Source organism: Sphaerisporangium perillae (assembly GCF_023276435.1).
GTDB classification, from domain to species: domain Bacteria; phylum Actinomycetota; class Actinomycetes; order Streptosporangiales; family Streptosporangiaceae; genus Sphaerisporangium; species Sphaerisporangium perillae.
This window is the reverse complement of record NZ_JALLPO010000016.1, coordinates 1-114,055: the sequence shown is the minus strand read 5'-3', so window position 1 is coordinate 114,055 and position 114,055 is coordinate 1. Positions and strand designations below refer to the sequence as shown.

106 protein-coding genes (1 of these 106 cut by a window edge) are annotated in these 114,055 nt (G+C 71.4%); 35 read left to right on the top strand and 71 right to left on the bottom strand.

What is annotated here, in order from left to right; genetic code table 11:
- The 3 genes from MYF83_RS17545 to MYF83_RS17535 form a co-directional block, all read left to right on the top strand.
- On the top strand, positions 1-771 hold the 3' portion of the coding sequence (locus MYF83_RS17545) for a type III polyketide synthase (protein WP_248961522.1). It extends 378 nt beyond the left edge of the window; the window shows 771 of its 1,149 coding nt (coding positions 379-1,149); the start codon falls outside the window, past its left edge; the stop codon is at positions 769-771.
- 117 nt (positions 772-888) lie between these two features.
- Complete coding sequence (locus tag MYF83_RS17540) at positions 889-1,446, top strand: isoprenylcysteine carboxyl methyltransferase family protein (protein ID WP_248961521.1); 558 nt, start codon at positions 889-891, stop codon at positions 1,444-1,446.
- Complete coding sequence (locus MYF83_RS17535) at positions 1,443-2,456, top strand: NAD(P)/FAD-dependent oxidoreductase (protein WP_248961520.1); 1,014 nt, start codon at positions 1,443-1,445, stop codon at positions 2,454-2,456. Before MYF83_RS17540 ends, MYF83_RS17535 begins: the two co-directional genes overlap by 4 nt.
- Positions 2,457-2,467: 11 nt before the next feature.
- Here MYF83_RS17535 and MYF83_RS17530 read toward each other — a convergent pair whose 3' ends face one another.
- From MYF83_RS17530 to MYF83_RS17515, 4 genes are all read right to left on the bottom strand, one after another.
- Positions 2,468-3,244: a DUF2267 domain-containing protein gene (locus MYF83_RS17530; RefSeq protein WP_248961519.1), complete on the bottom strand. Its 777-nt coding sequence runs from the start codon at positions 3,242-3,244 to the stop codon at positions 2,468-2,470.
- Between the two features lie 140 nt (positions 3,245-3,384).
- Positions 3,385-5,067, bottom strand: coding sequence for a DEAD/DEAH box helicase (locus MYF83_RS17525; RefSeq protein WP_248961518.1), 1,683 nt, complete (start codon positions 5,065-5,067; stop codon positions 3,385-3,387).
- 282 nt (positions 5,068-5,349) lie between these two features.
- Entirely contained in the window at positions 5,350-6,342 is a 993-nt protein-coding gene (locus MYF83_RS17520) for an aldo/keto reductase (RefSeq protein WP_248961517.1), read from the bottom strand.
- A 277-nt stretch (positions 6,343-6,619) separates the two neighbouring features.
- A complete protein-coding gene (locus MYF83_RS17515) occupies positions 6,620-7,894 on the bottom strand; it encodes a M14 family metallopeptidase (RefSeq protein ID WP_248961516.1) in 1,275 nt (424 codons plus the stop codon).
- A gap of 252 nt (positions 7,895-8,146) precedes the next feature.
- Here MYF83_RS17515 and mihF point away from each other — a divergent pair, with 252 nt between their 5' ends.
- Entirely contained in the window at positions 8,147-8,455 is a 309-nt protein-coding gene (mihF, locus tag MYF83_RS17510) for an integration host factor, actinobacterial type (RefSeq protein ID WP_248961515.1), read from the top strand.
- Positions 8,456-8,589: 134 nt separating this feature from the next.
- Positions 8,590-8,886, top strand: coding sequence for a hypothetical protein (locus MYF83_RS17505; RefSeq protein WP_248961514.1), 297 nt, complete (start codon positions 8,590-8,592; stop codon positions 8,884-8,886).
- A gap of 98 nt (positions 8,887-8,984) precedes the next feature.
- On the opposite strand, the gene MYF83_RS17500 is transcribed toward MYF83_RS17505, so the two are convergent.
- The 4 genes from MYF83_RS17500 to MYF83_RS17485 all read right to left on the bottom strand — a co-directional run bounded on the left by MYF83_RS17500 (position 8,985) and on the right by MYF83_RS17485 (position 13,405).
- Positions 8,985-9,440 carry a cupin domain-containing protein gene (locus tag MYF83_RS17500; protein WP_248961513.1) on the bottom strand — a complete coding sequence of 152 codons (456 nt, stop codon included), beginning with the start codon at positions 9,438-9,440 and terminating at the stop codon, positions 8,985-8,987.
- 190 nt (positions 9,441-9,630) lie between these two features.
- Positions 9,631-10,470 carry a hypothetical protein gene (locus MYF83_RS17495; RefSeq protein WP_248961512.1) on the bottom strand — a complete coding sequence of 280 codons (840 nt, stop codon included), beginning with the start codon at positions 10,468-10,470 and terminating at the stop codon, positions 9,631-9,633.
- Between the two features lie 160 nt (positions 10,471-10,630).
- Positions 10,631-11,452, bottom strand: a complete 822-nt coding sequence (locus MYF83_RS17490; RefSeq protein WP_248961511.1) for a hypothetical protein — start codon at positions 11,450-11,452, stop codon at positions 10,631-10,633.
- A 108-nt stretch (positions 11,453-11,560) separates the two neighbouring features.
- A complete protein-coding gene (locus MYF83_RS17485; RefSeq protein WP_248961510.1) occupies positions 11,561-13,405 on the bottom strand; it encodes an AMP-dependent synthetase/ligase in 1,845 nt (614 codons plus the stop codon).
- 257 nt (positions 13,406-13,662) lie between these two features.
- Between MYF83_RS17485 and MYF83_RS17480 the strand changes: the two genes are divergently transcribed.
- The gene (locus MYF83_RS17480) at positions 13,663-15,147 is read left to right on the top strand and encodes a peptide MFS transporter (protein ID WP_248961509.1); all 1,485 of its coding nucleotides are present in this window, start codon (positions 13,663-13,665) and stop codon (positions 15,145-15,147) included.
- 12 nt (positions 15,148-15,159) lie between these two features.
- On the opposite strand, the gene yczR is transcribed toward MYF83_RS17480, so the two are convergent.
- Positions 15,160-16,602, bottom strand: coding sequence for a MocR-like transcription factor YczR (gene yczR / locus MYF83_RS17475; protein ID WP_248961508.1), 1,443 nt, complete (start codon positions 16,600-16,602; stop codon positions 15,160-15,162).
- A gap of 64 nt (positions 16,603-16,666) precedes the next feature.
- On the opposite strand from yczR, the gene yczE reads away from it, so the two are divergent.
- Entirely contained in the window at positions 16,667-17,272 is a 606-nt protein-coding gene (gene yczE / locus MYF83_RS17470; RefSeq protein WP_248961506.1) for a membrane protein YczE, read from the top strand.
- 54 nt (positions 17,273-17,326) lie between these two features.
- The gene (locus MYF83_RS17465) at positions 17,327-19,132 is read left to right on the top strand and encodes a glycoside hydrolase family 15 protein (protein WP_248961504.1); all 1,806 of its coding nucleotides are present in this window, start codon (positions 17,327-17,329) and stop codon (positions 19,130-19,132) included.
- Positions 19,133-19,148: 16 nt separating this feature from the next.
- Here the strand turns inward: MYF83_RS17465 and MYF83_RS17460 are convergent, their stop codons facing one another.
- Together MYF83_RS17460 and MYF83_RS17455 are read right to left on the bottom strand one after the other, a co-directional pair.
- Complete coding sequence (locus MYF83_RS17460) at positions 19,149-20,054, bottom strand: hypothetical protein (protein WP_248961502.1); 906 nt, start codon at positions 20,052-20,054, stop codon at positions 19,149-19,151.
- A 39-nt stretch (positions 20,055-20,093) separates the two neighbouring features.
- Positions 20,094-21,020: a S66 peptidase family protein gene (locus tag MYF83_RS17455; protein ID WP_248961501.1), complete on the bottom strand. Its 927-nt coding sequence runs from the start codon at positions 21,018-21,020 to the stop codon at positions 20,094-20,096.
- A 182-nt stretch (positions 21,021-21,202) separates the two neighbouring features.
- Here MYF83_RS17455 and MYF83_RS17450 point away from each other — a divergent pair, with 182 nt between their 5' ends.
- A complete protein-coding gene (locus MYF83_RS17450; protein ID WP_248961500.1) occupies positions 21,203-22,087 on the top strand; it encodes a sulfotransferase family protein in 885 nt (294 codons plus the stop codon).
- Positions 22,088-22,107: 20 nt separating this feature from the next.
- Here MYF83_RS17450 and MYF83_RS17445 read toward each other — a convergent pair whose 3' ends face one another.
- The 6 genes from MYF83_RS17445 to MYF83_RS42810 all read right to left on the bottom strand — a co-directional run bounded on the left by MYF83_RS17445 (position 22,108) and on the right by MYF83_RS42810 (position 29,419).
- Positions 22,108-23,985 (bottom strand): ABC transporter ATP-binding protein, encoded by a 1,878-nt coding sequence (locus tag MYF83_RS17445; protein ID WP_248961585.1) that lies wholly within the window; start codon positions 23,983-23,985, stop codon positions 22,108-22,110.
- 118 nt (positions 23,986-24,103) lie between these two features.
- Complete coding sequence (locus MYF83_RS17440) at positions 24,104-25,018, bottom strand: enoyl-CoA hydratase/isomerase family protein (RefSeq protein WP_248961499.1); 915 nt, start codon at positions 25,016-25,018, stop codon at positions 24,104-24,106.
- 141 nt (positions 25,019-25,159) lie between these two features.
- Entirely contained in the window at positions 25,160-25,375 is a 216-nt protein-coding gene (locus MYF83_RS17435; protein WP_093173121.1) for a helix-turn-helix domain-containing protein, read from the bottom strand.
- Positions 25,376-25,489: 114 nt separating this feature from the next.
- The gene (locus MYF83_RS17430; RefSeq protein ID WP_248961498.1) at positions 25,490-27,088 is read right to left on the bottom strand and encodes an ABC-F family ATP-binding cassette domain-containing protein; all 1,599 of its coding nucleotides are present in this window, start codon (positions 27,086-27,088) and stop codon (positions 25,490-25,492) included.
- Positions 27,089-27,417: 329 nt separating this feature from the next.
- Entirely contained in the window at positions 27,418-28,614 is a 1,197-nt protein-coding gene (locus MYF83_RS17425; RefSeq protein WP_248961497.1) for a cytochrome P450, read from the bottom strand.
- Positions 28,615-28,723: 109 nt separating this feature from the next.
- Entirely contained in the window at positions 28,724-29,419 is a 696-nt protein-coding gene (locus tag MYF83_RS42810) for an acVLRF1 family peptidyl-tRNA hydrolase (RefSeq protein WP_279339664.1), read from the bottom strand.
- Positions 29,420-29,682: 263 nt separating this feature from the next.
- Here MYF83_RS42810 and MYF83_RS17410 point away from each other — a divergent pair, with 263 nt between their 5' ends.
- Complete coding sequence (locus MYF83_RS17410; protein ID WP_248961492.1) at positions 29,683-31,005, top strand: EAL domain-containing protein; 1,323 nt, start codon at positions 29,683-29,685, stop codon at positions 31,003-31,005.
- Positions 31,006-31,258: 253 nt separating this feature from the next.
- Here the strand turns inward: MYF83_RS17410 and MYF83_RS17405 are convergent, their stop codons facing one another.
- Positions 31,259-31,837 carry a TetR/AcrR family transcriptional regulator gene (locus MYF83_RS17405; RefSeq protein WP_248961490.1) on the bottom strand — a complete coding sequence of 193 codons (579 nt, stop codon included), beginning with the start codon at positions 31,835-31,837 and terminating at the stop codon, positions 31,259-31,261.
- A gap of 465 nt (positions 31,838-32,302) precedes the next feature.
- Here MYF83_RS17405 and MYF83_RS17400 point away from each other — a divergent pair, with 465 nt between their 5' ends.
- Positions 32,303-32,659, top strand: coding sequence for an ArsR/SmtB family transcription factor (locus MYF83_RS17400; protein WP_248961487.1), 357 nt, complete (start codon positions 32,303-32,305; stop codon positions 32,657-32,659).
- 91 nt (positions 32,660-32,750) lie between these two features.
- Here MYF83_RS17400 and MYF83_RS17395 read toward each other — a convergent pair whose 3' ends face one another.
- The 7 genes from MYF83_RS17395 to MYF83_RS17365 all read right to left on the bottom strand — a co-directional run bounded on the left by MYF83_RS17395 (position 32,751) and on the right by MYF83_RS17365 (position 40,535).
- Positions 32,751-34,235 carry a hydrogenase large subunit gene (locus tag MYF83_RS17395; RefSeq protein ID WP_248961478.1) on the bottom strand — a complete coding sequence of 495 codons (1,485 nt, stop codon included), beginning with the start codon at positions 34,233-34,235 and terminating at the stop codon, positions 32,751-32,753.
- Positions 34,232-35,782, bottom strand: a complete 1,551-nt coding sequence (locus tag MYF83_RS17390; protein ID WP_248961476.1) for a proton-conducting transporter transmembrane domain-containing protein — start codon at positions 35,780-35,782, stop codon at positions 34,232-34,234. The genes MYF83_RS17395 and MYF83_RS17390 overlap by 4 nt, the downstream gene beginning before the upstream one ends.
- Positions 35,783-35,918: 136 nt before the next feature.
- Complete coding sequence (locus MYF83_RS17385; RefSeq protein WP_248961474.1) at positions 35,919-36,578, bottom strand: hypothetical protein; 660 nt, start codon at positions 36,576-36,578, stop codon at positions 35,919-35,921.
- 6 nt (positions 36,579-36,584) lie between these two features.
- Positions 36,585-37,529, bottom strand: a complete 945-nt coding sequence (locus MYF83_RS17380; RefSeq protein WP_248961473.1) for a respiratory chain complex I subunit 1 family protein — start codon at positions 37,527-37,529, stop codon at positions 36,585-36,587.
- Positions 37,530-37,599: 70 nt separating this feature from the next.
- Positions 37,600-39,627 (bottom strand): proton-conducting transporter transmembrane domain-containing protein, encoded by a 2,028-nt coding sequence (locus tag MYF83_RS17375; protein WP_248961471.1) that lies wholly within the window; start codon positions 39,625-39,627, stop codon positions 37,600-37,602.
- Positions 39,624-40,070, bottom strand: coding sequence for an NADH-quinone oxidoreductase subunit B family protein (locus tag MYF83_RS17370; protein ID WP_248961469.1), 447 nt, complete (start codon positions 40,068-40,070; stop codon positions 39,624-39,626). Before MYF83_RS17370 ends, MYF83_RS17375 begins: the two co-directional genes overlap by 4 nt.
- A 120-nt stretch (positions 40,071-40,190) precedes the next feature.
- On the bottom strand, positions 40,191-40,535 hold the full coding sequence (locus MYF83_RS17365) for an ArsR/SmtB family transcription factor (protein ID WP_248961467.1): 345 nt from the start codon (positions 40,533-40,535) through the stop codon (positions 40,191-40,193).
- 345 nt (positions 40,536-40,880) lie between these two features.
- On the opposite strand from MYF83_RS17365, the gene MYF83_RS17360 reads away from it, so the two are divergent.
- From MYF83_RS17360 to MYF83_RS17350, 3 genes are read left to right on the top strand one after another with little or no spacing between them, the layout of a single operon-like run.
- Positions 40,881-41,507, top strand: coding sequence for a dihydrofolate reductase family protein (locus MYF83_RS17360; protein ID WP_248961455.1), 627 nt, complete (start codon positions 40,881-40,883; stop codon positions 41,505-41,507).
- 29 nt (positions 41,508-41,536) lie between these two features.
- Positions 41,537-41,872 (top strand): YciI family protein, encoded by a 336-nt coding sequence (locus MYF83_RS17355; protein ID WP_248961454.1) that lies wholly within the window; start codon positions 41,537-41,539, stop codon positions 41,870-41,872.
- Positions 41,869-43,113 (top strand): RNA polymerase sigma factor, encoded by a 1,245-nt coding sequence (locus MYF83_RS17350; RefSeq protein ID WP_248961453.1) that lies wholly within the window; start codon positions 41,869-41,871, stop codon positions 43,111-43,113. Before MYF83_RS17355 ends, MYF83_RS17350 begins: the two co-directional genes overlap by 4 nt.
- 39 nt (positions 43,114-43,152) lie before the next feature.
- On the opposite strand, the gene MYF83_RS17345 is transcribed toward MYF83_RS17350, so the two are convergent.
- From MYF83_RS17345 to MYF83_RS17315, 7 genes are all read right to left on the bottom strand, one after another.
- The gene (locus tag MYF83_RS17345; protein ID WP_248961452.1) at positions 43,153-43,758 is read right to left on the bottom strand and encodes a response regulator transcription factor; all 606 of its coding nucleotides are present in this window, start codon (positions 43,756-43,758) and stop codon (positions 43,153-43,155) included.
- Between the two features lie 139 nt (positions 43,759-43,897).
- Entirely contained in the window at positions 43,898-45,043 is a 1,146-nt protein-coding gene (locus MYF83_RS17340) for a sensor histidine kinase (RefSeq protein WP_248961448.1), read from the bottom strand.
- A gap of 4 nt (positions 45,044-45,047) precedes the next feature.
- On the bottom strand, positions 45,048-45,785 hold the full coding sequence (locus MYF83_RS17335) for an ABC transporter permease (RefSeq protein ID WP_248961446.1): 738 nt from the start codon (positions 45,783-45,785) through the stop codon (positions 45,048-45,050).
- A gap of 3 nt (positions 45,786-45,788) precedes the next feature.
- Positions 45,789-46,679: an ABC transporter ATP-binding protein gene (locus MYF83_RS17330; protein ID WP_248961444.1), complete on the bottom strand. Its 891-nt coding sequence runs from the start codon at positions 46,677-46,679 to the stop codon at positions 45,789-45,791.
- Between the two features lie 98 nt (positions 46,680-46,777).
- Positions 46,778-47,623, bottom strand: a complete 846-nt coding sequence (hisG, locus tag MYF83_RS17325; RefSeq protein WP_248961443.1) for an ATP phosphoribosyltransferase — start codon at positions 47,621-47,623, stop codon at positions 46,778-46,780.
- Between the two features lie 70 nt (positions 47,624-47,693).
- Positions 47,694-47,957, bottom strand: a complete 264-nt coding sequence (locus MYF83_RS17320) for a phosphoribosyl-ATP diphosphatase (protein WP_248961442.1) — start codon at positions 47,955-47,957, stop codon at positions 47,694-47,696.
- A gap of 355 nt (positions 47,958-48,312) precedes the next feature.
- Positions 48,313-50,790, bottom strand: coding sequence for a glycoside hydrolase family 2 protein (locus MYF83_RS17315; protein WP_248961441.1), 2,478 nt, complete (start codon positions 50,788-50,790; stop codon positions 48,313-48,315).
- 374 nt (positions 50,791-51,164) lie between these two features.
- Here MYF83_RS17315 and MYF83_RS17310 point away from each other — a divergent pair, with 374 nt between their 5' ends.
- Positions 51,165-52,181: a LacI family DNA-binding transcriptional regulator gene (locus MYF83_RS17310; protein WP_248961440.1), complete on the top strand. Its 1,017-nt coding sequence runs from the start codon at positions 51,165-51,167 to the stop codon at positions 52,179-52,181.
- Between the two features lie 116 nt (positions 52,182-52,297).
- On the opposite strand, the gene MYF83_RS17305 is transcribed toward MYF83_RS17310, so the two are convergent.
- The 11 genes from MYF83_RS17305 to MYF83_RS17255 form a co-directional block, all read right to left on the bottom strand.
- Positions 52,298-54,004 (bottom strand): DEAD/DEAH box helicase, encoded by a 1,707-nt coding sequence (locus MYF83_RS17305; protein WP_248961439.1) that lies wholly within the window; start codon positions 54,002-54,004, stop codon positions 52,298-52,300.
- A 345-nt stretch (positions 54,005-54,349) separates the two neighbouring features.
- On the bottom strand, positions 54,350-54,712 hold the full coding sequence (locus MYF83_RS17300) for a metal-sulfur cluster assembly factor (RefSeq protein WP_248961438.1): 363 nt from the start codon (positions 54,710-54,712) through the stop codon (positions 54,350-54,352).
- Positions 54,713-54,788: 76 nt separating this feature from the next.
- The gene (gene sufU, locus MYF83_RS17295) at positions 54,789-55,226 is read right to left on the bottom strand and encodes a Fe-S cluster assembly sulfur transfer protein SufU (protein WP_248961437.1); all 438 of its coding nucleotides are present in this window, start codon (positions 55,224-55,226) and stop codon (positions 54,789-54,791) included.
- 3 nt (positions 55,227-55,229) lie between these two features.
- Complete coding sequence (locus tag MYF83_RS17290; RefSeq protein WP_248961436.1) at positions 55,230-56,492, bottom strand: cysteine desulfurase; 1,263 nt, start codon at positions 56,490-56,492, stop codon at positions 55,230-55,232.
- Entirely contained in the window at positions 56,489-57,235 is a 747-nt protein-coding gene (sufC, locus tag MYF83_RS17285; protein ID WP_248961435.1) for a Fe-S cluster assembly ATPase SufC, read from the bottom strand. Before sufC ends, MYF83_RS17290 begins: the two co-directional genes overlap by 4 nt.
- Positions 57,236-57,574, bottom strand: coding sequence for a non-heme iron oxygenase ferredoxin subunit (locus MYF83_RS17280; RefSeq protein ID WP_248961434.1), 339 nt, complete (start codon positions 57,572-57,574; stop codon positions 57,236-57,238).
- Positions 57,571-58,692 (bottom strand): Fe-S cluster assembly protein SufD, encoded by a 1,122-nt coding sequence (sufD, locus tag MYF83_RS17275; protein WP_248961433.1) that lies wholly within the window; start codon positions 58,690-58,692, stop codon positions 57,571-57,573. Before sufD ends, MYF83_RS17280 begins: the two co-directional genes overlap by 4 nt.
- Before the next feature lie 2 nt (positions 58,693-58,694).
- A complete protein-coding gene (gene sufB / locus MYF83_RS17270) occupies positions 58,695-60,107 on the bottom strand; it encodes a Fe-S cluster assembly protein SufB (RefSeq protein ID WP_248961432.1) in 1,413 nt (470 codons plus the stop codon).
- The gene (locus MYF83_RS17265) at positions 60,104-60,901 is read right to left on the bottom strand and encodes a helix-turn-helix transcriptional regulator (protein WP_248961431.1); all 798 of its coding nucleotides are present in this window, start codon (positions 60,899-60,901) and stop codon (positions 60,104-60,106) included. Before MYF83_RS17265 ends, sufB begins: the two co-directional genes overlap by 4 nt.
- Before the next feature lie 86 nt (positions 60,902-60,987).
- Positions 60,988-62,238, bottom strand: coding sequence for a multidrug effflux MFS transporter (locus tag MYF83_RS17260; RefSeq protein ID WP_248961430.1), 1,251 nt, complete (start codon positions 62,236-62,238; stop codon positions 60,988-60,990).
- Between the two features lie 145 nt (positions 62,239-62,383).
- On the bottom strand, positions 62,384-63,166 hold the full coding sequence (locus MYF83_RS17255) for a VOC family protein (protein ID WP_248961429.1): 783 nt from the start codon (positions 63,164-63,166) through the stop codon (positions 62,384-62,386).
- A gap of 219 nt (positions 63,167-63,385) precedes the next feature.
- Between MYF83_RS17255 and MYF83_RS17250 the strand changes: the two genes are divergently transcribed.
- From MYF83_RS17250 to MYF83_RS17240, 3 genes are all read left to right on the top strand, one after another.
- On the top strand, positions 63,386-64,300 hold the full coding sequence (locus tag MYF83_RS17250; protein WP_248961428.1) for an ABC transporter ATP-binding protein: 915 nt from the start codon (positions 63,386-63,388) through the stop codon (positions 64,298-64,300).
- Between the two features lie 50 nt (positions 64,301-64,350).
- On the top strand, positions 64,351-65,064 hold the full coding sequence (locus MYF83_RS17245) for an ABC transporter permease (protein ID WP_248961584.1): 714 nt from the start codon (positions 64,351-64,353) through the stop codon (positions 65,062-65,064).
- A gap of 227 nt (positions 65,065-65,291) precedes the next feature.
- Positions 65,292-66,206 (top strand): EamA family transporter, encoded by a 915-nt coding sequence (locus MYF83_RS17240; RefSeq protein WP_248961427.1) that lies wholly within the window; start codon positions 65,292-65,294, stop codon positions 66,204-66,206.
- 297 nt (positions 66,207-66,503) lie between these two features.
- Here MYF83_RS17240 and MYF83_RS17235 read toward each other — a convergent pair whose 3' ends face one another.
- A complete protein-coding gene (locus MYF83_RS17235; RefSeq protein WP_248961426.1) occupies positions 66,504-66,908 on the bottom strand; it encodes a hypothetical protein in 405 nt (134 codons plus the stop codon).
- Positions 66,909-67,143: 235 nt separating this feature from the next.
- Positions 67,144-67,533 (bottom strand): arsenate reductase family protein, encoded by a 390-nt coding sequence (locus tag MYF83_RS17230; RefSeq protein WP_248961425.1) that lies wholly within the window; start codon positions 67,531-67,533, stop codon positions 67,144-67,146.
- A 117-nt stretch (positions 67,534-67,650) separates the two neighbouring features.
- Between MYF83_RS17230 and MYF83_RS17225 the strand changes: the two genes are divergently transcribed.
- Together MYF83_RS17225 and MYF83_RS17220 are read left to right on the top strand one after the other, a co-directional pair.
- Complete coding sequence (locus MYF83_RS17225) at positions 67,651-68,427, top strand: helix-turn-helix transcriptional regulator (protein WP_248961424.1); 777 nt, start codon at positions 67,651-67,653, stop codon at positions 68,425-68,427.
- A 2-nt stretch (positions 68,428-68,429) separates the two neighbouring features.
- Positions 68,430-69,662, top strand: a complete 1,233-nt coding sequence (locus MYF83_RS17220; protein WP_248961423.1) for an NAD(P)/FAD-dependent oxidoreductase — start codon at positions 68,430-68,432, stop codon at positions 69,660-69,662.
- A 350-nt stretch (positions 69,663-70,012) separates the two neighbouring features.
- Here the strand turns inward: MYF83_RS17220 and MYF83_RS17215 are convergent, their stop codons facing one another.
- Entirely contained in the window at positions 70,013-70,639 is a 627-nt protein-coding gene (locus MYF83_RS17215) for a hypothetical protein (RefSeq protein WP_248961422.1), read from the bottom strand.
- Between MYF83_RS17215 and MYF83_RS17210 the strand changes: the two genes are divergently transcribed.
- The 3 genes from MYF83_RS17210 (at position 70,629) to MYF83_RS17200 (ending at position 71,668) form a co-directional block, all read left to right on the top strand.
- Positions 70,629-70,832, top strand: coding sequence for a hypothetical protein (locus tag MYF83_RS17210; protein ID WP_248961421.1), 204 nt, complete (start codon positions 70,629-70,631; stop codon positions 70,830-70,832). The two genes, MYF83_RS17215 and MYF83_RS17210, sit on opposite strands and share 11 nt — an antisense overlap.
- A 345-nt stretch (positions 70,833-71,177) precedes the next feature.
- Complete coding sequence (locus tag MYF83_RS17205) at positions 71,178-71,342, top strand: hypothetical protein (RefSeq protein ID WP_248961420.1); 165 nt, start codon at positions 71,178-71,180, stop codon at positions 71,340-71,342.
- Complete coding sequence (locus tag MYF83_RS17200) at positions 71,339-71,668, top strand: hypothetical protein (RefSeq protein WP_248961419.1); 330 nt, start codon at positions 71,339-71,341, stop codon at positions 71,666-71,668. Before MYF83_RS17205 ends, MYF83_RS17200 begins: the two co-directional genes overlap by 4 nt.
- A gap of 147 nt (positions 71,669-71,815) precedes the next feature.
- Here the strand turns inward: MYF83_RS17200 and MYF83_RS17195 are convergent, their stop codons facing one another.
- Positions 71,816-72,310 (bottom strand): beta-class carbonic anhydrase, encoded by a 495-nt coding sequence (locus MYF83_RS17195; protein WP_248961418.1) that lies wholly within the window; start codon positions 72,308-72,310, stop codon positions 71,816-71,818.
- Between the two features lie 287 nt (positions 72,311-72,597).
- Between MYF83_RS17195 and MYF83_RS17190 the strand changes: the two genes are divergently transcribed.
- The gene (locus MYF83_RS17190; protein ID WP_248961417.1) at positions 72,598-73,119 is read left to right on the top strand and encodes a hypothetical protein; all 522 of its coding nucleotides are present in this window, start codon (positions 72,598-72,600) and stop codon (positions 73,117-73,119) included.
- 164 nt (positions 73,120-73,283) lie between these two features.
- Here MYF83_RS17190 and MYF83_RS17185 read toward each other — a convergent pair whose 3' ends face one another.
- The 16 genes from MYF83_RS17185 to MYF83_RS17105 all read right to left on the bottom strand — a co-directional run bounded on the left by MYF83_RS17185 (position 73,284) and on the right by MYF83_RS17105 (position 90,074).
- Positions 73,284-74,984 carry an FAD-dependent monooxygenase gene (locus MYF83_RS17185; protein WP_279339662.1) on the bottom strand — a complete coding sequence of 567 codons (1,701 nt, stop codon included), beginning with the start codon at positions 74,982-74,984 and terminating at the stop codon, positions 73,284-73,286.
- A 307-nt stretch (positions 74,985-75,291) separates the two neighbouring features.
- Positions 75,292-75,936 (bottom strand): TetR/AcrR family transcriptional regulator, encoded by a 645-nt coding sequence (locus MYF83_RS17180; protein WP_248961416.1) that lies wholly within the window; start codon positions 75,934-75,936, stop codon positions 75,292-75,294.
- 91 nt (positions 75,937-76,027) lie between these two features.
- Positions 76,028-76,702, bottom strand: a complete 675-nt coding sequence (locus MYF83_RS17175; protein ID WP_248961415.1) for a GntR family transcriptional regulator — start codon at positions 76,700-76,702, stop codon at positions 76,028-76,030.
- 52 nt (positions 76,703-76,754) lie between these two features.
- Complete coding sequence (locus MYF83_RS17170; protein ID WP_248961414.1) at positions 76,755-77,801, bottom strand: ornithine cyclodeaminase family protein; 1,047 nt, start codon at positions 77,799-77,801, stop codon at positions 76,755-76,757.
- Entirely contained in the window at positions 77,798-78,817 is a 1,020-nt protein-coding gene (locus MYF83_RS17165; protein WP_248961413.1) for a proline racemase family protein, read from the bottom strand. Before MYF83_RS17165 ends, MYF83_RS17170 begins: the two co-directional genes overlap by 4 nt.
- 50 nt (positions 78,818-78,867) lie before the next feature.
- Positions 78,868-79,581, bottom strand: coding sequence for an ABC transporter ATP-binding protein (locus tag MYF83_RS17160; protein ID WP_248961412.1), 714 nt, complete (start codon positions 79,579-79,581; stop codon positions 78,868-78,870).
- Positions 79,568-80,416 carry an ABC transporter ATP-binding protein gene (locus MYF83_RS17155; RefSeq protein ID WP_248961411.1) on the bottom strand — a complete coding sequence of 283 codons (849 nt, stop codon included), beginning with the start codon at positions 80,414-80,416 and terminating at the stop codon, positions 79,568-79,570. The genes MYF83_RS17160 and MYF83_RS17155 overlap by 14 nt, the downstream gene beginning before the upstream one ends.
- Positions 80,413-81,378, bottom strand: coding sequence for a branched-chain amino acid ABC transporter permease (locus MYF83_RS17150; protein WP_248961410.1), 966 nt, complete (start codon positions 81,376-81,378; stop codon positions 80,413-80,415). The genes MYF83_RS17155 and MYF83_RS17150 overlap by 4 nt, the downstream gene beginning before the upstream one ends.
- Positions 81,375-82,268, bottom strand: coding sequence for a branched-chain amino acid ABC transporter permease (locus MYF83_RS17145; protein WP_248961409.1), 894 nt, complete (start codon positions 82,266-82,268; stop codon positions 81,375-81,377). The genes MYF83_RS17150 and MYF83_RS17145 overlap by 4 nt, the downstream gene beginning before the upstream one ends.
- A 72-nt stretch (positions 82,269-82,340) precedes the next feature.
- Positions 82,341-83,507 (bottom strand): branched-chain amino acid ABC transporter substrate-binding protein, encoded by a 1,167-nt coding sequence (locus MYF83_RS17140; protein WP_248961408.1) that lies wholly within the window; start codon positions 83,505-83,507, stop codon positions 82,341-82,343.
- Positions 83,508-83,711: 204 nt separating this feature from the next.
- Positions 83,712-85,067 carry an aldehyde dehydrogenase family protein gene (locus MYF83_RS17135; protein ID WP_248961407.1) on the bottom strand — a complete coding sequence of 452 codons (1,356 nt, stop codon included), beginning with the start codon at positions 85,065-85,067 and terminating at the stop codon, positions 83,712-83,714.
- 86 nt (positions 85,068-85,153) lie between these two features.
- A complete protein-coding gene (locus MYF83_RS17130) occupies positions 85,154-86,155 on the bottom strand; it encodes a proline racemase family protein (protein WP_248961582.1) in 1,002 nt (333 codons plus the stop codon).
- Positions 86,156-86,162: 7 nt separating this feature from the next.
- Positions 86,163-87,056 carry a dihydrodipicolinate synthase family protein gene (locus MYF83_RS17125; RefSeq protein ID WP_248961406.1) on the bottom strand — a complete coding sequence of 298 codons (894 nt, stop codon included), beginning with the start codon at positions 87,054-87,056 and terminating at the stop codon, positions 86,163-86,165.
- Positions 87,053-88,531: an FAD-dependent oxidoreductase gene (locus MYF83_RS42800; protein ID WP_279339661.1), complete on the bottom strand. Its 1,479-nt coding sequence runs from the start codon at positions 88,529-88,531 to the stop codon at positions 87,053-87,055. Before MYF83_RS42800 ends, MYF83_RS17125 begins: the two co-directional genes overlap by 4 nt.
- Positions 88,528-88,941 carry a (2Fe-2S)-binding protein gene (locus tag MYF83_RS43795; RefSeq protein ID WP_248961405.1) on the bottom strand — a complete coding sequence of 138 codons (414 nt, stop codon included), beginning with the start codon at positions 88,939-88,941 and terminating at the stop codon, positions 88,528-88,530. The genes MYF83_RS42800 and MYF83_RS43795 overlap by 4 nt, the downstream gene beginning before the upstream one ends.
- Entirely contained in the window at positions 88,938-90,074 is a 1,137-nt protein-coding gene (locus MYF83_RS17105; RefSeq protein ID WP_248961404.1) for an NAD(P)/FAD-dependent oxidoreductase, read from the bottom strand. The genes MYF83_RS43795 and MYF83_RS17105 overlap by 4 nt, the downstream gene beginning before the upstream one ends.
- Before the next feature lie 135 nt (positions 90,075-90,209).
- On the opposite strand from MYF83_RS17105, the gene MYF83_RS17100 reads away from it, so the two are divergent.
- Both MYF83_RS17100 and MYF83_RS17095 read left to right on the top strand, forming a co-directional pair.
- Complete coding sequence (locus tag MYF83_RS17100) at positions 90,210-91,244, top strand: COX15/CtaA family protein (RefSeq protein ID WP_248961403.1); 1,035 nt, start codon at positions 90,210-90,212, stop codon at positions 91,242-91,244.
- Between the two features lie 6 nt (positions 91,245-91,250).
- A complete protein-coding gene (locus tag MYF83_RS17095) occupies positions 91,251-91,985 on the top strand; it encodes a SanA/YdcF family protein (protein WP_248961402.1) in 735 nt (244 codons plus the stop codon).
- A 189-nt stretch (positions 91,986-92,174) separates the two neighbouring features.
- Here MYF83_RS17095 and MYF83_RS17090 read toward each other — a convergent pair whose 3' ends face one another.
- Both MYF83_RS17090 and MYF83_RS17085 read right to left on the bottom strand, forming a co-directional pair.
- On the bottom strand, positions 92,175-93,212 hold the full coding sequence (locus MYF83_RS17090; protein WP_248961401.1) for a lytic polysaccharide monooxygenase auxiliary activity family 9 protein: 1,038 nt from the start codon (positions 93,210-93,212) through the stop codon (positions 92,175-92,177).
- Between the two features lie 237 nt (positions 93,213-93,449).
- A complete protein-coding gene (locus MYF83_RS17085; protein WP_248961400.1) occupies positions 93,450-94,763 on the bottom strand; it encodes a PrsW family intramembrane metalloprotease in 1,314 nt (437 codons plus the stop codon).
- 313 nt (positions 94,764-95,076) lie between these two features.
- On the opposite strand from MYF83_RS17085, the gene MYF83_RS17080 reads away from it, so the two are divergent.
- Positions 95,077-96,519, top strand: coding sequence for an NAD(P)/FAD-dependent oxidoreductase (locus MYF83_RS17080; protein ID WP_248961399.1), 1,443 nt, complete (start codon positions 95,077-95,079; stop codon positions 96,517-96,519).
- Between the two features lie 184 nt (positions 96,520-96,703).
- On the opposite strand, the gene MYF83_RS17075 is transcribed toward MYF83_RS17080, so the two are convergent.
- Both MYF83_RS17075 and MYF83_RS17070 read right to left on the bottom strand, forming a co-directional pair.
- Positions 96,704-97,183 carry a hypothetical protein gene (locus tag MYF83_RS17075; RefSeq protein WP_248961398.1) on the bottom strand — a complete coding sequence of 160 codons (480 nt, stop codon included), beginning with the start codon at positions 97,181-97,183 and terminating at the stop codon, positions 96,704-96,706.
- A 156-nt stretch (positions 97,184-97,339) separates the two neighbouring features.
- Complete coding sequence (locus MYF83_RS17070; RefSeq protein WP_372500177.1) at positions 97,340-98,275, bottom strand: heme o synthase; 936 nt, start codon at positions 98,273-98,275, stop codon at positions 97,340-97,342.
- A gap of 412 nt (positions 98,276-98,687) precedes the next feature.
- Here MYF83_RS17070 and tkt point away from each other — a divergent pair, with 412 nt between their 5' ends.
- From tkt to pgl, 6 genes are all read left to right on the top strand, one after another.
- Entirely contained in the window at positions 98,688-100,799 is a 2,112-nt protein-coding gene (tkt, locus tag MYF83_RS17065; RefSeq protein ID WP_279339658.1) for a transketolase, read from the top strand.
- A 12-nt stretch (positions 100,800-100,811) separates the two neighbouring features.
- Positions 100,812-101,921: a transaldolase gene (gene tal / locus MYF83_RS17060; RefSeq protein WP_248961397.1), complete on the top strand. Its 1,110-nt coding sequence runs from the start codon at positions 100,812-100,814 to the stop codon at positions 101,919-101,921.
- A 141-nt stretch (positions 101,922-102,062) separates the two neighbouring features.
- Positions 102,063-103,694, top strand: coding sequence for a phosphoglucose isomerase-related protein (locus MYF83_RS17055; RefSeq protein WP_248961396.1), 1,632 nt, complete (start codon positions 102,063-102,065; stop codon positions 103,692-103,694).
- Complete coding sequence (zwf, locus tag MYF83_RS17050; protein ID WP_248961395.1) at positions 103,694-105,400, top strand: glucose-6-phosphate dehydrogenase; 1,707 nt, start codon at positions 103,694-103,696, stop codon at positions 105,398-105,400. The genes MYF83_RS17055 and zwf overlap by 1 nt, the downstream gene beginning before the upstream one ends.
- A gap of 121 nt (positions 105,401-105,521) precedes the next feature.
- The gene (locus tag MYF83_RS17045) at positions 105,522-106,418 is read left to right on the top strand and encodes a glucose-6-phosphate dehydrogenase assembly protein OpcA (protein ID WP_279339672.1); all 897 of its coding nucleotides are present in this window, start codon (positions 105,522-105,524) and stop codon (positions 106,416-106,418) included.
- A gap of 87 nt (positions 106,419-106,505) precedes the next feature.
- Entirely contained in the window at positions 106,506-107,279 is a 774-nt protein-coding gene (gene pgl / locus MYF83_RS17040) for a 6-phosphogluconolactonase (RefSeq protein WP_248961393.1), read from the top strand.
- A 141-nt stretch (positions 107,280-107,420) separates the two neighbouring features.
- Here the strand turns inward: pgl and add are convergent, their stop codons facing one another.
- On the bottom strand, positions 107,421-108,446 hold the full coding sequence (gene add, locus MYF83_RS17035; RefSeq protein ID WP_248961392.1) for an adenosine deaminase: 1,026 nt from the start codon (positions 108,444-108,446) through the stop codon (positions 107,421-107,423).
- Between the two features lie 82 nt (positions 108,447-108,528).
- Positions 108,529-109,305 carry a class I SAM-dependent methyltransferase gene (locus MYF83_RS17030; RefSeq protein ID WP_248961391.1) on the bottom strand — a complete coding sequence of 259 codons (777 nt, stop codon included), beginning with the start codon at positions 109,303-109,305 and terminating at the stop codon, positions 108,529-108,531.
- A 71-nt stretch (positions 109,306-109,376) separates the two neighbouring features.
- On the opposite strand from MYF83_RS17030, the gene MYF83_RS17025 reads away from it, so the two are divergent.
- Positions 109,377-109,955, top strand: coding sequence for a CGNR zinc finger domain-containing protein (locus tag MYF83_RS17025; RefSeq protein WP_248961390.1), 579 nt, complete (start codon positions 109,377-109,379; stop codon positions 109,953-109,955).
- Here the strand turns inward: MYF83_RS17025 and MYF83_RS17020 are convergent.
- Positions 109,952-110,671, bottom strand: a complete 720-nt coding sequence (locus MYF83_RS17020; RefSeq protein ID WP_248961389.1) for a hypothetical protein — start codon at positions 110,669-110,671, stop codon at positions 109,952-109,954. The genes MYF83_RS17025 and MYF83_RS17020 overlap by 4 nt on opposite strands.
- Positions 110,672-111,047: 376 nt before the next feature.
- Entirely contained in the window at positions 111,048-111,572 is a 525-nt protein-coding gene (locus MYF83_RS17015) for a MarR family winged helix-turn-helix transcriptional regulator (protein WP_248961388.1), read from the bottom strand.
- A 151-nt stretch (positions 111,573-111,723) separates the two neighbouring features.
- On the opposite strand from MYF83_RS17015, the gene MYF83_RS17010 reads away from it, so the two are divergent.
- Positions 111,724-112,698, top strand: coding sequence for a quinone oxidoreductase family protein (locus MYF83_RS17010; protein WP_248961387.1), 975 nt, complete (start codon positions 111,724-111,726; stop codon positions 112,696-112,698).
- The last annotated feature ends 1,357 nt before the right edge of the window (positions 112,699-114,055 follow it).

Below are 114,055 nucleotides of genomic sequence, written 5' to 3'. Positions count from 1 at the left end.
CCCGACGTCAAGCGGGTGCCGGTGTTCGGCCTCGGCTGCGTCGCGGGCGCGGCGGGCATCGGCCGCCTCCACGACTACCTGCGCGGGTGGCCCGACCACGTGGCCGTGCTGCTGTCGGTCGAGCTGTGCTCGCTCACCCTGCAACGCGGGGACTCCTCCCCCGTCAACCTGGTGGCCAGCGGCCTGTTCGGCGACGGCGCGGCCGCCGTCGTCGCCTGCGGCTCCGGCCGCGCCGTGCCCGGGAGCGAAGGCGCGTCCGTGCCCGGGAGCGAAGGCGCCGTCGGGAGCGGGGGCATGCCCGGGACGGGACCGACGCCCGGCGGCCCGGACGCGGCCGGACCGACCGTGATCGCCACCCGGAGCCACCTGTACCCGGACTCCGAGGCCGTGATGGGCTGGGAGGTCTCCGACACCGGGTTCCGGGTGGTGCTCGACACCACCGTTCCGGAGGTCGTGCGCACCTACCTGGCCGACGACGTCCACGGCTTCCTCGCCGACCACGGGCTGACGGCCCGGGACGTGACCGCCTGGGTGTGCCATCCCGGCGGCCCGAAGGTGCTGCAGGCCGTCGCCGAGACCCTCGACCTGCCCGACGGCGCCCTGGACCTCACCTGGCGGTCGCTCGCGGACATCGGCAACCTGTCCTCCTCCTCCGTGCTGCACGTGCTGCGCGACACGCTGGCCCTGCGCCCGCCGCCCCCCGGCACGCCGGGGGTCCTCATCGCGATGGGCCCGGGATTCTGCTCCGAGCTCGTCCTGCTGCGCTGGTAGCGCCGGGTGCCCTTCTCGCCGCACACTCTCCTGGCAGCCGGGCCCCTGTCGGCTCCGGACATCTCATCCGCGTTGGGAGCCCTCCCTCTGGCCTCCGTGCCCGTATCGTCGCAAGGCATGTCGATGTGGTACCTGCTGCTGGTCCTGCTCGTCGGCGTCGAGCGCCTCGCCGAGCTGGTCGTCGCGCGTCGCAACGCCCGCTGGAGCCTGGCCCGGGGCGGCCGGGTCTTCGGACGCGGCCACTATCCCTGGATGGTCGCCCTGCACACCGGCCTGCTCGCCGGCTGCCTGCTGGAGGCCGGCCTCGCGGACCGGCCTTTCGTGTCCGCCCTGGGCTGGCCGATGCTGGTCCTCGTTCTCGCGGCCCAGGCCCTGCGCTGGTGGTGCATCACCGCGCTGGGCCGGCAGTGGAACACCGAGGTCATCGTCGTGCCCGGCCTTCCGCTGGTCACGCGCGGGCCCTACCGCCTGCGGTGGCTGCGCCATCCCAACTACGTGGCGGTGGCCGTGGAGGGCGCGGCGCTGCCACTGGTGCACAGCGCGTGGGTGACCGCCGTGACCTTCACCGTGCTCAACGCCGTCCTCATGGTGGTGCGGATCCGCTGCGAGGAGACGGCTCTGGCCTCGCTCACGCCAGGACCCGCGAGCCACGCCGCCGGTGAGGCGACGGCGTGATCGACGTCCTGGTCGCGGGCGGCGGGCCCGCCGGTCTGGCGACCGCCATCCACGCCGCCCTGGCCGGCATGGAGGCCGTGGTCGTCGAGCCCCGCTCCGCGCCCGTCGACAAGGCGTGCGGCGAGGGACTGATGCCGACCGGCGCCTCCGCCCTGCGGTCGCTCGGCGTGCGCGTGGAGGGATGGCCGCTGCGCGGCATCCGCTACCTCGACGAGCGGCACCGCGCGCAGGCCGAGTTCCGAGAAGGACCGGGACTCGGCGTGCGCCGCACCCGCCTGCACGCCGCCCTGGCCGAACGCGCGGCCGAGGTGGGGGTGAAGGTGGTGCACGGACGGGTCGAGGGCGTGCGGCAGCACCCGGACTCGGTGGAGGCCGCCGGGATGCGGGCCCGCTGGCTGGTCGCCGCCGACGGGCTGCACTCCCCGCTGCGCGGCCGGCTCGGCCTTGAGGTGGCGAGCCGTGGCCCGCGCCGGTACGGGCTGCGCAGGCACTACCAGATCGCCCCCTGGACGGACTTCGTCGAGGTGTACTGGGCGGCGCGCGGCGAGGCGTACGTGACGCCGGTGGGACCGGACCTGGTCGGCGTGGCGGTGCTGAGTTCCGAGCGGCGCGGCTACGACGAGCACCTGGCGCAGTTTCCGGCGCTCCTCGCCCGTCTGGAGGGTCCGGCGGCCACCTCGGTACGCGGCGCCGGACCGCTGCGGCAGCGCGTCCGCGCCCGGGTCACCGGACGGGTGCTGCTGGTCGGCGACGCGGCGGGATACATGGACGCGCTCACCGGCGAGGGAGTCTCGCTCGGGCTGCTGTCGGCCCGGGCCCTGGTCGGCTGCCTGCGCGCGGGCCGGCCGGAGGCGTACGAGCGGGCGTGGCGGCGGCTGTCCCTGCGTCACCGGCTGCTGACGGGCGCGCTGCTGGCCGCCCGCAGGCGTACCGCCTCTGCGCGGCTCATCGTCCCCGCCGCACGCCGTCTGCCGGCCGTCTTCACCGCCACCGTCAACGCGCTGGCCTGACAGGTTCGGGGTCAGGCGTGGGCGAACTCCTCGATGTACACGCGGGGCAGCTCCGAGGTGAGGTCGTGGAACTCCTTCTCGGTCACCGCGTCATGTACGGTCGACAGGACCGCTCGCGCGTGCTCGCGGGCCTGGTCCACCGAGACTCCTTCCCGCTCGGCGACGAGGGCGAGGAACTCGTCGAGCGACATGGCCCTGGCGACGCCGTGGGTGCGCTCCTTGCCCCGTTCCAGCGCGGGCCCCAGCTCGGGCGGCAGCTCCTTGATGAGGTCGCGGACCTCTCCCCCGGCGATACGCTCGGCGAGGGTGTCCAGGACCGCCTCGGCGGCGCGGCGGGCCCCCTCCTCGTCCAGGCCGGCCCGGTCGGCGACCCGGCTGAGGAACTCCTCGTACGGCATCACCGGGACTTCGGGGCGGCGGCCCTTCTCGATGAGCGGCCAGAAGTCCTTCGGCAGCTCCGACACCGCGTCCTCGAACTCCTTGGCCGTCACCGCCCGGCTCAGCGCGGCGAACACGGCCACCGCGTGCCGCTCGGCCGTCTGGACGTCGGTGCCCTCGCGCTCGGCGACCCGGCGCAGGAACTCGTCGGCGTGGAACTTCTCCCGCTGGTGATCCACCGGCAGCCACCGCGCGGCCTCCGGCGGCAGTTGCTCTGCGAGGTCGCGCGTCTGCCCGTTGGAGAGCCGCTCGGCGAGCGTCCGCAGCGTGGCGCGGGCGGCGGCCTCGGCGGCCTGCCGGTCCACCCCTGCCTCACGCTGGATGATCGAGAGAAACCGGTCGTAGTCCATGACGATCCATTCGCCTCGGTTTCTTTCGACGCTACGTGGCCGAGGGTGCGCCGCGTCCCCGGCCGGCCCCAAATCGCCCCCATGCGCGCGCGGGCGGCGGCCGATCCGGGGTCAGAGCCGGGCAAAGCCCGTGCCAGAGGCTAGCGCGACTCGAAGCGTTCGCGCCGGACGGTGACCTTCTTGCCCTTGATGGTGGTCTGGCGGAGGGAGGTGATCACGTCGTCCGCGGCGTGGTCGGGGACCTCGACGAGGGAGAAGCGGTCGGCGATCTCGATGGCGCCGATGTCACGGCCGCTGAGCCGCGACTCGTTGGCGATCGCGCCGACCAGGTCCTGCGGGCGGACGCCCCCGGCGCGCCCCGCGCCGATGAAGACGCGGGTCATGCCGGTGGATGGCCCGCGGCCGCGGCGCTCCTCGCGCCCGCCCGGCTCGCGCCGCCCGCGCCCGTCGCGCTCGGGCCGCAGCGGCACCTCCGGGATCTCCTCCTCGTCGGCCGCCGCGCCGCTCGCCTCGTGCGCGAGCTTCACCGCCGCCATCGCGATCTCCACGAGGTCGAACTCGTCGGCGAGCGTGTCGACCACGACCCGGAAGTGCTCCAGGTCGTCCTCGAGCATGCTCTCCTCCAGCGCCGACCGGGTGAGCTCCAGCCGCCGGGCCCGCAGGTCGGCGACCGTCGGGACCTTCTCGACGGTGATGCGGCTCTTGGTGACCCGCTCGATGGTCTTGAGCATGCGGTGCTCGCGCGGCTCGGCGAGCGTGATGGCGACGCCCTCGCGCCCGGCGCGCCCCACTCTGCCGATGCGGTGGACGTAGGACTCGGGGGCTGAGGGGACGTTGTAGTTGACCACGTGGGTGAGCTGCTCGATGTCCAGGCCGCGGGCGGCCACGTCGGTCGCGACCAGCAGGTCGGCCGTGCCGGCGCGCAGCCGCGCCATCACGCGGTCGCGCTGCTCCTGCCCCATGCCGCCGTGGAGCGCCTCGGCGCGGTAGCCGCGCCCGTTCATGGTCTCGGTGAGGGTGTCGACCTCCTCGCGGGTGCGGCAGAACACGATCGCGGCCTCTGGGGCCTCGACGTCCAGCACCCGCCCGAGGGCCGTCGGCTTGTGCGCCCGCGGCACGACGTAGGCGCTCTGCCGCACGCGCGGCGCCTCGCCGGGAGCGGCGGTCTCGCGCTCGATCTGGATGCGCACCGGGTCGGTGAGGTGCTGGCGGGCGATCGAGTTGATGCGCGGCGGCATCGTGGCGGAGAACAGGACGGTCTGCCGCTCCTCGGGCGTCTCCTGCAGGATCGCCTCGATGTCGTCGGCGAACCCCATGTCGAGCATCTCGTCGGCCTCGTCCAGCACGACGATCTTCAGCGCGTCGAGGTTCAGCGTCCTGCGGCCGATGTGGTCGAGCGCGCGGCCCGGGGTGGCGACCACGACGTCGACGCCGCGCTGCAGCTCCCTGAGCTGCCGCCCGATCGGCTGGCCGCCGTAGATGGGCAGGACGCGGGCGCCGAGGTCGCGGCCGTAGCGGTGGATGGCCTCCGACACCTGGACGGCCAGCTCGCGGGTGGGCACGAGCACCAGCGCGAGCGGACGCCCGTCGCCGCCGCCGCCCGGCATCTGCTGCAGGATCGGCAGGGCGAACGCCGCCGTCTTGCCGGTGCCGGTCGCGGCCTGGCCGAGCAGGTCGCGCCCCTCGATCAGCGGACCGATCGCCTCGCGCTGGATCGGCGTCGGCTCCTCGTAGCCGAGGCCGATCAGCGCGCGCAGGAGCTCGGGTCGCAGCCCAAGGTCAGCGAAGCCCGATGAGTCTTCGGTGGCGTTGGGCGTGGTCATGATCGGGCTCCTCGTTCGGACGCGCATGGAATCGCTGTCGACACCATGTTCCACTGCCGTGGTCTGCTTCCCGTGCGCCGGGGTCCCACACCGGCGCGTCACCCCACCCCTGCGTGCTGCTCTCCGGCATGCGGGGAGCCCGTCCTTGTTACAGGACCGGCCTTTCCACGCTTACGGGAGTGAAAGCTTACTTCAGAAGCGACCGGCCGCGGAGCGGCGCGGGTCAGCGGAGGTCCGGCGGGCTCCGCGCCGTGCGAGCGCGGGTCGGTCAGCGGCCCGATGTCACCGGTGCACGGCGTTCATCGCGGCGGCGGGGTAGCGGTCACCGGCGGCGACGCCGCGAGGCGCGACGGCGTCGATGGCCGCGAGGTCGCCCGAGGTCAGGGTGATCTCGACGGCGGCCGCGTTGGCCTCGAGGTAGGCACGGCGCTTGGTGCCGGGGATCGCCACGATGTCCTCGCCGCGGGTGAGCACCCAGGCCAGCGCGAGCTGCGAGGAGGTGACCCCCTTGGCGTCGGCCAGCACGCGGATGCGGTCGACGACCGCGAGGTTCCTGGCGAAGTTCTCCCGCTGGAAGCGCGGGTGCGACAAGCGGCGGCCGTCGTCCTCCGACAACTCGTCCACGCTGCGGATGGTGCCGGTGAGGAAGCCGCGGCCGAGCGGGCTGTAGGCGACGAAGCCGATGCCGAGCTCGCGGGTGGTGTCCAGGACGCCGTTCTCCTCGACGTCCCGGGTGAACAGGGAGTACTCCGTCTGGAGGGCCGTCAGGGGGTGGACGGCGTGCGCGCGGCGGATGGTCGCCGGGGCGGCCTCCGAGATGCCGAGGTAGCGGACCTTCCCCTCGGCCACCAGGTCCGACAGCGCGCCGAAGGTCTCCTCCACCGGGACGTCCGGGTCGACGCGGTGCTGGTAGTAGAGGTCGATGTGATCGACGCCGAGGCGCTTGAGGGAGGCGTCCAGCGCCTGGCGGATGTAGCCGGGACGCCCGTTGATCCGGCCGGCCAGGCGTCCCTGCTCGATCTCGTTGCCGAACTTGGTGGCGAGCACCACCTCGTCGCGGCGCCCGGCGATGGCGCGTCCGACCAGGCTCTCGTTGGTGCACGGCCCGTACATGTCGGCGGTGTCGAGGAAGGTGATGCCGAGGTCGAGCGCGCGGTGGATGGTGGCGGTCGCCTCCTTCTCATCCGCGGGCCCGTAGGCCGTGCTCATCCCCATGCAGCCGAGCCCCTCGGCGGAGACGCTGAGGCCCTGGCTGCCCAGCCGTCGCTGTCTCATTGCTGAACTCCCTATTTCGCTATATCGACGGTCCGTCCCTGTGCGGAGGGTGACGGCCGCTTGGTCCCTCTCTTCAGGATCTTCGCGTCTCGCCCGCCTCCGCGCCATCACCGCGCCGCCCCCGGCCGCTCAAAGCCCCCTCAAAGCGCCATCAAACCCCGGACTTGACCCCGGGGCTTGAGTACGGCCGCGCGCCGGCCGAAGCCCGGGGTACGGCCGCCGCATGCGCCAGGCGGCGGCCGTACCCCGAGTCAGGGCGCCTCGGGGCGGGTGCCCGTCAGCAGTACTGGGCCTGCTTGCCGATGATGCGGTAGACGCAGTCGGAGTACTCCAGGAAGCGCAGCACGGCCTCCTTGTTGCGGGTGGTCTGCGTCACGATCTGCTCGTCCGGCGGGTAGAAGCCGGGCGAGCCGTTCTTGGGGTACATCTCGAAGGTGTAGCTGAAGATCTTGTAGGTGCCCCACAGCCAGTCGTCGATGGAGCCGTCGGTGATGTAGAGGTCGCTGGCCTGCTGCGGGGTGTAGCCGTTGGTGCCGGCCATGTTGCGGCCCAGCGCCGCGAACGCGTCGTGGTCGTCCTGGGTGAGGCCGGCGGCGGTGTCGCTGTAGGTGTAGCCGTAGGGCCACAGGATCAGCTCGCTGTAGGTGTGGAAGTCGATGTTGGTCTTGATCTGCTGCGTGCCGCCGACGACGCGGCCGCGCACGAAGCCGGCGAGGGCCCTGACCTCGGGCGCCGACTCGGCCGACGCGCCGCGGTAGGTCTCGCTGGAGGGGGACCCGGAGGAGCCTCCGCAGCAGCCCCACCGGTAGGCCCAGTTGCGGTTGGTGTCGGTGCCCACGTAGGAGGAGCCGGAGTTGGGCTGCCGGTTCTTGCGCCAGGAACGGTAGGAGCCGGTGGCGACGTCGTACTCGCCGCCGTCGGGGTTGAGGTCGGGCATGATCCAGATCTCCCGCGAGTTCACCAGCCCGGTGATCCTGCTGTCGGAGCCGTAACCACTGGTGAGCAGGTTCAGCAGGTAGATCGCCATCTCGACGGTGAGGTGCTCGCGGGCGTGCTGGTGGGCGGTGAACAGCACCTCCGGCTCGCTCTCGTCGGTCGCGACGTTGTCGCTGATCTTGACGGCGATCAGGTCGCGTCCTCCGTAGGAGGTGCCGTAGCTGTACTTCCTGGCGATGGACGGGTAGCCGGAGACCACCTGGTTCACCAGGGCGGTCAGCTCGGCGTAGTTGTGGTACCCGGAGTCGGCGGGCGGGAAGTCCTGTGGCTTGGGCAGGACAGGGGATAACGGGCGGGGAAGCCGCGTGACCGCGTAGCCGAGCTTCTTGATCTCGGCGACCTCGGTGTCGGAGGCGGTGACCACGACCGATGTGGTGGCCACCTCGTCGATCGCGGCGCCGGTGGCCGCGATCGCGGTACGCTGACCGGCCGTGCTGGGGCCGTCGATCCGGTACTGGCCGCTGGGGGGTGGCTCCGCGGTGGCGCCGACCCCGGTGATCCCGCTGGCGCACAGCAGGGTCAGGATCGCCAACCCTACGAGCAGACGACGTCTCACCTGAATCCTCCTCGAGGCGCGCGCTCTCGGGTGTTGTCACGCGCCTGCACTGAGAGTCAGGTCAACGGTCCGAAGTTAGAAGGCCCAAATTTCACGATTTATGCGGCATACGGGCTTCGGTGCGGATCGGCGAAGAACGGACGTCGAACTGCGGAAGCATGATTAACGTCCGCCGTGGGGGTAGCACACTCGCCGACCACACCACGGGCCGCACGGCCCACGACATCGACCCCCCAAGGAGAAAGAACCCTCATGACCCTTCCCGTCCTCACCCCCGAGCAGCGCCAGGCCGCGCTCGTCAAGGCGACCGAGGCCCGGCAGGCCCGGGCCGCGCTCCTCGCGAAGCTCAAGACCGGCGACCTCACGCTGGCCGAGCTGTTCGAGCGCGACGACGACACGGCGAAGAAGATCAAGGTCACCCAGGCCCTGCGCGCGCTGTCCGGCATCGGCCCGACGAAGGCCGCCGCGCTCATGGAGCGTGCCGGCGTCGACGACAAGCGACGCATCGGCGGCCTCGGCGTCCAGCAGCGCCGCAAGCTTGTCGAGGCGGTGTCCTCCTGATCGCCGGGCCGGCTGCGGGGGGCGGCGGCCATGCCGTCCCCCGCCGGCCGGTCATCGCGGGCCCCAGGGCATTCTCTCCGGGGCCCGCGAGCGCATAGTCTCCCAATAACGACATGGCTGCGGGAGGCGACCCTTTGAGCAAGCTCACGGAAGACGAGCGCAGGGATCTGGCGGACATCCTGGCCAGCCCGGAACTCAACGATCCACGCGTCCACGCCGACCGCGAGGTCGGCCAGCAGCTCGCCGACTTCTTCCGCAAGGACATGCCGGACGTGGACGAGGTCGTCATCGGCAGGGTCTTCCTTCGGACCGCGGTCACCATCACCCAGCTCGGCGACGCCGGGATGCCCCTGGAGCAGATCGCGAACATCCTGACGCTGAGCGCCCTGGACCTGACCGCCCTGGAGCTCGCGCGCGAGACGGGCCCCTGACGGCGCCGCTGACGGATCCGCCGGGCCCGTGGAGTCCCAGGGCCGGGCGGACGCGGCCCTGGACCGCGTAGGCGGCCCGGGGCCGCCGGGTGGGCGGTCTAGGGCCCGGTCGGCGGCCGGAGGCCGGGCAGGTTGACCACGATCGCCTCCTGGGTGCTGCGCGCGACCACCACGACGGCCTCGTTGTCGGGGTCGCGGTTCTCCTCCCGGTGCGGGACGAACGGCGGCACGTAGACGTAGTCGCCCGGCCCGGCGTCGATGCGCACCTCGCGCGGCTCGTCGCCGTCCAGGTCGAGGAAGACGAACGACGGAGTGCCGCTGACCACGTAGATGGCGGTCTCGGAGTCGCCGTGGTGGTGGTCGGCCGAGACGGTCGCCGGCGCGACGTGCGTCTCGCCCATCCACAGCCTGCTCGATCCGACCGTGGCCTCGCTGATCGCGGCCTGGCGCACCATCCCGGGCGTCTGCGCGGTCTCCGCGCTGAGGCCGCCCGGTGCCACGTGATGCAGGCGCCGGTGGAAGGGGTCGCCGGGCGTCGCGTGATCCTCGGGCATGGGACCTCCCTTGCGCCGGCCCGGCGGGTGCCGCGCGCCGGTCTCGTCGAATCGCCGGTCTCGTCGAAGGATAGGCCGCGAGCCCGCCGGCCCGCGCGCCACGCCACGCCGGAACACCCCTGAAGACGGCCAAAGCGCCTGGCTCCCGGAGTCCGGGTGCCAGGCGCTCTGGTTCGGCCGAACCGAAGGACTAGCGGACAACCTTCACGTAGTCGGTCGCCGACGACCCGTACAGGCCGCGCGAGCCCTCGAACACGACCTTCCACGTGCCGGACCAGTAGGCCGGGATCTTCGTGTAGAAGGTCCCGTCCGGGTTGGTCTCGATCGTGTCGACGTACTCCCACTTACCACCGTGGGCGCGGTGGAAGTACACCTTGATCTCCTGCCAGCCGAGCTGACGCCAGTTGTGCCAGCGGTAGTCGTCCTGGCAACGGCTGCCGCCCACAACGTAGGCGTCACCGTCGAACCACCAGTCGCCGTAGCACCGCGCCGTCTCGAGCTTGCCCGAGAGGGAGAGCTTGCGGTTCTTCTTGACCGGCTCAGGGCCCGCGTCGAATCCAGCGATCCGCGTCGCGCGCGGGCCCTGGTGCGGGCGAGACTGCACGATCTTGACGTAGAAGGAGGACTTCGCCGTCACGACCTTGCCGTCCTGGCCGGTGGCCTCGACGTAGACGTACCACTTCCCGGCCGGATCGTGCCGGTCGAGAACGATCGTCTTGTCCCAGGTCTTCCACTGCGAGTCGCTCGCGGACGCCTTCGCGGCCCCCGGGCAGGGGTTGCAGTCGGGCTGCCCACCCTGTCCGGTCGGCTCGAAGTCGATCTTCACGTCCGTGGCGTTCACAGTGCCGACCGTGGCCGTTACCGAGACGTTCTCGCGTCCACGGATGACCACGGGGTCCGGGGTCACCTTGATGGACTCGATGCTCACCTCGGCGTCCGGTGCCGAATCCGCCAGCACCGGCGCCGCCACCGTGAGCACCGAGGCGCCCATGGCGGCCGCCACCAAAGCGGTGGCGATGCGTTTCATCATGCGGAACTTCCTCTCCCCGTAGAGAAAGGCATCCCAAGTGGGGGTGTGCCTACGTCATAGACGTCTTCAGGGCAGGAAAAGTTGCTTGGCGATCGCCAGCAAAAACGCACAAATCGGACGTGCAATCATATTGTTATATAGAGAAATATTGCTGTATGTCCTACTTATGAGCTCGGTGTCGGACCGTGCGCGAAACACCGGCGTAATGCCGCGTGCCGGCGTACACGACCCGCCACGTCCCATGGGAGCGCCCGACCCGCCTGGCGAACTGCCCGTCCCGGTTCGTCCGCGTCCTGGCGACGCTCTTCCACGCCCGCCCGCCGTGCCTCCTGAATTGCAGCGTCAACCGCTGCCGCGGGAAGAACCAGTAGTCGAACCTGCCGGTCGGGTCCACGCGCATCAGCGTCCCCGCCACCCGCACGGCCCGGCCCCGCTTCCGCGCGCGCGCCACCCGGACCCCGGTCAGCACGGTCGCCTTCCTGAGCAGGAACGAGGCGGACGCCGTCGCCCGGCGTCCCGAGGCGTCCTTCGCGGTCGCGACCGCCCGCCACCGGCCGGCGGGGTACCACCGGGTGAGGCGCACCGGCGGGTCGAACCGCCAGACCTCCCAGCCGGAGGCGTCCGCCGGAACCGGCGCCGGGGCGGCGGCGTGCGCCCGTGCCCGGCGCCCGCCGGGCTCCACCCGCAGGGTCACCCCCTTGGGACCGGCCACGCCGCGGGCCACCACCTCGACCACCAGCCTCGTCCCGCCCCTCGGGCCGACCACCGGGGACCGCGGGCGCACCTTCACCGACCGGATGGCGGGCCCGTCGGGGACGGGAGGGGACGCCAGGGCGGGCGGCGCCACGGGAGGCGCGGTGATCGCGGGGCGCGCCTCCCTCGTCCCGGTCCCGGGCGCGGCCACGGACGGGAACGCCTCCGCCAGGACCGTGAGCGCGGCCAGCCCCAGCGCCGACGACGTGATCAAACCTCTCAGGGTCATGGCCTGGAGGCTAGGCACCCGGGGGTAACGGCACGGGGCCGACACGCCCCCCGCCCGGCAAAACACGAGGGGACGCGCGGCACCGTGCCGGCGGCCGGCCGCCCCGGCTCAGACCTCGTACATCTCGTCGATGATGGTGGCGTACTTGGCATGGATGACGCGGCGCTTGAGCTTGAGGCTCGGCGTGAGCTCGGCGGTCTCTGCCGTCCACTCGACCGGCAGCAACCGCCACTTCTTCACCTGCTGGACACGGGCGAGCTTGTCGTTGGCGACCGCGACGGCCGCCTCCACCTCCTTCAGGACGTCGGGGTGCTCGGCCAGCTCGCCCAGATCGGCGAACTCTATGCCGCGCCCCTTGGCCCACGCCGGTGCCGTCTCGCCGTCGAGGGTGAGGATCGCCACGACGTAGGGCTTGCGATCGCCGTAGGCGAGCGCCTGGCCGATGATCGCGTGCTCCTTGAGCAGGTTCTCGGTGTTGGCCGGAGAGATGTTCTCGCCCCCGGCGGTGATGATGAGCTCCTTCTTGCGGTCGACGATGCGGACGAAGCCGTCCTCGTCGATGGAGCCGACGTCACCGGTGTGCAGCCAGCCCTCCTCGTCGAGGAGCTCGGCGGTGGCCTCGGGGCGGTGGAAGTACCCCTTCGTGTTGGCCGGGCTGCGCGTGAGGATCTCGCCGTCCTCGGCGATGCGCACCTCGACGGCCGGGAAGGCGCGGCCGACCGTGCCGAGCTTGTACATCTCGGTGCTGTTGCCGGTAAAGGCACCGCTGGTCTCGGTCATCCCGTACACGTCGACCACCCGCATGCCGAGGCCGGCGAAGAAGCGCTGGACCTCCAGGGGCATGGGTGCGGCGGCGGTGGCGAGCCAGCGGGCGTTCTCGAATCCGATCATGGAGCGGATGATCGACAGCAGTGCGGCGTCGGCCGCCTCGTACGCCGCGGTGACCTCGGCGCTCGGGGTCCGGCCGTACTGGCAGGCCTCGACGTAGGCGAGGCCTGCGGCCATGGCGGCGCGGACGTTCTGCTGCTGCTCCTCGGGCTGGGTGCTGAGCAGCGCCTGCAGCCGGGCCTGCATCTTCTCCCAGACCCGCGGCACGCCGAAGAAGAACAGCGGCTTGACCTGGCCGAGCACGGTGCCGAGCTCGGCGAGGTCGGGGCAGAAGTGGACGTGGTAGACCTTGAACAGCGGGATGTACAGGCTGAGCACCCGCTCGGCGATGTGCGCGTAGGTGAGGTAGGAGATCTGGTCGCCGTGGTCGGGAAGCCCGGTCAGGCGGACGCTGACGTAGACCTCGAAGACGATGTTGGAGTGGGTCAGCGGCACCCCCTTGGGGTTGCCGGTCGTGCCGGAGGTGTAGAGCACGGTCAGCACGTCGTCCGCGCTGACGGCGGCGGCGCGCTCCTCGGCGGCGGCGGGGTCGGCGGCGAGCGAGCGCTCGCCGAGCGCCAGGAAGTCGTCCCAGCTCATGAACCGCTCGCCCTCGGGGGCGCCGTCGATCACGATGACCTTGCTCAGGCCGGGCAGCTCTTCCAGGATCGGAAGCCAGCGCTCGAGGTCGGCGGTGCTCCCAAGCACCGCGATCTTGGCGTTGAGGTCCTTGGCGACGAAGGCGATCTGCTCGGGGGCGAAGGTGGAGTAGATCGAGCACGCCATGCCGCCGGCGTGGACGGCGCCGAGGTCGGCCAGCACGTGCTCGGTGCGGTTGACCATCATCAGGGCGACGGAGTCCCCGCGGCCGAGGCCGAGCGCGGCGAAGCCGGAGGCGATCGCGAGCACCCGGTGCCGGGCCTGCGCGTAGGTCAGCGTCGTCCAGCCGCCGCCGGCGGCGCGGTCGGAGTAGGCGGGCTCGTCGGGGAAGCGCTCCGCCGTGAGCCTGAGCTGTTCGCAGATGGTGTGGCCGGCGATCTCTTGCTCGATCTCCGAAAGTTCGGCAAGGACCCGGGGGTCGGCCATTTCGCCTCCAAAAGTGCTCACTTACACGAGTGGGATGCATCGCACCACAGGCTGTGACGGCAGACAAGCCCCTGGAAGCGAGAAGTAGGAGCGTGCTTGCTCCTACCGGGCGATGGGCATCCATTCCCTTACGAAGAGTGATCACTTCAATGGAGAACAGGACCCTTTTTATGGATATCAGCCCATAAACCGGCCATATAGCTCACTAGGTGATAAACCGCATATATGACGACAAACGGGAACGGGGGCGTACCGGTATGTCGCACGAGGTCGGCACGCAGGTGGAGGAGAGAAGGGTCTTCGGACACCCGCGCGGCATCGTCACGCTCTTCCTCACCGAGATGTGGGAGCGCTTCAGCTTCTACGGCCTGCGCGCCATCCTGTACTTCTTCCTCATCGCCACCGCGGCCGGAGGCGGCCTCGGGCTCTCCAAGCCGACGGCCACCGCCGTCGTCGGCGTCTACGGGGCCCTGGTCTATCTGCTGGCCCTGCCCGGCGGCTGGATCGCCGACCGCCTGCTCGGAGCGCGCAGGGCCGTGCTCATCGGCGGCACCGTCATCATGATCGGCCACATCAGCATGGCCATCCCGATCAGGGGGCCGGGGCTGATCTGGCTCGGGCTCGCGCTGATCGTCGTCGGCACCGGGCTGCTCAAGCCGAACATCTCCACGATGGTGGGCGGGCTCTACCCCGAGTACGACAACGCCCGGCGCGACGCGGGCTTCTCCATCTTCTATCTGGGCATCAACCTCGGCGCGTTCGCCGCCCCCTACGTCGTCAGCAACCTGGCCAAGGACGGCCGCTGGCACCTGGGCTTCGGCGCCGCGGCCGTGGGCATGGCGCTCGGCCTGGCGCAGTACATCGCCGGGGGCCGCCACCTCAGGGGCGCCGGGGAGACGCCCGGGCACCGCCTCACCCCCGAGGAGCGCCGGCACTTCGGGCTCATAGCCGCGATCGGCCTGGGCGGCGCGGCGGTCGCGATCGCCCTGTGGGCGCTGAGCGGCACGCTGACCGTCGACCGCTTCACGGTGGCGCTCACCGTGCTCACGGTGCTGGTCCCGGTCGGCTACTTCGCCTACATCCTGCTCGGCAGCCACAACCTGACCTCCGAAGAGCGCTCGAAGATGAAGGCCTACATCTGGCTGTTCGTCGCCGCCGCGATCTTCTGGATGATCTACGATCTGGCCCCGACGGTGCTGAACGAGTTCGCGGCGTCGAAGACCGACCTGAAGCTCTTCGGGCACCCCATCACGGCGGCCACCACGCAGTCGTTCAACCCCCTGCTCATCATGATCTTCGTGCCGATCTTCGCGGCCCTGTGGGTGAAGCTGGGCGCCCGGGTGGGGGCGGCGCAGAAGTTCGCCTTCGGCCTGTTCATGATCGGCGTCAGCTTCGTGGTGATGGCGCTCGCGGCCCGGCTCGCGGAGACCGGCCGGATCTCGGTCTGGTGGCTGTTCCTGGTCTACCTCATCCAGGTGTTCGGCGAGCTGTCCCTCAGCCCGGTCGGGCTGTCGGTGACCGTCGAGCTCGCCCCGCACGCCTTCAAGAGCCAGATGCTCGGCGTCTGGTTCCTGTCCTTCGCCGTCGGCGACGCCATCGGCGGCCAGACGGCGCGCCTGCTGCGCTACATGTCGCAGCCCGCCTACTTCCTCACGCTCGCCGTCATCGCGATCGCCGCCTCCGGCGTCCTTCTCGCGTTCGCCCACCGGCTCCGCGTGCTGATGGGCGAGGAACGTCCCTGACCCTCCCCCCGCTCACAGGGTCGGCGTCAGCGGGGCGGGCGCCTGCCGGTAGGAGGCGAGGGACGGGCCGAGGGCCCGCGCGGCGGCCAGGCGGCGGACCGCGTCGGTGAGGGCCTGCGGCGGCATGGTGAACGGCAGGCGCAGGTGGCGCTCCAGCGTGCCGTCCACCCCGAACCACGGGCCGGGCGCGAGCCGTACCCCCTGGGCGGCCGCCGCGTCGGCGAGCGGCGTGGCGGCCGGGGAGTCCAGCCGCACCCACAGCGAGCCGCCGCCGGCCGGCACGGCGAAGCGCCATTCGGGCAGCTCGGCGCCGAGCGCCTCCACCAGCGCCGTCCGTGAGGCACCGAGGGTGCGGCGCCGCTCCGCCCGGGTCTCCTCGATGCGCTCGAACAGGTGGGCCACCACCAGCTGCTCGAACAGCGGGGCGGCGATGTCCACGGCGGAGCGCAGCACGGCCAGGCGGCGGATCAGGGCGCTCGTCCCCCGGATCCAGCCGATGCGCAGGCCGCCCCACCACAGCTTGGACGCCGACCCGATGCTGATCACCCGGCCGTCGGTGTCGAAGGCCGCCAGCGGGTGGGTCTCGGGCACCTCGTCGATGGCCAGCTCGGCCCAGCTCTCGTCCACCACCAGCGTCGTGTCGTACCGGCGGGCGGCCCCGGCCAGCGCCGCGCGGTCGGCGTCGCCCATCAGCAGCCCGGTCGGGTTCTGGAAGTCGGGGATGAGGTAGGCGAGCCGCGCGGCCGACTGGCGCATGGCGCAGGTCACCAGGTCCAGGTCCCAGCCGTCGTCCGGGACGCCCACCGGGACCAGGCGGGCGCCTTGCATGCGGGCCGCGTCCAGCGCGTGGGGGTAGGTCGGCGACTCGACCAGCACCGGGTCGCCCTGCGCCGTCAGGAGCGTCATGAGCAGGTGGATGGCGTGCTGGGCGCCTCCCGTGACGAGGATCTGGTCAGGGCGGGTGGCAAGGCCGCGTGCGACGTAGCGGGCGGCGATCGCCTCGCGTAGCGGGCGCAAGCCGACCGGGTCGTAGCCGGTGCCGAGGCCGTAGCAGGGGTAGTCATCCGTCGCGGCGGCAATGGCCTCCGGGAGCAGCGCCGTCGCCTGCGGGGCGGCGCAGTGCATCGGGAGCAGGCCGTCATCGCCCGCGGCGATCCACGGGTTCTCCATGCCGAGGGCGCCGGGCTCGGGCAGGGCCGTCCAGCTTCCCGCGCCCTGGCGGCTGTCGAGGTATCCCTGCTCGCGCAGCCGGTCGTAGGCGGTGGTCACGGTGGTGCGGCTGACGCCGAGCGCCTCGGCGAGGTGGCGTTCTGCGGGCATGCGCACCCGTGTGGGCAGCCGGCCGTCCAGGATGAGCGCCCGCACGCGGTCGGCCAGGGCCCGGTAGTACGGCCGGGCGCCGGCGGGCACGTCGGCGAGCCTGGCGAGCTGTGGTCCGCTGAGATAACGCTCCATAAGGCCACTTTCTCTGATTGGCCCTTTAACAGCAAGCCAATGGCATCAGACCATTACTTCCATTATGAGCGAACTCTCCCTCCCCCGCCTCGGATCGTTGCCCAACCGGTTGCTGCGCCTGTACGCCGGCCTCGCGCTGTACGGCGCCGGAATCGGCCTCCAGATCGAGTCCCGGCTCGGCAACGATCCCTGGGACGTCTTCCACCAGGGGCTCGCCGTCCGCACCGGATGGTCGATCGGGACGTGGATCATCCTGGTGGGCGCCGTCGTGATGGTCTTCTGGATCCCGCTCAGGCAGCGCCCCGGGATCGGCACGCTGAGCAACATCCTCTTCGTCGGGCTGTTCGCCGACCTCACGCTCTGGCTGCTGCCCACCCCAAGCGACCTCGCCCTGCGCTGGGCGTACCTGCTGGTGGCCGTGGTGTGCGTCGCCGCGGCCACCGGCCTGTACATCGGCGCCGGACTTGGCCCCGGACCCCGCGACGGCCTGATGACCGGGCTGCACCGGCTCGGCCTGTCGATCCGCACGGCCCGCGCGCTGATCGAGCTGACCGTCCTCGCCACCGGATGGGTGCTCGGCGGGACGGTCGGCGTCGGCACCATCGTCTTCGCGCTCGCGATCGGGCCGCTCACGCAGTACTTCATGCCGCTGATGCGTCTCCGCGACTGATCCGCCTCCCGCGCGCATGCACCGGAGCCCGCCACGTCTACTAGCGTGACGACCATGCGGATCGAGGACTACGCCATCATCGGGGACATGCAGTCGGCCGCCCTCGTCGGACGGAACGGATCGATCGACTGGCTGTGCCTGCCCCGGTTCGACTCCCCGGCCTGCTTCGCGTCCCTGCTCGGAGACGAGCGCAACGGCCACTGGTGGATCGGCCCGGCGAGCGGCGACCACCCGCTGAGCACCCGGCGCCGCTACCGCGAGGACACCCTCATCCTGGAGACCGAATGGGACACCGAGGGCGGCACGGTGCGCGTCACCGACTTCATGCCGCCCCGGCAGGCCAACCCCGACCTGGTCCGGGTCGTCGAGTGCCTCGCCGGCAGCGTCGAGATGGGCACCCACATCCGCATCCGCTTCGACTACGGCCGCATCGTGCCCTGGGTGCGCCGCAATGACGGGCTGCTCCAGGCCATCGGCGGCCCCGACTCCGCCTGGCTGCGCTCCCCGGTGCCGCTGCAGGGCGGCGACTACGCCCACAAGGCGACGTTCCGCATGTCGGCGGGCGACCGGCTGGCGTTCGTGTTCACCTGGCACCCCTCCCACTCCCCGAAGCCCGACGAGATCGACCCGCTGGCCGAGCTGGTGGAGACCGAGGCCATCTGGAAGGAGTGGGTCTCCCGCTGCGTCCTGCACACCGAGGACCGGTGGCGCGAGGCCGTCGTCCGCTCGCTGATCACCCTCAAGGCGCTGACCTACTCCCCCACCGGCGGGATCGTCGCGGCGGCCACCACCTCCCTGCCCGAGGACATCGGCGGCGTGCGCAACTGGGACTACCGCTACTGCTGGCTGCGCGATGCCACGATGACGCTCGACGCGCTCATCGGCGCCGGGTACATCGACGAGGCCCGCGACTGGCGCGAGTGGCTGCTGCGCGCCATCGCCGGCCGCCCGCAGGACCTGCAGATCATGTACGGCGTGGCCGGCGAGCGGCGCCTGCCCGAGATGGAGCTGCCCTGGCTGGAGGGCTACGAGGACTCCGGGCCGGTGCGCATCGGCAACGCTGCCGTCAACCAGCTCCAGCTCGACGTCTACGGCGAGGTGATGAGCTGCCTCTACCTGTCGCAGGAGTCCGGGCTGGCGAGCATCTCGCGCACCTGGGCGATCCAGCGGTCGCTGATGGACTTCCTGGAGTCCCACTGGGACGAGCCCGACGAGGGCCTGTGGGAGGTCCGCGGGCCTCGCCGGCACTTCGTCCACTCCAAGGTGATGGCCTGGGTGGCCACCGACCGCGTGATCCGGCAGGTCGAGAAGTTCGGCCAGACCGGCCCGCTCCAGCGCTGGCGCGCGCTGCGCGAGCGCATCCACGCCGAGATCATGCACAAGGGATACGACCCGGCGCGGAACACCTTCACCCAGTCCTACGGCTCGCGCGAGCTGGACGCCGCCCTGCTGCTGATCCCGCAGACCGGCTTTCTCCCGCCCACCGATCCCCGGGTCACCGGCACCATCGACGCGATCGAGCGCGAGCTGATGTCAGACGGCTTCGTGCTCCGCTACCCCCTGGCCCAGCAGAACGCCGTGGACGGCCTGGCCGGCGGCGAGGGGGCGTTCCTGGCGTGCAGCTTCTGGCTCGCCGAGGCGCGGGCCATGGCCGGCAGGCACGAGGAGGCCGTCGAGCTGTTCGAGAAGCTGCTGGCCCTGCGCAACGACGTGGGCCTGCTGTCGGAAGAGTACGACCCCCGCTACGAGCGCCTGGTGGGCAACTTCCCGCAGGCGTTCAGCCACGTCCCCCTGATCCACACCGCGCACACGCTGTCGCGCCCCGGCCACACCCCGCGCTACACCGACCTGCTCCGCTAGCGAAGGCCGGGGAGGTCTAGCGGCCCCGGGCCAGGGCGGCGAGGAGGCGGGCGAAGTCGGGGGGCGGGGCGACGACCAGGCGTCGCTGGCCGTTCTGGACCACCAGGTCGGCCTGGATGCGCGTCAGCCGCCCGTCGTTCCACCAGTAGACGTGCGGGCTGAGGCCGTCGTCGTGCGCGCGGTACTCGCGGTGGGCCAGCAGCCACAGCCGCTCGATCGCCCGCATCACCGACAGGCCGCCGATGGGGTGGACGATCATCTCGCCAGGGCGGGGGATCGCGACGATCAGCCCGTCCGGAGAGACCAGCAGGTAGTCGTCGATCCTGCGCAGGTGCACGGCCGCGCCCGCCGCCGAGCCGGTCATGTGCCAGGCCGGGGTCCCGTCGAGGTCGACGCGCTCGGCCGACAGCCGTTCGTCGGCGAGGACGTTGGCCGCCGCCACCTCCAGGGCCTCGGCCGGCGGGACCGGCCAGCAGAAGGCCTCCTCCGGCCGTACGGGACGTCCGGACACGGTGAGGATCTCGATCAGGTCGGAGCCGACATGACGGCCGATCAGGCGGGAGGGGTCTTCCTCCAGGCCGTCGGCGAGCACGACCCCCGTGCGCAGCAGGGCCTTGATCTGGGCGTAGTCGCACACGTCCGGCAGGTCGTCGGTACGGGAGACGGCACGCGAGAGGTGTTCGGAGACCAGCACCGGCCAGTCCTCGCGGGAGCGCCGCCCCGCCTCGCGGCGCAGCCCGTCGAGCCGAACCGTGACGTCGCGGGGCCCCGAGAGCGTCAGCGTGGATCCGCCGGGCTGGAAGTCGTGCTCGTAGCCGAGGTTCTCTGCCACGAGCGCCAGCAGGGAGTCGAGGTCAACGTCCTCGACGGAACGTGGCGGGGCCTCCGCCCGCCCGGCCCGATGCCGCCTGAACCAGCCCACGCAGGCTCCCAACCGCCACTGTGTTGCCCCGACCCGGGCCTACAGTGCCGTAGCGGGGTCGCGGAACAGGCAAGTCAAAGAGCACGATTCGGTATCAATGACCGCGTCCGCCCCAAGCCACGCGGTGAACTGTGGTGTGCCGTGGCCGATGGGCAGCCCGGCGATCGTCGGCACTTCCAGCGGGGCCAGCCGGTCGACCAGCACTCCCATCGGGTCCCCGCAGTCCACCCAGGAGCCCAGCACGATGCCGAGGGCGCCGGTGAGGCACCCGGCCTGCAGGAGCTGGGTGAGCATGCGGTCGATGCGGTAGGGATCCTCGCCGACGTCCTCCAGCAGCACGATGTGCCCCTGGCCGCGCATGGCGTACGGGGTGCCGCACAGGGCCGCGAGCAGCGCCAGGTTGCCGCCGGTGAGGGGCCCTTCGGCATGGCCGGGCACGATCACCTGCTCGCCGGCCACCGGGTCGGGCATCTCGGACTCGAACAGCGACGCGCACAGGTGGGCCAGCGTGGCCTGCTCGGGCCCTTCGGCGTCGCTCAGCGTCGAGCACGCCGGCATCGGGCCGAAGCAGCTCGCCACGCCGAGCCGCACGGCGAAGGCCTGGTGCAGCGCGGTGATGTCGCTCGATCCGAGCAGGATCTTGGGCCGGGCGGCCTCCATGGCCTGCCAGTCGAGCAGGTCGAGCAGGCGGGTGGCGCCATAGCCGCCGCGCGCGCAGATCACGGCACGGACGTCGGGGTCGCACCAGGCCTCCTGCAGGTCGGCCGCCCTGCCCGCGTCCGACCCCGCGAGGTATCCCCGGCGGTTGAGCACCCTGGGCATCACGACCACGTCCAGGCCGACCTCGGTGAGGACCTGGCGGCCCCGCGCGAGCCGGACCGGGTCCACCGGCCCGGAGGGCGCGACGACGGCCACCCGGTCGCCGGGACGGAGCCGGGCGGGGATCCAGAGCCGCCGGGCGCTCATCGTGGGCCTCCGTGACCGGGAAGCCGGTGGATTCGCCCTGATTCATGGACGCCGAAAACGCATGAATCGGCGGAAACAGCCGCCACAGTGAGTAGTCTTACCCAGGTGACGCCATGTACCACCGATGGGCGGGGCGTGGCCGGTTCGTTCACCTCGCAAAGGGTGTCAGACTGTCCTCACTTATGCGACCCCCGACCCACATTCTCGTGGTCAACGGCATCAAGGTCCGACGGCCGGTGTTCGTCCTCGGTGCGCCGCACTCCGGCGCGGACCTCCTCGCGCGTGCCCTGAAACGCTCTCCCGGCTTCCACGTCACCATGGGCAGGGCCGCGGTCGCGCACGTCGTCTACGCCTTCGCCCGCCGGCCGTCGATCATGCGCAGGAAGGGCGGCGGCGCGGTACGGGTGCTGCGCGACGCCCTCGCCGAGGCGTGGCAGATCATCCCCGGGGCGTGCGCCGAGTGCCCGGCGTCGTGCCGCGAGGCCGGCGGCGTCACCGGCGGGGGCCCGTGCGCGTCCCCCGGCACCATCGTCCGGTTCGGCGACGCCAACCCCGACCTGCTGTACAGCGCCCCGGTGCTGCTCCAGGCCTTCCCTGACGCGCGTTTCGTCCAGTTCATCCGCGACGGCAGGGACGTCACCACCGACATGCTCGCCGACCGCGTCTCCATGAGCTGGTTCCGCACCAGCATGCTCAGCGACGAGACCGAGTTCCCGAACCCGTTCCTCGGGGTCAACTCCAGCGAGCACCGCGACAGGTGGACGGCCATGGAGCCGGCCGGCAAGTGCGCCCTGCGCTGGCGCAGCGCCGTGCGCCTGAGCGCCGCGCTGCGCCAGGAGATGCCCGCCGGTCAGCTCCTCACCGTCCGCTACGAGGACATGGCCGGCTCCCCCGGACGGACCATCGCCACGATCTCCGACTTCCTGGAGAGCCGGGTGTCCAAGGTCGCCCTGTACGGCACGACCGCGCCCAAGGTCGGCGCCTGGCGCTCCCGCCTCAAGCCCGACCAGGTCACGCTCGTGGAGAAGGTCGCCCGGGAGGAACTGACCAGGCTCGGCTACCTCTGACCCGCGCCGGCCCCGGCCGGTCACCTGCTCTGGTGCTCGAACTGCGTGCTGTACAGCTCGGCGTAGGCGCCGTTCGCCGCGAGCAGGTCGTCATGGCGCCCGCGCTCGACCACGTGGCCGTCCTGGACGACGAGGATCTCGTCGGCCTCGCGGATCGTGGAGAGCCGGTGGGCGATCACCAGTGACGTCCTGCCCGCCAGCGCCGTCTTCAGCGCCCGCTGCACGGCGGCCTCCGACTCGGAGTCCAGGTGGGCGGTGGCCTCGTCGAGCACGACGACCCTCGGCGCCTTCAGCAGCAGCCGGGCCAGCGCGATGCGCTGCTTCTCCCCGCCGGAAAGGCGGTACCCCCGGTCGCCGACGACGGTGTCCAGCCCCTCGGGCAGGCCCTCGACCAGCTCGGCGATCTGCGCGGCGCGCAGCGCCTCCCAGATCTCCTCCTCGTCGGCACCCGGCCGCGCGTAGCGCAGGTTGGCCCCGATCGTGTCGTGGAACAGGTGGGCGTCCTGCATCACGACGCCCACGGCCTCGCGCAGGGACGCGAGGGTGACCTCGCGCACGTCGACGCCGTTGATCCGCACCGCGCCGCCGGTCACGTCGTACAGGCGGGAGACCAGCGAGGTGATCGTGGTCTTCCCCGCGCCCGAATGCCCCACCAGGGCGATCAGCTCGCCGGGCCTGGCGGTGAAGGTGACGCCTTTCAGCACCTCCTGGCTCGGGCCGGTGTCGGGACGGGCGACCGACTCCAGGGAGGCCAGCGAGACCTCCTCGGCCGCGGGGTAGCGGAACTGGACGTCGTCGAACTCGATGGTGACCGGCCCGCTCGGCAGCGGCCTCGCGTCCGGGCGCTCGGAGACCATCGGCTTCAGGTCCAGCACCTCGAACACCCGGTCGAAGCTCACCAGGGCGGTCATCACGTCGACGTGCACGTTCGACAGGCTGGTCAGCGGGCCGTACAGGCGCATGAGCATCGCCGCGAGCGCGACCAGGGTGCCGAGCGGGAAGGCGCCGTCGACCACCAGCACGCCGCCCGCCCCGTACACGAGCGCGGTGGCGAGCGCGGCGACCAGCCCGAGGGCGACGCGGAACACCGTGCCGTACATGCCGACCGTGATGCCCACGTCGCGCACCTGGCCGGCGCGCTCGCTGAAGTGCGTCGCCTCGTCGTCCGGGCGGCCGTACAGCTTGGCGACCATGGCGCCGGCGACGTTGAAGCGCTCGGTCATGACCGAGCTCATCTCGGCGTCGAGCTGCATCTGCTCGCGGGTCAGCTTGGACATGCGGCGCCCGACGTAGCGCGCGGGGAAGATGAAGATCGGCAGCAGGACGAGGGCCACCAGCGTGACCTGCCATGACAGGATCAGCATCGCGCCGAGCACCATGACCAGGCTCACCACGTTGGACACCACGGCCGACAGCGTGCTGGTGATGGCGCGCTGCGCGCCGATGACGTCGCTGTTCAGCCGGGAGACCAGCGCACCGGTCTGGGCGCGCATGAAGAACGCGACGGGCATGCGCTGCACGTGGTCGAAGACCTCGGTGCGCAGGTCGTAGATCAGGCCCTCACCGATGCGCGATGAGAACCAGCGCTGGGCCAGCCCGAGCCCCGCGTCCAGCAGGGCCAGGCCCGCGATCACCAGCGACAGCGCCATGACGACGTCGGTACGGCGCGGGATGATGCCGTTGTCGATGATCGACTTCAGCAGCAGCGGGTTGGCGATCACGATGACCGCGTCGAGGACGACCAGCCCCAGGAAGGCGGCGATCTGGCGGCGGTAGGGCCGCGCGTACCGGACGATGCGCGGCACCGTTCCCGGCGTGAGCCGTTCCTTGGTCACCGAGCTGTCCCGCCGCAGGGACCGCATCACCTGGGGCCCGTATCCCCCGCCCATCATCGACATCGTGGTCTTTCGCCGGTCCTCTCCCCGCACGCTCGGCTCGGAGGTCTTCCCCCGTTCCCTCTTCCCGCCAAGCGTGAGAACCGGTCGCGCGATTCCCCGATCAGCTCACGGCGAACGATCACCCGGTCCGGCCGGCACCCCCGAAGAGCGTCCTGATGCGCACCGCCTGCTCGGCGCGCTCGGCCGCGGACTGCTCCTCCAGCGTCCGGCCCACGGCCCCCTGGAGCAGCCGCTTGGTCGCCGTCGCCGCGCCCCTGTCGGTCGCCAGCAGGGACGAGGCGAGCGCGCGCGCCGCCGCTCCCAGCTCCTCTCTGGGAACGACCTGCTCGGCCAGGCCGAGCCTCAACGCCTCCTCCGCCTCGACGAAGCGTGCCGTCAGGCAGATCTCCACGGCCCTGGACAGGCCGACGAGGTCGACCAGCGGCTTGGTGCCGGTCAGGTCAGGGACCAGCCCAAGCGCGGGTTCCTTCATGCAGAACTTCGTGTCGTCCGCGATTACCCGCAGGTCGCAGGCCAGAGCCAGCTGGAAGCCCGCCCCGATCGCATGCCCGTGCACTGCCGCGATCGACACGATGTCCGGGCGGCGCAGCCACAGGAAGCCCTTCTGGAATTCCTTGATGCGCTCTTCGAGCGTCTCGCCGTCGAGCGCCGCCGCGGACGTGAACGACCCCTGCCCCTGCACCCCTTCCGGAGTGAACAATCGCAGGTCGATGCCCGCTGAGAAGGACGGCCCCTCGCCTCGGACCACGACGACGCGCACCTGCTCCGGCAGTGTTCCGCCGATCCGAGCGAGAGCCGACCAGGTGGCGAACGTCTGGGCGTTCCGCCTCTCCGGCCGGTCCAGTGTGACCGTCGCGATCTCGCCGTCCACCTCGAAGCGCAGACCGATCTCCGCGAGCTCTTCGCTGTCAGGGGCTCTGTCAGCCTCGCCGCGCACCCCTCCGGCGCGCGTCAGCGCTCCATCCGTGCCCGGGTCGGCATCCTTGCTCGCCGAGATGTCCGCCGCACTCCCCCCAAGCGTCGCTTCCGGCATCGTTCGCTCCGTCCGTACGTCGCTGTCCCGTCACGCCCGAACCCAGTAGGGTTCCAGAATCAGATTCTACCGGCGCGGGCGGGACGGGTATCGGCTGAACGGGACGAGCGGCTGCGGTCGCGCGTTTCCGAGGCGGCCTGCCTAGCGCTTCGACTTGCCTCGGGTGGCTCCGCCGCGCCCGCGCAGAGTCACGCCGGACTCGCTGAGGATGCGGTGGATGAACCCATATGACCTGCCGGTCGAAGCGGCGAGCGCACGGATGCTCTCACCCGCGGCGTACCGCTTCTTGAGATCGGCGGCCAGTTTTTCACGGTCGGCCCCGGTCACCCGGGTGCCCTTCTTCAGAGTCTCGGCCACGAGTACCTCCTGTAGTGCCAGACTTCCGCAGCGTTACTCACGCCATGATCAGTCATTTCAGCCGGATCGGCTACCTACTCCATGGGAAAAGATCCGTACCCGCTCAAATTAAGATCAGGCGAGTGCCACAAGATCGGAAAATTCGTCGCTCCAAGCGTCTTCAACTCCGTCCGGTAGCAAGATCACCCTATCCGGTCGTAGAGCCGCTACGGCCCCCTCATCGTGTGTAACGAGGACAATTGCCCCAGAATAGGACCTTAGCGCTGAAAGAACCTGATCGCGGCTGATGGGATCGAGGTTGTTCGTGGGCTCGTCGAGCAGGAGGACGTTGGCGCTCGAGAGCACCAGCGTGGCCAGGGCCAGCCGCGTCTTCTCCCCGCCCGACAGCACGGACGCGGGCTTTTCGGCGTCGTCCCCGGAGAACAGGAACGAGCCGAGGACCTTGCGCAGCGCCACGTCCGGCACGTCGGGCCCGGCGGAGCGCATGTTCTCCAGCACGCTGCGATCGGCGTCCAGCGTCTCGTGCTCCTGGGCGTAGTACCCGAGCTTGAGGCCGTGACCTGGGCGAACCTCGCCGGAGTCGGGCTTTTCCAGGCCGCCGAGCATGCGCAGCAGCGTGGTCTTGCCTGCGCCGTTGAGGCCGAGCACGACGACCCTGCTGCCCCGGTCGACGGCCGCGTCGACGTCGGTGAAGACCTCCAGCGAGCCGTAGGACTTCGACAGGCCGGCGGCCGTCAGCGGCGTGCGGCCGCAGGGGGCGGGGTCGGGGAAGCGCAGCTTGGCCACCTTGTCGCTGCGCCGCTCCTCCTCCACGCCCGCCAGCAGTCGCTTGGCCCGTCGCTCCATGTCCTGCGCGGCCTTGGCCTTGGTGGCCTTGGCGCGCATGCGGTCGGCCTGCGAGAGCAACTGCGAGGCCTGGCGCTCGGCGTTGGCCCGCTCCCGCTTCCTGCGCCGCTCGTCGGTCTCGCGCTGGGCCAGATAGGTGGTCCAGCCGACGTTGTAGGTGTCGATGACGCAGCGGTTGGCGTCCAGGTGCAGGACCTTGTTGACCGTCGCTTCAAGAAGGCCGACATCGTGGCTAATAATGATCAAGCCGCCCTGGTGGGATCGTAAAAAATCACGAAGCCACCCGATTGAGTCCGCATCGAGGTGGTTTGTCGGCTCGTCAAGTAGGAGAGTCTCCGCTCCGCTGAACAGAATGCGGGCCAGTTCCACCCGCCGGCGCTGGCCACCGGACAGGGTCTGGAGGGGCTGCTTGAGCACCCGGTCGGGCAACCCGAGGCTGGAGGCGATGGACGCCGCCTCGGCCTCCGCGGAGTACCCGCCGAGGACGTGCAGCCGGTCCTCCAGGCGGCCGTAGGCGCGGACCGCGCGGTCGCGGACGCGCACGTCGTCGGAGGCCATGCCGAGCTCGGCCTCGCGCAACTCGCGCAGTACCTCGTCCAGGCCGCGGGCCGACAGGATGCGGTCGGAGGCGACCACCGAGAGGTCTCCGGTGCGCGGGTCCTGGGGAAGGTAGCCGATGCTGCCGGAGGTGGAGACCGTACCGGCGGCCGGGAGGCCCTCGCCGGCCAGCACCTTGGTGAGCGTGGTCTTGCCCGCGCCGTTGCGGCCCACCAGCCCGATGCGGTCGCCGGGGTTCACGCGGAAAGACGCCTCCTCGATGAGCAGGCGGGAACCGGCGCGCAGTTCGATGTCGGAGGCAATGATCATGATGAGGGAACACTCCCAGAGCGGGGAACAAGGTCGAAGAACGTGCAGTCGGAAAGAGACCGGGGTCTCGCAGGGCGGCCACGCGGCTCGGCCCGCTTCGGTGAGTGCGCCGATCAATCGGGAGTGCGCATACGCCTAGTGTACGGGCAGCCTCCGGGCACGGTTGATAGTTGACCGCCCGCGCCCGGAGGACCCCGCCGAGCCGGCCGAGCGGCTCACGGACCTGGGGCGGTGCTGGAAGCGGCGCCCCGGCGCCCTCGCCGTCCCTCTCCTAGACGCGCGTCCGGGCGGCCGCTCCGGCCGCCCGGATCAGGTCCCGCTCGGGGTCGTCACCAGGCCACCTCGAGGGAGCGCAGCCCGTACACCACGTGGTGGGACCGGAAGTCCGTGCCGGCGCCGGCCTCCCGCAGCCCCGGGAAGCGTTCCAGGAGGGCGGGGAAAGCGATGCGCATCTCCATGCGCGCCAGCGGCGCCCCCAGGCAGTGGTGCACTCCGTGGCCGAAGGCGACGTGCCCGAGGTCATCGCGGCCGATGTCCAGCCGGTCGGGATCGGCCACGAGCTCCGGGTCGCGATTGGCGGCCGGCAGCGCGCACATCACCAGCTCGCCCGCCGGGATGCGCCGGCCCGCCAGCTCGACCTCGGTGGTGGTCACCTTGATCGAGCCGGAGTGCACGATGCTGAGCCAGCGCAGCAGCTCCTCCACCGCGACGTCGATGCGCTCGGGCTCCTTCCTGAGCAATTCGAGCTGGTCGGGATGGCGCAGCAGGGCCAGCGTGCCGAGCGCCAGCATGTTCGAGGTGGTCTCGTGGCCGGCCAGCAGCAGCAGGCCGCCGATGCCGATGAGCTCGTCGGCCGTCACGTCGCCGCCGTGCTCGCGCACCAGCATCCCGAGGAGGTCCTCCCCCGGGTCGGCCTGCGCCCGGGCGACGAGGCCGGCCATGTAGGCGCGTGACTCCTGGTTCACCGCCATCCGCTCCTCGACCGGCTCCGACATGTCCAGCATCCGGCTGCTCCGCCGCTGGAAGTCCTCCCGGTCGGCGTACGGCACTCCCAGCAGTTCGCAGATCACCAGGGAGGGGATCGGCAGCGCGAACGCGGAGACCAGGTCCACCGGAGGACCGCCGCGCTCCATGGCGTCCAGGTGCTCCGACACGATGTCGCGGATGCGCGGCTCCAGCCTGCGCATCCTGCGGACGGTGAACTCCGCCGTCAGCATCCGCCGCAGGCGGGTGTGCTCGGGAGGGTCGAAGGCGAGCAGGTTCCCCGCCCGCATCGCGGCGAGCTCCTCGTCGCTGAGCTCCGGCGCTTCCGCCGGGCGCAGGCTCATCAGCCTGGCGTTGCTGAACCGCTCGGCATCGCTCAGCACCGTGCGCACGTCGGCGAACCGGGTGACCATCCAGGCGTCGAACCCGAAGGGCGTGCTCATTCGCCGGACGCCTTCCCCATCGCGGAACTCCGAGAGTTCGGGAGCCGGATCGAACCCCGACCGCCGCATGTAGAGCGGCAACGCCACCGAGTCGCTCATGCTCATCTCCTGGAGGCTTGACCGCCGGGCTTGCTCCGCGGAAAACGATAGCAAGCCATGGTCCTCGGCTCCAGGAAGCGGCGCCGATCAGCTGACCTGGTGGCTCCTATTAGGTGGTGGGGGGATCCAGGAGGCGGATTCGGACGGCGCGGAAGGTGCGGGGGGTGTCCTGCAGGACGGCCAGCCGGGGGTCGGGCACGTCCAGGAAGGGGCCGGTCTCGAGCGCGAAGATGGGTGCGAGCCGCCGGTCGGTACGCAGGGCGTCGACCGCGCGGCGATCTCCGCCGAGGACCACGGCTTCGAGCGAGTCCACCTTCGGCACCAGCACCCGCACGGCGACCTCGGCCGCCGCCTGGGACGCCTCCGCCGCCTGCTTCTCCCGGCGCCGGGCGAAGCGGTGCTGCGACCAGCCACCGGCCGCGCTGCGCCCATGCACCAGGCGCGAGCCCACCTTGGAGGCGATCAGCCGCTCCCCTTCGAACACCCCGGCGGCGTGACCACCGAGGCGGACGAGAAGCACTCCGACCACGCGCTCGGCTCTCGCGTGCTCCACCAGGTCATGCAGGAGATCGTCACCTTCGGCCGCGGCTACGGCATCGGCGTCCGCACGGGCCCCGCCCAGCGGGGGGAACGGAACGTGCAACTCGGCCACGGCGCCGTCACGGCCCTGGAGGCGTACGACGTCGCCGGAGAGAACGTTCTCCGCTCCCCCGTGCCGCTCGGCGAACCCGCGTGACCAGGTCTCCAGACGTCCGGGCGCGACCGACACCCATCGCCCCCCACCCGCCGCCGGTCGTCCCGCCATGAGGCGCGACACTAGCAGCCCGCATAGAGGAAGCGACCGCATCCCTACGGCGTGCACCGCTCGGCCACACCCACGTGAGAGTCCAGGCCGGATCGGCGGCAAGGCGGTGGTTTGGGGTGGTGGGGCCGAAATGGTCGTTACGGGGCGTGACATTCTTCCCGACTCACCGTAAAGGAATCCTTCCATGCAACGGATGGGGAAATAACAGTGAATTCCCTCCGTCAGGTCCCCTCCGGCCCACGAACCCCCAGCACAATCCATGTGTGACGGTCCTCAGAACCCCTTCCCCGGCCGCCGCGTCCCTGGCGACCGCCACCCCCCACCCCGCCTCCCTGGGAGCCTCGATGGCCCCTCCGACCTCCCCTGGATTCCCGGGCACGCCGAGTTCGCCCGGACTTCCCGGCGCACACCGCTCCACCGGCTTTTCTGGCGCACCCGAGCCGCCCGGACGTGCTGGAGCGCCCGGACGTCCAGGAGCGGCTGGTGCCGTCGCGACCTTCCTCCCGGTCGTCGATCTCGACACCGGCGGGGTGATCGCCGTCGAGGCGACGACCGAGGTCACCCCTCTCGGGATGTCCCGCGACATCTCCCCCACGGTGGCCGCCGCGTACGCCGCCGCCCGCGAGGAGGCGTTGCTGCCCCTGCTGCTGACCGTGCCCTCCGGAGCCGTGATCCTGGGCTCCGCCGCCCTGGCACCCCTGCACGAGGCGATGCGGGCGACCAAGCGCCGCCCTCGCGAGGTGATCCTCGTGATCGCGGGCGACTTCCCCGCGGAGGACCGCCGGGCCCTGCTGACCGGCATGGACGGTCTGCGGACCATCGGCTACCTTGTCGCCCTCGGCGGCGTCGGCACCTCCCACGTCCCGCTCGACCTGATCGCCGACGCCTCGCCGTACACGGTGGTGCTCTCTCCAGAGCTGATGGAGCGCATTCCCCGGGACGTGCGGCGCAACGCGCTCGGCGAGGCGGTCGCCCGCATGGCCAAGGGAATGGGCATCCACGTGCTGGCCCCGCAGGTGCGCGACGAGACGCAGCTCACCGCGCTGCGCACCTGGGGCGTCAGGCTCGCGCAGGGGCCGCTGCTGGCCCCGCTCGACTGGCGTCCCTCGCACGGCCGGGTGCACGTCCCGCTGCCGGTGCCGGTCGCCGAACCCGAGCCGTCGATGGTGGACCTCGGGCCGCGGGTGCAGGAGTTCCTCATCCCGGCGATCACCCTCGACATGCAGGCCACGGCCGAGGAGGTGGTGGAGGCCCTCGGCACGGAGCCCTCGATCACCAGCGTCATCCTGGTGGACGAGTACCAGCGTCCGAGGGGCAGCGTGGAGCGGAGCCGCTTCCTGCTCTCCATCGCCGGGCCCTACGGGCACGCCCTGCACGCCAAGAAGCCGGCGCACCGCCTCGCCGACCCGCCGCGCGTCGTACCGAAGACCACCCCGGCCATCGCGGCCATGCAGGTGGCGGGCAAGGACGCTGCCCGTGTGTACGACGACCTGGTCGTGATCGACGAGGTCGGCCGCTGCATGGGCGTCGTGCACGTCGGCGACCTGATCCGCCACGTCGCCGACCTCCAGCCGACCGCCCGCTGACGTGGCACTGTTCGAGGCGGGTGCCTTTACATTGTAGATCACGGGACTGGGCCGGTGAGCTGGGCGTGCAGGCGGCGGGCCTGCCATACCAGCTCACTGCCGCTTCCCCGGCCTGGCCTGGACGCGGACGAAGAAGCCCAGCGTGACGGGGGTGTCGCTTTGATCGGGGTGCTGTGCGCTCATTGCCGGTTCCTTTCTTGACCTACAGGTACAAAATATGGGCATGCCGAAGGCGAGTCGATTTCGACGGGACTCAGAGGGTGGCCAGCACGGCGTCGACGACGCGGCGGAGCCGGTCGGGACGGTCGGCGGTCTTGGCGACGACGCTCATGCCGATGGCGGTGCTGAGCAGCAGGCTCGCCGCCTCGCGGGGATCACGATCGGCGTCGATCTCCCCGTGGCGCCGGCCCTCCTCGATCGCCGCCTGGAAGGCGGCCTCCATGCGGTCGAACACGCTCCTGACGATCTCGCCGAGCGCCGGGTCGGCCCCGGCGGGCTCGGCCGCGGTGTTGACGGCCAGGCAACCCCGGCGGTACGGGTCGGAGAGGCCGGTGTCCACCAGTCTCTCCAGCGCGGCACGGAGCCGTTCCCGTACGGGACCGGACCCTTCCAGCACCTCCACCAGCCCCGCCACACGCCTGTCGCCGTAGCGCCGCAACGCCTTCTCGAACAGGGCCTGCTTGCTGGTGAAGGTGTTGTAGAGGCTCCCCTTGCCGACGCCGAGCCCGTCGACCAGATCCTGCGGCGTGGTCCCGCCGTATCCCTTGCACCAGAAGATCTCCACGGCCTTCTCCACCGCGGCGTCCGGATCGAACTGCTTCGGCCTGCCCATGAGGCGATGATAACAGTATTCTTGACCTCTAGGTAAAAAACCGCCCTCAGGTGGTACCGCGCCGGCCGCGCGGCCCCTGTACGGCCTCCTCCGGCGAGCAGACGCGAGAGGTGCCGGCGACGGTGAAGCCGGTCGGGCCGGTGTAGCCGATGAGCTTTGGGTGGCCACAGGCGGGGCAGCGGGTTTGGCGGAGCGCCGAAGGGCGATGATGGCGACGGCAGCCCAGGCACATCAGGATCGGGGGCCGCTTGCGTGCGGCATCTCTCATCAAGACTCACCCGCTTCCAGATTGCGAAACTTGTAAATTGCTCACTTTACTATAGTCGAGATCGGACATCCCTGCCGCTAATGTGGCGTCCGCACCGGGAACGCGGTGTGATGAGATGGCCCGTCGGGTCCAGACCATCGGAGTGCGACGCCCGTACGCTGAGATGACAGCCGGAATCCGGCCGCGAAGGGGGATCGGTGAGCACGCCGCTCTACCAGTTGAAGGCGGAGTTCTTCAAGACGCTGGGGCATCCCGCTCGCATCCGCGTCCTCGAGCTGCTGAGCGAGCGCGATCACACGGTCGCCGAGATGCTGCCCGAGGTGGGCATCGAGGCCGCGCACCTGTCCCAGCAGCTCGCCGTGCTGCGACGGGCCAACCTCGTGGTCTCCCGCAAGGAAGGCGCGACGGTCCACTACTCGCTGACCAGCCCCCTGGTCGCCGAGCTGCTCAAGGTCGCGCGCCAGATCCTCGCCGACGTGCTGTCCGGGCAGGCCGAGATCCTGCAGGACCTGCGAGCCTCGGAGTCCACCGCACCGACGTCGCACCGCGGCTGAGCCACCGTCCCGCCATCGCAGAACGCGGGGGGCGCGCCCGCCACCGCGGAAGGCAGGCGCGGGGGCCGACACCGCGGAACGCGCGGGCCGGTCAGAGGTCGTTGCCCGCGTAGGACAGGTTGAAGCTCTTGTTCACCAGGGGGAAGTCGGGCACGATCGCGCCGCTGAGCGCGACGGGCAGGGCCGGCCAGTTGAAGAACGAGGGGTCCGCGATCTTGACCCGGGTCAGCGTGCCGTCGGGGGCCAGCTCCACCCGGTGCGCGATGGTCCCGCGCCAGCCTTCGACGATGCCGACGCCGGAGGTGGCCCCGCCCGGCGTGGTGCAGGGAGGCCGGCCGCACACCCCGCCCGGCGGCAGCCCGTCGAGCAGGTACGCGATCACCTCGACGGACGCGGCGATCTCGCGCGCGCGGACCTGGAACCGGGCCATCACGTCCCCGGTCTCCCCGGCGACCACGGTGAACGGGCCAAGGTCGGTGAACGGGTGGTCGCGGCGGGCGTCGACGGCGACCCCGCTGGCACGGGCGACGTACCCGAGCGCGCCGAGGTCCCGGGCGGCCCCGGGGGTCAGCACGGCGGTGCCGGCGAACCGGTCGGCGACGACGGTGTGCCCGAGGGCGAGTTCGGCGATCTCGGCGACGTCGGCGGCGATGGCCCGCAGCCTGCCCGGGTCGGGCCGGGCGCGCAGCACCGCGCCACCCAGCGTCACCCCGCCGCGTAGCAACCGGTGACCGGTGACCTCGGCGTTGATCCGGAGCAGTTGCTCGCGCACGCGCCCGCTCTGGGCGTTCAGGATGCCGTGGGCCACGTCGTTGCACAGGGCGCCGAGGTCGGTGACGTGGTTGTACAGGCGTTCCAGCTCCAGCAGGACGGCCCGCATGCGCTGCGCCTCCGCGGCGACGACGCACCCGGTCGCCTCCTCCACGGCCAGGCAGTACGCGAGGGCGTGGCCGACCGAGGTGTCACCGCTGACCCGCTCGGCGAGCGGCAGCCCCTCGCCCGGGTCCCGCCCGATGAACAGCTTCTCGATGCCCTTGTGGACGAACCACAGCCTCGCCTTGAGCTTCAGGATCGTCTCCCCCACCACCGAGAACCGGAAATGGCCGGGCTCGATGAGGCCCGCGTGCACCGGCCCGACCGGGATCTCGTACACGCCCGGCCCTTCCACGGTGACGAAGGGGTAGGGGCCTTCGGGGTCGCCGAAGGCGGGAGGCGGTCCGGCGTCGGCGCGCATCGGATACCAGCCGCGCGGCCAGTGGTGGTGGCGGACCAAGCGACGGGGCAGAGGGTGGCCCGCGGGCACCACCCCGTACAGGTCGCGCATCTCCCGCTCGAACCTGCCCGCCGGGAAGGACAGCGCGGCCAGGCTCGGGATCACCGGCTCGTTCGGGTCGAGCCGCACGTGCAGCTCGGTACGCCGGTCCGGCGCGCCCGCGGTGAACAGGTACACCACCCGCAGGGCGCCGGGGTCCTCGTGCGCGGCCACCAGCGCGAGCCGGTACCCGTCCGCGAACAGCCGTCCGGCCCGGCCGGCCAGCTCGTCGGGAGTGACGTGGGCGATGAGTCGATCGGTCAAGGCGTGGCTCCTGCCATGGTCGCGGCGGCCTCCAGCAGCGGGCGCAGCGGTCCGGTCGTGACGCCGAGGACGGCGCAGGCGAGCAGTCCGGCGACCAGCGGGACGGCGGCGGTCCACGTGAGCCGTGGCGACGTGCCGCCGGGTGAGGGGGTGGCCTGGCCGGGTGGCGCCGCGCCGCCGGCTGCGTTGGTGACGACCGCGGGCAAGGGCGCGGCTCCCTCGGGCGAGGGGGTGCCGAGCAGCATGCTGCGCCAGCCCGAGAGCATGGACGCGCCGATGAGCAGAACCAGCACGAGCGCCGCCGCCACCGCCCAGCCGAGACCGGCGGAGAAGCCCGCGCGGACGATGCCGAGCTCGCTGGCGAACAGGCTGAACGGCGGCAGGCCGAGCAGCGCCAGCAGGCCGAGGCCGAAGGCGCCGGCGAGCACCGGAGCCCGCACGGTCAGCCCGCCGACCGCGGCGATCTTGCTGCTGCCGTAGGCCTGGTGGATGTGCCCGGAGGCCAGGAACAGCACCGACTTGCCGAGGCCGTGCCCGAGCACGTGCAGCAGGACGGCCGCCATGGCGAGGCGGGTGCCGATGGCGGCGCCGAGGGCCACGAGTCCCATGTGCTCGATGCTCGAGTAGGCGAGCATCCGTTTGTAGTCGCGCTGTGCCAGCAGCAGGGCCGCCGAGACGGCCAGGGACGCGAGGGCTGCGATGACCAGCAGCGTGCGCGCGAACCCGGCGCCGAGGGCGATGTCGGCGATGACCTTCACCCGCAGGACGGCGTAGAAGGCGACCGACAGCAGCACCCCCGACATGAGCGCGGACACCGGCGCCGGGGCCTGGCCGTGGGCGTCGGGCAACCAGGCGTGCATCGGCGCCAGACCGGCCTTGGTGCCGAACCCGAGGACCAGCAGGGCGACGGCGATGCGCATCACCCCGGGGTCGAGGTCGGCGGCGTGGCCGGCGAGCACGGCCCAGTCGAGCACGCCTGCGGAGGGCACGCGGGCGTGGACGGCGGCGTAGTTGGTGAGGACGATGCCGAGCAGGGCCAAGGCGATGCCGACCGAGCAGATCACGACGTACTTCCAGGCGGCCTCGACGGCCTGCCGGGTGCGGCGGTGCCCCACCAGGAACGCGGTGAGGATCGTGGTCGCCTCCACCGCCACCCAGAGCACCCCGAGGCTCGCCGCGAGGACCGCGAGCGCCATGGCGGCCACGAAGGCCTGGGTCAGGATGCCGTAGCGGCGGGCGGCGCGCTCCCCGGTATGCCCGGCGGCGACCTCGGCGGCGAGGTAGCCGGGGCTCGCGAGCATCGCCAGCAGGGCCACCACGCCGATCACGATCAGCATGAACGCGCTCAGCGCGTCGGCGCGCAGCAGGCCGCCGATGGCCGTACGGGGATGATCGGTGGTGGCCACGGCCAGCGCGATGGCCGCGCATAACGTCCCCGCGGAGGCCACGGCGCCCAGCCAGGCGGTGGCGGGCCGCCACCCGAGAGCGGCGTAGCCGCACGCGGCGAGCACGTGCAGCAGGATGGGGGCGATCATCAACAGGGTCATGCCGTCACCTCGTCCACCGTCCCGAACACCGGCCGCCCGGAAACCACTGGTCCGCACACCGACCGCCTGAGGATCGCCGGTCGGCGGGGCATCGTGTGGGCGGCGGGAAGGACACGGTCGTCAAGTCGCTCGTGCATCAGTCGCGCAGCTCTCTCAGCTCGTCCAGGTCGGTGCCGCCGAACGCCGCCCGCATGCGCGTGGTGAGCACCTGGAGCACCAGAACGGCGAGCAGGATGTCGAGCGAGACGCCGAGCTCCACGACCATCGGCACCCCGCTGGTCGTGAGGAAGGCCGTGGCGGTGATGGCGTTGTCCATCAGCAGGAACCCGACCACCTGCGACAGCGCCCTGCGCCGGGTGACCAGGACGAAGAAGCCGACCAGCAGCACGGTGAGGGCGACCGGCACCGCCTGCGTCGCCGGGGTGGGGGTGAGCCGTACGAGCGGCTGGGAGACGGCGTAGGCGACCATGGCGAGCACGGCCGCCACCAGCAGCGAGCCGGCCACGTTGACCAGCGGTTTGGTCTCCCTGCCCTCTCCTCCGGCCATCAGGGCGCGGCGCATGAGGCAGGGCAGCAGGCCCGCGCGCAGCCCGCCGACAGCGACACCGGCGATCATCAGCTCGGCCGAGCCCTTGTGGAGTCCGAGCACGATCACCAGCGCGCCGAGGTCGGCTCCCTGCACGGCGAACAGGCGCACGATCGCGGCCAGGTCGCGCCGCCACAGCACGAGCACCCCCGTCAGCAGGAACGCCCCGCAGGCCAGGTCGAGCAGAGGTACGTACACCGAGTCGGTCATGTCATCTCACGCGAGGAAGAAGGAGGCGGCGACGGCGAGGAGCGCCAGCATGAAGGATCCGGCGAGGAGCTCCGGGATGCGGAACAGGCGCAGCTTGGCCATGAACACCTCGCCGGCGGCGAGCAGCACTCCGAGCGCGGCGACCTTGATCACAAGGGCGGCCATGCCCAGGACGACGGCGGCCAGGCCGGCGCCCGCGGTGGCGATGCCCCAGGGGGCGAACAGGCTCGCCAGCAGTCCGAGCAGCACCGACAGCCGCATCGCCGACGCCCACTCGATGAGCGCCAGGTCCGGGCCGGAGTACTCCAGGATCATCGCCTCATGGATCATCGTCAGTTCGAGGTGCGTCGAGGGGTTGTCCACGGGGATGCGCCCGGTCTCGGCGATGGTGACCACCGCCAGGGCGACGGCCGCGAGCAGGCTGACCGGGGAGATCACCTCCAGCGGGTCGTGCACGGCCGAGGTGACGATCGCGCCGAGATTGGTCGACCCGACCCGCACCGAGAGCGCGAACACCGACAGCAGGATGGTGGGCTCGACCAGCGCCATCACCGTGACCTCGCGGCTGGCGCCCATTCCGCCGAAGGCGGTGCCGGTGTCCAGCCCGCCGAGGGCCAGTGCCACCGACCCCAGGGCCAGCAGGGCGGTCACCGCGAACAGGTCGGCGACGCCGTCCATCGGGGACAGCGTGGTCACCAGCGGCACGACCGCGGCGACCACCAGGACGGTGCCGGCGAGCACCAGCGGTGCGAGACGGAACACCCATCCGGTGCCGTGCGGGGTGATCGGCTCCTTGCGGGCCAGCTTGCGCAGGTCGCGCCAGGGCTGGGCGACGCCGGCCCCCGCCCGGCCCTCCAGCCGGGCGCGGACCTGCCGCATCAGCCCGGCCAGCAGCGGTGAGCCGACCGCCACGAGCACCACCTGGGACACCGCCCCGATCAGGCCCGTCATGCGCCCTCCCCGACGAGCGACGCGGACACGGTGAGGTGGGCGGGCAGGGTGAGCACGTTCCCCATCTCGATCACCAGATCACCGCCAGGGCGACGAGCACAGCGGTCAGGGCGTAGAAGCCGTAGGCGAGGTAGCGGTGGACGCTGCCGTTGGCCAGCCCTGTCGCGGCGCGCCCGAGGGCGCCGGCGGCGGCCAGCACCGGGTCGTACAGCCGCCGCTCGATGCGGTCGGGTATCCGGGCACGGAACCGGACGCTCTCCACGAGGTAGGCCGACTCCTTCGTCGGGGTGACGTCGAGGTCGCTCTCCGGCTCCAGCACGTCATCGAAGACTCGCTGAAGCGGCTCGGCGAAGGACGTGGCGGTGTACTCCATGCGGGGCGACATCGGCCCGGCCCCGCAGTCCCAGAGCCGGGCGGCCCGCCGGGCCCTGCGTGAGGCGAACAGGCGCACCGCGCCGAGCAGGCCGATCACGGCGATCGCGAGCGCGACCGCGATCAGCAGCGGCGAGATCGTCCCTTCGTACCCGGTCAGCCGCAGCGTCACCTCTCCGCTCACCGGGACGGGTCCAGGAGGGTGCCCCGAGCCGGGGACCAGCGAGGCGGCCAGGCGCGAGAGGCCCGGCAGGACGGTCGCGGGCGCGAGCGCGAGGATCACGCAGCTCGCCGCCGCCAGGGCCATCCCGCCGATCATGGCGGGCGGGCTCTCGCTCGCGCGCTCGGCTCCGGGGGTGCGCGGGCGGGCCAGGAAGCCCACGCCGAAGGCCTTCACGAAGGTGGCGATCGCCAGGCCGGCCGACAGGGCGATCACCCCGACGGCCAGCGGCATCGTCACCGCGCCCGCCACCCCGGAGGTGGGCAGGGCGTGGATGAGGCTCTGGAGCAGCAGCCACTCGCTGACGAACCCGTTGCCCGGCGGCAGGGCGGAGGCGGCCAGGGCTCCGACGGCGAACAGCGCCGTGGTGCAGGGCATGCGGGCGCGCAACCCGCCGAGGGCGTCCAGGTCGCGCGTCCCGGTGGCGTGCAGCACCGAGCCTGCCGCCAGGAACAGCAGCGTCTTGAACGCGGAGTGGTTCACCACGTGCAGCAGCGCGGCGGCCAGCGCCAGGGCGGCGAGCATCGAGTCGCCGCCGGAGGCGAGGAACCCGGCGGCGCCCACGCCGATCAGCACGAGCCCCATGTTCTCGGTGGTGGAGTGGCCGAGCAGCCGTTTGAGGTCGGAGGCCACCGCCGCCTGCAGGATGCCGAACAGCGCCGACAGGGCGCCGGCGCCGAGCACCAGCAGCCACCACCAGGCGGGGCCGCCGTGCAGCAGGTCCAGGCCGACCCGCAGGATGCCGTACACGCCCATGTTGACCATGGCCGCGCTCATCAGCGCCGACACCTGGCTCGGCGCCTCAGGATGGGCACGCGCCAGCCAGACATGCAGCGGCACGATGCCGGCCTTGGAGGCGAAGCCCGCCAGCGTCGCGAGGAACACCGCGTCGCGCGCCCCGGGCGGCAGGCCGGCGGCGCGCAGCTGCTCGAAGGTCTCGCCGCCGGCGAGGGCCGCGAAGCCGGCCAACCCGGCGAGGATCGCGGCGAAGCCGAGGTGCGTCATGACGGCGTACCACAGCGCCGCCTCGCCCACCGCCGCCCGGCGGCGGTGCTCGGCGAGCACCAGCAGCAGCGAGGTGAGGGCCATCAGCTCCCAGGCGACCAGCAGAGTGCTGACGCTCGCCGCCGCGGGGACCAGCAGCATCGAGGCGACGAAGAGCGGCGGGGTCGCCTGCGCCACCCGGCCGTCCAGGCCGTGCCGGGCGTAGGCGACGCCGTAGACGGCCGCGCAGACCGCGACCGCGCCGGTCACGGCGACGAACATGGCGCCCAGCGGGTCGAGGTCCAGCCGCACGCCCGCCAGGGGAAGCACGCCGTCGAGCCGGGCCGACCAGCCCTGACCTGACAGCGCCGTCACGCCGGCCGCGGCCCCGGCCAGGCCCGCCGCGGTGGTGGCGGCTCCCGCGAGCAGCGGCCGGGCGCGGCGGGGAGTGAGGACCGCGGCCGGCGCCGCGGCCAGGCACAGGCCGAGCGCGGCGACGAAAAGGGTTCCGGTGAGGTTCACCGGCCGGTCAGCCCGCGCAGCGCCTCGACGATGGCCTCGGGCGGCGGCGGGCACCCGGGCACTTCGACGTCCACGGGGACGACGTCCTTGACCGCGCCGACCACGCCGTACGCCCCGGCGAACGCGCCGCAGTCGCGGGCGCAGTCACCGAGGGCGACCACCAGGCGCGGCTCGGGCACGGCCTCGTGGCTGCGGCGCAGGGCGACCTCCATGTTGCGCGTCACCGGGCCGGTCACCAGCAGGGCGTCGGCGTGCCGGGGAGAGGCGACGAGCCGCGCCCCGTACCGCTCGGCGTCGTAGACCGGCCCGAACGCCGAGGCGATCTCGACCTCGCAGCCGTTGCACGACCCGGCGTCGACATGCCGGATCTGCACCGATCCGCCGAGCTCGGCGGCACGCGGCACGACCTCGCCATCGGCGCGCTCGGGCGCCGGCTCGGCCACTCGGCCGGTTTTCCTGATCTTTCGCCACAGACCGATCACGGCGATGAAACACCTCGACACCTGGAAAGAGACATGGGACGTCGGCGACACACGGCAGGCGTCAGCCCGCCCATGGGCGGTTCACGTGAGCCGCTCCGGCCTCGCCTCGCGCAGCTCGGCCAGCAGCTCGCCCTGACCGGCGATCACGTCGGTCAGGATGCGGCGCGCCGCTCCCAGCAGCTCGGCGACATCCGCGCTGCTGAGGGCGTACACCACGGTGGAGCCCTCCCGGGTGGCGGAGACGATACCCGCCCGCCGCAGCACCGCGAGCTGCTGAGACAGACCGGGTGCCCCAACATCTGTGGCGACCAGCAGGTCACGCACGGGGAGCGGCCCGTTCTGCAGTAGTTCCAGCACCCGGATGCGTACGGGATGCCCGAGCGTGCGAAAGAAGTCGGCCTTCGCCTGGTACAGCGGAACAGGCACGGTCAACCCCCGCCGCCGGCCCGCGAGCCCGCGCCGGGCTCCGGGAGGCCCTCGGGCCCCGCGAAGTGGCCCATCCGCCGCTCCGTTCTGGACATGCCCCTGCTTACGAAGCGAACAATATGTCTAATTGCATAAATTCGCAACTTCATATCCGCATGGAGCCGCATACGTGTTCGTCTTGGCCGGCGAGGGCTCATCACTGTCGCTCACCCGCACGATGTGACGGCCTCGGCGACCGACCGCACGAATTTCGCTCGGGGTGTCGATTGCGGGCGGCCTCGTTCGCCGTAGTGGGTGAGGGCGTCACCGCGACGCCCCACCGCGGGTACGAGCGAAGGAAACGACATGCGGAAACTGATGGTGATGGCGTTCATGTCCTTGGACGGGGTCGTGCAGGCACCGGGCGGCCGCGACGAGGACCTCGACGGCGGGTTCGAGCACGGCGGCTGGGCCGTACCGCACTTCGACGGGGGGCTCATCGAGCACATGACCGCGCTGACCGGCAGGGCGGGCGCGCTCCTGCTCGGGCGCAGGACGTACGAGGGCTTCGCCGCCACCTGGCCGCTCGCCCAGGCCGGTGACCCGATCGGGGCGAGGATGAACGGCCTGCCCAAGTACGTCGCGTCGCGGACGCTGGACAGCGTGTCGTGGCAGAACTCGACGCTGCTCACCGGCGACGTCGCCGAGGCGGTCGGTGAGCTCAAACGGGGCGAGGGCGACGAGATCCAGGTCCACGGCAGCGGCAGGCTGGTCCAGACGCTCCTCGCGAACGACCTCGTCGAGGAGTTCCACCTGCTGACCTTCCCGGTCCTCATCGGCTCCGGCAAGCGGCTTTTCGCGGAGGGGACCATCCCCGGGCACCTCAAGCCGACCGGGACCACGACGTCGAGCACCGGGGTCGTGGTCAGCACGTACGCACGGGACGGCAAGCTCCAGTACGGTGCGATGGGCCCCGAGACCGGCAACTGGTGATCGCGAAAAGCGAAGAGACGGGAGGAGCCATGCCGCAGTACGCGGTACTGATCTACGAGAAGGAGACCCCCGGAGGTGTGGCCGACATCCCGCCCGAGGTGATGGAAGCCAACATGCGCGCCGGGGAGCAGATCGCCGCGATGGGCGCGACGGTCATCAACGAGCAGGCGCTGCAGCCCAGCGCGACCACGCGGACGATCCACAAGAACGGCCTGGTCACCGATGGTCCGTTCATCGAGAGCAAGGAGGTGATCGCCGGGTTCTTCGTGGTCGAGGCCGCGGACCTCGACCAGGCGATCGCCATCGGCAAGCTGCTCCCGATCATGGATGGCGCCGTCGAGGTGCGGCCGCTGCTCGCGCAGTGACCGCGATCCGGCAGGCGGTCGCCGACGCGCACCGTCGCGAGTGGGCCAGGGTGCTCGCCGCGACCGTGCGCGTCACCCGCGACCTCGAACTGGCCGAGGAGTGCGTCCAGGACGCGTACGTCGCCGCGCTCGACGCCTGGACGAGTGGTGGCGTGCCGGCCAGCCCGGGCGCCTGGCTGACCACCGCGGCGCGGCACAACGCTCTGGACGCGCTGCGCAGGGCCCGAACATTCCGGTCGAAGCTGCACCTGCTGGTGGAACCGGCGGAGGGCGGCCCGGATCTCCCGGCCGACCCGGTGGTCCACGATGACCGGCTGCGGCTGGTCTTCCTGTGCTGCCATCCGGCGCTGGTCACCGAGGCCCAGGTCGCGCTCACGCTGCGGCTCGTCTGCGGCGTGACGACCCCGGACATCGCGAAGGCGTTCCTGGTCTCCGAGACGACCATGGCGGCCCGGATCACCCGGGCCAAGAAGAAGATCACGGCGGCGCGGATCCCCTTCCGGATGCCCGCCCCACACGAGCTGCCGGACCGGTTGGACGCGGCCCTCACCGTGATCCATCTGCTCTTCACCACCGGCCACACCGCACCGGCGGGGCCCGCCCTGACCAAGAACGACCTCGCGGAGCGTGCGCTGGACCTGGCTCGCATGCTGCACGATCTGATGCCGCACGAGCGCGAGGTCCGGGGACTGCTCGCGCTGCTGCTGGCCAACCACGCACGCCGGGCGACTCGTACCACCGCGGACGGACGCCTGCTGCTGCTGGAGGAGCAGGACCGTTCGGCCTGGGACCGGGAGGCCGTCGCCGAGGCGCACGACCTGGTCCTGGCAGCGCTCCGCGGTGGCGATCCCGGCCGATTCGCCTTGCAAGCCGCCATCGCGGCCCTGCATGCCACCGCACCGACCTACGGGGAGACCGACTGGGATCAGATCCTGGTGTTCTACGACGAGCTGGTGAAAGCATGGCCGTCACCGGTCGTCGCGCTCAACCGGGCCGTGGCGGTCGCGATGGTCAGCGGGCCGGCGACCGCGCTGGCCGAGGTCGAGACGCTCGAACGCGACGAGCGGCTCGCCGGCTACCGGTACCTGCCGGCGATCAAGGCCGACCTGCTGCGCCGAGCGGGCCGCGAGGCCGACGCCGCCTCAGCGTACGAGCGGGCGATCGCGCTGGCCGCCAACGAGGCCGAACGCGCCTTCCTCGCCCGCCGTCTCGCCGAGACGGGCCCGCACCACCGTGGATGACCCTCACGGGCACACGGTCTGGAAGTCCGCCTCAGGTCGTCAGAGCCAGCCCTGGGTTTGGGCGCGCTGGACGGCTTCTATGCGGTTGCGGGCGTGGGTCTTCTGGATGGCGGAGGACAGGTAGTTGCGGACGGTCCCTTCCGAGAGGTGCAGGCGCAGGGCGATGTCCCCGATGGTGGACCCGTCGGCGGCGGCGGCGAGCACGTCGCGTTCGCGCGCGGACAGCGGGTTCGGGCCGGCGCTCAGCGCGGCGGCGGCCAGGGCGGGGTCGATCACGCGTTCGCCGGCCAGGACGCGCCTGATCGCGGCGGCCAGCTCACGGGCGGGGCTGTCCTTGACCATGAACGCCACCGCGCCGGCCTCCATCGCCCTGCGCAGATAGCCGGGCCTGCCGAAGGTCGTGAGGATCATGACCCGGCAGCCGGGCACGGCACGGGTGATCTCGGCCGCCGCCGTGATGCCGTCCATCACGGGCATCTCGATGTCGAGGAGCGCGATGTCGGGCCGCGCCTTGAGGGTGACCGCGACGGCCTCCTCGCCGGTGGCGGCCTCGCCGACGACCTCGATGTCGGCCTCCAGGCCGAGCAGGCTCGCCAGCGCGCCCCTGATCATGGCCTGGTCCTCGGCGAGCACGACTCTGATCACTTACCGCTCCTCGGCGAGCACGACTCTGATCACTTGCCGCTCCTGGGAGGTCGGGGGCCGGTCGCCGAGCCGCCCGCCGGGCCGGGAGCCGGTCACCACGATCCTGGACCATCGGCTCGGCGTGCGGGCAGGCGAGGGGTCACGTTCGCGATCCCACCGCGGCCGGCACCAGGACCCGCAGCTGGAACCCGCCGTCCGGGCGCGGGCCGGCGGCCAGGGTGCCTCCGGCGGCCTGGACGCGTTCGGCCAGCCCGGTCAGGCCGCTGCCCGCCTCGCACGGCCCCGCCGCCCGCCCGTCGTCGGTGATCTCCAGGGTCGCGGCGTCGCTCTCGAAGGTCACCGCGATGTCGCACCGCCCGGCCCGCGCGTGGCGCACCACGTTGGTGACGCCCTCGCGGACGGCCCAGCCGAACAGGCCGTCCAGCGCGTCGGGCAGCGGCGTGCCCGTGGTGCGCACCGTGACGGTCACACCGGCCGCGGTGAGCGCCGCGCGGGCGCTGTCGAGTTCCTCCGACAACCCGCGCTGGCGGTAGCCGGTGACCGCTTCGCGGACTTCCTGGAGGGCGAGGCGGGCGACCGACTCCACGTCGCGGATCTCGCCGGCCGCCCTCGGAGAGCCCTGCTCGGCGAGCCGCGCGGCCAGTTCGCTCTTCAGCACGATGAGCGACAGACTGTGGCCGAGCAGGTCGTGCAGGTCGCGGGCGATGCGCAGGCGCTCCTCGCCGGCCGCCAGCCGGGCCACCTCACCCTGGGCGCGGTGGAGTTCGATCACGAGGACCCGGGTGTTGCGCACGCTCATGAACAGGACCCCGAGCGTGACGACCTGCAGCAGCAGGAGCGAGATGCCGCCCAGGTCGGCCCCGGTGGCCAGGCCGTCGGCGAGCACGACCACGCCCATTGCCGCGATCCCTATGACGGCCCCGCGCACGGGCATGGCCATGCTGATCACGACCGTGACATAGATGGGCAGCGACAGCCAGCCGCCGCCGAAGATGAGCGGGAACACGACCGCCATCAGCGCCGTGAGGCCGAGCAGCGGGAAGGTCCACCTGCCCGGCCGGCCGAAGTTCTCCGGGCTGACCACGGTGGCGGAGTAGGCGATGACGAACGCCACCAGCGAGGCGATCCCCCAGTAGGCCTTGGCTCCGGTGATGTTCCCCGAGACGACGTCGAGCACCGGATAGAACAGGTAGACCAGCCCGAAGGACATACCCAGCAGGCGCCTCCAGCGGAGCGGCCGCTCGTCCGTCCCGCCGAAGGTGAAGATCTCGCTCAGCCTGCTCATCGGCTCAGACCCGCGCCGTCGCCCTGCGGTAGGCGTAGATCGCCAGGGCGCAGAGGGCGACCGCCCAGCCGAGGATGCCGGCGACCGCCGAGGCGGGCGGGGTGTGGCCGGCGACGATCTCCCAGCCGATGCTGGCGTAGTCGTAGGACGGCAGGGCGTGCGCGATGGTCCGCATGGTCTGGGGCAGCATGTCGATGGGGAACCACAGCCCGCCGAGGAGCGCGAGGCCGAACATGCCGATGATGGCCAGCGGCTGGGCGGTGTCCGGCGGGACGAGCGAGCCGATGATGAGGCCGAGGGCGGCGAACGGGATCGTGCCCAGCCACATGATCGGGATCAGCGCGGCCCACTCCCCCACGGGCAGCGAGACGTGCTGGGTGAGCACCGCGGCCAGGACGACGAGCAACAGGGCGGGCAGCACGAGCAGCAGCGAGGAGATCATCTTCGTCACGATGATCATCCAGCTCGGGAGCGGGGTGATCTGGAGCTGGCGCAGCCAGCCGCTCTGCCGCTCCTGCGACCACGGCACGGCGGTCGACATGATCGCCGCCGCCAGCGCGCCGTAGGCGGCCATCGACACCATGAGGCTGACGCTGGCCCGGACGCCGGTCGCCTGGTCGACCTGGTTCCCCCACAGGTTGGAGTAGAGCAGATAGAAACCGACGGGGAACGCCACGACGAAGATGATGTAGCGCTTGTTGCGCAGCATCCGCGTGGCCTCGAGCTTCACATAGTTCAGCATGGCTCAGGCCTCCGCGGACTTGGTGAGGGCGAGGAAGGCGTCCTCCAGGTCGACGCCGCCGATCCGGAGATCGCGCACGTCCAGCGTGGTCTTACGGTAGAGCGCCGCCACGGTCGCGTCGACGTCGGCGGTCCGCAGCGTCACCGTGCCGGAGAGGATCGTGACGCCGGTGACGCCAGGAAGCGCGTCCAGGCCGGCCGACGACTGGCCGCCGAGCGAGAACTCCACCGAGCTCCCGCCTGCCCCGGCCTTGATCTGGGCGGCCGTGCCGTCGGCCACGACCTTGCCGCGCGCGACGACGATCACCCGGTCGGAGTTCTCGTCGGCCTCCTCCAGGTAGTGGGTCGCGAACAGCACGGTGCGGCCCTGCGCGGCGTAGGCGCGCATGCTCTCCCAGAAGGCGCGGCGCGACTCGACGTCCATGGCGGCGGTCGGCTCGTCGAGCACCAGCAGCTTGGGCGAGCCCGCGATGGCGAGGGCGAACCTGACGCGCTGGGTCTGCCCGCCGGACAGCCGGTCGGACCGCCGCGACGCCAGCGAGGTCAGATCGGCCATCTGGAGGACCTGGTCGAGCGGCAGCGGGTCGGGGTACAGGCGCCGGACGAAGTCGACCAGCTCGCGGACGGTCAGCTCGGGGATCAGCGTCCCCTCCTGCAGCATCGCGCCGATGTCGCCGGCGGCGACCGCCTGGTCGGGAGTGCGGCCGAAGACGCGGATCCGTCCCGCGGTGGGCCTGATGAGGCCGAGCAGCATGTTGATCGTCGTGGACTTGCCGGCCCCGTTGGGACCGAGGAGGGCGACCGTGCGCCCCGCTTCCATGGTGAGGTCCATGCCGTTCACGGCGCGGACCTCACCATAGCTCTTGCTCACGTCGGTGAGGGCGATGGCGTTCATGGCCCCAACGGTAGGAAGGAACGCCGGAGATCCTCAGTGCCTGCCGTCCGGGCCTTGCGATGACAATTGTCAGACCGCCACGCGGCGGCCGCCACGGCTCAGAGGCGGCAGGCGAAGATCGCGGTGACCAGGACGGCCTTGGCGCCGATCTCCCAGAGCTGGTCCATGATCTGCTGGTGTCCCTTGCGCGGGACCATGGCGCGGACGGCGACCCAGCCCTCACGGTGCAGCGGGGAGACCGTGGGGCCTTCCATGCCGGGCGTGATGGCGATGGCCTCGTCGATGCGCTCGGCCCGGATGTCATAGTCGATCATGACGTAGTCGCGGGCGACCAGCACGCCCTGCAGCCGGCGGACCAGCTGCTTGACCCCGGAGGTCTCCTCGGCCCCGGCCCTCTTGATCAAGGCGGCCTGGGAGTGGGCGATCGGCTCGCCGAAGACCTCCAGTCCGACGTTGCGCAGAGTGGTGCCCGTCTCGACGACGTCGGCGACGGCGTCGGCGACGCCGAGGTGGATCGCGGTCTCCACGGCGCCGTCGAGCTTGATCACCCTCGCCTCTACGCCCATGTCGGCGAGGTACTTGCCGAGCAGGCCGGAGTAGGACGTGGCGACGCGCATGCCCTGCAGGTCCTGCACGGAGGAGTACGTGCCGGGCCTGGCCGCGAAGCGGAAGGTGGAGACGCCGAAGCCGAGCGGCATGATCTCCTCGGCGGGCGCGCCGGAGTCGAAGAGCATGTCCAGGCCGGTGATGCCGACGTCGAGCGTGCCCTCGCCGACGTAGACGGCGATGTCGCGGGGGCGCAGGAAGAACAGCTCACAGGAGTTGTCGGGGTCGAGGACCACGAGCTCCTTGGAGTCCTTGCGGGGGCGGTAGCCCGCTTCCTTCAGGATGGTCTGGGCGGCCTCGGTGAGCGCGCCCTTGTTCGGTACGGCGAGACGGAGCATGGCTGTCGCGGGTTCCTTCGGATCGGAGATGACGAGGACGAGGTCGGGCGGCGAAGGCCGGAGGACCGGCCTAAAGATGCTTGTAGACCTCGTCGAGGCCGATGCCCCTTGCGATCATGAGGACCTGCACGTGGTAGAGGAGCTGGGAGATCTCCTCGGCCGCCCGGTCGGTGGACTCGTGCTCGGCCGCCATCCAGCTCTCGGCGGCCTCCTCCACGACCTTCTTGCCGATGGCATGGACGCCGGCGTCCAGGGCCGCGACGGTGCCCGACCCGGCGGGACGGGTGCGCGCCTTGTCCGACAGCTCGGCGAACAGCTCTTCGAAGGTCTTCATGGTCTCTCTCACGTCGGTGTGCCTGCCCGTCCAGAGTAGTCGGCCACGGGCGAGAGACGTGCTAACCACCCGCCTCGCGATCAGCGCGTCATGCGGGACATGCCGGGACCGGGCCGCGGCAGGAGGCAGGCGACGTCGTGGCCCTCGCCCAGGGACACGACCGGGATCGGCCCGGCGCAGGCGTCCATCGCGTGTGGGCAGCGGGGCAGGAACGGGCGGCCGTCGCCGTCCGGGAGGGGCGGCCGGGCGGCGCGCGGGGCGGGTGCCGCGTGTAGGGGTGGGCCGGGTCTCCACGCTTAAGGGATTCGATGAAAGTTTCACTTAATCGGTTCAGCGCCTCCCGTCGCCGCGGCGATCACCGGCCGGCCTCGTTGACGCAGCGCAGCACCGGATGGGACGTCAGCGCGACCGGGTCCAGGCCGCCCGGGGCCCGCACGGTGAACGTGGCGGTCTCCCCCGGCAGCAGCGTGCGGAGCATGTCGTCCACCTCGGCGGCCGGGTCAAGCCGGTCGGGGAACAGCGCCAGCTCGCGCACGAGCGTGCGCGCCGTCACCGTCACCCGCACGCCGCCGGGCACCGGCTCTGCCACCGCGTCGAACTCGGCCTCGGGAAAGGCGACATCGGGGTCCTCGGCGAAGAACCGCAGGGCGCTCTCCCCGCCCAGACGCGCGGTCAGCAGCTCCTTGGCGGGGTCTCCCGGCGTCGTCAGCGCCTCGGGGAGCGGCACGGGCAGGGTCCCGCGGGCAGGGACGACGACCGGGAACCGCTCCTCGGCGAGCGCCTCTCCGCCCAGCCCGCGCCGCACGACAGACAGCTCCCCCGCCCACTCGGCTGCGCCGTCGTTGACCACGACCACCGCGGCGTCCTGGAACGTCAGCAGCCGGTCGGCGTAGACGCGGCGCAGCGCGTACCACAGGGGCTTGCGGCGCGCGTCCCCGTCCACCGCCGCCCAGGAGACGACCGGCCAGCAGTCGTTGAGCTGCCAGACGACCGTGCCCATGCAGTACGGCGCGAGCGAGCGGAAGCGCTCGATGCCGAACGCCATGGCCCGCGCCTGGTTGAGCTGCGTCAGGTAGTGCCAGTCGTCGAACGTCTCGGGCGCGGGCAGGTGGCCGCCGAGGCCGCGCGTCAGCTTGTCGTCGCCGTCGATCGCCTTCTGGTGGTGCCGCACACCGGGCGAGCCGGGAGCCAGCGGGTCGTCGCTCAAGGCCCGGCGCAGCGTGGCGTACGCGGGCGGTCCCTGGAAGCCGAACTCGGCGACGAACCGGGGCCGGTAGGCCCCGTAGCGCAGGTAGTCCTCGCGGTTCCACACGTCCCAGATGTGGACGGTGCCGCGGGCGGGGTCGTTCGGCGGCAGGTCCGGCGCGCCGGAGTAGGGACTGCCGGCCCAGTAGGGACGGGCCGGGTCCAGCTCGGCCACCACCCGGGGCAGCAGGTCGTAGTAGAAGCCGGCGCCCCAGGTGCGCTCGCCCAGCTTGTCCCGCCAGCCCCAGTCGGCGAAGCCCTCGATGTTCTCGTTGTTGCCGTTCCACAGGATGAGGCTCGGGTGGGGCGCCAGGCGCACGATGTTGTCGCGCGCCTCCGCCTCGACCTCGGAGGCGAACGGCTCCTCCTCGGGGTAGGCCGCGCAGGCGAAGGCGAAGTCCTGCCAGACCAGCAGCCCGAGCCGGTCGCACAGGTCGTAGAAGTCCGTGCTCTCGTACAGGCCGCCGCCCCAGACGCGCAGCAGGTTGAGGTTGGCCTCGCACGCCTGGTCCAGGCGCTTCGCCAGGCGCTCCCGGGTGATCCGCGTGGGGAAGCAGTCGTCGGGGATCCAGTTCGCGCCCCTGGCGAAGACCGGGACGTCGTTGACGACGATGGTGAAGCCGTCGCCGGCCCGGTCCAGCCGCACCGCGCGGAACCCGACCTCGCGGGTCCAGGCGTCCAGCTCCGCGCCGGCGCCGCCGGTCCGTTCACCGCTCGCGGCCGCGCCGTCCCGGCCGGCGCCGGTGACGGCGTCCGCCGCGAGACGCACGGCCAGCGGGTACAACGGCTGCTCGCCGTACCCCCGGGGCCACCACAGGTCCGGCTCGGGCACGGCCATCGTGAGCACGGCCTCGCACTCCCCCGGCGCCAGCCGGGCCTGCGCCCGCACCCCGGCGACGGTGGCGGTCACGGTCAGCGCGCCGCCGGAAAACTCCCCGGCCGCGCGCTCCACCGTCACGTGCGCCTCGACGCGCCCCTCGCCCCCTTCGACGGTCACCAGGGGGCGTACGGCGGCCAGGCGGGCGCCGCTCCAGGCGTGCAGGCCGATGGCGCGCCAGATGCCGGAGGTGACCAGGGTCGGTCCCCAGTCCCAGCCGAAGTTGCAGGCCATCTTGCGGATGAACTGGTACGGCTCGTCGTAGGCCCCGGGCCGGTCGCCGCACTCCGCCCGCCGCGCCTCGGCGTAGGCGTACGGGGAGCCGAACACCACCCGCAGCGTGTTCTCGCCCTCGCGCAGCAGGTCGCGCACGGGGAAGCGGTAGAACCGGTGCATGTTCGCGGTGGAGGCCACCTCGGCGCCGTTGAGCACGACGGTCGCGACCGTGTCCAGGCCGTCGCAGACCAGGTCGGCCCGCTCCGCGTCCTCGTCCGCGTGCCAGGTGAAGGACGTCTCGTAGGCCCAGGTGGTGCGGCCGATCCAGGTGAGCCGGCTCTCGTTGTCGTCCAGGTAGGGATCGTCGATGAGACCGGCCGCGAGCAGGTCGGTGTGCACGCAGCCGGGGACGGTCGCCGGGATGCCGGCGATGTCCACCTCGTCCGATACGGCGGTCAGGGTCCAGCCGTCGTGCAGCGGACGGTAGATGCTCAAGTGTTCTCTCCTTAGAGGGTCAGCCCTTAAGGCCGGATGGCGCGATACCGCGGGTGAAGTGTCTCTGGAACAGCAGGGAGAGGACGACGGTGGGCCGCCGGGACCGCCGGTCTCTTGTGCACGCCTGATCCTCCTGAAACGTGGGCCGGGAGGTACTGAACCGGATAAGTAACGTGAAACTACGACTCGTGTGTCGGGAGTGTCAACGGCCGGTTGCCGTCGTGTCCAATCTTTACCACCCTGCCCGGACAGGGTGCGATGGAGCGCTCCCGGAGGCGCGAAGCGGTGCCGGGCCAGGTCATTCGCCCCCGTGAGGGGCGTAGTAAGGTACCTGCAGACGCCTTGGTCTAGACCGGTTCAGCGAGAGGGGCCCTGTGAAGCGTCCGACGATCGCAGACATCGCCCGGCAGGCCGGTGTCTCCAAAGGGGCGGTGTCCTACGCGCTGAACGGCCAGCCCGGGGTGTCGGCGTCCACGCGGGCGCGCATCCTCGCCATCGCCGACGAGATCGGCTGGCGGCCCAACAGCGCCGCCCGGGCGCTGAACGGCGCGCGGGCCAACACCATCGGCCTCGCCCTGTGCCGTCCCGCCCGCTTCCTCGGCGTCGAGCCGTTCTTCATGGAGCTCATCAGCGGCATCGAGGGCGAGCTGTCGGCCCAGTCGTACGCGCTGATGCTGCAGGTGGTCACCGACCACGAGCAGGAGATGGCCGTCTACCGCCGCTGGTGGGGCGAGGGCCGCGTCGACGGCGCGATCATGGTCGACCTGCACTCGATGGACCCGCGCGTGGCCGAGATGGAGTCGCTGGGCATGCCGGTCGTGGTGCTCGGGCACCCCTCCGGGTCCGGGTCGCTGCTGCCGGTCTGGTCCGACGACGGCGCGGCCGTCCGCGAGACCGTCGAGTACCTCACGGCGCTCGGCCACCGCCGCATCGCCCGGGTCGCCGGCCTGCCGAGGCTCCTGCACACCGTGCTGCGCGACGAGGCGTTCGGCGCCATCTGCGCGGGCCTCGGCCTCAGTGAGGCCGTCACCGTGCACACCGACTACACCGGCGAGGAGGGGGCCCGCGCGACCAGGAGGCTGCTCAGCTCACCCTCCCGGCCGACCGCCGTGGTCTACGACAACGACATCATGGCCGTGGCCGGGCTGTCGGTGGCCCAGGAGATGCGGCTGAGCGTGCCGGGCGACCTGTCGATCGTCGCCTGGGACGACTCCCCGCTCTCGCAGGTGGTCCGGCCGCCGCTCACCGCGCTCAGCCGGGACATCCCCGCCTACGGCGCGCACGCCGCCCAGCGGCTGCTCGCGCTCATCGCCGGCGAGCACCCCGCGGGGCTGGAGGAGCAGGCGGCCCGCCTGACCCCGCGCGGCAGCACCGCTCCCCCATCCGCCTAGATCATCTCTTGTCTTGACATATGGGCACCTGATCCGGCCAGGACGGCGGACGAAGAGGGGCCCAGGACGGCATGCCGTCCTGGGCCCCTCTTCGTTCAGCGTGTGGTCAGCGCCGGTCAGCGGCCGTAGCCGCGGCCGCCGGAACGGTCGGGCGAGCCCGCCGCCGGACGCCCGCCGCGCGCGCCCGCACCACGAGGCGCGCCACCCGGACGCTCGGTCTGGAAGCCCCCGTCACGACGGTCGGCACCGCCGCGGCGGTGGTCGCCGCGCGCGTCCCGGGCCGGACGCTCGGCCGAGAAGCCCCGTGCCGGGCGCTCGCCCTGGAAACCGCGGGCCGGACGCTCGCTCGGCGAGCCCTCGGCGCGACGCTCGCCGTCCTCGCTGGGTCGGTCGTGGAAGCGGCGCGGGCGGCGGTCGCCGCCGCCGTGACCGCCCTCACGGCGCGGGCGCTTGGCGGCCGGAGCCGACGGCTCCCAGACGGGGATCTCCACACCGCTCGGGCGCTGCGCGCCGGCCACCTCGGCCAGGCGCGGGTGCCCCGGCGTGGCCTTGAGGCGGAACGGCTCGACGCCCGCGCGGCGGGTCATCGTCTCGGTCGAGCGGCGCTCGTTGGGCAGCACCAGGGTCATGACCGTGCCGCGCTCGCCGGCGCGGGCCGTACGGCCGCCCCGGTGCAGGTAGCTCTTGTGGTCCATCGGCGGGTCCACGTGCAGGACCAGGCTGACGTCGTCCACGTGGATGCCGCGGGCGGCGACGTCGGTGCACACCAGCACGCCGATGGCGCCCTCGCGGAACTCGGCGAGGATGCGGGTGCGCTGGTTCTGCCGCTTGCCGCCGTGCAGGCCTCCGGCGCGGACGCCGACCCGGGCGAGCTGCTTGACCAGGCGGTCGACGCCGTGCTGGGTGCGCACGAACATGATCGTCCGGCCCTCGCGGTTGGCGATCTCGGCGGTGATGGCGAACTTGTCGTCCCGCGAGACCTGCAGCACGTGGTGCTCCATGGTCTCCACCGAGGAGGTGGCCGGGGCCAGCGAGTGCGTGACCGGGTCCTTCAGGAAGCGGCGGACCAGCTTGTCGACGTCACCGTCGAGCGTCGCGGAGAACAGCAGCCGCTGGCTGTCGGCGGGAGTCTGCTGGAGCAGCGCGCTCACCACCGGGAAGAAGCCGAGGTCGCACATGTGGTCGGCCTCGTCGATCACGGTGACCTGGACGTCCTGCAGCGAGCACTCGCCCTGCTGGATGAGGTCGGTGAGCCGCCCGGGGGTGGCGACGACGATCTCGACGCCGCGCCGCAGCGCCTCGATCTGCCTGCCCATCGACATGCCGCCGACGACGGTCTTCATGCGCAGGGACAGACCCCGGCCCAGGGGCTCCAGGGCGTCGGTCACCTGCATCGCCAGCTCGCGGGTGGGCACGAGGATGATGGCGAGCGGCCGGCGCGGAGCGGCCTTGGTGCCGGAGATGAGCGTCATGGTCGGCAGGCCGAACGCCAGGGTCTTGCCCGAGCCGGTCTGACCCCTGCCTAGCACGTGGCGACCCGAGAGGATGTCGGGGATGGTGGCCCGCTGGATGGGGAACGGGCTGGAGATGCCCTGCCGCGCCAGTGCGGTGATCAGGGGCTTGGGCAGGCCGAGGAGGGAGAACTCCGCCGGCCCGTCGATGGTCTCACCGGTGAGGTCGCCGGCGGCGGCCTCGGCGGGAGCCGCGGTCGCGGAGCCCTTCCGGCTGGACACCGCCTGGTCCGGCAGCGCGGTCGGCGCGGCCTCATCGTGCCCCGCGCCGGTCAGGGCGTCTGCGGGCATGGCGGCGTTGATGCTGGTCACGATATGTCGTGCCTTTCGATCGAAGAGACATGGCACGTCACTTCTGCGAAAGGACGAGCCGGGGCGTGCGGCCTGTGCCGCACTCGAACAGTGGGCGTCCGGGGGGGACGCCGAGCGGTGCGCTCAGTCGCGACACGCGAGCACCACTCATCATGGTGGGCGACCAAGAGTCTAGCCCAACCTGGTCAAGCCGCGATCAAGCGGGTACGGCCCACGCCAGGCGACAGTGCGCCGGAGCCGGCCGTACCGGGGTCATGCTGGGGCCGGGAGAGACGCCCGTGTGAACGTCACGCGCAGAACCCGGCGGGTCGAACACCGTCCCGGAGATGGCCGGGACGTTCGCGATCAGACGTTGAAGCCCAGCATGCGAAGCTGCTCGCGCCCATCGTCGGTGATCTTGTCCGGCCCCCACGGGGGAAGCCAGACCCAGTTGATCTTGACATCGGAGACCATGCCGTCGAGGGCGGAATGCGCCTGTTCCTCGATGACATCGGTCAGTGGGCAGGCCGCACTGGTCAGCGTCATGTCGATGGTCGCGACCGGTGCCGCACCGGCATCCCCGGCGTCAAGATTCACACCATACACCAACCCGAGGTCGACCACATTGATTCCCAGCTCGGGGTCGACGACGTCCCTGAGCGCCTCAAGGACCTCGTCCAGCGTCGTCACACCGTCGAACCCCGTAGGGGTCTCCACAGGCTTGCTCACGCCGCCTCCACACCTCGCCAGACTCCGGCCGCCCCTCGGGCGGGGCCGCTCGCTTTCACGACAACACTCATAACGCTCACGCCGAGCTCCTCGCCACCGCGTCCTTGTAGGCCATCCAGGCGAGCAGTGCGCACTTGACCCTGGCCGGGAACCGGGCCACACCCGCGAACGCGACGGCGTCACCCAGCACGTCCTCATCGGGCTCGATCTTGCCCCGGCCCTGCATGAGCCGGGTGAACTCGTCCACCACCGCAAGGGAGTCGACCACGGTCGACCCGGTGGCCAGCTCGTGGAGGACGGATGCGGCGGCCTGGCTGATCGAGCAGCCCTGGCCGTCGTAGGAGACGTCCTCGACCTTACCGCCATCGCCCAGCTTGACCCGCATCGTCACCTCGTCGCCACACGTGGGGTTCACGTGGTGCACCTCGGCGTCGTACGGATCTCGCAGGCCACGACCTTGCGGATGCTTGTAGTGCTCTAGGATCAGCTCCTGGTACAACGACTCGGCGATCATCTTTTATCCGAACACCTTCTGGACGTGATGGAGGCCCCGGACCAGCGCGTCGATCTCGTCCGTGGTGGTGTACAGATAGAAAGACGCTCGTGTCGTCGCCGGTATTCCAAAGCGCAGGTGCAGCGGGCGCGCACAGTGATGCCCGACGCGCACGGCGACGCCGAACTGGTCATCAAGGATCTGCCCCACATCGTGGGGGTGAATCCCCGGGATCGTGAAAGACAGGATGCCGCCGCGGTCCTCCGCCGTCGCGGGCCCGACGATGCGCAGGCCCGGGACCTCGCCCAACGCCTTCAGGCCGTAGACCGTGAGCTCGTGCTCGTGACGCTGGACGTCGTCCATGCCGACGGCCGTGAGGTAGTCGACGGCCGCGCCGAGACCGATCGCCTCGACGATGGGTGGGGTGCCGGCCTCGAATTTGTGGGGTACCGGAGCGAACGTCGAGTGGTCCATCCAGACCGCCTCGATCATCTCGCCGCCGCCGAGGAACGGCGGCATGACCTCGAGCAGCTCCTGACGGCCCCACAGCACGCCGATGCCGGACGGGCCGACCATCTTGTGCCCGGTGAACGCCACGAAGTCGACCCCGAGCGCGGCCACGTCGACCGCGCGGTGCGGCACCGACTGGGAGGCGTCGAGCATCATCAGCGCGCCGACCGCGCGCACCCGCGCGAGGATGCCGCCGATGGGGTTCACCGTGCCGAGGACGTTGGACTGGTGGACGATCGACACGATCTTCGTGCGCTCGTTGACCAGCTCGTCCAGACCCGACAGGTCCAGGCGGCCCTCGTCGGTCACCGGGAACCACCGCAGCGTCGCGCCGGTGCGCCGCGCGAGCAGCTGCCAGGGCACGATGTTGGAGTGGTGCTCCATCTCGGAGATGACGATCTCGTCACCGGGGCCGAGGCGGAACCGCTCGTCGTCGCAGGTGGGGTTGCCGAAGGAGTACGCGACCAGGTTGAGCGCCTCGGAGGCGTTCTTGGTGAAGATCACCTCGTCGCGGTCGGGGGCGCCGATGAAGGCGGCCACCTTGTCGCGCGCGCCCTCGTAGGCCTCGGTCGACTCGCTGCCCAGCGTGTGCAGGGCACGGCCGACGTTGCTGTAGTGCTGCTCCATCTGCTCGCGCATGGTGTTGATGACCTGCGCGGGCTTCTGCGAGGAGTTGCCCGAGTCGAGGTAGACCAGCGGCCTCCCGCCGGGCAGCTCGCGGGACAGGATCGGGAAGTCCTTCCTGATCCTGTCCACATCGAACATGCCGTTTGTCATGCACTCGCCTTCGTGTAACGCTCGTAGCCCTCGGCCTCGAGCTTGTCGGCCAGCTCCGGGCCGCCCTCTTCGACGACCCGGCCGCCCGCGAAGACGTGGACGAAGTCCGGCTTCACGTAGCGCAGGATGCGGGTGTAGTGGGTGATCAGCAGCACGCCGGTCTCGCCGCCGGCGCCGAATCGGTTGACACCCTCGGAGACCACGCGCAGGGCGTCGACGTCCAGCCCCGAGTCGGTCTCGTCCAGGATGGCGATCTTCGGCTTGAGCAGCTCCAGCTGGAGGATCTCGTGCCGCTTCTTCTCGCCACCGGAGAAGCCCTCGTTGAGGTTGCGCTGGGCGAAGGAGGCGTCGATGGACAGCGCGTCCATGCCCTGCTTGAGCTCCTTGGTGAAGGCGCGCAGCTTGGGCGCCTCGCCGCGCACGGCCGTGACGGCGCTGCGCAGGAAGTTCGACACCGAGACGCCGGGCACCTCGACGGGGTACTGCATGGCGAGGAACAGGCCCGCGCGGGCCCGCTCGTCGACCGTCAGCGACAGCACGTCCTCACCGTCGAGGGTGACGGCGCCGGAGGTGATGGTGTATTTGGGGTGACCGGCGATGGCGTACGCGAGCGTCGACTTGCCCGAGCCGTTCGGCCCCATGAGGGCGTGGGTCTCCCCCGAGCGGACGGTCAGGTTGACGCCGCGCAGGATCTCCTTGTCCTCCACGGCGACATGCAGGTCACGAATTTCCAGGGTGGACACTTAAGACTCCCCATTTTCAGCATGGTCGGCGCTGTCGAGCGAGACGAGCACGTCGTCGCCTTCGAGCTTCACTCGGTAGACAGGGACCGGTTTAACCGCGGGCGGCCCGGTCGGCTTGCCGCTGCGCACGTCGAAGCACGAGCCGTGCAGCCAGCACTCCAGCGTGTCGTCGTACACATCGCCCTCGCTCAGCCGCACCTCGGCGTGCGAGCAGACGTCGTGCAGGGCGAACACCTCGCCGTCCTTGCGGACCAGCGCGACCGGCGTCCCCTCCACCTCGACTCCGATGACCCCGCCGTCGGGGATGTCGGAGACCGAGCAGGCCTTCACGAACGTCATGAGTTGAGCTCCGCCTCCACAGCGGCCAGCACGCGGTCGCGGATCTCGCCGACCTCGATCTTCTGGATCAGCTGGGCGAAGTACCCGCGGATGACCAGGCGGCGAGCCTCGTCGTACGGGATGCCCCGCGCCTGCAGGTAGAAGGTGTGCTCGTCGTCCAGGCGGCCGGACGCCGAGGCGTGGCCGGCCCCCGCGACCTCTCCGGTCAGGATCTCCAGGTTCGGCACCGAGTCGGCGCGGGCCCCGTCGGTCAGGATGAGGTTGCGGTTGAGCTCGTAGGTGTCGGTGCCGGTGGCCTCGACGCGGATGATCACGTCACCGATCCACACGGCGTGCGCGTCCTCGCCCTGGAGCGCGCCGCGGTAGTCGACGTTGCTCCGGCAGTCGGGCACGGTGTGGTCGACCAGCAGCCGGTGCTCGATGTGCTGGCCGGCGTCCACGAAGTACAGGCCGTTGAGCTCGGCGTCGGCGCCGCGCCCGGTGTAGGACACCGACGGCGACAGGCGGACCAGGTCGCCGCCCATGGTGACGACGAAGCTCTTGAACGTCGCGTCCCTGCCGAGGTGGGCGTGGTGCTGCGAGACGTGCACGGCGTCGTCGGCCCAGTCCTGCAGGCTGACGACCTTCAGGGTCGCGCCGTCGCCGACGACGAACTCGACGTTGTCGGCGTACACCGCGCTGCCCTGGTGGTCGAGCACGACCACGGCCTCGGCGAGCGGCGCAAGGACGACCACGGTGTGGCCGTACACGGCGCCGCCGCCCTCGCCGCGCAGGTTGACCACGATCGGCGAGGTGATCACGGCCTCCTTCGGCACCGTGATCACGGTCGCCTTCTCGAAGGACGTGAACGCCTGGACGCTCACCCGGTCGGTCGGCGCGTACGCCTTGCCGATGCGGGGGTCGTCACGGCCGACCGTCTCCACCGAGACCTCCGGCGCGGCGTCGACGTGCACCACGACGTTGCCGGACACGACGGCGGTGCCGTCGTGCAGGCCGCGCAGGCGCGAGAGCGGGGTGAACCGCCACGTCTCCTCACGGCCGGTGGGGACGGGGAAGTCCGCCAGCTCGTAGGACGCCTTCCCACGCAAGGTCGAGAGAGGCTTGGACTCGAGGCCCATGATCAGCCCACCGCTCCTTCCATCTGCAGCTCGATCAGCCGGTTCAGCTCGAGGGCGTACTCCATCGGCAGCTCGCGGGCGATCGGCTCCACGAAGCCACGGACGATCATCGCCATGGCCTCGTCCTCGCTGAGGCCCCGGCTCATGAGGTAGAACAGCTGGTCATCCGACACCTTGGAGACCGTGGCCTCGTGCCCCATGGAAACGTCGTCCTCGCGGACGTCGACGTAGGGGTAGGTGTCGGACCGGCTGATCTGGTCGATGAGCAGGGCGTCGCACTTGACGGTGGAGGCCGAGCCCGCCGCGCCTTCCTCGATCTGCACGAGGCCGCGGTAGGAGGTGCGCCCGCCGCCCCGCGCGACCGACTTGGAGATGATCGTCGAGGAGGTCTTGGGCGCGAGGTGCACCATCTTGGCGCCCGCGTCCTGGTGCTGGCCCTCGCCGGCGAAGGCGACGCTCAGCGTCTCGCCCTTGGCGTGCTCGCCCATGAGGTAGACGGCGGGGTACTTCATCGTGACCTTGGAGCCGATGTTGCCGTCGATCCACTCCATGGTCGCGCCCTCGTACGCCACGGCGCGCTTGGTGACCAGGTTGTAGACGTTGTTCGACCAGTTCTGGATGGTCGTGTAACGGCAGCGGGCGTTCTTCTTCACGATGATCTCCACGACCGCGCTGTGCAGCGAGTCGGAGGAGTAGATCGGCGCCGTGCAGCCCTCGACGTAGTGGACGTAGGAGCCCTCGTCGACGATGATCAGCGTGCGCTCGAACTGGCCCATGTTCTCGGTGTTGATCCGGAAGTAGGCCTGCAGCGGGATCTCGACCTGGACGTTCGGCGGCACGTAGATGAACGAGCCGCCCGACCACACCGCGGTGTTCAGCGAGGCGAACTTGTTGTCGCCCACCGGGATGACCGACCCGAAGTACTCCTTGAAGATCTCGGGGTGCTCCTTGAGGCCGGTGTCGGTGTCGAGGAAGATGACGCCCTTCTCCTCGAGGTCCTCACGGATCTTGTGGTAGACGACCTCGGACTCGTACTGGGCGGCGACGCCGGCGACCAGGCGCTGCTTCTCCGCCTCGGGGATGCCGAGCTTGTCGTAGGTGTTCTTGATGTCCGCCGGAAGCTCGTCCCAGCTGGCGGCCTGCTTCTCGGTGGAGCGAACGAAGTACTTGATGTTGTCGAAGTCGATGCCGGAGAGGTCGGATCCCCAGTTCGGCATGGGCTTCTTGCCGAACAGCCGAAGGCCCTTCAGGCGCAGGTCGAGCATCCACTCCGGCTCGTTCTTCAGCCCGGAGATATTGCGCACGACCTCTTCGGACAGGCCACGGCGCGCGGTGGCGCCGGCCACGTCGGTGTCGGCCCAGCCGAACTTGTAATTCCCGAGGCCTTCAAGCTCCGGGCGGTCGGTGATGGTCACCTTCCGGTCTCCTTGCTCTCGATCGCGTTCCGCGAAGTGCTTATGGTCACGTCGCCGGAGCCGTCTGACGTGTCTACGGTCGCGCTCCGCCGGGGGTTCACAGGTTGGTTCCGCTGCGCGCCCAGGGCGCGCGGACTCACATGAGTCGTGCACACCCCGTCGCCGTGGGCGATGGTGGCCAGGCGCTGCACGGGTGTGCCGAGCAGTTGCCCGAACGCCTCGGTCTCGGCCTCGCACAGCTGCGGGAACTCCGCGGCGACGTGCGCGACCGGGCAGTGGTGCTGGCACAGCTGCTCGCCGCCGGACTTGGCCTGGCTGGCCGAGGCGGCGTAGCCGTCGGCGGTCAGCGCCTCGGCGAGCACGCGCACCCGCTGGTCGGCGGGCACCTCGCGCATCGTCGGCGCGAGCCGCCGCACCAGGCCGCTCACCTGAGATCTGGCGAACTCGGCGACGACCTCCTCGCCCACACGCTCGGCCAGGAAGCGCAGCGCGCTCCCTGCCAGGCCATCGTAGGCGTGCACGAATGCGCTGCGTCCCGCGTCGGTGATCACGAACAGCTTCGCGGGGCGCCCGCGCCCGCGCTGGCCGCGTGGGCGTACCGTGCGGGGTTCTATCATTTCTTCGGCGAGCAGCGCGTCGAGGTGACGCCGCACCGCCGCCGGGGTCAGCCCGAGCCGCTCGCCCAGGGCGGCGGCGTTGATCGGACCGTGTTCCAGGATCAGCCGAGCGACGCGCGCGCGCGTTCCGCGCTCGGCGCCCTTCTCAGCGTGCGTTATCCCGGCCACGTTTTTCACAACATCAGTGTGCCGTAATTCCTTCCCGGCACACAACTCGATGTTCGGCGCATCGCGATGCGGTTGGTCACGCAGGCAAGCCTTACCTAAGCAGGGGAAACATCCGGCGCCTGCCTGCTGTGGGCGAGCACCAGGAAGGTCACCAGCGCCACCGCGGTCAACCCGGCCATGACCAGGGCCATGGGCAGCGCCGTCCCCGTCCCGGCCAGCCCCACGAGCGGGGCGGCGACCGCTCCGAGGGCGAACTGCAGCAGACCGAGCAGCGCCGAGGCGCTGCCCGCGACCTGCGGCCGCTGCCCTGACAGCGCCAGCGCCGCCGAACCGGGCAGCGACAGGCCGGCGCCGCACATCAGCGTGAACAGCGACGCCACGACCACGGCCAGGCCGAGGCCGGCCAGCACCCCCGCGACCAGTGCGGTCGCGCCGGCCAGGCTCAGCAGGAGCCCGATGAGCACCAGGCGCGCCGCCGAGAACCTGCCGGCGAACCGCCCTCCCAGCTGCGCCATGACGGTGAGCCCGAGCGCGTTGGTGGCGAAGATCACGGAGAAGCCGCTCGGGGTCACCCCGTAGACCTCCTGCAGCACGAACGGCGACCCGGAGATGTAGGCGAACATGCCGGCGAACCCCAGGCCGCCCGCCATGGCCGCCGCCATGAACGACCGGTCGCGGAGCAGCACGCCGAAGGTCGACAGCGTGTGCCGCAGCCCGCCGTCGTTCCGCTCGCCCGCGGGCAGCGTCTCGCGCACCCCTGCCAGCACCGCGGCCAGCAGGATGAGCCCGGCCACGCTGAGGGACACGAACACGCCGCGCCAGGAGGTGACCAGCAGCAGTTGCGCACCGGCGATCGGGGCGAGGATGGGCGCCAGGCCGCTCACCAGCATCAGCGTCGCGAAGATGCGGGCGATCGCCGGGCCGTCGTACAGGTCGCGCACGATCGCGCGCACGATCACCAGGGCCGCGCCGCCCGCGATCCCCTGCAGCAGGCGCAGCCCGACCAGCACCTCCACCGACGGGGCGAACGCGCACAGCAGCGAGGCCAGCGCGTAGGCCACGAGGCCGGTGATCAGCGGGATCCGCCGTCCCCGCACGTCGCTCAGCGGGCCGGCGATCAGCTGGCCCACCGAGACGCCGATCAGGCACGCGGTCAGCGTGAGCTGGACCTGGGCCGCTCCGGTGAGCATCTCCCCGCGGATGGCGGGCAGGGCGGGCAGGTACATGTCGATGGACAGCGGACCGATCGCCGACAGCGCGCCCAGTATCAGCAGGAGCAGCCCGCGCCGGCGCCCGGTGGTGCGGGCGGGGGCCGCGGCGTCGTCCTGCACAGTGGTCGCGGTCATGCGGTCCCCTTCACAAGCTGGATGCGAAACAGCCCATGGGGGCCAAGGGGACACCAACCACATTAAAGACGGTCCAATTCCCGAATAAAGGAACTTTTCCGACCAATCGGGATGCGGCGCCGTCGCCGCGCCGGCGCCGGGACGGCTACGCGCGCGGCGGACGTGGGGTCATGACGGCGAAGACGGCGGCCCGGGGGTCGGTGAGGACGGCGTACCGGCCCATGGGCGCATCGCGCGGAGGCAGCAGCACCTTGCCGCCGCACCGCTCGGCGAGGCGGGCGGCCACCTCGCAGTCGGCGACGGCGAAGAACACCAGCCACTGGGAGGGGGCCTGCGGCGGGAACCTGTCGCCCATCGGCGCCATGCCGGCGATCGGCCTGCCGTCCGCCAGCCACTCGGTGCACTCCACGCCCGCCGTGCCGGTGACGCCGCGCACGCCCCAGCCGAAGACCTCCGCGTAGAACGTCCTGGCCTCCATCGGATCGCGGGAGGCCAGCTCGCTCCAGCAGAGCGCCCCCGGCTCGTCCAGAAGCTGGGCGCCGTGGTGCCGCATCGGCTCCCACACCGTGAACGACGCCCCCGCCGGATCCTGGAACACCGCCATCGTGCCCTCGTCGAATACCTGGACGGGCCCGACCTCGACGCGGCCCCCCGCCTCCTTGACCTTGTCGGCCACCGACTCGGCGTCGCCGGTGGAGAAATAGGTGTTCCACACCGACGGCCTGTCCTGGCCGAACGTCGGCCCGATGCCCGCCACGAGCCGGCCGCGTTGCGTGAAGCGGCCGTATCCCCCCGCGTCCGCGCAGGAGTCGAAGGCGACCTGCCAGCCGAACAGGGCCTGGTAGAAGCTGACCGACACGGTGAGGTCGGTGCTGGCGAGGTCCACCCAGCAGGGCACGCCGGGCTTGTAACCGGTACGCGTGGGCATGCCGGACCTCCTTGTCGGCGGATGTTCCGCTCCCGCGCCGAGCCGCCTCCCTCGTGCAGACCCGGCACGGGACGAGGGCCAGCGTCACATGGGAGGAGGGCCGACATGTCGCCCGACATATCACCTTGGTAGGAGGTGCTCCCAAGCTTTACCGGCACGCGGCACGGCAGGCCACGGTCGGCGCGGGAACCACCGCACAGGGTCCCTAAACTCGTCACCATGGACTCCCCAGCCGTCGCGCTCACCGATTTGGTCAAGCGATACGGCCGCACTCTCGCGATCAACGGTCTGACCCTGAACGCCGAACGCGGCGCGGTCACCGCGATCCTCGGCCCGAACGGCGCCGGCAAGACCTCCACCGTGGAGATCTGCGAGGGGTTCAGGAAGGCCGACGGCGGCACCGTCCGGGTCCTCGGCCTCGACCCGATCCGCCAGGGAGCCCAGCTCAAGCCCCGCGTCGGGGTCATGCTCCAGTCCGGCGGCGTGCCTCCGGCCGTCCGCGCCGGCGAGTGGCTGCGGCTGGTGGCCCGCTTCCACGCCCATCCCCTCGATCCCGGGGCCCTGCTCGACCGGCTCGGCCTGACCGAGCACGCCCGCACGCCCTACCGCCGGCTGTCCGGCGGGCAGCAGCAGCGCCTGTCGCTCGCCGCCGCCGTCGTGGGCCGTCCCGAGCTGGTCTTCCTCGACGAGCCGACCGCCGGGCTCGACCCGCAGGCCAGGCACGCCTGCTGGGACGTCATCGGCGAGCTGCGCGCCCGCGGGGTGTCCACGGTGCTGACCACCCACCACATGGACGAGGCGGAGAAGCTCGCCGACAAGGTCGTCATCATCGACCGGGGCACCGTCGTGGCCGAGGGCAGCCCCCAGTCACTCACCGGCGCGGAGCGGCAGCTGCGCTTCCGCGCCCGGCCGGGCCTCGACCTCGACGAGCTGCTCACCGCCCTGCCCTCGGGCAGCGCGGCCAAGGAGTCGCCGAGCGGCCACTACGTCATCGAGGGCCACGTCGGCCCCGAGCTCCTCGGCACGGTCACCGCCTGGTGCGCCACCGAAGGCGTCACCGCCGACGACCTGAGCGTCGAGCGCCGCACCCTGGAAGACGTCTTCCTCGAACTCACCGGAAGGGAACTGCGTTGACCGCCGCCCTGGACTTCACGCCGGCTCCGGGCGCGGCGCCGCTGCCGCGCATGGTCCTCGCCCAGGCCGCCGCCGAGGTCCGCGCCGTGCTGCGCAACGGCGAGCAGCTCCTGCTCACGCTGATCATCCCCATCCTGGTGCTGGTCGGTTTCTCCACCATCGCGCTCCTCGAGGTGCCCGGCAGGCGCATCGACTTCGTCGCCCCCGGCGTGCTGGCGCTCGCGATCATGTCCACGGCCTTCACCGGGCAGGCGATCGGCACGGGGTTCGAACGGCGGTACGGGGTGCTGAAGCGCCTGGGCGCCACTCCCCTGTCCCGGTCCGGGCTGATGCTGGCCAAGACCCTTGCCGTGATCATCGTGGAGGTCCTCCAGATCGTCGTGATCGCCGCCGTGGCGCTCGCGATGGGCTGGCATCCGCACGGCAACCCGCTCTGGGCCGCCCTGCTGATCCTGGCCGGCACCGCCGCCTTCAGCGGGTTGGCGCTGCTCATGGCCGGGACGCTGCGGGCCGAGGCCACGCTCGCCGCCGCCAACCTCGTGTACCTCGTGCTGCTCGGCCTCGGCGGGGTGGTGGTGCCGGTCACGACGTTCCCGCACGCCGTCCGCGTGATCGTGGAGCTGCTGCCGATCACGGCGCTGACCGAGGGACTGCGGGCCGTGCTGACCCACGCGAGCGGCCTGCCGGTCCGCGACCTGCTGGTCCTGCTGGCCTGGGCCGCCGTGGCCCTCGCCCTCGCCTCCCGCACCTTCCGCTGGGAGTAGCCGCCCCACGGCGGGAACGACTTTCGCGCCCCGGCCGTGACGACCCCGACCCCCACGCCCCGGCCGTGACGACCCCGCCCCTCACACCCCGGCCGTGACGACCAACCCGGTATCCCCCCGTCCGGCCCCATCCCCGTACGCTCGACGGCGGCGACACCTCCTCCAGACCTTCCTCCCTTCTCCCCCCGACCGCACGCGCACGTGCGAGGAACGCGAGAACGACCCCCATGACCGTGCCCTCCCTGTCCAGCTCCGCCGGGTCCTATCCTCCGGACCGCGTCCGGCCGGGCGCCCTCGCGCGGGCGGCCGCGGGCGCCGTGCCCCCGTCCGGGCTGGTGCTGCTGGCGATCCTGTCGGTGCAGATCGGCGCGGGCCTGGCCAAGAACCTGTTCACGGCGCTGCCGCCCAGCGCGGTGGTCTTCCTGCGCATCGCGGCGGGCGCGGCGATCCTGGTCGTCGTGGCCCGGCCCCGGCTGCGCGGCCTGACCCGGCGTGACATCGCCGTCGGGGTCGCCTTCGGCGTGACGCTGGGAGTCATGAACCTCTCGTTCTACGAGGGGCTCGCCCGGCTGCCCATGGGCATCTGCGTGACCATCGAGTTCCTCGGGCCGCTCGGCGTCGCGGTGGCGGCCTCGCGCCGCCGGATGGACCTGCTGTGGGTGGTGCTGGCGGCGACCGGCATCCTCCTGCTGGCCCCCTGGGGCGACAGTGACGGCCTCAGCTGGGTCGGCATCGCCTTCTCGGCCCTGGCGGCCGTCTGCTGGGCGGGCTACATCCTGCTCTCTGCGGCCGTGGGCGGCCGGTTCCCCGGGACCACCGGGCTGTCCTTCGCGATGGTCGTCTCGGTCATCGTGATCGCGCCGATCGGGGTGACCACCGGCGGGACCGACCTGCTGCGCCCCGAGCTGCTCCTGCTCGGCGCGGGCGTCGGCCTGCTGTCCTCGGTGATCCCCTACAGCCTGGAGCTGGAGGCGCTGCGCCGGATGCCCAAGCATGTCTTCGGCATCCTGATGAGCCTGGAACCGGCCGTGGCCGCGCTGGTCGGCCTGATCATCCTCGGCGAGTTCCTCGACATGCGCGAGTGGGCCGCCATCGGCTGCGTCGTCATCGCCTCCCTCGGCGCCACCCGCACCTCCACCTAAGCGGCGGGACGACCGCCGTCCCACCCTTCCCGACCCTCCGCCCAGCGAGCCCCTGGCCTGCGTTCCAGCGGATTCACCCGGCCTGGTGCCGTAACTGTGACGAGGACTGTCCGCCCAGCGAGCCCCTGGCCTGCGGTTCCAGCGGATTCGCCCGACCTGGGGCCATGACCGTGGCGAGTCCTCGCCGCGACTGAGGCGAGCCTCTCCTCCCCGCCCGGTATGGAGCTTGTCCCGTCGGCGCCGGGCCGGCGGGGAGTGGTACGGCGAGCGACCCGGCTAACGTTCGTGGACACCGCTCTAGCGGACGGGTAGCCAGACGTGGCCTGAGCCGCAGGTCCTGGTGAGCTCGACCTTCCAGCAGCCGCGCTTGGGAAAGACGAGACCGGTGCCCCATTCGTCGCCTGGGCGGCGCCAAGTGGACCCACCGTGCTCCTCGGGCCCCCACGCCAGCCTGGCGGACGTGCCGTCGGGGAGCGTGGCCTTGATCTTCAATGGTCCCTCGCCGGTCATCCGCCACACGATCTTGACCTCCCTGCCTCGGGGAAACGGCACGTCCATGAACAGCAGACCCCACAGCTCGGCGTCCGTGGCCGTGCCCCTGACCTCGGGAAACCCGGCACCGGTGAGCAGCGGGGTGCCGTTGCACGCCACCCCGGTGGCAGTCGGGCCCGGACTCGGACGCACGCTCGGGGCCGGACTCACACTGGAACCCATACTCGCACTGGGACCCGAACTCGCACTCGGGGCCGTACTCACACCCGGACTCTGAGCGGGGGCGGCCGCCTGTCCGCTCGTCGTGCACCCGGCGACCAGCAGGACCGCCGCCATCATCCACCTCATGGAACCTCCTCGCCTCTCCGTACTCCCGGCAGAGGCGAGAGGTTCCGCAATACGACAGGCTTGGACGGCCGCGCGAGGTAGAAGGGCCGTCCACCGGTCAAGCAGGCCGGTCGTGTTCCGGTGCTCGTGAGCGCGGGAGTGTTGAGCGGACGGCCTCCTCGCTCCGGGCGATGACGGCCGTTCCATCGTCGGCGGTGAGGATCGGGCGCTGAATGAGGATCGGATGGGCGGCCAGCGCCTGGATCCAGCGGTCGCGGCTCTCCGGAGTGCGAGGCCAGTCGGCCATGCCGAGCTCGGTGGCCGCGGTCTCGGCGGTCCGGGTGATGTCCCAGGGCGAAAGGCCCAGCCTGGTCAGCACCTCGTGCAACTCGCGCTCGTCCGGCGGGTCCTCCAGGTAGCGGCGGACGGTGTACTCGGCGTTCTCCGCGTCCAGGACCGATAGCGCGGAGCGGCATTTGGAGCAGCCGGGGTTGATCCAGATTTCCATGTCCTACCTCCGATTTCCACCACCAAGTGTTGGTCATAATCGCACCAACCACGAGTTACCCAGGACACAGGCGCGTACCCCCTATTTAGCCAACGATCGTGGGTGTAATCTGACCGGGTGACCGTGGAGGATCCCATCCGGGCGGCCGTCGCCGTGCTCGGGGACGAGTCGCGGCGCCGCATGTACGACTTCATCCGGCGGTCGGACGGCCCGGTGACCCGTGACCAGGCCGCCGAGAGCGTCGGCATCTCCCGCAAGCTCGCGGCCTTCCACCTGGACAAGCTGGTCGCCGTCGGGCTGCTGTCGGCCGCGTACGCCCAGCCCGACGCGCTGCCCCGCGTGGGCCGCACGCCCAAGGTCTACCGCCCCACTGAGCTGGACGTCCAGATCAGCATCCCGCCACGGGAGCACGGCCTGCTCGCCGAGATCCTGCTCGACGCCGTACGCGACCAGGGACCGGCGGAGAGCGGGCGGGCGGCCGCGCTGCGCGTGGCCGCCCGCCGGGGCCACGGTGTCGGCCATGCCGAACGCGACCAGATGAAACCGGGGCGGCTGGGGGCCGAGCGCGCCCTCACCTGGGCCGGCCGGATGCTCGAACGCCACGGCTTCGAGCCGGCGCGCGTCACCCCGACGCTGGTGAGGCTGCGGAACTGCCCCTTCCATCCCCTGGCGGCCAAGGACCCCGGCCTGGTCTGCGCGATCAACCACGCCTTCCTCACGGGATACCTCGACGGGCTCGGCGCCACCGCCGTCCACGCCCGCCTGGCGCCCCGCCCGGGCGCCTGCTGCGTCGAGCTCGGCGCGACCGCCTCGCCCTCGCCCTCGCCCTCGCCCTCGCCCTCGCCCTCGCCCTCGCCCTCGCCCTCGCCGGCGACGAACCCGACAGGAGCCTGACCATGTCAACACTCCCCACCTTCGTGATCGCGGGCGGCGGCCTGGCCGCGGCGAAGGCCGCCGAGGCGCTACGCGAGCAGGGTTTCGACGGCCGCGTGCTGCTGATCGGCGACGAACCGCACCTACCGTACGAGCGGCCGCCGCTGTCCAAGAGCTACCTGCAGGGCAAGTCTGAGCGAGAGAAGATCTTCGTGCACGACGCCGCCTGGTACCGCGATCACGACGTCGACCTGCGTCCGGCCACGACGGTGACCGGCATCGACCGCGGCCGCCGCCAGATCACCCTGTCCGGCGGCGAGCACGCCGGCTACGACAAGCTGCTGCTGGCCACCGGCGCCTCGCCCCGCCGCCTGGCCATCCCCGGCGCGAGCCTGGACGGCGTGCTGTACCTGCGCAGCGTGGACGACAGCGAGCGCCTCCGCGACACCCTGTCCACCGCCTCCCGAGTGGTGATCATCGGGGCGGGCTGGATCGGCCTGGAGGTCGCCGCGGCGGCCCGGGGCGCCGGTGTCGAGGTGAGCGTCCTGGAGACCGAACGGCAACCGCTGCTGCGCGTGCTCGGCTCGCGGATCGCCTCCGTCTTCGCCGGCCTGCACCGCGACAACGGCGTGGACCTGCGGCTGGAGACGCAGGTTGCCGAGATCACCGGCGAGGGCGGAAAGGTGACCGGAGTACGCCTGGCGGACGGCACCCTCCTCGTGGCGGACGCGGTCATCATCGGCATCGGCGCGATCCCCAACACCGAACTCGCGACCACCGCCGGGCTGAAGGTCGACAACGGCGTCGTGGTCGACGCCGGCCTGCGCACCTCGGACCCCGACGTCTTCGCCGCCGGCGACGTCGCCAACGCCTACCACCCGCTGCTCGGCACCCACATCCGCGTCGAGCACTGGGCCAACGCCCTCAACCAGCCCGCCGTCGCCGCCCGCGCCATGCTCGGTCAGGACGCCTCCTACGACCGGCTGCCCTACTTCTACACCGACCAGTACGACCTCGGCATGGAGTACACCGGTCACACCCTGCCCGGCCGCACCGACGACGTCGTCGTCCGGGGCGACCTCGGCTCCCGCGAGTTCATCGCGTTCTGGCTCGACGACGGCAAGGTCACGGCGGGCATGAACGTCAACATCTGGGACGTCACCGACGACATCAAGACGCTGATCCGCGCGGGTCACCCCGTCGACCGCGCCAAACTCGCCGACCCCGCCATCCCACTGGACCAGACCACCCGCTGACCGCCTCCCGCCTCCTCGATGCTCCCGGCTCACCACCAGAGAGCCCACAGTGGCGCCCGTACCTCGGCTGGGCCACCGGAGGACCGACCCCAAGACGTGCGCCCCCGCAAACCTCGGAGCCCAGCAATGGTGATCGGCTCCGAGGAAAGAGGTACAGCACTGCCACTGATGATCGAATTCACCCACCCGGCACCCATGCCGGTGGTGAACCAGTGGTGCCCACCCAAGTTGCCCCCCTCATACCGAACCGCACCCTCGTGAATCGCCCGACAGCGAGCGCCCCTTCGCCCTGAAGGTTCAAGGAAGGGCCGCCTCACCCGGCCAAAGGGCATCGTCGTGACGGGATCAGCTCAATGGCTCAGCCGGTTCCGCAGGTCCCGATAGGCCTCGCGCAACTCGACCGCCTCAGGCACCCGGCGTGCTTCCACGGCGGCGATCACCTCCGTGGCGCGCCAGTAGTTCGACGGCACCAGAAGGCCACTGGTGATAGCGGCGAGCGTTATGTGGCCGGCCTCGTCGGGCTGGTCGGCCGCCAGAAGGGCGAGCGCCAGGTCCAGCCGTGCGGAGACCGCCCTGCGCGGGCGTGGCGGGCCGTCCGTCGTGGACTCCAGCCGGGTCAGCACTCCGCGGGTGTACGGCTCCGCCGCAGGGTCTCCAAGCCAGGACAGCGTCGTCGCGAGGTAGGCGCCGGATTTCGCTGGGTCGTACCGGTAGTGATGCTCTGGCCGATCGGGGCTCGGCAGCGGGGCGACAAGGCGGGCCACTCGGTCGAGGGCGTCCCTGGTTTCGCGTCCGGCGCCGAGCCGGGCCCATGCGCGGCCTTCCTGCGCTGTCGCCTGGATGTACGCCGAACCGTCCTTGGGGGCGACGTGCTGCGCACTTTGGGCAAGGGCCAGCGCCCGCCGGTAGTCCCCGGCTATGAGCGCCTGCCACGCCCGCGTCCAGGCACCACGCGGCGATCTCGGGATGCGCCGCATCTTCGGCCAGCCGCGCGGCCGTCCGCAGCCGGGCCGCCCCCGCGGGGAACTGCTGCAGATCGATGTGACATGTCGCGGCGAGCAGCGACAGCCAACCGCCCACGACGAGCAGGCGCCGATGTTCGTCGAGGGTCTTGCGGGCGTCGATCAGGTGGACGACGTAGCCGAGGTGCCGCCGTACCCGCACGAGTAGCTCAGCGGGTGGGGTACCTGGGTAGGCGACAGCGAGCTCGTCAACGGCCACTTCGAGCCGCTCGACGGTCTCGCTCCCTACGTCGCTGGCGGCGACACGGCGGCTAGAGGCATCCAGGTCCACCAGCACGTCGATCACCCCCCGTACGGCCGTGGTCACGCCCTCGGCACCGTCCCCGTGCGCGGCCGGTGCGAGACGTACGAAAGCAAGGCGGCCGCGTGAGGCGGGCACCTGGACGGCAGCAGGCTCGGCGCACAGCCCTGCCACGTGATACCCCGACGCTGGGATTCGGCGAAGGAGGCGGCAGCCGCCCAACTCGACCAACAAGAACCCGGGTGGCACGTCTTGTACGGCGTCGGGAGCCGCCGGTTCACCGCCATCGCCGCCTGGCAGGTCCCATCGCCGCTACGGGCCGAAGCCGTGACCGTGGAGGAGCTACGGGAGCGGATGCGTGAGGCCGAACTCGGGGCGATGGCGCGAGTGGCGGACTTGACCGTGGGGGCGGCATGACAGGCGGAGGCGACCGCGCTCGCGAATCGATCCATGACGGCGACAAGGTGTGCGACCCATACGGCTTCCCCCCGACTGCGGGAATCTCCGTGGGCGGCTACTTCCCCGGCACCACCGGCCGGCCCGTCGAGTCGCCGCCCGTACCCGAGGTAGTGCCCGCGCTCGTCGAACGCCAGATCACCGCTCTTGAGCAGACCTACCCGGCGTGGCGGATCACGCGGGCGACCAGACCGGACGGCACCCCCCGCAGTTGGTGGGCCACCCGGCACCGCCCGCTGAGGATGGGGGCGAGTTCCCGCGTCATCTGGGGGTGGCGCCCACCTTGACCGCTGAGTTCACGGCAATGCTCGGGTGGGCACCACCGGCTCACCACCGGCATGGGTGCCGGGTGGGCCGTATCTCTGTCCTCAACGCTGAAGCGACAGAGCGGCGGTGTCCGCTGCCTCAGGTCCTCGCGGCGGCCTGGTGGATCGTCAGGCTTGGACCTCGCGGAGGCGGCCCGTCTCCACCTCGTACACGAAACCTCGCACCGAGTCCTTGCGAGGGATGAACGGGTCGGCGAGGATCCGGCCGATGGACTGGCGGACGTCCTGGTCGAGGTCGGTGAAAGCCTCGGCCGCCCAGTCGGGCTTGACCCCCGTCTCCTCCGCGATCGCGTTCTTGAAGCCGTCGTCGGTGAAGGTCAGCATGCCGCAGTCGGTGTGGTGGATGAGGATGATCTCCCGCGTGCCGAGGAGGCGCTGGCTGATGGCGAGACTGCGCCGCTCGTCGGCGGTGACGACCCCTCCGGCGTTGCGGATCACGTGCGCGTCGCCCTCGGAGAGGCCGAGCAGCCCGTACGGGTTCAGGCGCGCGTCCATGCAGGCGAGGATCGCGACGCCCTTACCCGGAGGAAGCGGCAGATGCCCCTTGTCGAAGTCCGCGGCGTAACGCTCGGCGTTGGCCAGCAGTTCATCGGTGACGCTCATGCGTGCCTCCGAGGTTGTCGATCGGCCGATCTCTGACGTGATCCCAAGGTTTCAGACATTACCTACCTTATCAATAGGATTATAGGGGGCGCGACCGCCCGGCCTGCTGCTGAACGAGGAGGTTCCCGAGCGCCTGCTCATCGATGTGGAGGCCGCCGTCTCAGGCTGCCCGGCCGAGGCCCTGCGCCTCACCTGACGACTACGAAGGTGGTCGATGCGGATACGTTCAACCTCAGCCCCAAGCCTTCCGGCTTTTCACCGTGTCGTGTGCGGGACATCATGAGGTGGTGAAACTGCGCGCTCACGTGCTCCGCCGCTTATCCCTTGCCACACTGGGACTCATATTCGTCGTGCTCGGCCTGGAATGGACGCGGATAGCGCTCGCGGGCGAAGACGATCTGCTGCGATTGGAGCGTTTCTGGCACGCACAGCCTTCGGACCTCACGGGCGCGGCCGTCGGGTCCATTCCCCTGCTGGTGTTCGGCGCGTGGCTGGCTGTGCGAGCGCCGATATTCGGCGTCACGTGCGGCGAGACCGTCGTCAAGGTACAGGGACCTCTGCTGACCCGTCGCGTTCGGGTCGACAGGATCACGGGTATTCGCCGGACTTTGACAGGAGGGGCCGATCTACGCTGGGAAGACGAGCACGGCTGGCCCAAGTTTACGCATATCCGGGCATTTTCCTCGGCCAGCTTCACTAGATGGGCCAAGCCAGCGGAAAAGGACTTCGATCGGTATAACGAGCAATGCATCGACGCCCTGAAGCAATGGATCGCCCGGCACGCCGCCGGACGCGGAGCCGTCAGTTAGTTTGGTTCGAGGTCGGAACCGGGTCGCAGGGGGCGGAACGCGTTGCATCCGCCTCCTGCGACCCGGTAGCCGCATACCCTCTGTGATGTGGCCTGGCGAACCGCCCGTACGGCCGCGTCCGGAACCCGCCACCGCGAGGCCGCCCGCGGCGGCCTCGCGGGCTGTCAGGCTCTGGCCTCGCGAGTGAGGGTGCCCCTTTGGACGGGAGCGCCGAACCACCGTGCCAGCGCCGCGTGGAGGGTCTCCCGCTCGCCGGAGGCCGGGCGGGGTGACGCCGAGGCCCAGGCGATGTAGCAGTCGGGACGTAGCAGCACGGCGGTGACGGGGGTGGCGGCGTCCACTGGGCGCGCGGTGACGGTGTCCACCCGGTCGTGCCATCCGGACGTCTCCACGGCGAGCGACCTGTCCTCGGTGAGGTCCAGCAGCAGCGGCCGGGCGTTCCTGGTCAGCTCGGCGAGCCGGACGGGGCCGGTCCCGGTGTCCAGCAGCAGGTCGGGAGCCCACCTGCCGATCAGAGGGTGCGCACGGCCGGCCTCCGCGTCGCCGCCGCCGGTCCCCCTGTCGCCGCCCCCGATCCCCTTGTCGTGGCCGCCGGTCCCCAGGCCGTGGGCGCCGGTGCCCATGTCGTGGGCGCCGGTGCCCATGTCGTAGTGGACGTCCGCGCCGGACATCATGTCGGCGATGTGCTGGACGTTCCTCGGCTCGCGGAGGAGTTCGGTGAACAGCTGGCGCAGCGCGGTGACCTCGCTCCCTGGGGCGATCAGCGCGGACTGCGCCTGCGTGGACATGACCACCCGCTCGGCGACCGGCCTGCGCTCGACCTCGTAGCTGTCCAGCAGCCCGGCCGGGGCCCAGCCGCGGATCTCGGCGGCGAGCTTCCAGCCCAGGTTGACCGTGTCCTGCAGGCCGAGGTTGAGCCCGGGCCCGCCGATCGCGGTGTGCACGTGCGCGGCGTCTCCGACCAGCAGTACCCGGCGGTCGCGGAACCGGTCGGCCAGCCGCGTGTTGCCGCCGGTCACCCGGCGCAGCAGGTGCGGACCCTCGCCTTCGGGCGGGCCGAGCGGCAGGTCGGCCCCGAGCACCCGGCGGACGCTCTCGCGCAGCTCGTCCAGGGTCAGCGACGGCCCAGCGGCGGCCTCGGCCGATCCGCGTTCCGTGGTGCTGATCAGTGTCGGGCCGGAGGGGAACGGGCCGAACACGAACAGCCCTCGTTCGGTGCGATGGTGCATGAACGGCGGGATGATCCCGTAGCCGGGCACGTTCAGCCCGCCGGTGGCCGGGTCGATCATCGCGGCCGGCACAGTGGCGTGCGCGGTGCGGGAGATCACGTCGTCGGTGGTGACTCCGGGGAAGCCGATGCCGGACAGCTTCCGCGTCAGGCTGCGTCCTCCGTCCGCCCCGACCAGGTAGCGGGTGCTCAGCCGGTAGGCGCCGTCCGGCCCCTCGACGTCGACGGTTACGGCGTCGGCGTCGGCGTCCTGCGACAGCCCGGTGACCTGGTGACCTCGGCGGATCTCGACGCCGAGGTCGGTGGCGCGCTCCTCCAGCACCTGTTCGACGCGGCGCTGCGGCACCATCAGGTTGTAGAGCGGATTGTCCTCCAGCACGCTCAGGTCCAGCGGCAGCGCGCCGAACACGTAGCCGGGCCCTGGCCGGGGCGGCTCCTGGCCGCCGCTGAGGCTCTGGTACAGGCCCCGGCGGTCGAGCATCCGCACCACCTGGCCGACCAGGCCGTTCGCCCGGTTATCCTCGCTGCGGCCGGGCAGGCGCTCCAGCACGATGGGCCGTACTCCGGCCAGACTCAGCTCGCAGGCCAGCATGAGCCCGTTCGGGCCTCCTCCTGCGATGACGACGTCGGCGGGCATGGCGGTCCTCCTTGGGACGGCGGAAAAGGGCATGGCGGATCGACCGGCGGCGCCGGGTCGTCCTGGTACGTCTGGACAGGGCCTCTAAGTGCCGAGCTCACGGCCCCGGATCAGCCGGTCGTGATACATCTGGGCAAGCCGCAAACTGCCGAGCTCACGGCTCGAGATCGGGCGGTACTGGTACGTCTGGACCGGGCCGCAAGCCGCCGAGCTGACAGCCCGAGAGGCAGGTGGCGGCACATCTGGACGGCCCGCAGGTCACCGAGCTCCGCCCGAGACCGTCGGTTTCAGTAGGGGTGGCCTTGGGTCAGGGAACCGGGAGGCCCGCGGCGAGCAGGCGGAGCGCCTCACGCAGCGATGTCGTGATCGGGACGGGCGAGTCGGCGTGGAGCCAGTGGTCCATGGCGACGGTCACGGCGGCCCCGACCGTGCGTGCGACGAGAAGCGGATACAGGTCGCGGGTGACGTCGGTGCCAGTGCGGTCGGCGATCGCCGCGGCGATCTCGGCCTCGGCCGCCGCGGAGGCCTTGAACCACTCGCCTTGCAGCGCAGGCTCGGCGAGCACCCGGCGGACCCCGGTGACCCACCACATGTCGGGCACGCCCTCCTGCGCGCCATCTTGGACCGGAAAGCCCTCCTGGACCTGGAACTGCGCCAGCGTCGCGTCGGTGATGGCGTCCCACAGCGGCTTGGACGCCGGTTGGGCGCGCAGCTCCGCCGCGAGCCCGCGGGTGCGGTCGACGTGCCGGGCGACGATCGCCTCGCCCTTGCTGGAGAAGTAGTTGTTGAAGGTGCGGGGCGAGACGCCGGCCTCGGCGGCGATGTCCTCCACCCGGACGTCGTCCAGCCCACGCTCCACGGCGAGGCGGAGAGCCGCCCAGCTCAACGCGGCACGGGTCTCCTGCTTCTTGCGCTCTCGCAGACCTGCGCGGTCGCCGCCTTCTGTGCTCACGACCACAAAGCTACCCACTTTTTGCGGGCCACGCAAGAATGCTGGTTCAGAAATTTTGCGTATCACGCAAATTCGACCCGGAACGGCCGGGTCACTCGGGGCGGTCGGCCCAGATGCCTCGGACGTGTTGGATGTGGTGGTCCATGATGGTCCTGGCGGCGTCGGCGTCGCCGCGTATCAGGGCGTCGAGGATGCCGAGGTGCTCGCGGGCGGAGTCGGCGAGCGTGCCACGCTCGGACATGGTCCGCAGCCCGTACAGCCGGGCGCGGTAGCGCAGGTCGCGGGCGATGTCCACCAGGTGCGCGTTCCCCGAGAGCGCCAGCAGGTCCATGTGGAAGCGCAGGTCGGCGTTCACGTAGGCGAGCAGGTCGCCGCGCTCGGCCGCGGAGACGATCTCCTCGGCGACCGGCCGCAACCGCTCGAACTCCTCGGCGCGGGAGACGCCGGCGAGCCGGGCCACGGTCGGGACCTCCAGGAGCTGACGGATCTCGGTCAGCTCGTCGAGGTCGCGCTCGGACAGCTCGGTGACCCGGAACCCCTTGTTGCGCACCGCCTCGACCAGCCCTTCCTTGGCCAGGTCGAGCATCGCCTCGCGCACCGGGGTGGCCGACACGCCGAACTGCGCGGCGAGCACCGGGGCCGAATAGACGACGCCGGGACGCATCTCGGCGGCCACCAGCGCGTTGCGAAGCGCCTGGGCCACCTGCTCACGCAGGCTCTGGCGCCCGCCCATCACGGGCAGGTCGAGCTTGCCGGCCTCGCTCATGCGCGACCACCCCCATCGGACCCGCTCGCCATGCCGGCATCCTCTCCCGGGCTCATCGGCCCGCCCACGCGTCGTGGACGGCGGCCGCCACGACCAGATCTTCCCAGGCCATGCCCACACTCTTGAACACGCGCGGGCCGGGCCCGGGCTCGACGGCCCCGTTCACCAGCTCCGCGAGGTCTCCGGCGAGATGGCCGGCCCCGATCAGGCCCGACCGGATGGGCATGATCAGGTCACCGGCCTCCGCGAGCGCCGTCGATCGCGACTCGACCACCACGGTGGACCGGGCGACCAGGTCACCGTCGATCTCACGGGCGTCCGGCTCGTGCGAGCCGACCACGACGACCGTAGCGCCGTCGGCGACGAGCGTGCCGGGGAACAGCGGCTCCCTGGCGCTCGTGCAGCACGCGATCACGTCGGCGGACGTCACGGCCCGCGCGACCTCCTCCGAGATCCCGGCCGACCCGCCTCCCGCCGGGGTTCCCGGTTCGCCGTTCTCCGCCGGAACGCCGGCCCCGCCGGGCGCCCGCGGCGCCACGCCCGTCGTGGCCTCCATCAGGGCGACCTGCGCCGAGAGGCCGAGGGCGGTGCAGCGGGCGGCGAAGTCGTGCGCGCGGGCGGGGTCACGGGCGACGACGGTGACGTGCTCGATGGGCCGGACGGCGCGCACGGCCTCGACGTGGCCCCACGCCTGCGGGCCGGTGCCGAAGACGGTGAGCGACCGCGCGTCCGGCCGGGCCAGGTGGCGCACGGCGAGCGCCGAGACCGCCGGGGTGCGCAGCGAGGTGAGGGCGACGCCGTCCATCGCGGCCAGCGGCGTGAGGGTGGCCCCGTCGAACAGCAGGTAGGTGCCCTGGATGCGCGGCAGTCCGCGGGCCGGGTTGCCGGGGGTGACGCTCGCCACCTTGATCCCGGCGTACCGGCCGTGCGCCGCGGGCATCAGCAGCAGCTGGCCGGCCGGCACTTCGATGACCGGGCGGGGCGGGCCGCCCTCGGGGTCGAGCCCTTCCCGCAGGGCGTCGGAGAGCACTCGGACGGCCTGGTCCATCGGCACCAGGGCCGCCACGGTGTCCCCGTCGATGTAGGGCAGGGTGCTCATCGCAGCGTGAACCCCGCGCCGATGGGGTCTCCCGCGGCGAGCGTGAACCGGTGCACGCCCGTGCGGTAGGCCATGCCGGTGATCTCGGGGATCACCGCGTCGCCGCGCACCTCCGCGACCCGTCCGGTGAACACACTGCCCACGATGCTCTCGTGGGTGAGCTCCCCGGTGAACCCGGCGGCGTGCAGCAGGGCCAGCCGCGCGGCCGTCCCGGAGCCGCAAGGGGAACGGTCCACCTCGCCGTCGGCGAACACGGTGACGTTGCGCTGGTGACCGGGCCCGAGCTCGTCGTAGAAGATCACCCCGTAGATGCCGGAGAGCCGGTCGTCGGCGGGATGCCGCGCGGCGGGGTGGCCGGCGAGCGACGCCTTGATCGAGCGCCCGAGGGCGATCAGCTCGGTCAGGTGCTCCGGCTCGACGGCGAGGCCGAAGGCGGCGGCCGGCACCGAGGCGTACATCGCGCCGCCGTAGGCGATGTCGACCGCGGCGGTGAACGTGGCGCCGCCGGCGGCCGCGGTCACCGGCACGGCCAGGGCCGTGACGCGGGAGGCGACGTTGCGGAACGTCACCGACTCGATCTCCCCGCCGGTTCGGCGCACCCGCGCGGTGACCCGCCCCGAGGGTACGTCCACGACCACGTCGGTGTCGCCGTCCGGGTCGGCCTTCACCAGGCCGGACTCCACGGCGTGGACGCCGAGCGCGATCGTGCCGTGGCCGCAGGCCGTGGAGTATCCGTCCTTGTGCCAGAACAGCACCCCGAGGTGGGCGCCCGGGTCGTCCGGCGGGACCAGGAAGCAGCCGTACATGTCGGCGTGGCCGCGAGGCTCGTGGCACAGCATCCGCCGGACCTGGTCGATCTCGGGCGCGGAGGCGTTCTCCCTGCGTTCCAGGATCGTCGCGCCCGGGATCTCGGGGACCCCGGCCGTGACGATCCGGAACGGCTCGCCGCCGGTGTGGTAGTCGACGGTGTGGATCTCCGTGCCGGAGGCGGGCCGCTCGCGGCCGGGTGTGCGCATCTCGGTCCCCCATGTGTCGTGGCGGGCGGTCCCTGGCGTCGCACCCATGGTCACACGCCGCCCAGGTAGGCCTCGACGACCCGGGAGTCGCTCCGCAGCTCGGCCGCGGACCCGCCGAGCACGCACTCCCCGTTCTCGATCACGTACCCGCGGTGCGCGATCTTCAGGGCCGCCTTGGCGTTCTGCTCGACGAGCAGGACGGAGACCCCCTCGGCGTTCACGTCGCGGACCAGCTCCATGACGGAGGCGACCACGAGCGGGGCCAGGCCCATCGAGGGCTCGTCGAGGAGCAGCATCTTCGGGCCGGAGACCAGCGCGCGGCCGATGGCGAGCATCTGCTGCTCGCCGCCGGACAGCGTGCCGCCCTGCTGTGCCCGCCGCTCGGCCAGGCGCGGCAGCAGGGAGTACACCCGGTCGATCCGCTTGCGGATCTCCGCGTGGTCGCGGACGAGGTAGCCGCCGATCTGCAGGTTCTCGTGCACGGTGAGGGTGCTGAAGACCCGGCGTCCCTCGGGCACGTGGATCAGCCCGGCGCGCACGATCGCCTCGGGTCTTGCCCGGGTGACCTCCTTGCCGTCGAAGACGACCTTCCCGGAGGTCGGGCGGACGAGGCCGGAGGCGGCCGAGAGGGTGGTCGTCTTGCCGGCGCCGTTGTTGCCGAGCAGGGCGACGATCTCGCCCTCCGCGACGGTGAGCGACATCCCGCGCAGGGCGTGGACACCGCCGTAGTGGACGTCGAGCGCGTCGATCTCAAGCGCCGCCATCGTGGCCTCCCCCCGCCTTGCCGCCGGCGACGTCCCGCACGTCCTCGGCGTCCTGGACGGCGCCGCCGGTGTCGTCGTCGTCCTTGCCGAGGTAGGCCTCGATGACGGCGGGGTCGCGGCGTACGTCCTCGGGACGGCCGTCGGCGATCTCGCGGCCGAAGTTGAGCACGACCACGCGCTCGGACACCTCCATCACCAGGCCCATGTCGTGCTCGATCAGCACGGTGGCGATGCCGAGCTCCCGGATCCTGCGGATCAGGTCGAGCATCTCGGCCTTCTCGCCGTGGTTGAGCCCGGCCGCGGGCTCGTCGAGCAGCAGCAGTTCCGGCTTGCGCGCGAGAGCGCGGGCGATCTCGACCCTGCGCTGCTCGCCGTAGGGCAGGTTGCGCGCCTCGGCGAACCGGTCGCCGCGCAGGCCGACGAAGTCGAGCCAGTGGTTGGCCTGCTCGGTGGCCTCCCGCTCGCTTCGGCGGTAGCGCGGGGTGTGCAGCAGCGCGTCGACGAAGTTCTGCTTGAGCCACAGGTGGGATCCGGCGCGGACGTTGTCTAGCACGGACATCTCGCCGAACAGCCGCAGGTTCTGGAAGGTCCGCGCCACCCCGAGACCGGCGACGCGGGACGGCCGCATGCCGGTGATCTCCCGGCCTTTCAGGAGGATGCGCCCGGCGGTCGGCCGGTAGAAGCCGGTGACGCAGTTGAAGGCGGAGGTCTTGCCGGCGCCGTTGGGCCCGATCACCGAGACGATCTCGGCCTCGTCGACCGTGAAGGACAGGCCGTCGATGGCCAGCAGGCCGCCGAAGGAGAGCCGCAGTTCCTCGACCGACAGCAGGGTCATGAGCTCGCCTCCCGGGATCGGTGCGGCCACAGCCCCTGCGGGCGGACCAGCATGACGACGATGAGCAGCACGCCGAAGGCGAAGAACCGGTAGTCGGCGAAGTCGCGCAGCACCTCGGGGAGCAGGCTGATGACGATGGCTCCGACGACGACGCCGGGAGTGGATCCCATGCCGCCGAGCACCACGGCCATGAGCACGAGGGCCGACTGCAGGAAGGTGAAGCTGCCCGGGGAGATGGCCGAGAGCTGCCCGGCGAACAGCACCCCGGCGAGCCCGCCCCACACCGCGCCCGCGATGTAGGCGGCCAACTTGACGCGGTAGGTATGAACGCCCATGGCCTCGGCGGCGTCCTCGTCCTCGCGGACGAACCGCCAGGCCCGCCCGAGCCGGGAGCGCCCGAGCCGGGAGGCGCCGATCACGGCGAGGGAGACGATGACCACGGTGATGTAGTAGAAGACGACCGGGCTGCCGCTGAGGCCGGGGATGCCGTAGATCCCCGAGGGGCCGCCGGTGACGTCCAGGTTGTTGGCCGTGATGCGGATGATCTCGCCGAAGCCGAGCGTGACGATGGCCAGGTAGTCGCTGCGCAGCCGCAGCGTCGGAGCGCCGATCACGATGCCGGCGATCACGGTGACCACGATGACGGCGGGGACGGTCATCAGCAGGGGAAGCCCGAAGCGCGTGCTGAGCACGCCGCTGGTGTAGGCGCCGACGGCGAAGAAGGCGACGTAGCCGAGGTCGAGCAGCCCGCAGAACCCGACCACGATGTTGAGGCCGGAGGCCAGCATCACGAAGATCGCCGCGCTCGTCATGACCGACAGCGCGTACGGGGTCGCGATGAGGAAGGGGGCCAGTGCGGCGACGGCCAGCCCGGCGAGGCCCGCCCACTTGCTGTCGAAGAGCCGTGAGGCGGCGCGGCCGAGCGCCGTGCCCTGCCCGCGCGTCTTGGTGCGGGTCGTCATACACGCTCCGTGACGCGCTCGCCGAGCAGGCCCGTCGGCCGCACGGACAGGAAGAGGATGAGCACGCCGAAGGCGAAGACGTCACGCCACTCGCCGCCCAGCCAGTAGGTGCCGAAGGACTCCAGCAGGCCGAGCAGCAGGCCGCCGAGCATGGTGCCCGGGATGTTGCCGATGCCGCCGATCACGGCGGAGGTGAACGCCTTCAGCCCGATGAGGAACCCCATCATGAAGTCGATCTTGCCGTAGTAGGCCCCGGCCATCACCCCGGCCGCCCCCGCGAGGGCGGAGCCGAGGAAGAAGGTGCGCGAGATGACGGCGTTGACGCTGATGCCCATCAGCGCGCTGGTGCGCGGGTCGAGCGCGATGGCGCGCATGGCGCGGCCCTCGCGGGTGCGGGTGACCAGCAGGTTCAGCCCCACCATGAGGACGATGGCCACGATGATGAGCGCGATCTGCTGCAGCGTGATCCTGGCGCCCAGCACCTCGACGGCGGTGCCGCCGAGCCGCAGCGGGTACACCTGCGGGTCGGCGCCCGCGCCGGCGCGCATGCCGTACTCCAGGGCGAAGGAGGCGCCGACGGCGGTGATGAGCAGCGACAGCCGGGGCGCGTTGCGCAGCGGGCGGTAGGCGACGCGTTCGATCAGGACGCCGGACAGACCCGTGACGGCCATGGTGACGACGAGCACGCCGAGCAGCACGGGAAGCGCCATGCCGGGTGAGATGCCCCCGACGGCGCCGAGGATGGCGAAGCCGGTGAAGGCTCCGAGCATATAGATGTCGCCGTGGGCGAAGTTGAGCAGCTTCATGATCCCGTAGACCATGCTGTAGCCCAGCGCCACCAGCGCGTAGAACGAGCCGACGAACAACCCGTTCCAGATCAGCTGTGACATGTCAGGTTCCTTCGGGACCGGAGACGGCCGGCGCGGGACGGCCGGCCGTTCCGGGGTGGTCGGCGCGCAGGGTCACTTCAGAGCGTCCTGGAGGGCGAACTTGCCGGACTTGACGACCAGGATCTGGAAGCCGCCGGTGGACAGGGTGTGGTCGGGGGTGAACTTCAGCGGGCCGGAGAACATCTGGAACCCGTTGATGCCCTCGAGCGCGGAGATGACCTTGGCGCCGTCGGTGGACCCCGCCTGCTTGAGCGCCTCGGCGGCGAGCCGCACGGCGTCGTAGGCCTGGTTGGAGTACGGGCCGGGGTTAGAGCCGAACTTCTTGCTGTAGCTGGCGATCCAGCCCTCGGCGCCCTGCAGGGTGTCGGGGGTCTGGGTCATCGTGGCGTAGACGCCCTCGGCGGCCTCGGGACCGGCGATCTCCGCGAGCTTCTCCGACACCGAGCCGTCGCCGACCATGATGGCGCCCCTGTACCCGGCCTGCCGGAGCTGGCGCGTGATCAGGCCGCCCTCCTGGAAGTAGCCGGTCCAGTAGACGAAGTCGGGCTTCTTTGCCAGGATGTTGTTGATGTTGGCGCTGTAGTCGCTCTCCTTGGGCGTCACGGCCTCGAGGATCGCCGTCTCCGGGCCGCCGGACTCGTCGAGGAGCCTCTGCGTGCGGACGGCGATGTCCTTGGAATAGCTGGTGTTGTCGTGCACCAGCGCGACGTTCTTGGCGCCCTGCTTGGTCATCCAGGCCACGGCGGCGGTCGCCTGCTGCGTGCCGGTGCCGTTGATCAGGAAGACGTGCTTGAGGTGCTGATCGACGAGCTCCTGCGAGTTGGCCGCAGGGATGATCATCGGGATGTTCGCCTTGCCGAACACCGGAAGGGTGGGGAGCGTGGCGCCGGAGCAGTAGCCGCCCACCGAGATCTTGACGCCCTCGGTGACGAGCTTGTTGGCGCCGGCGACGGCGGTCTGGGCGTCGCAGGCGTCGTCGGCGACCTTCAGCTCGAGCTTGCGGCCGAGCACCCCGCCCTTGCCGTTGATCTCGTCCACCGCGAGCTGGGCGGCGTTCTTCATGTACGGGCCGATGGCCGCCTCGCTGCCGGACTGCGGGATGAGCATCCCGAGCGGGATGGGGCCCTCGTCACCGCCGCCGTCGGAGCCGCCACCGAGGAGTCCTTGGCCACATCCGGCGGTCAGCACGCTTACGGCCGCGGCCAGCGACCAGATCACTGCTACGCGCGATTTGCCCATCGTGTATCTCCTAGCGAACTCACGGCTCGGCATGATGTGTGACATTGCACATGCCCCGTAAAGCGCCCGTCAAGGCCCGAGACCAGACCGTTGCAAGCCTGGAAGAAGCCGGTGTCCGGCCTCGCCGGCGGGCACGCGCGACGCGCCCGCCGGGCGGCCCGGCCGTCGATTCGGTCGCCTTCCGGCCGGCCGGCTCCCGCGCGGTCAGCTTCCGGCCGGGCCGAGAGCGACGGTGTGCGTGGAGGTGTAGAACTCCTGAGCCGCCTTGCCCTGCTCGCGCGGGCCGAAGCTGGAGTCCTTCTCCCCTCCGAACGGCAGGTAGAAGTCCACGCCGCTCGTCGGATTGTTGACCTTGATCAGCCCGGTGTCCAGCCGCGCCGAGACGTCCAGCGCCCGGTCCAGGTCGCGGGTGTACACCGCGGAGGCCAGACCGTACCGCACCCCGTTGGCCAGGGCGACCGCCTCGTCCACCGAGCCGGCGTCCTGCACCAGGCAGATGGGCCCGAACACCTCGTCGCAGGCGAGCACGTGACCGGCGTCGACCCCGTCGACCAGCGTCGGGGCCACGAACCAGCCGTTCCTGTCGAGCGCCTGCCCGCCGGTGAGCACCCGGCCTCCGGCGGCCGACGCCACCACCCGGTCGCGGGCGGCCTCATCGATCACCGGGCCCACGGCGGTGCCCGGGTCGGCCGGGTCGCCCACGCCGAGCTTGGCCACGGCGGCGACCAGCGCCTCGCGCACCTCTTCCGCGTTGCCCACCGTGATCACGCGCTTGGTGGCGGTGCACTTCTGCCCGGCGTACCCGAACGCGGCGGCGGCGATCTGGGCCGCGGCCGCCTCCAGGTTGGCGTCGTCCAGCACGATGCTGGCGTTCTGCCCGCCCATCTCCGCCTGCACCTGCACGCCCCGGGCGGCCGCGGCCACGCTGACCTTGCGTCCCACGGCGGCCGATCCGGTGAAGGACACCACGTCGGCCGCCTCGACCAGCGCCGCCCCTTCCTCGGCGTCGCCCGGGACCACCTGGAACAGCTCCTCCGGCAGGCCCAGCAGCTCCGCCAGGCGCAGCGCGCAGCCGAGCGCCTGCGGCGCGGGCTTGAGCACGACGGCGTTGCCGAAGGCCAGGGCGGGGGCCGCCTTCCACAGGGGAATGGCCAGCGGGAAGTTCCACGGCGTGATCAGCCCGGCCACGCCGCGCGGGCGCCTGCGCGTGTAGGCGAGACCCGCGCCGGACGGCTCGTGCAGGGCGCCCACCGGGTCGAAGACCTGCTGGGAGTAGTAGCGCAGGATCGCGACCGCCCGCGCCACCTCGCCCTTGGCCTCGGTGATCGGCTTGCCGACCTCGCGGACGACGAGCGCGGCCAGCTCGTCTCCGGCCGCCGCCACCGCCTCGGCCGCGGCGGCCAGCGCGGTGGCACGCGCGGCGGCGTTCGCCCGGGCCCAGCTCTTCTGCACGTCCCGTGCCCGCCGCACCGCCTCGGCGACGCCCTCGCCCCCGGCGGCCGGGACGCTCGCGACCACGTCGGCCGGGTTCTGGGGCGACCGGCTCTCGACAACACCCATCGTGAATCCCTCTCCAACATCAGGGGTCGAATCCCGCTTCATCGAAACCTGGTCCACGTCATCGATCGGCCACCGGCCGCCGGACCTCAGAGCAGGAACCCTTCGGGGAAGGGGTCGTCCGGGTCCAGGAAGTGCTGCGCCGTGCCGGTCACCCACGCCCTGCCGGTGATCGTCGGGACGACCGCCGGCCGGCCCGCCACCTCGGTCTCCTCAAGGAGCCGCCCGGTGAAGCGGGTGCCGATGAACGACTCGTTGACGAAGTCCGCCCCGAGCCCGAGCTCCCCCCTGGCGTGCAGCTGGGCCATGCGGGCGCTGGTGCCCGTGCCGCAGGGCGAGCGGTCGAACCAGCCGGGGTGGATGGCCATCGCGTGGCGCGACAGCCGTGCGTCCGACCCTGGCGCGACGAACTGGACGTGATGGCAGCCGCGGATCCCGGGGTCCAGCGGGTGGACCGGCTCGTCCGCCTCGTTGATGGCCGCCGAGATCGCCAGGCCGGCGTCCAGGATCCGCTGGCCGTGGGCGCGGTCGAACGGCAGCCCCACCGACTCGATCGGCAGCATCGCGTAGAAGTTGCCGCCGTAGGCGAGGTCGTAGGTCACCTCGCCGAGGCCGGGCACCTTCACGACCCGGTCGAGCCCGACGCTGAAGGAGGGGACGTTCTGGATCGTCACCGCCCGGGCCGCGCCGTCCTCCACCCGCACCGAGGCGACGACCAGCCCGGCGGGGGTGTCCAGGCGCACCGTCGTAACCGGCTCGACCACCTCGACCATGCCGGTCTCCACCAGCACCGTCGCCACGCCGATGGTGCCGTGCCCGCACATCGGCAGGCAGCCGGACACCTCGATGTACAGCACGCCGTAGTCGGCGTCCGGGCGGGTGGGCGGTTGCAGGATCGCGCCGCTCATCGCCGAATGGCCGTGCGGCTCGTACATCAGCAGCTTGCGGATGTGGTCGAGGTTCGCCAGGAAGTACTCCCTGCGCTCGGCCATGCTCGCGCCGGGGATGACGCCCACGCCTCCGGTGACGACCCGCGTGGGCATGCCCTCGGTGTGCGAGTCGACCACGTGGTAGATCTTCTTGGTTCGCACCACGACGTCACCGGAGCCCTTCGGCCAGTGCCTTCTCGGTGGCGGCGCGGACGGCGCCCTCCTGCTCGGGCGTCAGCGGCACGCGCGGCTGGCGGCAGGGACCGCCGTACCGGCCGGCGAGGTCCATCGACAGCTTGATGGCCTGCACGAACTCCGTCTTGGCGTCCCAGCGCAGCAGGGGGTGCAGCGTGCGGTACAGCGGCAGCGCCGTGGCCAGGTCGCCCTCGACGGAGGCCTTGTACAGCGCCACGCACGACGCCGGGAGCGCGTTCGGGTATCCGGCCACCCAGCCGGCCGCGCCGGCGAGGGCCAGCTCCAGCACCACGTCGTCCGACCCGATCAGCACGTCCAGGCCGGGGGCCAGCTCGGCGATCTCGTAGGCGCGGCGCACGTCGCCGGTGAACTCCTTGACGCCCACGATCAGCCCTTCGGCGTACAGCTTCGCCAGCAGCGAGGGGACCAGGTCGACCTTGGTGTCGTAGGGGTTGTTGTACGCCACGATCGGCAGGCCGGCCTTGGCGACCTCGCGGTAGTGCTCGAGCACCGCGCGCTCGTCGGCGCGGTAGGCGTTCGGCGGCAGCAGCATCACGACCTGGCAGCCTGCGTCCTTCGCCTGCTCGGCCCAGCGCCGGGACTCGTCCGCGCCGTAGGCCGCGATGCCGGGCATCACGCGGTCGCAGCCGACGGCCGCGACGGCCGTCTCCACGACGCGGGCGCGCTCCTCGGGGGTCAGGGTCTGGTACTCCCCGAGCGAGCCGTTGGGCACCACGCCGTCGCATCCCTGCTCGACCAGGTGGCGGCAGTGCTCGGCGTAGCCCTCGTAGTCGGCGCTCAGGTCCTCGCGCAGGGGCAGCGCGGTCGCGACCATAACTCCGCGCCAGGGTTTCTCACGGGTCGTCATCGGGGGTCCTCTCCTTGTGGATCTCCTGCGAGATCGCCGAGCCGGACGGGCTGGGCGATCGGCCGCCGTGGCGGCTGGGGGTCCTCGCCCGCCAGGCACGCCACGGCGTAGCCGCACACGCGGCCCTGGCACCAGCCCATTCCGGGCCGTGCCAGCAGTTTCAACGAGCGGGCGTCGACGGCGCCGAGCGCCGTTGCCTCCTTGATGCGCGAGTAGGGGACCTCCTCGCAGCGGCAGATCAGCGTGTCGTCGGCCAGCCAGCCCTTCCATCCGTCGCGGACGGGATAGGCCTCCTGCAGCGCCCTGCCGAAGGCCGCGAGCCGGTCCCTCCTCCTCGAAAGCCCGGGGACGGGCGGCACCGGGCGGCCGAGGTCGGCGGCGGCCGTACGCCCGGCGATCCAGCCCTCGACCTCGGCGAGCTCGGCCCCGCCCACGCCGGTCGGCTCGCCGGCCGCGTAGACGCCGGGCACGCTGGTGCGCATCCCGGCGTCCACGGAGACGACCGGGGTGCCGTCCCGGTCGGCCCGGGTGGCGCAGCCGAGCTGGGTGGCGAGCTCGATCTGCGGGACGAAGCCGTACCCGACGGCGAGCGCGTCGCACGCGATCGTGCGCCGGCGGCGGGGCACCCAGTCGCGGTCGAGGTCGGCCACGGTGACGTGGGTCAGCTCGTCCCGCCCGTGGGCGGCGATGACGGCGTGGCGGCCGGCGTAGGGGATCCGGTGCCTGGCCAGCCGGTAGCCGTATCCCGCGGCCTCGGCCAGCTTGCCCGGCATCGCGGCCATGGCGGGCGCGAGGCCGAAGCGGCCGTTGGCCTCGAACACCCCGGCGACGCGGGCGCCCGCCGCGGCCAGCCCGGCCGCGACGGGAAGCAGGAAGGGGCCGGTGCCCGCGACGACCACGTTGCGCCCGGCCACCACGAGATCACCCTTGAGCAGCGCCTGCGCGCCGCCCGCCGTGAACACGCCGGGCAGGTCCCATCCGGGGAAGGGCAGCGGCCGGTCGTGCGCGCCGGTGGCGATCAGCAACCGCCGGGCGGCGACGGTCTCCCGCCGCTCCCGCCGGTCACCCACCAGGCAGTGCACGACCACCGTGCCCTCTGCCCCGGCTCCGGCCGCCGTGCCCGTACCGTCCGCGGAGCCCGTCCCCGCGCCGGGACGGGGGGCGGTGCCGGGCGCCTGGCCGGTGGTCCGCTCGACGGCCCAGACGCGGTGGCGCAGGCGGATCTCGACTCCGCGCGCGCCGAGCGCGTCCGACAGCCTGGTGTACCGCTGGAATCCGTGGTGGAGCGCTCCGGGACGCCGGGCGTGGAAACCCTCCGGCGCGTGCCGGAAGTACTGGCCGCCGAGGCGCGCCCCCGCGTCGATCAGCACGACGCTGAGTCCGGCGCCGGCGGCGGCGACGGCCGCCGCCATCCCGGCGGGACCGCCTCCGACGATCGCCAGGTCCATCACCTGTCCGCCATCGCGGGCGTTCATCCGGTCGTCACCTCGTCCCCCGGGCGGGCCTCGGTCTGGCAGGCGCGCAGCGACGCCTCGCCGTTGACGGTGACCAGGCAGTCGAAGCACACGCCGATGCCGCAGAACAGGCCCCGGGGACGCCCGCCGGCGCGGGTCGTCCGCCATGATCTGACGCCGGCGGCGTACAGCACGGCCCCCACGCTCTGGCCCGGCACGGCGGTGACGGGACGCCCGTCCACGGTGATCTCGAAGCCGGGCTCCGGCCGTGCCCCGACGAGGCGGCCGGCGTGCGGCGGCCCCGAGTCGCGGGAGGCGGACCCGGCACGGTGCCGGTCGGAGCCGCGCGGGAGATCGACGGGACGCGGCCCGCCGGAGCCGTGCGAGGGATCGACGGGACGCGGCCCGTCGGAATCACGCGAAGGGGTCACGCCGCGAACCTTTCCGGGCGGAAGGGGATCGGATCGAGTTCGGGGGCGGCGCCGGTGAGCTGCCCCGCGATGAGGTGCCCGGTGGCCGGGGCGAGGCCGATGCCCGCGCCCTCGTGCCCGCAGGCGTGGTACAGCCCCGGCGCGCGGGGATCGGCGCCGATCACGGGCAGGTGGTCGGGACAGTACGGCCGGAAGCCGCAGTAGGTCCTGATGGCGCGCCGCTCGGCGAGCATTGGGAACAGCGCGACGGCCTGGCGGGCCAGCCTCTCGAGCACCGGGATCGACACGGTCCGGTCGAACCCGACCCGCTCCCGGCTCGCGCCGATGAGCACGGTGCCGGCCGGGGTGCCCTCGATCACCGCGCTGGTCGAAAGACCCGCCGAGTCGCTGGCCACGTCGGTGACGTAGGCGGCTGTGTAGACCTTGTGCCTGATCAGCGGGCCGTCCGGCCCAGCGGCGATGGGCTCGGTGACCAGGATGAAGCCCCGGCGCGGCAGGACCGGCAGTTCCAGGCCGGCGAGCGCCGCCACCTGGCCGCTCCAGGTGCCGGCCGCGTTGACGACCGCGCCCGCCGGGATGTCCCCCTTGTCGGTACGGACCCCGGTGACCCGGTCGCCGTCGCGCAGGAACCCGGTGACCGTGACCCCGGTCAGCAGCCGCGCGCCGGGGGCGCGCTCCAGCAGCCGGGCGGCGGCGAGCATGGGGTTGACCTGGGCGTCCTGGGGGTAGAACACGCCGCCCGCCAGAGCCTGCGTCAGGTGCGGCTCGTAGCCGGGCAGCTCGGCGCGGGGCACGGGCGCGGGCTCCACGCCGTGATCGGCCTGGGCCGTGGCGAGTCCCGTCAGGGCCTCGAGCACCTCGGCGGTCTCCGCGACGACCAGGCCGCCCTTGGGCTCGAACTCGAAGCCGCCGAGCCCGGCCAGCTCGCGCCAGAGGCGGTTGGACAGCAGGGCGAGCTCCAGCTCGGGGCCGGGCTCCTTGTCGGAGACCAGGATGTTGCCCTCGCCGGCTCCGGTGGTGCCCGCCGCGACGGGCCCCCGGTCGACCACGGTGACTCGCAGGCCGGAGCGCGCGGCGAAGTACGCGCATGCCGCTCCGACGACTCCGGCACCGATCACCACGACGTCGGACATCCTCACCCCCCACAGGCTTCTCTGACGAATCAGTAATATGTCACATATCCGCCGAGGTAATCAATGCTCCCCACGGGCCGCCTGAGCCGAGGGTTCGGGGCGGGACCGGACCCACCGCCGCCTACGATGTGTGGCGTGACCGCAGCAGACCAGCCACGCGACCGTACGGGGGACGCCAGGCCGCGCGTCCTCCGAGACCAGGTCCAGGGCAAGGCCCTCGACCTCTTCCACTCCGCGTGGTCGCCCACCCGAGCCTCCATCAGGCGGTGGGCGCTGGCCGCCGTGATCGTCAACGCGGGCATCACCGTGACGGGCGCGGCCGTCCGGCTCACCGGCTCCGGGCTCGGCTGCCCCACCTGGCCGCGCTGCACCCCCGACAGCTTCGTCCCCGCCGCGCATGACGCGCACTCCCCCGCCAACATGGCGATCGAGTTCGGCAACCGGCTGCTGACCTTCCTGGTCCTGGCCGTGGCCGTGGGCTGCGTGGTCGCCGTCATGCGCGTCGCGCCGCGCCGCGCCAGTCTCGTGCGCCTCGCCTGGATCCAGCCGATCGGCGTCGCCGTCCAGGCGCTGTGGGGCGGCCTGGTCGTGCGCACCCTGCTCAACCCCGTCACGGTGAGCGTCCACTTCCTGCTGTCCATCGTCATGATCGTGGCGGCGTTCGCGCTGTACGCGCGCTCGGGGGAAGGGGACGCGCCGCCACGGCGGCTGGTCCACCGCGACATCCGCACCCTCGGCTTCGTCCTGGTCGCCGCGGTGTTCGTCCTGCTGATGGCCGGCGTCGTGGTCACCGGCACCGGGCCGCACTCCGGCGACGAGGCCGCCTCACGGTTCGGCTTCGACATCCAGTCGGTTGTCCGGCTGCACGCCGACATCGTCTGGATCGTGCTCGGCCTGACCTTCGCGCTGCTGTTCGCCCTGCACGTCACCGACTCCCCGGGCCGGGCCCGGCGCGGCGCGCTGATCCTGCTCGGCGTCGAGCTGGCCCAGGGGGTCATCGGGTACGTGCAGTACTTCCTGGCGGTGCCGGCGCTGCTGGTCGCCCTGCACGTGCTCGGGTCAACGCTGGTCTGGATCGCCACCTTGCGGGTGGTGTACCTCATGCGGTCGCGCGGCCCCGCGGACGCGCTCGCGTCCGCGGAGAACCAACTGGACGTGGCCGGCGTCTGACCGTTCATGATCGGCATCTCCATCGCGCGGTGGTCTCGCGCCGTGCGGCCCCACCGGTGGTCGCGCACGGCGCAGCGCCGCGCGTACCTCTCGGCCGTCGCTCTCAGCCTGCTCTGCCTGGCGCCGATGACCTGGGCGTGGGTGTCCAGCATGGGTCACCGCGTCACGGCGGGCGCCGGCACGGGGTGGACGCGCGAGGTCCCCGCCGCGCCGGTGGGCCTGGTACTCGGGGCAGGCCTGTACCGCGACTCCTCCCCTACGGCGATGCTGGCCGACCGTCTCGACATCGCCGCGGAGCTGTACCGCGCGGGCAAGGTGCGGGCGCTGCTGCTGTCGGGCGACAACAGCCGGGTCGGGTACGACGAGCCGTCGGCCATGCGTGACTACCTGGTCGCGCACGGGGTGCCCGCGGACGTGCAGGTGCTCGACTACGCCGGGTTCGACACCTGGGACTCCTGCGTCCGCGCCCGTGACGTCTTCGGGGTCCGGCGCCTGATCGTCGTCACCCAGAACTTCCACCTTCCCCGCGCCGTGGCGCTGTGCCGGACCGCGGGCCTTTCGGCCTTCGGCGTCGGCGACGACTCCGCGGCCACGCTGCCCGCCCAGACGTCCATCTACGCGGTGCGGGAGTTCGCGGCGACGGCCAAGGGCTTCCTGGACTCGGTCGTGCTGCGGTCGGCGCCGGTCTTCCCCGGTCCCCGCGAGACCTCCCTGGACCGCATCCTCGCCACCCCGTCCTGACCCGCCTGATAACGCATGGGAGCGCTCCAACACCTTCCCCTCGCCCGCCCGCAGGAGGTGACGCCTCTCGAAAGGTGCCACGACGACCGCGTATCCCGTCCAACTCGGACGCTGCCGACCGTGAGGCGGACGTGCCTCTCCGCCTCACGGAGCGGCGCCCGGGTTCTTCGCGTTCCCGGACCTACCGGATCAGCCGCAGCCGATGTCGGTGAAGGTCGGCGGGGTGGCCCCGGTCATGGTCGCGAGGAACCCGGCGGTCGCCGACTCCCCCGGTGCCAGCTTGGGGGCCCATGAGGGCGCGTGGATCATCCCGCTCGGCCCGTTCTGCATCGACGTGCCGTTCCACGCCTGCGTGATGGTGATCCCCATCGGCATCATCCACTGGATGTACCACTCGCTGAGCACCGCGTTGCCGGTGTTCTTGATGGTCGCCGTGGCCTGGAACCCGCCCGACCAGCTGTTGGCCACCGTCACCGTCGCCGCGCACGCGATCGCCGGAGGCGTGGACGGCGTCACGGTCGGCGCCGGGGTCACCTGCGGCGGCGAGCTGGGCGGCGGGGTCGCGTCGACGCCACCGAAGATCACGTCCGAGCAGCCGTAGAAGGTCTCCTGGCTGTCGGACCTGTACCACACCGAGTAGATGAGGTGCCGACCGCTCTTGTTCGGCAGCCGCCCGGAGAACCGGTAGGCGCCGTTGCTCACCCCGGGCTCCGGATCGGCCGTCAAGAACGGCTGCTCCTCGATGTCGTTCCAGGTCAGGGGCTCGGTGGGGTTGTAGCCGTCCTTGGTGACGTAGAGCTTGAAGCCGCCGGGGTGGGGCACCCAGGCTCCGTAGACGAAGTCGAACGTCGCGCCCGGCTGCACGACGGTCGCCGGCCAGTCGGCCCCCGGCGCGTCGTAGGCGGCGTACTTGGCGAACCCGCCGCTGCAGAGCTTGCCGTCGGGGATGAAGCCCCGGGTACGGCCGCCGCCGTCCGAGCGCAGCACTCCGTACCAGTCGTACAGCGGCTGGGTGCCGCCTACGGCGACGGCCTGCGCGCAGGCCGGGTTCTTCGGCTTGATCTCGTTGCTCGGGGTGAGCCCGTCGGTGTAGCAGGCGTACGTCCTGCTGGCGGGCGCCTGCAGGGCTCCGTGCGCGAAGGCCGAACGCTGCAGGCCGAACGTCGTCAGCCCGGCGGCCACGACCGCGACCGCGGTCAGGATCGCCACCTTTGCCTTGGTCTTCACGTGTTTCCTCTTCACGTTCGCGGATGCCGCCGCGCGGGACGACGGTGGGCGAGAGCGCGCGCCGGCGGCGCACCGCTCCTCTGGTGTCATCGCAGGGCATGCTCGGCGCCGGCGCGAGCCGCGCGCCTTCTCCTGCTCGGCCACCCGGAAAAGGTCATCGGAAAGTAGCCACTGACATCCGCGTAAGGCGATTGAAACACGATGATCCCGCGCGCGGCAATAGCACCGGCGCGCAGGCTACCGGCCGCCGCCGGGGGTGCCCTGCGGCCCGGGCGGGCCCTGCCATCGGTGTCCCGGCGGGGCGTCGGGCGGGTACGGGTCGCGCGGGACTCCGTCGCGCGGCGGGTACGGCGAGGCGGAGTGCCAGGTGTCGTGCCCCGGCGCGTAGCCAGGCGGGGCCATCCCCTTGGCGATCGTGGTCTGATGCCGCTCGGGGACGGGGAAGGCGGACTTGGCCGCGCTCATGCAGGCCAGCAGGGCTTCCCGCTGCGTCTCGAAGGTGTCCCTGTCGATCACGCCGCGCACCCCGCGCTCGTGCAGCAGGCCGAGCTCGGTCGCGGCCACCTGGTAGTCGCGCATGGCGTGCAGGCCGGCCGGGCCTCCGTAGGCCTTCGCCCACTGCCGGGCCTGCCGCCGTCCCGGCAGCGACGACAGCATGAAGACGTCGACGTCGGTGACCAGCCCGAGCCCCCCGTACGGCGGCAGGTAGTGCTGGATCAGGCCGACGATGCGCTTGCGGTCCTTGACGACCACGCTCAGCTCGACGAAGAACAGGATCATCAGCAGCAGATAGGCCAGCGCGAGGCCCTGGAAGCCGCCGTAGGAGGTGAAGCCGTTCCAGATGCCGTGCAGCGTGACCGCGCCGATCCAGCCGAGGAGCACCACTCCCCCGCGCACCGGGCCGCGGCGCTGCGCGGCGTAGGCCACCGCGATGCCGATCATGGAGGTGAACAGCGGATGGGCGAACGGCGACAGGATGCCGCGGAGCACCACGGTGACCGCCAGGCCCTCCACGCCGTGCAAGTCCTGGGCCATGATGTAGTAGCTGACGTTCTCGCTCATGGCGAAGCCCAGGCCGACCATGCCGGCGTAGATGATGCCGTCGGTCAGCCCGTCCAGCTCATGCCGGCGCCAGCGCAGCAGGCCGAGCAGCACCAGGCCCTTCATGGTCTCCTCGACCACCGGGGCCACGAAGGTGGCGACCAGGTTGCGGGCTCCGGCCGGGTCCTGGGTGGCGATGGTGACGTACCTCAGGTTGAGGCTGTTGAGGATGCCCGCCACCAGCACGGCGATGCCCGCGCCCCACATGAACGCGAACACCAGGTCCTTGCGCGGCTCCGGCTCCATGCGGTCGAGCCCGAGCAGCCCGGCCAGCAGCAGCGGCACCGGGGCCAGCGCCAGCGTGAGCGCGATGAAGAACTGGACCGGCTCGCCGTTGAAGATGTCGAACGAGAACGACACCAGCGCGCAGATGCCGGCCACGACGAGCCCGATGATCAGGCCGATGGACGGGCGCTCCCTCAGCACCCAGCGGGGATCACGGTTCGTCATGGTCGCGAGCGTAATCGACCCGCCACGGCCTGTCCGCCACGCTCCCGCGCGCCTCGCATGGCCGGCGACCGCCATGCCCGTACGGCTCGCCCCTCGTGATCACCGCACCACCCCGCACCGACCCGGTCCCGAGCCTTCAGGTCTTCCCCCGTGACAACCCTCCCACACCTCCGCAAGTGACGCACTTCTCTGCCTTTCAAACGGACTCATCGCGCCGGGTGGCAGGCAGACCCAGCAGGGAATCGCCCGAAAGTAGGCTGTGTGTCGGTTTAGCCAAGCACGACCCCGGTCACGCGGCCGGTGGAGGAGAAGTATGAACGGCTTGAACGGCACCCCCGTGACCGACGACTTCGCCAACGGCGGAGTCTCGTTCTGGTACCGGCAGATCGGTGTCCCGCGGCGCCGCGCCGCGCTGCCCGGGTCGCGTGACTACGACGTGGCGATCGTGGGCGGCGGCTACACCGGCATGTGGACGGCCTACTACCTGAAGAAGGCGCAGCCGGACCTGCGGATCGCGATCCTTGAGAAGGAGTTCGCCGGCTTCGGGGCCTCGGGGCGCAACGGCGGCTGGCTGTCGGCCGAGTTCGCCGGGTCGCGCAGGCGGCACGCGGCCGCACGCGGGCGACAGGCGATGATCGACCTCCAGCACGCGATGTTCGCCGCGGTGGACGAGGTGATCGAGGTCACACGTGCCGAGGGCATCGACGCCGACATCCACAAGGGCGGACTCCTCCACGTCGCCACCAACCCCGCCCAGAACCGCCGCCTGCACGCCGAGCTCGCCGACCTGCGCACCTGGGGCTTCGCCGAGGAGGACATGCGCCTGCTGACCAGGGAGGAGCGGGAGGAGCGCATCCGCACGGCGGGGACGCTGTCGGCCGCCTACAGCCCGCACTGCGCGCGCATCCAGCCGGCCAAGCTGGCGGTCGGCCTCGCGCGCGCCGTGACGGACCTCGGGGTGGACGTCTTCGAGGGCACCACGGTCACCGAGATCCGGCCGCGCGACGCCGGCGCGGTGGGCGAGGCGGGCAGGGCGGCCGCGGTCACCGACCAGGGCACCGTCACCGCCGAGTACGTCATCCGCGCCACCGAGGGCTTCACCGCGAGCATCCGGGGACAGCGCCGCCAGTGGCTTCCGATGAACAGCTCGATGATCGTCACCGAGCCGCTCGGCGAGGAGGTGTGGGAGCGAATCGGCCTGAAGGACTACGAGCTGCTGGGCGACGAGGCGCACGCCTACTGCTACGCCCAGCGGACCGCCGACGGCCGCATCGCCATCGGCGGGCGCGGCGTGCCCTACCGCTTCGGGTCGCGCACCGACGTGCGGGGCGCCACCCAGCCGCAGACCGTCGCGGCGCTCTACAAGATCATGACCACGCTGCTCCCCGCGACCGCCGGGGCGAGGATCCAGCATTCGTGGTGCGGCGTCCTTGGAGTGCCCCGCGACTGGTGCTCGACCGTCCACCTGGACCACGCCACCGGTCTCGGCTGGGCCGGCGGGTACGTCGGCAGCGGCGTCACCACGACCAACCTCGCCGGTCGCACGCTCCGCGACCTGGTGCTGCGGCGCGACACCGAGCTGACCCGGCTGCCGTGGGTGGGCCGCCAGGTGCGCCAGTGGGAGCCGGAGCCGCTGCGCTGGATGGGCGTGCAGGCGATCTACGCGCTGTTCCGCGCGGCCGACCGCCACGAGAACGCCCAGATGGGCCGCACGTCGGCCTACGCCCGCGTGGCGAACCTCATCTCGGGACGCTGACCGTTCACCGAGACGTCAGTGAGTTTCGGTGATTCGCCCGTCGCGGGGCGAAGGTCCCTTGCCGTACCCGTGCTCGGCGATGAACGCGTTCTCCCGGGCGGCCGGATCCTCCTGGCGGGCGCACATGAGAAACGGCCGCCCCGCGCTCTCACCGAGCGCGGGGCGGCCGCCGGGTGTCGGCCGATCAGCCGCAGTTGCCCCAAGCGGAGCGGCCACCAGAGGCGATCTCCCCCTGGGGCCGCGTGTCCGCGATCGTGCCGGAGTACTTGACGCAGAACCCCTTGGCGTACAGCTTCACCGGGCCCGCGTAGTACTTGTACTTGCGGTTGTCGGTCTTCTTGTTGGTGCGTGCAGGCTCGTCCTTGATGCGCTTCGTCTGCGTCATCAGCGTGGCGCTGGTCATGGTCGCGGTGCCGACGTACGACGTCTTGATCGTGGTCACGCAGTTGTAGCCGGTCCTGCGGTTGTACATCAGGTAGACGTAGCCGAACACCTGGCCGGACGGGGTCTTCACCGCGCGCTTGCTGTCCGCGACCCGGGCGAACCCCGAGCCGCACACCCCTTCGGGGCTGTGCGCCGCGGCGACCGCGTACGCAGGGTTGGCGATGACTCCCCCGATCGACAGTGCGGCGGCCAGGAGAATGGTCTTGGTTGTCCTGCGCATGCGGTCGGTCCCCTCGTCGACGCCACCCGCCTGCCGGGCGGCACACGACTGATCATTCTGCCGGACGATCACACATAGGATGACCGAAACAGTCAGATACGGGCACGATTTCGGAAGGCCGCCCCGCCTTCGTCCCGCCCGGACGCCCGCCCGGGCTCACAGCAGGGAGTCGACCGCCACGGCGAGGAAGAGCAGCGCCAGGTAGGCGTTGGACCAGTGGAAGAAGCGCATGGGACGAAGCGCGACGCCGGTCTTGCCGGCATTCAGGCGGCCCAGCAGGCGGTAGACCTCCCACAGGCACATGGCGCCGAGGGCGGCGGCCACTACCGCGTAGAACGGCGTGGTGCCGGCGACCGGCCACAGCAGCAGGGAGCACAGCACGGTCGCCCAGGTGTAGGCGACGCTCTCCAGCACGACCCGGCGCTCGCCGGCGACCACCGGCAGCATGGGCACCTTGGCGGCGGCGTAGTCCTCGCGGTAGCGCATGGCGAGGGTCCAGGTGTGCGGGGGCGTCCAGAAGAACACCACGCCGAACAGGACCACCGGTGCCCAGTCGATCCGCCCGGTGATGCCGGCCCAGCCGATCAGCACGGGCATGCAGCCCGCGATGCCGCCCCAGACGACGTTCTGCGAGGTGCGGCGCTTGAGCAGCATGGAGTAGACGAAGACGTAGAACAGGATCGCGGCGAGCGAGAGCCCCGCCGCCACCCAGTTCACGGTCAGGCCGAGCCCGAGGGTGGACAGCACGCCGAGCACGACGCCGAAGATCAGCGCGTTCCTCGGTGTGACCTCGTGCATCGCCAGCGGGCGGCGCCGGGTGCGGCGCATGGTGGCGTCGATGTCCCGGTCGATGTAGCAGTTCAGCGCGTTGGCGCTGCCCGCCGAGAGGGTACCGAAGACAAGAGTGGCCACGGCGGTCCACAAAGGAGGCAGGCCGTGGGCGGCGAGGAACATCACCGGGAGCGTCGTGATCAGCAGCAGTTCGATGATCCGCGGCTTGGTCAGCGCGACGTAGGCCCGCACGGTGGCGAGCGTCGATCGGCGCGCGGCCGAGAGCGAGGCCGTCGGTGGCTTGGGCGTCAGCACCGTCAAGGCGCTTCCAGCGGGTGCGGGGTCAACGCGTAACCTCTGATTAGAGCGGATCCGTGATTGCGGGCATGAGCCAACGCTGAGGACTCACTGTAGTGCGGGGAGTGTCCGGTCCCGGCATCGGGGGCGAATGCCGCGTGAGCGGGTGGCTCGATCAGGCGCTCATCCTCGCTGGTGAACGGCCCGTCGGCGCACCGATGGCCCGGTCCGTGGCCCGTGGGGAGGATCACGTTCCAGACCGCGTCCATAGGGCAAGGTTGTAAGGACGCGAGCGCCGCATTCCCCGGCCGCATCCCCGGACATGGGATGCATCTACGGTGGGGGGATCGACCCATTAAGGTCCGGTGTGGGGAGGAAGACCAGACCGGACGGGCGCGAGCCGAACCGGCGCCAATGACAATAGGAGACCGAGCAGTTGAGCAGCGAACTCGTGCGAGACCTTGAGTGGAGCGACCTCGATCGGCACGCGGTCGACGTCATACGGGCGCTCGCGATGGACGCGGTGGAGAAGGCGGGCTCGGGGCACCCGGGCACCGCGATGAGCCTGGCGCCCGCCGCCTACCTGCTGTTCCAGCGCGCCCTGCGCCACGACCCCTCCGACCCGGCGTGGACGGGGCGTGACCGCTTCGTCCTGTCGGCCGGCCACTCCAGCCTCACCCTCTACATCCAGCTCTACCTCTCGGGGTACGGGCTGACGCTGCACGACCTGGAGTCGCTGCGCCAGTGGGGCAGCCTGACCCCGGGGCACCCGGAGCACGGCCACACGATCGGGGTGGAGACGACCACCGGGCCGCTCGGCCAGGGTCTCGGCAACGCGGTCGGCATGGCCATGGCCGCGCGGCGCGAGCGGGGCCTGTTCGACCCCGGCACCGAGCCCGGCGCCAGCCCGTTCGACCACCGCATCTGGGCGATCGCCTCCGACGGGGACATGGAGGAGGGCATCAGCCACGAGGTGAGCGCGATCGCGGGCCACCAGAAGCTGGGCAACCTCAACGTCATCTACGACGACAACCACATCTCCATCGAGGACGACACCGCGATCGCCCTGTCGGAGGACGTCGCCAAGCGCTTCGAGGCGTACGGCTGGCACGTGATCAACGTCGACTGGACCAAGACCGGCGAGTACGTCGAGGACGTCGAGGAGCTGTACGCGGCCTACCGTGCGGCCATCGAGGAGACCGACCGGCCGACGCTGATCAAGCTGCGCACGATCATCGGCTGGCCCGCACCGCACAAGCAGAACACCGGCAAGATCCACGGCTCCGCGCTGGGCGCCGACGAGGTGGCCGCCACCAAGGAGGTCCTCGGCCTCGACCCGGCCAAGAGCTTCGACGTGCCCGACGAGATCCTGAAGCACGCCCGCGAGGTCGTGGAGCGCGGCCGCGCCGCGCACACGGAGTGGAACAAGGGGTACGAGAGCTGGCGGGCCGCCAACCCCGAGCGTGCCGCCCTGTTCGACCGCATGAGCGAGCGCAAGCTCCCGGCGGGCTGGGAGGAGGCCCTGCCGACCTTCGAGGCGGGCAAGTCGGTCGCCACCCGCAAGGCCTCGGGCACGGTGCTGAACGCGCTGGCCCCGGTGCTGCCCGAGCTGTGGGGCGGCTCCGCCGACCTGGCCGAGTCCAACAACACCACGATGGAGGGCGAGCCGTCCTTCATCCCCGAGGAGCACCAGACCAAGGCGTTCCCCGGCAACAGATACGGCCGCACGCTGCACTTCGGCATCCGCGAGCACGGCATGGGCGCGATCCTGAACGGCATCGCCCTGCACGACGGCACGCGACCCTACGGCGGCACGTTCCTGGTCTTCAGCGACTACATGCGCCCGGCCGTGCGCCTGGCCGCCCTGATGGGGCTGCCGGTCACCTACGTCTGGACGCACGACTCCATCGGCCTCGGCGAGGACGGCCCGACGCACCAGCCCATCGAGCACCTGTGGGCGCTGCGGGCCATCCCGGGCCTGGACGTGGTCCGCCCGGCCGATGCCAACGAGACCTCCGGCGCGTGGAAGGCCGTCCTTGAGCACACCGACCGCCCGGCGGCCCTGGCGCTGACCCGGCAGAACCTTCCGGTGTACGAGGGCACGGCCGACTTCGACAAGGTCGCCAAGGGCGCCTACGTCCTCCAGGAGGCCTCCGACGGGCAGCCGCAGGTGATCATCATCGGCACCGGCAGCGAGGTGGAGCTCGCCGTCGGCGCGCGCGAGCTGCTGGAGGAGCAGGGCATCACGGCCCGCGTGGTGTCGATGCCGTGCGTCGAGTGGTTCCAGGCCCAGGACGACGCCTACAAGCAGACGGTCCTGCCTCCGGCGGTCCGCGCGCGTGTCGCCGTGGAGGCGGGAATCGGCCTGGGCTGGCGGCAGTTCGTAGGTGAGGAGGGTGAGGTCGTGAGCCTTGAACACTTCGGCGCCTCCGCGCCGTACAAGACGTTGTACGAGCAGTTCGGCCTCACCGCCGAACGTGTGGCCGCCGCCGCCAAGGGCAGCCTCGCCAGGACCGGGGCCGACAAGGGCCAGACAACCGGAAACTAGGGAACCTTAGTCATGAGTGAAAATCTGAAGCGCCTGACCGACCAGGGCGTGTCGATCTGGCTCGACGACATCAGCCGCGAGCGCCTGCGCAGCGGCAATCTCGAAGCGCTGGTCCGCGACAAGCACGTCGTCGGCGTGACGTCCAACCCGACGATCTTCGCCTCCGCGCTCAGCAAGGGCGACGCCTACAACGGCCAGCTCCGCGACCTGTCGGTACGCGGTGTGGACGTGGGCGAGGCGGTCAGGGCCATCACGACCTATGACATCCGCTGGGCCGCCGACGTGCTGCGTCCCGTATTCGACGCGACCGGCGGCGTGGACGGCCGGGTGTCCATCGAGGTGGACCCGCGCCTTGCCACCGACACCGCCGAGAAGACGGTCGCCGAGGCCAGGGCGCTGTGGTGGCTGGTGGACCGCCCGAACGTGCACATCAAGATCCCGGCGACCGTCGAGAGCCTGCCGGCGATCACCCAGGCGCTCTCGGAGGGCATCAGCGTCAACGTCACGCTGATCTTCTCCCTGGAGCGCTACCGCGCGGTGCTGGAGGCCTGGCTCACCGGCCTGGAGCGCGCGAAGGCCGCCGGCCTGGACCTGTCGAAGATCGAGTCCGTGGCGTCGTTCTTCGTCAGCCGCTTCGACACCGAGATCGACAAGCGGCTGGAGAAGATCGGCACGCCCGAGGCGCTCGAGCTGCGGGGCAAGGCCGCGATCGCCAACGCGCGCCTGGCGTTCGCCGCCTACGAGGAGGTCGTCGCCGGCCCGCGCTGGGAGGCCCTGAAGGCCGCCGGAGCCCACCCGCAGCGCCCGCTGTGGGCGTCCACCGGCGTCAAGAACCCCGCCTACCCCGACACCATGTACGTCGACCAGCTGGTGACGGCCGGCACGGTCAACACCATGCCGGAGAAGACCCTCGACGCGGTCGCCGACCACGGCGCCATCGACGGCGACACCGTGCGATCGCGCTACGAGGAGGCATGGGACACCATGGCCGCACTGAAGCAGGTGGGCGTCGACTACGACGACGTCGTGCGGGCATTGGAGGAGGAAGGCGTGGACAAGTTCATCGTCTCCTGGAAGGAGCTGCTCACGACGGTCGAGTCGGAGCTGGCCAAGGCCGGCTGACGGGCATCTCCCCTGGATCCAAGGCAGGCCGGCCGGCGTTCATGAGCCGGCCGGGCCCGCAACCCGGCCGGCCGGGCACCCGAGCGGCGCCCGGCACGGAAGGCATCCGCCGGCCGGCCCTCGCGAGGAGAAAACTTTAGGATGGATATGTCCGTAACGTTCGGTGACGAGGCGGTAGCCGAGCAGGCCTCGGCGGCCGTGCGGAAGCTCGTCGAAGAGGGCGTGCCACAGGCGCTGGCCGCCGGCGACCCCAGCCTGTGGGGGCCGGAGGCCGAGGAGGAGGCCAAGCTCCGGCTCGGCTGGCTGAACCTCCCGGTCACCTCTCGCGAACTGCTCCCCGAGATCGGCAAGCTGGTCGAGCGCGTCCAGGCCGAAGGGCTGGAACACGTGGTGCTCTCCGGCATGGGCGGCTCCTCGCTGGCCCCCGAGGTGATCTGCGCCACCTTCGACGTGCCGCTGACCGTCCTGGACACCACCGACCCCGGCCAGGTGCGGCGGGCGCTCGCCGACCGGCTGGGCCAGACCGTCGTGGTGGTGTCCAGCAAGAGCGGCTCGACCGTCGAGACCGACAGCCACCGGCGCATCTACGAGAAGGCCTTCCGCGACGCCGGCATCGACCCGGCCGACCGCATCGTCGTCGTCACCGACCCCGGCTCGCCGCTGGAGCAGACCGCGATCGAGTCCGGGTACCCCGTGATCCTCGCCGACCCCAACGTCGGAGGCCGCTACAGCGCGCTCACCGCGTTCGGCCTTGTGCCGAGCGCGCTGGCCGGAGCCGATGTGGCGCGGCTGCTCGACCAGGCCGAGGAGGTGCGCCCGAGCCTCGCCGAGACCGAGGGCAACCCCGGGCTGGAGCTCGGCGCGGCGATCGGCGCGGCGGCCCTGGCAGGCCGCGACAAGCTGCTGCTGGACGACAGCCTCTCCGAGATCAACGGGCTGCCCGACTGGACCGAGCAGCTGATCGCCGAGTCCACCGGCAAGCAGGGCAAGGGCGTCCTGCCGGTCGTCGGCATCGACCCCACCGACGCCCCCGACGAGTTCATCGCGGGCATCGACACCGAGGGCGGCGTGCAGGTCGAGGGCCCGCTCGGCGCGCAGTTCCTCGTCTGGGAGTACGCCACGGCCATCGTCGGGCGGATGCTCGGCATCAACCCCTTCGACCAGCCGAACGTCGCCGAGTCCAAGGAGAACACCGCGCGCATCCTGCGCGAGGCCGGCGACGGCCCGCTGCCGACCGGCGCCCCGGTGATCGTCGACGGTCCCGTGGCGGTGTACGGCGACATCCCCGAGCACGTCAGGGACCTCTCCGACGTCTTCACCATGCTGCTCGAGAGCATCCCCGAGCGGGGATACCTGGCGATCCTGGCCTTCCTCGACCGCGAGGCCGCCTTCGACGTGCCGGTCCCCGAGGAGGCGTCCTTCGAGGAGATCACCGACATCTGGGCGGCGCACGACCCAGCCAGCCTGCAAGGGCTGCTCTCGGTCAGGACCGAGCGGCCGGTCACCTTCGGCTGGGGTCCCCGCTACCTGCACTCCACCGGCCAGTACCACAAGGGAGGTCCGCAGAACGGCGTCTTCCTGCAGATCACCGGTGCCGTGGAAGAAGACCTCGAGGTCCCGGGCAAGCCGTACACCCTGGGCAGGCTGGAGCTGGCCCAGGCACTCGGCGACCTGGACGCCTTGCGCCAGCGGGGGCGTCCGGTCGTCCGCCTGCATCTGACAGATCGCGAGGCCGGTGTCCGGCACCTGCTCACCGCCGCACGGGAGGTTTGATGAACGACAGCGAGCAGCCGGGCTCGGACGGCTACGATCCGACCGGGCCGGCGAACGCGCCTGCCTTGTCGGTCCACGAGGTCGAGCTCGCCATCCCGGCTGAACAGCCGCAGAAGGTCGCCCCGGACGACTCGCTGACCGCGGCCCAGGCCGTGGCGAGCACCGCCACCACGATCGAGGTCGCGGAGGCGAACCCGCTGCGCGACCCCCGCGACAAGCGGCTGCCGAGGGTGGCCGGCCCCTGCGTGCTGGTGATCTTCGGTGTGACGGGCGACCTGGCCAGGCGCAAGCTCCTGCCCGCGATCTACGACCTGGGCAACCGCGGGCTGCTGCCTCCGGGGTTCTCCCTGGTGGGCTTCGCCCGGCGTGACTGGGCCAACCAGGACTTCGCCCAGATCACCCACGACGCGGTCAAGGAGCACGCCCGCACTCCCTTCCGGGAGGAGGTCTGGAAGCAGATCTGCGAGGGCCTGCACTTCGTCCCCGGCTCCTTCGACGACGACGGCGCCTTCGACGCGCTGGCCATGGCGCTGAAGGAGATCGACGAGACCCGGGGCACCGGCGGCAACTACGCCTTCTACCTGTCGGTACCGCCGAAGGCCTTCCCGGTCGTCGTCGAGCAGCTCAAGCGCACCGGCCTGTCCAAGCCGCCCGAGGGGGCCTGGCGCCGGATCGTCATCGAGAAGCCGTTCGGGCACGACCTGCAGAGCGCCCGCGAGCTCAACAACATCGTCGACTCCGCCTTCAAGCCCGACTCGGTGTTCCGCATCGACCACTACCTGGGCAAGGAGACCGTCCAGAACATCCTGGCGCTGCGGTTCGCCAACACCCTGTTCGAGCCGATCTGGAACCGCCGCTACGTCGACCACGTGCAGATCACCATGGCCGAGGACATCGGCGTCGGCGGCCGGGCCGGCTACTACGACGGCATCGGCGCGGCCAGGGACGTCATCCAGAACCACCTGCTCCAGTTGCTGGCGCTGGTGGCCATGGAGGACCCCACGGCCTTCGGCGCGGCGCCGCTGCGCAGGGAGAAGGAGAAGGTCCTGGAGGCCGTCACCCTGCCCGAGGACCTGGGCCTGGCCACGGCGCGGGGCCAGTACACCGAGGGCTGGCAGGGTGGCGTGCCGGTCAAGGGGTTCCTGCAGGAGGACGGCATCCCGCCGGACTCCACGACGGAGACCTACGCCGCCGTGAAGCTCGAACTCGCCAACCGGCGCTGGGCGGGCGTGCCGTTCTACCTGCGCACGGGCAAGCGGCTCGGCCGGCGGATGACCGAGGTCGCCGTGGTGTTCCAGCGGGCGCCGCACCTTCCGTTCAGCAAGACCGACACCGAGATCCTCGGGCACAACGCCCTGGTGATCCGCATCCAGCCCGACGAGGGCATCACCGTGCGGTTCGGGTCCAAGGTGCCCGGCACGGCGATGGAGGTCCGGGACGTCAACATGGACTTCGCCTACGGCGAGGCGTTCCTCGAGTCCTCCCCCGAGGCCTACGAGCGGCTGCTGCTGGACGTGCTCATCGGCGACCCGCCGCTGTTCCCGCACCAGCGGGAGGTGGAGCTGTCGTGGAAGGTCATGGACCCGATCGAGGAGTTCTGGGCGGCCGGCAAGGAAAGGCCGGAGGGGTACCCCGCCGGCACCGGCGGCCCGTCGTCGGCCGACGAGCTGATGGCCCGCGACGGCCGCGCCTGGAGGAGGCTGTGATCGACGTGCACGAGGCAGGACCCGGCGGCGCCACGAGGCCCGGCGGCGCTCCGGCGCGGCCATGCGGTGCCGGGGCGGGGCTCGCAAACGGAACGCGGGAGGCGCTGTGACCACTTTCCTCATGGGCTCGACCACGGCCTCTGACATCTCCTCGCAGCTCACCCGCCTGCGCCACCAGGTCGGAGCACCCGCCGTCGGCATGGTGCTGACCCTTGTGGTGGTGTCCGACGAGAGCCACCAGTACGACGCGGTGCGCGCGGCCTCCGAGGCCTCGCGCGAGCACCCGTCGCGCATCCTCGCGGTGGTGCCGAGGGAGCGCGAGGAGGCGACCCGGCTGGACGCCGAGATCCGCGTCGGCGAACTCACCACCGGGGAGGTCGTGCTGCTGCGCCTGTACGGGGAGCTGACCGAGCACGCCGACTCGGTGCTCGCCCCGCTCCTGCTGCCCGACATCCCGGTCGTGGTGTGGTGGCCGGGCAACGCTCCGAAGGTGCCGGGGAAGGACCCGGTCGGGTCCTTCGGCCAGCGCCGCGTCACCGACGCCCGCTCCGCGCCCGACGCGATCGCGGCGATCAGGAGCCGGATCGACGGCTACACGCCGGGCGACACCGACCTGGCCTGGACGCGCATCACCCCCTGGCGCAGCCTGCTGGCCGCGGCGTTCGACCTGCCCGTCGGCAAGGTCCTGGACGGTTACGTCGAGGCCGAGCCCGGCCATCCGAGCGCCGCACTGCTGGCGGTGTGGCTGTCGGAGAAGCTCGGCGCCCCGATCAAGGTGACCGAGTCCAAGGGGCCCGGCCTGACGGCGGTGCACCTGCGAGTTGAGGAGGGCGAGGTCGTGGTGGAGCGGCACGACGCGCGCACCGCCACCCTCATCCGGCCGGGGCAGCCCGACCGGCAGGTCGCGCTGGCTCGCAGGCCGACCTCCGAACTGCTCGCCGAGGAGCTGCGGCGCCTCGATCCCGACGAGGTGTACGCTTCGGCGATCAAGCGCGTCGCCGACTACGCCGGCTCCTGACCCGGCAACCCGACACCCCCATATGCCCCGATATTTCGGCGTATGGAGGGTGTTGGGGGCATCCGCTATCGAAGGACGGTTGTTCCCGTGAGTGTTCCCTCGGTCCTGATCCACCGGGACGCCGACGTGCTGGCCAAGGCCGTCGCCGCGCGTTTGATCACCGGCCTGGCCGACGCCCAGGCGGCCAAGGGGTCGGCGCACCTGGTGCTGACCGGCGGCGGCATGGGCACGGCCAGCCTGGCCGAAGTGGCGGCCACCCCGGCGCGTGACGCGGTGGAGTGGCCGCGGCTGGACATCTGGTGGGGTGACGAGCGCTTCCTTCCCAGCGGCGACCCCCAGCGCAACGAGACCGGCGCCCGCGAGGCGCTGCTCGACCGGGTCGACGTCGACCCGGCCCGGGTCCACCCGATGCTCGGGCCGGACTCGGGCCTGACCGCCGAGGAGTCGGCCGAGCAGTACGCCGAGGAGCTTCGCAAGGCGGCAAGGCCCGAGGACCACGGGCCCGTGCCGTCGTTCGACATCCTCATGCTCGGCCTCGGCCCGGACGGCCACGTGGCCTCCCTGTTCCCCGAGATGCCCGCGGTGTACGACCAGCGCCCGGTCGTGGCCGTCCACGGCGCCCCCAAGCCGCCGCCGACCCGCATCACGATGACCGCCCCCACCATCAGGGCGGCGCGCGAGGTGTGGGTGATCGTGGCCGGCGAGGACAAGGCGGGAGCAGTACGGCTCGCCCTGCAGGAGTCGGGCCCCTTCCAGGTGCCCGGCGCCGCCGCCAGAGGCCGGCTGCGCACGCTGTTCCTCCTGGACCGCGCCGCCGCCTCCAAAATCCCCCCCGACCTGACCCGCCGCGCCTCCCCCTGACGCCCCTGATGGGTCCCGACCGCTCAGGCCCACCTAGACGAGCCGTTCGGCGGTGAGAACAGGTTTGCTCAACGAGAACCGCGTGCCATCGGCGGAGGTGGACAAGGCGAAGGCGTTGTAGAGGGTGCGCCGTACCACGAACTACCGGGCGCTCTGGGCGATCTCGGCGATGATCGCCTGCTTGGCCGCCTGGTCGAGGAAGGACGCCTCCACGGCGTTGCGGGCGAGCGCCGAAAGTTCCGCCGGCTCCAGGCCGAAGACGCGGGCCGCGACACCGTACTCCTCGTTGAGCGTGGTGGCGAACATGGGCGGGTCGTCGCTGTTCAGGGTGACGAACAGTCCTTCGGCGAGCAGCCTGGGCAGCGGGTGGGCGGCGATGTCGGGCACCTGGCGGGTGCGGACGTTCGACGTCGGGCAGACCTCCAGCGGGATCTGCGTCTCCTTGAGATGCGCCATGAGCCGGGGGTCGTCCACGCAGCTGATGCCATGGCCGATCCGCTCCGCGCCGAGCCCTTCGATGACCTCCCAGATCGTCTCCGGCCCGGTCATCTCGCCGCCGTGCGGCACGCTGTGCAGGCCGGCCGCGGTGGCGGCTCGGAAGGCGTCCCTGAAGGCGTCGCGGTGCGGCGGCCGCTCCTGCTCGATGCCGGCGAGGCCGAAGCCGACCAGCGCCTCGGGCGGCTCGGACAGCGCGTGGTCCAGAGTCGCCCGCGCGGCCTCGGCCCCGTACTCGCCGGGGATGTCGAAGATGTAGCCGACCCGGACACCATGGCCCGCGGCCTGGCGCGCCGCCACGTCCAGCGCCTCGGTGATCTCCCGCATCGGCATGCCCATCCGCTGATGGGAGTACGGCGTGACCGTCAGCTCGACATAGCGGACGTTCTGCGCGGCCAGGTCGCGTGCGGCCCCGGTGACCAGGGTGGCGACGTCCTCCGGCTCGCGCACCAGGCCGTTGACACCTCCGTAGACCTCGGCGAAGTGCGGGAAGTCGCGGAAGACGTAGAAGGCGCGCAGCTCCTCCTCGGTGGAGGGAACCCGGCTGCCCGGGTGCCGCCGGCTGAGTTCCAGGACCGTCGGCACCGAGGCGGACCCCACCAGGTGGACGTGCAGCTCCACCTTGGGCAGTGCGGCGATGAACGCTTCCAGGGATGTGCTGCTTTCCGTCATGGTGCCCGACCTTAAACAGCGAGATCGCGCCGGCGAAAGCAGAGCCGCTGGAATCTCACACGAATGTGTCAGCTTTTGCCGATCACGGGTGGACGGCGCAGAGGAGCCGGTTGTTCCCGTTCTGCCACAGCGTGCCGATCTCGGAGAAACCCGCCTCGCGCAGCGCGGTGACGTGCGTGGACAGGTCTCCGGACTCCGAACCGTGGTGCTCGGCTGCTCTCCGGCGCGCGCGCTCGTCACAGACCTCGGCCAGCAGGGGATCGGCGCCGACCGCGTCCCACCACTGGCGCCAGTCCTCCGGCATGCCCTCGCGGAAGTGCCGCCGGGTCGCCCGGTCGTGGATCGCGTGCTCCAGCTTGGCCAGGGCCGGGGAGACGTCGGCGACCTCGAAGTGGTCGCCGTTGAGGAACAGGCCGCCGGGCCGCAGCAGCCGGGCCAGCTCGGCGAGCATCCCGCGAAGCTCCCGCTCCGGCAGCCAGTGGAGCGCAGTCGTGCTCATGGCCACGTCCACCGGCCGCTCCAGCCCGAGGGCCGCGCTCCACCCGGCGGCACGCAGGTCGAGATCCTCGAAGCGCAGCCCGGACCTGTCCTGGTGGGCGGCGCGGCCGAGCGCCAGCAGCAGAGGGTCGGTGTCGACCGCGACGACGGTGGCCTCGGGAAGGCGGTCGAGCAGGCGGGCGGCGAGCGATCCGGGGCCGCAGCCGAGGTCGAGCACCAGCGGGTCGGACCGCCCGGCGCCCGCCTCCACCGCGTCGATCATGGCGGTGAAGCGCGCCTCCCGGTCGGGCAGGTAGCCCTCCTGCTGGCGGTCCCACCGGCTGATCCAGTCCTGCGCCCGCTCACGAGGAAGAATGGACATGAGAACTCCCTGTAACTGTCGTATAGACTTTCGCCAGTCACAAGATAGAACGTGAGGATGTAACCGGTCAAGTGAACTTCAACAGTCACTCGGACACCGTGGTGGCCATCGCGGCCGCTCTGGTGAACACGCTGACGGCCGGCGAGGCGCGCGGCCGCGCGTACGCGCCGCCACCCGAGGGCCCCGCGCTGCGCGCCGCCGTCACCGACGCCCTGAGCGCCGGCGGCCGGCGCACCCGCGAGGCGACCGACGAGGAGGCCGCCGAGCTCACCGGCGTGGCCGCCGAGCTCCGCGTGGTGTTCGACGCGGTGGAGGCCGGCGACGTGGACGCCGCGGCCGGCCAGGTGAACCGCGTCCTCGACCGCACCCAGGCACGGCCCCATCTGGAACGGCACGACGGCGAGCCCTGGCACCTGCACTTCCACGGCAGGAGCAGTTCCACGGGCGACGACTACGCGGCGGCATGCGCCACCGGCCTGGCCATCGTGCTGGGAGGCGAGCTGTACGACCGGCTCGGGGTCTGCACGGCGCCCCATTGCGACCGCGTCTTCGTCGACACCTCCCGCAACGGCACCCGCCGCTTCTGCTCCACCCCCTGCCAGAACCGCGTGAAGACCGCCGCCTTCCGCGCCCGCACCCAGCAGCCCTAGATTCGGCGATGGTCGCCGCCGTCCCGGAGGATCACGCGGTTCCATTGCTCGCGGCCAGGCCCGTGAGAGGGGTGGAGCGCGAATTGCGACGTTCTTTTCCCATAGTGCGGTACCTGGCTCGTGCCGGCGAAATCCTGCGGCGCTTCTTCCAGCAAGGATCCGGCGCCCACGCATCGCTCGCCCACGTATTTCTTAGGGCCGCAGAAACTGAACTCGACGGGCAGCCGCGATTCCTGGCGGTGTCCATTGCTCGTATAGGTGACGATGAGTTCAGGGCTGAAGCCGGTGGCCTCACCGGTGTGGGACACCTGCACCACCAGCTCGGAGAACCGCTGGTCCAGGGAGTCAGGCGGCCGGCAGACCTCCGTGACCGCACGCGGTCCTTCGGGGATCCCCTTGTCCCGCAGGGTGATCGGCTGCCCACCTCCGGTCCCGTTACTCGCGGCCGGCCTGTAAGCGGGGCGGAGCGCGAAGGATTCGAGCCGGATCCCGCCCTGCGGGTTCTCGAAGCGGACGCTCTCCACCACGACCGTGCCACGACGATCCAGGCATAGCGGCATGTCCCCGAACAGATACGGCTGTCCGGCAACGCTTTTCCACATGCCGGTTCCGAATCCCCCATCACCTTCGAGGGAAGGCCGGGTCTGGTCGGCGTCCGCGCAGCCCAACGCCATGATCACAGCCGTGCACAGGAGGGTCTCGCGGAGGTTTCTCATATCGATCCCCCTGATCGGGTCGCCGGGAAACTATTTCTCGCCCGGAGGACGGCCAAGATGCTTATTAAATCCGGGCGATCCAATGAATACCGGCGCCCGATGTGCCGGCCACGAAGACCCTGGTCACCCGGTGAAAGCACTGGAAAGAATCGGCACGATATCATCGCGGTCAAAGCACGGCATCGTGGAAAACCCGTATATGATCACGCCGGGTGCCGGGTGCCGGGTGCCGGGTGCCGGGTGCCGGGTGCCGGGTGCCGGGTGCCGGGTGCCGGGTGCCGGGTGCCGGGTGCCGGGTGCCGGGTGCCGGGTGCCGGGTGCCGGGTGCCGGGTGCCGAGCGCCGAGCGCCGAGCGCCGAGCGCCGAGCGCCGGCGCTCAGGAATGCTTGCCGAGATCCGCGATGGAGTCGACGTACTTCAGCAGGAGGCGCGCGAAGTCCAGCCGGTCGCGCTCGGCCCAGTCGCGGGTGATGTACTCGAACGCCTGACGCTGGTGGCGCCGGAAGTTCGCGAGCATCCCGGCCCCCTCGGGGCTCAGCCGCAGGATCGTCCGCCTGCCGTCGAGCTGCGAGGCGGCCCGCACCAGGTATCCGGCGGAGATGCAGTCGGAAACCATCCTGCTGGCCACCGAGGGGTCCACCGCGAGGCGCTCCCCGACGACGCCGACGGTGATCTCCTGACCGCGGTTCTCCGCGCCCTCTTCCACGATGTTGAGGACCAGGGTCCTGGTCATGTCCTTGCGCGAGACGGGGTTCTCGACGTCGAGGAGCACGGTGCGCCGCAGCCGCGAGAAGGCGGGCCCCACCGCGTCGAGCAGCGCCGCCGCCTCCGCGTCCTGGTTCCCGCCCGCGGGGGTGCCGTCCTTCCCGCTTCCGGACGCCTTCCCTCTCGTGGACGTCATGCGGCCAAGTCTAGGCGTGTTGACCTTCACGCAGACATGCGTATATTTACAAATAGATGCATGACTGCATGCATATGTAACCCGGAATCGCCGGGCGGAGCGTGGGCCGAGGCCCGCAGCTCGATCGCACTTCCCCCTTTGGGAGAGCGCAATGCGAATCGTTCGTCACTACGAGCACGGGGACCCCTCGGTGCTGCGTGTCGAGGAGGTGGACAAGCCCGAGCCGGGCCCGCGAGAGGTCCTCATCCGTACCGAAGCGGCCGGCGTCAACTTCGCCGAATGCCAGCGCCGGCAGGGCGTCCCCATGGGCGGCCCGGCCGAGCTGCCCGGGTCACCCGGCGGCGACGTCGCCGGCACGATCGAGGCCGTCGGCCGGGACGTCACCGGTCACCGGCCCGGTGACCGCGTGGTGACCGGTGTCGCCAGGGACGCCTACGCCGAGTACGTCGTCACCGACGGCGCCCGGTTGTTCCGGGTTCCCGACGGGATCGACGCGGCCCAGGCCACCTCACTGCCCATTCCCGGGCAGACGGCGTACCACGTGATCGTGACGGCCGCCCGGCTCCAGCCGGGCGAGACCGTCCTCATTGACGCCGCGGCGGGAGGGATCGGGCACCTGCTCGTCCAGCTCGCCAGGGAGATCGGCGCAGGCACCGTGATCGCGACCGCGAGCGGCGCGGCCAAGCTGGACTTCGCCAGGTCGCTCGGCGCCGATCTCGCCTTCGACTACGACCAGGAGGGCTGGGACGACCTGGTCATGGCCGCCACGGACGGCAAGGGTGTCGACGTCGTCCTGGAGACCGTCGGCGGCGACGTCTTCCGCAGGAGCATCCCGCTGATCGGCCAGTTCGGCCGGATGGTGGCCTACGGCACCGCCGGCGGCGAGGTCCCCTCCATCAGCGTCCTGGACGTGATGGACAACAAGGCGATCATGGGCTTCAGCATGTGGGGCGTGATGCGGAACCCGCGGCTCATGGCCGACGGCGCGACCGCCCTGCTCGACCTCGTCGGTTCCGGCAAGGTACGACCCGTCGTGCACGCCCGGCTCCCGCTGGACGACGCCGCCAAGGCCCACGAGCTGATGGAAGCACGAACCCAGCTCGGCCGAGTCGTCCTAGAACCGTAACCCACACCGCCCAGGCGTAACGGGGTGAGGCGGGCCCGAACACAAAAGGCCCGCCTCACCCCACCGATCACCACTTACCGGAACGTCACCGGACGAGACCGGGCCCGACCCGACAGGCCCGCCTCACCCCACGGATCATCTCTTTCCGGGCGCCGCCCAAGCCTGTGACTCGGCCCCTGGCGCACCTGGCTCACCCAGCGCTCTTCCTCCAGGTGGTCACCGGGTCCAGCGCCACCGTGTCCGGCCTCATCCTGCTGCCGATAATGCTCGGCCTGGTCGCCTCGTCGGTGGTCAGCGCGCGCGTCGTCCACCGTACGGGGTCCTACAAGTGGTACCCGGTGGGCAGCATGGGCCTCGGCATCCTCGCCGGTGTCATATCAGGCTCCAACGATCATGCACCCGTGATCAAATGCCACCGGCGATCGCGTCACCGCACCTGCGCTGGGACTGTACACAGAATGGCCCTGTCTCTCGATGGTGATCTATTGGACAGACCCGATCGTCCCCCACGTCGAGCGCCGCGTGGGCGAACATCCGAACCGCGCGAGACCAGCCCCTCCCACACGCCGACCTCCCCAACCCATCCGGCATCGTGACCCCCCGTGATGGGCGAACATCCGAACCGCGCGAGACCAGCCCTCCCACACGCCGACCTCCCCAACCCATCCGGCATCGTGACCCCCCGTGATGGGCGAACATCCGAACCGCGCGAGTCCAGCCCTCCCACACGCCGACCTCCCCAACCCATCCGGCATCGTGACCCCCCGTGCCCATCCGGCATCGTGACCCCCGTGATGGGCGCCGCGTCGGCGAGTGGTGGTATGGCGATGCCGGCGCCCCCGTACGGCGGATGACCGGCCCGGCGAACGCCCGTCGCGGTACGACTCGAACCGTTAGGCCACGAGCATCTGGTCATATCGCTGCGCGAACTCCGAGGACTCCCCCGCGACCTCCCGCAACGCCGCCAGTTCCTGCAGAGTCCGCCGGGATCCGCCCACTAGGGCGTGTTCGGAGTTCCGATCTTTTAAGTCGCCGCAGCCGAATCCCGGAAGATCCACCTTTGTCGACCTGACAGACGATCAGGAGCCATGATCTCTGCCGCCTACCAGCGGAGATTACTCCCGATACCGTCAGGCCAGCACCTCCCACTTGCGGAAACAGGATGGAAACTACTCAGCGGGTCTCAAGAGAGCTTCCGCAATCAGATAGCGCCGGATTCCGTTTGGTTTCACAGCGCAACAACAATCTACAAATTGTTACCTTGACGAGGTTCCGCCGTTCGAGCCCGCACAGGCGACCGTGCGGGGCTTGTCGCGTTCCGGGGATCACGACTCTGCGGTGAGGCGCTCTGCCTGGG

Coding starts and splice junctions, on each gene's coding strand:
- MYF83_RS17540 (WP_248961521.1), top strand. CDS start 889: ATGTCGATGTGGTACCTGCTGCTGGTCCTGCTCGTCGGCGTCGAGCGC.
- MYF83_RS17530 (WP_248961519.1), bottom strand. CDS start 3,244: ATGGACTACGACCGGTTTCTCTCGATCATCCAGCGTGAGGCAGGGGTG.
- MYF83_RS17525 (WP_248961518.1), bottom strand. CDS start 5,067: ATGACCACGCCCAACGCCACCGAAGACTCATCGGGCTTCGCTGACCTT.
- MYF83_RS17520 (WP_248961517.1), bottom strand. CDS start 6,342: ATGAGACAGCGACGGCTGGGCAGCCAGGGCCTCAGCGTCTCCGCCGAG.
- mihF (WP_248961515.1), top strand. CDS start 8,147: ATGACCCTTCCCGTCCTCACCCCCGAGCAGCGCCAGGCCGCGCTCGTC.
- MYF83_RS17500 (WP_248961513.1), bottom strand. CDS start 9,440: ATGCCCGAGGATCACGCGACGCCCGGCGACCCCTTCCACCGGCGCCTG.
- MYF83_RS17495 (WP_248961512.1), bottom strand. CDS start 10,470: ATGATGAAACGCATCGCCACCGCTTTGGTGGCGGCCGCCATGGGCGCC.
- MYF83_RS17490 (WP_248961511.1), bottom strand. CDS start 11,452: ATGACCCTGAGAGGTTTGATCACGTCGTCGGCGCTGGGGCTGGCCGCG.
- MYF83_RS17485 (WP_248961510.1), bottom strand. CDS start 13,405: ATGGCCGACCCCCGGGTCCTTGCCGAACTTTCGGAGATCGAGCAAGAG.
- MYF83_RS17480 (WP_248961509.1), top strand. CDS start 13,663: ATGTCGCACGAGGTCGGCACGCAGGTGGAGGAGAGAAGGGTCTTCGGA.
- yczR (WP_248961508.1), bottom strand. CDS start 16,602: ATGGAGCGTTATCTCAGCGGACCACAGCTCGCCAGGCTCGCCGACGTG.
- yczE (WP_248961506.1), top strand. CDS start 16,667: ATGAGCGAACTCTCCCTCCCCCGCCTCGGATCGTTGCCCAACCGGTTG.
- MYF83_RS17465 (WP_248961504.1), top strand. CDS start 17,327: ATGCGGATCGAGGACTACGCCATCATCGGGGACATGCAGTCGGCCGCC.
- MYF83_RS17455 (WP_248961501.1), bottom strand. CDS start 21,020: ATGAGCGCCCGGCGGCTCTGGATCCCCGCCCGGCTCCGTCCCGGCGAC.
- MYF83_RS17450 (WP_248961500.1), top strand. CDS start 21,203: ATGCGACCCCCGACCCACATTCTCGTGGTCAACGGCATCAAGGTCCGA.
- MYF83_RS17445 (WP_248961585.1), bottom strand. CDS start 23,985: ATGTCGATGATGGGCGGGGGATACGGGCCCCAGGTGATGCGGTCCCTG.
- MYF83_RS17440 (WP_248961499.1), bottom strand. CDS start 25,018: ATGCCGGAAGCGACGCTTGGGGGGAGTGCGGCGGACATCTCGGCGAGC.
- MYF83_RS17430 (WP_248961498.1), bottom strand. CDS start 27,088: ATGATCATTGCCTCCGACATCGAACTGCGCGCCGGTTCCCGCCTGCTC.
- MYF83_RS17425 (WP_248961497.1), bottom strand. CDS start 28,614: ATGAGCGACTCGGTGGCGTTGCCGCTCTACATGCGGCGGTCGGGGTTC.
- MYF83_RS42810 (WP_279339664.1), bottom strand. CDS start 29,419: ATGGCGGGACGACCGGCGGCGGGTGGGGGGCGATGGGTGTCGGTCGCG.
- MYF83_RS17405 (WP_248961490.1), bottom strand. CDS start 31,837: ATGGGCAGGCCGAAGCAGTTCGATCCGGACGCCGCGGTGGAGAAGGCC.
- MYF83_RS17390 (WP_248961476.1), bottom strand. CDS start 35,782: ATGACCCTGTTGATGATCGCCCCCATCCTGCTGCACGTGCTCGCCGCG.
- MYF83_RS17385 (WP_248961474.1), bottom strand. CDS start 36,578: ATGACCGACTCGGTGTACGTACCTCTGCTCGACCTGGCCTGCGGGGCG.
- MYF83_RS17380 (WP_248961473.1), bottom strand. CDS start 37,529: ATGACGGGCCTGATCGGGGCGGTGTCCCAGGTGGTGCTCGTGGCGGTC.
- MYF83_RS17360 (WP_248961455.1), top strand. CDS start 40,881: ATGCGGAAACTGATGGTGATGGCGTTCATGTCCTTGGACGGGGTCGTG.
- MYF83_RS17355 (WP_248961454.1), top strand. CDS start 41,537: ATGCCGCAGTACGCGGTACTGATCTACGAGAAGGAGACCCCCGGAGGT.
- MYF83_RS17340 (WP_248961448.1), bottom strand. CDS start 45,043: ATGAGCAGGCTGAGCGAGATCTTCACCTTCGGCGGGACGGACGAGCGG.
- MYF83_RS17335 (WP_248961446.1), bottom strand. CDS start 45,785: ATGCTGAACTATGTGAAGCTCGAGGCCACGCGGATGCTGCGCAACAAG.
- MYF83_RS17330 (WP_248961444.1), bottom strand. CDS start 46,679: ATGAACGCCATCGCCCTCACCGACGTGAGCAAGAGCTATGGTGAGGTC.
- hisG (WP_248961443.1), bottom strand. CDS start 47,623: ATGCTCCGTCTCGCCGTACCGAACAAGGGCGCGCTCACCGAGGCCGCC.
- MYF83_RS17320 (WP_248961442.1), bottom strand. CDS start 47,957: ATGAAGACCTTCGAAGAGCTGTTCGCCGAGCTGTCGGACAAGGCGCGC.
- sufU (WP_248961437.1), bottom strand. CDS start 55,226: ATGATCGCCGAGTCGTTGTACCAGGAGCTGATCCTAGAGCACTACAAG.
- MYF83_RS17290 (WP_248961436.1), bottom strand. CDS start 56,492: ATGACAAACGGCATGTTCGATGTGGACAGGATCAGGAAGGACTTCCCG.
- MYF83_RS17280 (WP_248961434.1), bottom strand. CDS start 57,574: ATGACGTTCGTGAAGGCCTGCTCGGTCTCCGACATCCCCGACGGCGGG.
- sufD (WP_248961433.1), bottom strand. CDS start 58,692: ATGGGCCTCGAGTCCAAGCCTCTCTCGACCTTGCGTGGGAAGGCGTCC.
- MYF83_RS17260 (WP_248961430.1), bottom strand. CDS start 62,238: ATGACCGCGACCACTGTGCAGGACGACGCCGCGGCCCCCGCCCGCACC.
- MYF83_RS17255 (WP_248961429.1), bottom strand. CDS start 63,166: ATGCCCACGCGTACCGGTTACAAGCCCGGCGTGCCCTGCTGGGTGGAC.
- MYF83_RS17250 (WP_248961428.1), top strand. CDS start 63,386: ATGGACTCCCCAGCCGTCGCGCTCACCGATTTGGTCAAGCGATACGGC.
- MYF83_RS17245 (WP_248961584.1), top strand. CDS start 64,351: ATGGTCCTCGCCCAGGCCGCCGCCGAGGTCCGCGCCGTGCTGCGCAAC.
- MYF83_RS17240 (WP_248961427.1), top strand. CDS start 65,292: ATGACCGTGCCCTCCCTGTCCAGCTCCGCCGGGTCCTATCCTCCGGAC.
- MYF83_RS17230 (WP_248961425.1), bottom strand. CDS start 67,533: ATGGAAATCTGGATCAACCCCGGCTGCTCCAAATGCCGCTCCGCGCTA.
- MYF83_RS17220 (WP_248961423.1), top strand. CDS start 68,430: ATGTCAACACTCCCCACCTTCGTGATCGCGGGCGGCGGCCTGGCCGCG.
- MYF83_RS17210 (WP_248961421.1), top strand. CDS start 70,629: ATGCGCCGCATCTTCGGCCAGCCGCGCGGCCGTCCGCAGCCGGGCCGC.
- MYF83_RS17215 (WP_248961422.1), bottom strand. CDS start 70,639: ATGCGGCGCATCCCGAGATCGCCGCGTGGTGCCTGGACGCGGGCGTGG.
- MYF83_RS17200 (WP_248961419.1), top strand. CDS start 71,339: ATGACAGGCGGAGGCGACCGCGCTCGCGAATCGATCCATGACGGCGAC.
- MYF83_RS17195 (WP_248961418.1), bottom strand. CDS start 72,310: ATGAGCGTCACCGATGAACTGCTGGCCAACGCCGAGCGTTACGCCGCG.
- MYF83_RS17185 (WP_279339662.1), bottom strand. CDS start 74,984: ATGCCCGCCGACGTCGTCATCGCAGGAGGAGGCCCGAACGGGCTCATG.
- MYF83_RS17175 (WP_248961415.1), bottom strand. CDS start 76,702: ATGAGCGAGGCCGGCAAGCTCGACCTGCCCGTGATGGGCGGGCGCCAG.
- MYF83_RS17170 (WP_248961414.1), bottom strand. CDS start 77,801: ATGAGCACCCTGCCCTACATCGACGGGGACACCGTGGCGGCCCTGGTG.
- MYF83_RS17165 (WP_248961413.1), bottom strand. CDS start 78,817: ATGCGCACACCCGGCCGCGAGCGGCCCGCCTCCGGCACGGAGATCCAC.
- MYF83_RS17160 (WP_248961412.1), bottom strand. CDS start 79,581: ATGGCGGCGCTTGAGATCGACGCGCTCGACGTCCACTACGGCGGTGTC.
- MYF83_RS17155 (WP_248961411.1), bottom strand. CDS start 80,416: ATGACCCTGCTGTCGGTCGAGGAACTGCGGCTCTCCTTCGGCGGCCTG.
- MYF83_RS17150 (WP_248961410.1), bottom strand. CDS start 81,378: ATGACGACCCGCACCAAGACGCGCGGGCAGGGCACGGCGCTCGGCCGC.
- MYF83_RS17145 (WP_248961409.1), bottom strand. CDS start 82,268: ATGTCACAGCTGATCTGGAACGGGTTGTTCGTCGGCTCGTTCTACGCG.
- MYF83_RS17140 (WP_248961408.1), bottom strand. CDS start 83,507: ATGGGCAAATCGCGCGTAGCAGTGATCTGGTCGCTGGCCGCGGCCGTA.
- MYF83_RS17135 (WP_248961407.1), bottom strand. CDS start 85,067: ATGGGTGTTGTCGAGAGCCGGTCGCCCCAGAACCCGGCCGACGTGGTC.
- MYF83_RS17125 (WP_248961406.1), bottom strand. CDS start 87,056: ATGACGACCCGTGAGAAACCCTGGCGCGGAGTTATGGTCGCGACCGCG.
- MYF83_RS42800 (WP_279339661.1), bottom strand. CDS start 88,531: ATGAACGCCCGCGATGGCGGACAGGTGATGGACCTGGCGATCGTCGGA.
- MYF83_RS17105 (WP_248961404.1), bottom strand. CDS start 90,074: ATGTCCGACGTCGTGGTGATCGGTGCCGGAGTCGTCGGAGCGGCATGC.
- MYF83_RS17095 (WP_248961402.1), top strand. CDS start 91,251: ATGATCGGCATCTCCATCGCGCGGTGGTCTCGCGCCGTGCGGCCCCAC.
- MYF83_RS17085 (WP_248961400.1), bottom strand. CDS start 94,763: ATGACGAACCGTGATCCCCGCTGGGTGCTGAGGGAGCGCCCGTCCATC.
- MYF83_RS17080 (WP_248961399.1), top strand. CDS start 95,077: ATGAACGGCTTGAACGGCACCCCCGTGACCGACGACTTCGCCAACGGC.
- MYF83_RS17075 (WP_248961398.1), bottom strand. CDS start 97,183: ATGCGCAGGACAACCAAGACCATTCTCCTGGCCGCCGCACTGTCGATC.
- tal (WP_248961397.1), top strand. CDS start 100,812: ATGAGTGAAAATCTGAAGCGCCTGACCGACCAGGGCGTGTCGATCTGG.
- MYF83_RS17055 (WP_248961396.1), top strand. CDS start 102,063: ATGGATATGTCCGTAACGTTCGGTGACGAGGCGGTAGCCGAGCAGGCC.
- zwf (WP_248961395.1), top strand. CDS start 103,694: ATGAACGACAGCGAGCAGCCGGGCTCGGACGGCTACGATCCGACCGGG.
- MYF83_RS17045 (WP_279339672.1), top strand. CDS start 105,522: ATGGGCTCGACCACGGCCTCTGACATCTCCTCGCAGCTCACCCGCCTG.
- add (WP_248961392.1), bottom strand. CDS start 108,446: ATGACGGAAAGCAGCACATCCCTGGAAGCGTTCATCGCCGCACTGCCC.
- MYF83_RS17030 (WP_248961391.1), bottom strand. CDS start 109,305: ATGTCCATTCTTCCTCGTGAGCGGGCGCAGGACTGGATCAGCCGGTGG.
- MYF83_RS17020 (WP_248961389.1), bottom strand. CDS start 110,671: ATGAGAAACCTCCGCGAGACCCTCCTGTGCACGGCTGTGATCATGGCG.
- MYF83_RS17015 (WP_248961388.1), bottom strand. CDS start 111,572: ATGACGTCCACGAGAGGGAAGGCGTCCGGAAGCGGGAAGGACGGCACC.
- MYF83_RS17010 (WP_248961387.1), top strand. CDS start 111,724: ATGCGAATCGTTCGTCACTACGAGCACGGGGACCCCTCGGTGCTGCGT.